110 protein-coding genes and 2 pseudogenes (2 of these 112 cut by a window edge) are annotated in these 115,343 nt (G+C 44.7%); 74 read left to right on the top strand and 38 right to left on the bottom strand.

All coding sequences use genetic code 11. The features are described 5' to 3' along the window. On the bottom strand, positions 1-82 hold the 5' portion of the coding sequence (locus M1D71_RS17590; RefSeq protein WP_458123022.1) for a 4-hydroxyphenylacetate 3-hydroxylase N-terminal domain-containing protein. Its footprint begins 1,376 nt before the window's first position; only the first 82 of its 1,458 coding nucleotides appear in the window; the start codon lies at positions 80-82; the stop codon falls past the left edge of the window. A 201-nt stretch (positions 83-283) separates the two neighbouring features. After that, positions 284-439 (bottom strand): DUF1540 domain-containing protein, encoded by a 156-nt coding sequence (locus tag M1D71_RS17585; protein ID WP_458123021.1) that lies wholly within the window; start codon positions 437-439, stop codon positions 284-286. A gap of 527 nt (positions 440-966) precedes the next feature. Between M1D71_RS17585 and M1D71_RS17580 the strand changes: the two genes are divergently transcribed. After that, the gene (locus M1D71_RS17580) at positions 967-1,779 is read left to right on the top strand and encodes an AAA family ATPase (protein WP_458123020.1); all 813 of its coding nucleotides are present in this window, start codon (positions 967-969) and stop codon (positions 1,777-1,779) included. Between the two features lie 96 nt (positions 1,780-1,875). Here the strand turns inward: M1D71_RS17580 and M1D71_RS17575 are convergent, their stop codons facing one another. Together M1D71_RS17575 and M1D71_RS17570 are read right to left on the bottom strand one after the other, a co-directional pair. Continuing rightward, on the bottom strand, positions 1,876-3,342 hold the full coding sequence (locus M1D71_RS17575) for a HAMP domain-containing sensor histidine kinase (protein WP_458123019.1): 1,467 nt from the start codon (positions 3,340-3,342) through the stop codon (positions 1,876-1,878). Next, positions 3,327-4,013: a response regulator transcription factor gene (locus tag M1D71_RS17570; RefSeq protein ID WP_458123018.1), complete on the bottom strand. Its 687-nt coding sequence runs from the start codon at positions 4,011-4,013 to the stop codon at positions 3,327-3,329. Before M1D71_RS17570 ends, M1D71_RS17575 begins: the two co-directional genes overlap by 16 nt. 192 nt (positions 4,014-4,205) lie before the next feature. On the opposite strand from M1D71_RS17570, the gene M1D71_RS17565 reads away from it, so the two are divergent. The 9 genes from M1D71_RS17565 to M1D71_RS17525 all read left to right on the top strand — a co-directional run bounded on the left by M1D71_RS17565 (position 4,206) and on the right by M1D71_RS17525 (position 16,996). Continuing rightward, positions 4,206-4,922, top strand: coding sequence for a YceI family protein (locus tag M1D71_RS17565; protein ID WP_458123017.1), 717 nt, complete (start codon positions 4,206-4,208; stop codon positions 4,920-4,922). A gap of 256 nt (positions 4,923-5,178) precedes the next feature. Then, a complete protein-coding gene (locus M1D71_RS17560; protein WP_458123016.1) occupies positions 5,179-9,549 on the top strand; it encodes a glycosyl hydrolase 53 family protein in 4,371 nt (1,456 codons plus the stop codon). 201 nt (positions 9,550-9,750) lie between these two features. Further along, positions 9,751-10,794: an SPFH domain-containing protein gene (locus tag M1D71_RS17555; protein ID WP_458123015.1), complete on the top strand. Its 1,044-nt coding sequence runs from the start codon at positions 9,751-9,753 to the stop codon at positions 10,792-10,794. 62 nt (positions 10,795-10,856) lie between these two features. Next, positions 10,857-11,831 (top strand): sugar kinase, encoded by a 975-nt coding sequence (locus M1D71_RS17550; protein ID WP_458127286.1) that lies wholly within the window; start codon positions 10,857-10,859, stop codon positions 11,829-11,831. Positions 11,832-11,914: 83 nt separating this feature from the next. Beyond that, a complete protein-coding gene (locus tag M1D71_RS17545; RefSeq protein ID WP_458123014.1) occupies positions 11,915-12,628 on the top strand; it encodes a response regulator transcription factor in 714 nt (237 codons plus the stop codon). Then, positions 12,625-13,623, top strand: a complete 999-nt coding sequence (locus M1D71_RS17540; RefSeq protein ID WP_458123013.1) for a sensor histidine kinase — start codon at positions 12,625-12,627, stop codon at positions 13,621-13,623. Before M1D71_RS17545 ends, M1D71_RS17540 begins: the two co-directional genes overlap by 4 nt. A gap of 185 nt (positions 13,624-13,808) precedes the next feature. Further along, entirely contained in the window at positions 13,809-14,579 is a 771-nt protein-coding gene (locus tag M1D71_RS17535) for an ABC transporter ATP-binding protein (protein ID WP_458123012.1), read from the top strand. Then, entirely contained in the window at positions 14,554-16,512 is a 1,959-nt protein-coding gene (locus tag M1D71_RS17530) for an ABC transporter permease (protein ID WP_458123011.1), read from the top strand. The genes M1D71_RS17535 and M1D71_RS17530 overlap by 26 nt, the downstream gene beginning before the upstream one ends. A 139-nt stretch (positions 16,513-16,651) precedes the next feature. Next, the gene (locus tag M1D71_RS17525) at positions 16,652-16,996 is read left to right on the top strand and encodes a cupin domain-containing protein (protein ID WP_440389735.1); all 345 of its coding nucleotides are present in this window, start codon (positions 16,652-16,654) and stop codon (positions 16,994-16,996) included. A gap of 264 nt (positions 16,997-17,260) precedes the next feature. Here M1D71_RS17525 and M1D71_RS17520 read toward each other — a convergent pair whose 3' ends face one another. Genes M1D71_RS17520 through M1D71_RS17500 form a run of 5 tightly spaced genes read right to left on the bottom strand, consistent with a single transcriptional unit; the run spans position 17,261 to position 20,055 of the window. After that, positions 17,261-17,560 carry a metal-sulfur cluster assembly factor gene (locus tag M1D71_RS17520; protein WP_458127285.1) on the bottom strand — a complete coding sequence of 100 codons (300 nt, stop codon included), beginning with the start codon at positions 17,558-17,560 and terminating at the stop codon, positions 17,261-17,263. 31 nt (positions 17,561-17,591) lie between these two features. After that, positions 17,592-18,824: a hypothetical protein gene (locus M1D71_RS17515; RefSeq protein ID WP_458123010.1), complete on the bottom strand. Its 1,233-nt coding sequence runs from the start codon at positions 18,822-18,824 to the stop codon at positions 17,592-17,594. Positions 18,825-18,837: 13 nt separating this feature from the next. After that, positions 18,838-19,443 (bottom strand): DUF2249 domain-containing protein, encoded by a 606-nt coding sequence (locus M1D71_RS17510; RefSeq protein WP_458123009.1) that lies wholly within the window; start codon positions 19,441-19,443, stop codon positions 18,838-18,840. Continuing rightward, positions 19,430-19,804 (bottom strand): hypothetical protein, encoded by a 375-nt coding sequence (locus M1D71_RS17505; protein WP_458123008.1) that lies wholly within the window; start codon positions 19,802-19,804, stop codon positions 19,430-19,432. Before M1D71_RS17505 ends, M1D71_RS17510 begins: the two co-directional genes overlap by 14 nt. A gap of 17 nt (positions 19,805-19,821) precedes the next feature. Then, complete coding sequence (locus M1D71_RS17500) at positions 19,822-20,055, bottom strand: DUF2249 domain-containing protein (RefSeq protein WP_036613358.1); 234 nt, start codon at positions 20,053-20,055, stop codon at positions 19,822-19,824. A 319-nt stretch (positions 20,056-20,374) separates the two neighbouring features. Between M1D71_RS17500 and moaA the strand changes: the two genes are divergently transcribed. Genes moaA through M1D71_RS17470 form a run of 6 tightly spaced genes read left to right on the top strand, consistent with a single transcriptional unit; the run spans position 20,375 to position 29,556 of the window. Then, the gene (gene moaA / locus M1D71_RS17495; RefSeq protein ID WP_458123007.1) at positions 20,375-21,376 is read left to right on the top strand and encodes a GTP 3',8-cyclase MoaA; all 1,002 of its coding nucleotides are present in this window, start codon (positions 20,375-20,377) and stop codon (positions 21,374-21,376) included. 57 nt (positions 21,377-21,433) lie between these two features. Next, complete coding sequence (locus M1D71_RS17490; protein ID WP_458123006.1) at positions 21,434-25,186, top strand: nitrate reductase subunit alpha; 3,753 nt, start codon at positions 21,434-21,436, stop codon at positions 25,184-25,186. Continuing rightward, positions 25,176-26,645, top strand: coding sequence for a nitrate reductase subunit beta (gene narH, locus M1D71_RS17485; protein WP_458123005.1), 1,470 nt, complete (start codon positions 25,176-25,178; stop codon positions 26,643-26,645). Before M1D71_RS17490 ends, narH begins: the two co-directional genes overlap by 11 nt. Next, positions 26,630-27,322 carry a nitrate reductase molybdenum cofactor assembly chaperone gene (gene narJ, locus M1D71_RS17480; RefSeq protein ID WP_458123004.1) on the top strand — a complete coding sequence of 231 codons (693 nt, stop codon included), beginning with the start codon at positions 26,630-26,632 and terminating at the stop codon, positions 27,320-27,322. Before narH ends, narJ begins: the two co-directional genes overlap by 16 nt. A gap of 38 nt (positions 27,323-27,360) precedes the next feature. Continuing rightward, positions 27,361-28,044: a respiratory nitrate reductase subunit gamma gene (gene narI, locus M1D71_RS17475; protein ID WP_458127284.1), complete on the top strand. Its 684-nt coding sequence runs from the start codon at positions 27,361-27,363 to the stop codon at positions 28,042-28,044. Continuing rightward, positions 28,045-29,556 (top strand): nitrate/nitrite transporter, encoded by a 1,512-nt coding sequence (locus M1D71_RS17470; protein WP_458123003.1) that lies wholly within the window; start codon positions 28,045-28,047, stop codon positions 29,554-29,556. It begins immediately after the preceding gene. 122 nt (positions 29,557-29,678) lie between these two features. On the opposite strand, the gene M1D71_RS17465 is transcribed toward M1D71_RS17470, so the two are convergent. Then, the gene (locus tag M1D71_RS17465) at positions 29,679-30,380 is read right to left on the bottom strand and encodes a Crp/Fnr family transcriptional regulator (RefSeq protein WP_458123002.1); all 702 of its coding nucleotides are present in this window, start codon (positions 30,378-30,380) and stop codon (positions 29,679-29,681) included. Positions 30,381-30,451: 71 nt separating this feature from the next. On the opposite strand from M1D71_RS17465, the gene M1D71_RS17460 reads away from it, so the two are divergent. After that, positions 30,452-31,180 carry a YwiC-like family protein gene (locus tag M1D71_RS17460; RefSeq protein ID WP_458123001.1) on the top strand — a complete coding sequence of 243 codons (729 nt, stop codon included), beginning with the start codon at positions 30,452-30,454 and terminating at the stop codon, positions 31,178-31,180. A gap of 138 nt (positions 31,181-31,318) precedes the next feature. After that, positions 31,319-31,577, top strand: a pseudogene (locus M1D71_RS17455) (ZIP family metal transporter); the annotation flags it as partial. Positions 31,578-31,935: 358 nt separating this feature from the next. On the opposite strand, the gene M1D71_RS17450 reads toward M1D71_RS17455, so the two are convergent. The 3 genes from M1D71_RS17450 to M1D71_RS17440 form a co-directional block, all read right to left on the bottom strand. Continuing rightward, positions 31,936-32,361 (bottom strand): YlbF family regulator, encoded by a 426-nt coding sequence (locus tag M1D71_RS17450; protein WP_458123000.1) that lies wholly within the window; start codon positions 32,359-32,361, stop codon positions 31,936-31,938. Positions 32,362-32,508: 147 nt separating this feature from the next. Continuing rightward, positions 32,509-33,195: a Crp/Fnr family transcriptional regulator gene (locus M1D71_RS17445; RefSeq protein ID WP_458122999.1), complete on the bottom strand. Its 687-nt coding sequence runs from the start codon at positions 33,193-33,195 to the stop codon at positions 32,509-32,511. Positions 33,196-33,244: 49 nt separating this feature from the next. Beyond that, a complete protein-coding gene (locus M1D71_RS17440; RefSeq protein WP_458122998.1) occupies positions 33,245-34,240 on the bottom strand; it encodes a multicopper oxidase domain-containing protein in 996 nt (331 codons plus the stop codon). Between the two features lie 391 nt (positions 34,241-34,631). On the opposite strand from M1D71_RS17440, the gene M1D71_RS17435 reads away from it, so the two are divergent. From M1D71_RS17435 to M1D71_RS17415, 5 genes are all read left to right on the top strand, one after another. Then, on the top strand, positions 34,632-35,231 hold the full coding sequence (locus M1D71_RS17435) for a hypothetical protein (RefSeq protein ID WP_458122997.1): 600 nt from the start codon (positions 34,632-34,634) through the stop codon (positions 35,229-35,231). Further along, complete coding sequence (locus M1D71_RS17430; RefSeq protein WP_458122996.1) at positions 35,228-35,572, top strand: hypothetical protein; 345 nt, start codon at positions 35,228-35,230, stop codon at positions 35,570-35,572. Before M1D71_RS17435 ends, M1D71_RS17430 begins: the two co-directional genes overlap by 4 nt. Before the next feature lie 39 nt (positions 35,573-35,611). After that, the gene (locus M1D71_RS17425; protein WP_458122995.1) at positions 35,612-36,346 is read left to right on the top strand and encodes an SMI1/KNR4 family protein; all 735 of its coding nucleotides are present in this window, start codon (positions 35,612-35,614) and stop codon (positions 36,344-36,346) included. 20 nt (positions 36,347-36,366) lie between these two features. Beyond that, positions 36,367-37,662: a hypothetical protein gene (locus M1D71_RS17420; RefSeq protein WP_458122994.1), complete on the top strand. Its 1,296-nt coding sequence runs from the start codon at positions 36,367-36,369 to the stop codon at positions 37,660-37,662. A gap of 82 nt (positions 37,663-37,744) precedes the next feature. Beyond that, positions 37,745-38,356, top strand: coding sequence for an SMI1/KNR4 family protein (locus M1D71_RS17415; protein ID WP_458122993.1), 612 nt, complete (start codon positions 37,745-37,747; stop codon positions 38,354-38,356). Between the two features lie 337 nt (positions 38,357-38,693). Here the strand turns inward: M1D71_RS17415 and M1D71_RS17410 are convergent, their stop codons facing one another. Further along, on the bottom strand, positions 38,694-38,993 hold the full coding sequence (locus M1D71_RS17410) for a hypothetical protein (RefSeq protein ID WP_458122992.1): 300 nt from the start codon (positions 38,991-38,993) through the stop codon (positions 38,694-38,696). A gap of 109 nt (positions 38,994-39,102) precedes the next feature. On the opposite strand from M1D71_RS17410, the gene M1D71_RS17405 reads away from it, so the two are divergent. Next, the gene (locus M1D71_RS17405; protein ID WP_458122991.1) at positions 39,103-40,149 is read left to right on the top strand and encodes a leucine-rich repeat domain-containing protein; all 1,047 of its coding nucleotides are present in this window, start codon (positions 39,103-39,105) and stop codon (positions 40,147-40,149) included. Positions 40,150-40,300: 151 nt separating this feature from the next. After that, positions 40,301-41,056 (top strand): cupin domain-containing protein, encoded by a 756-nt coding sequence (locus M1D71_RS17400; protein WP_458122990.1) that lies wholly within the window; start codon positions 40,301-40,303, stop codon positions 41,054-41,056. 127 nt (positions 41,057-41,183) lie between these two features. On the opposite strand, the gene M1D71_RS17395 is transcribed toward M1D71_RS17400, so the two are convergent. Continuing rightward, positions 41,184-41,681 carry a hypothetical protein gene (locus M1D71_RS17395; RefSeq protein WP_458122989.1) on the bottom strand — a complete coding sequence of 166 codons (498 nt, stop codon included), beginning with the start codon at positions 41,679-41,681 and terminating at the stop codon, positions 41,184-41,186. A gap of 219 nt (positions 41,682-41,900) precedes the next feature. Between M1D71_RS17395 and M1D71_RS17390 the strand changes: the two genes are divergently transcribed. Together M1D71_RS17390 and M1D71_RS17385 are read left to right on the top strand one after the other, a co-directional pair. Beyond that, positions 41,901-42,347, top strand: coding sequence for a carboxymuconolactone decarboxylase family protein (locus tag M1D71_RS17390; protein WP_145322272.1), 447 nt, complete (start codon positions 41,901-41,903; stop codon positions 42,345-42,347). Between the two features lie 32 nt (positions 42,348-42,379). Then, positions 42,380-43,315 carry a sigma-70 family RNA polymerase sigma factor gene (locus tag M1D71_RS17385; protein WP_458122988.1) on the top strand — a complete coding sequence of 312 codons (936 nt, stop codon included), beginning with the start codon at positions 42,380-42,382 and terminating at the stop codon, positions 43,313-43,315. Between the two features lie 98 nt (positions 43,316-43,413). On the opposite strand, the gene M1D71_RS17380 is transcribed toward M1D71_RS17385, so the two are convergent. From M1D71_RS17380 to M1D71_RS17365, 4 genes and pseudogenes are all read right to left on the bottom strand, one after another. After that, positions 43,414-43,797: a hypothetical protein gene (locus M1D71_RS17380; protein ID WP_458122987.1), complete on the bottom strand. Its 384-nt coding sequence runs from the start codon at positions 43,795-43,797 to the stop codon at positions 43,414-43,416. Beyond that, positions 43,794-44,168 (bottom strand): hypothetical protein, encoded by a 375-nt coding sequence (locus M1D71_RS17375; protein ID WP_458122986.1) that lies wholly within the window; start codon positions 44,166-44,168, stop codon positions 43,794-43,796. The genes M1D71_RS17380 and M1D71_RS17375 overlap by 4 nt, the downstream gene beginning before the upstream one ends. 38 nt (positions 44,169-44,206) lie before the next feature. Next, positions 44,207-44,365 (bottom strand): hypothetical protein, encoded by a 159-nt coding sequence (locus M1D71_RS17370; RefSeq protein WP_458122985.1) that lies wholly within the window; start codon positions 44,363-44,365, stop codon positions 44,207-44,209. A 274-nt stretch (positions 44,366-44,639) separates the two neighbouring features. Then, positions 44,640-44,726: pseudogene (locus M1D71_RS17365) on the bottom strand (spore coat protein); the annotation flags it as partial. Positions 44,727-44,918: 192 nt separating this feature from the next. Between M1D71_RS17365 and M1D71_RS17360 the strand changes: the two are divergent. Next, positions 44,919-45,455 carry a hypothetical protein gene (locus M1D71_RS17360; protein ID WP_458122984.1) on the top strand — a complete coding sequence of 179 codons (537 nt, stop codon included), beginning with the start codon at positions 44,919-44,921 and terminating at the stop codon, positions 45,453-45,455. Between the two features lie 29 nt (positions 45,456-45,484). Then, positions 45,485-46,213 (top strand): DUF1361 domain-containing protein, encoded by a 729-nt coding sequence (locus M1D71_RS17355; RefSeq protein WP_458122983.1) that lies wholly within the window; start codon positions 45,485-45,487, stop codon positions 46,211-46,213. Positions 46,214-46,389: 176 nt separating this feature from the next. Here M1D71_RS17355 and M1D71_RS17350 read toward each other — a convergent pair whose 3' ends face one another. Then, positions 46,390-47,328 (bottom strand): alpha/beta fold hydrolase, encoded by a 939-nt coding sequence (locus tag M1D71_RS17350; RefSeq protein WP_458127283.1) that lies wholly within the window; start codon positions 47,326-47,328, stop codon positions 46,390-46,392. Between the two features lie 168 nt (positions 47,329-47,496). Between M1D71_RS17350 and M1D71_RS17345 the strand changes: the two genes are divergently transcribed. Both M1D71_RS17345 and M1D71_RS17340 read left to right on the top strand, forming a co-directional pair. Continuing rightward, the gene (locus tag M1D71_RS17345; RefSeq protein ID WP_458122982.1) at positions 47,497-48,105 is read left to right on the top strand and encodes a TetR/AcrR family transcriptional regulator; all 609 of its coding nucleotides are present in this window, start codon (positions 47,497-47,499) and stop codon (positions 48,103-48,105) included. Between the two features lie 142 nt (positions 48,106-48,247). Then, positions 48,248-49,270: a serine hydrolase domain-containing protein gene (locus M1D71_RS17340; RefSeq protein ID WP_458122981.1), complete on the top strand. Its 1,023-nt coding sequence runs from the start codon at positions 48,248-48,250 to the stop codon at positions 49,268-49,270. Between the two features lie 90 nt (positions 49,271-49,360). Here M1D71_RS17340 and M1D71_RS17335 read toward each other — a convergent pair whose 3' ends face one another. Next, positions 49,361-50,344, bottom strand: a complete 984-nt coding sequence (locus tag M1D71_RS17335) for a serine hydrolase domain-containing protein (protein WP_458122980.1) — start codon at positions 50,342-50,344, stop codon at positions 49,361-49,363. Between the two features lie 254 nt (positions 50,345-50,598). Here M1D71_RS17335 and M1D71_RS17330 point away from each other — a divergent pair, with 254 nt between their 5' ends. Further along, the gene (locus M1D71_RS17330; RefSeq protein ID WP_458122979.1) at positions 50,599-50,868 is read left to right on the top strand and encodes a DUF6809 family protein; all 270 of its coding nucleotides are present in this window, start codon (positions 50,599-50,601) and stop codon (positions 50,866-50,868) included. 567 nt (positions 50,869-51,435) lie between these two features. Here M1D71_RS17330 and M1D71_RS17325 read toward each other — a convergent pair. After that, positions 51,436-51,705, bottom strand: coding sequence for a hypothetical protein (locus tag M1D71_RS17325; protein ID WP_458122978.1), 270 nt, complete (start codon positions 51,703-51,705; stop codon positions 51,436-51,438). A 161-nt stretch (positions 51,706-51,866) separates the two neighbouring features. Continuing rightward, positions 51,867-52,538, bottom strand: a complete 672-nt coding sequence (locus M1D71_RS17320) for an SOS response-associated peptidase (RefSeq protein WP_336764499.1) — start codon at positions 52,536-52,538, stop codon at positions 51,867-51,869. A gap of 1,335 nt (positions 52,539-53,873) precedes the next feature. Between M1D71_RS17320 and M1D71_RS17315 the strand changes: the two genes are divergently transcribed. Together M1D71_RS17315 and M1D71_RS17310 are read left to right on the top strand one after the other, a co-directional pair. Then, positions 53,874-56,159: a preprotein translocase subunit SecA gene (locus M1D71_RS17315; RefSeq protein ID WP_458122977.1), complete on the top strand. Its 2,286-nt coding sequence runs from the start codon at positions 53,874-53,876 to the stop codon at positions 56,157-56,159. A 273-nt stretch (positions 56,160-56,432) separates the two neighbouring features. Then, positions 56,433-56,846 (top strand): hypothetical protein, encoded by a 414-nt coding sequence (locus tag M1D71_RS17310; protein WP_458122976.1) that lies wholly within the window; start codon positions 56,433-56,435, stop codon positions 56,844-56,846. Positions 56,847-57,124: 278 nt separating this feature from the next. Here M1D71_RS17310 and M1D71_RS17305 read toward each other — a convergent pair whose 3' ends face one another. Continuing rightward, the gene (locus M1D71_RS17305) at positions 57,125-58,450 is read right to left on the bottom strand and encodes a hypothetical protein (protein ID WP_458122975.1); all 1,326 of its coding nucleotides are present in this window, start codon (positions 58,448-58,450) and stop codon (positions 57,125-57,127) included. Between the two features lie 754 nt (positions 58,451-59,204). On the opposite strand from M1D71_RS17305, the gene M1D71_RS17300 reads away from it, so the two are divergent. From M1D71_RS17300 to M1D71_RS17280, 5 genes are all read left to right on the top strand, one after another. Beyond that, a complete protein-coding gene (locus M1D71_RS17300; RefSeq protein ID WP_458122974.1) occupies positions 59,205-60,179 on the top strand; it encodes a phosphotransferase enzyme family protein in 975 nt (324 codons plus the stop codon). A gap of 87 nt (positions 60,180-60,266) precedes the next feature. Beyond that, entirely contained in the window at positions 60,267-60,608 is a 342-nt protein-coding gene (locus tag M1D71_RS17295; RefSeq protein WP_458122973.1) for a hypothetical protein, read from the top strand. A 64-nt stretch (positions 60,609-60,672) separates the two neighbouring features. After that, a complete protein-coding gene (gene fabZ / locus M1D71_RS17290; RefSeq protein WP_458122972.1) occupies positions 60,673-61,101 on the top strand; it encodes a 3-hydroxyacyl-ACP dehydratase FabZ in 429 nt (142 codons plus the stop codon). A 403-nt stretch (positions 61,102-61,504) separates the two neighbouring features. Next, positions 61,505-61,648, top strand: a complete 144-nt coding sequence (locus M1D71_RS17285) for a hypothetical protein (protein ID WP_458122971.1) — start codon at positions 61,505-61,507, stop codon at positions 61,646-61,648. A gap of 86 nt (positions 61,649-61,734) precedes the next feature. Then, the gene (locus M1D71_RS17280) at positions 61,735-61,875 is read left to right on the top strand and encodes a hypothetical protein (RefSeq protein ID WP_458122970.1); all 141 of its coding nucleotides are present in this window, start codon (positions 61,735-61,737) and stop codon (positions 61,873-61,875) included. A gap of 800 nt (positions 61,876-62,675) precedes the next feature. On the opposite strand, the gene M1D71_RS17275 is transcribed toward M1D71_RS17280, so the two are convergent. Next, positions 62,676-63,590, bottom strand: coding sequence for a hypothetical protein (locus M1D71_RS17275; protein ID WP_458122969.1), 915 nt, complete (start codon positions 63,588-63,590; stop codon positions 62,676-62,678). Between the two features lie 134 nt (positions 63,591-63,724). Here M1D71_RS17275 and M1D71_RS17270 point away from each other — a divergent pair, with 134 nt between their 5' ends. The 7 genes from M1D71_RS17270 (at position 63,725) to M1D71_RS17240 (ending at position 71,820) form a co-directional block, all read left to right on the top strand. Then, positions 63,725-63,847, top strand: a complete 123-nt coding sequence (locus M1D71_RS17270) for a hypothetical protein (RefSeq protein WP_458122968.1) — start codon at positions 63,725-63,727, stop codon at positions 63,845-63,847. 280 nt (positions 63,848-64,127) lie between these two features. Then, on the top strand, positions 64,128-64,934 hold the full coding sequence (locus M1D71_RS17265; protein WP_458122967.1) for a helix-turn-helix transcriptional regulator: 807 nt from the start codon (positions 64,128-64,130) through the stop codon (positions 64,932-64,934). A 135-nt stretch (positions 64,935-65,069) separates the two neighbouring features. Then, complete coding sequence (locus tag M1D71_RS17260) at positions 65,070-66,026, top strand: aldo/keto reductase (protein WP_458122966.1); 957 nt, start codon at positions 65,070-65,072, stop codon at positions 66,024-66,026. A gap of 137 nt (positions 66,027-66,163) precedes the next feature. Beyond that, entirely contained in the window at positions 66,164-66,757 is a 594-nt protein-coding gene (locus M1D71_RS17255) for a cupin domain-containing protein (protein WP_458122965.1), read from the top strand. 1,002 nt (positions 66,758-67,759) lie between these two features. Then, positions 67,760-69,349, top strand: a complete 1,590-nt coding sequence (locus M1D71_RS17250) for a methyl-accepting chemotaxis protein (RefSeq protein ID WP_458122964.1) — start codon at positions 67,760-67,762, stop codon at positions 69,347-69,349. 24 nt (positions 69,350-69,373) lie between these two features. After that, the gene (locus M1D71_RS17245; protein ID WP_458122963.1) at positions 69,374-69,799 is read left to right on the top strand and encodes a chemotaxis protein CheW; all 426 of its coding nucleotides are present in this window, start codon (positions 69,374-69,376) and stop codon (positions 69,797-69,799) included. 14 nt (positions 69,800-69,813) lie between these two features. Continuing rightward, complete coding sequence (locus M1D71_RS17240; RefSeq protein WP_458122962.1) at positions 69,814-71,820, top strand: chemotaxis protein CheW; 2,007 nt, start codon at positions 69,814-69,816, stop codon at positions 71,818-71,820. A gap of 92 nt (positions 71,821-71,912) precedes the next feature. Here the strand turns inward: M1D71_RS17240 and M1D71_RS17235 are convergent, their stop codons facing one another. Beyond that, a complete protein-coding gene (locus tag M1D71_RS17235; RefSeq protein WP_458122961.1) occupies positions 71,913-72,797 on the bottom strand; it encodes a LysR family transcriptional regulator in 885 nt (294 codons plus the stop codon). A 112-nt stretch (positions 72,798-72,909) separates the two neighbouring features. Here M1D71_RS17235 and zwf point away from each other — a divergent pair, with 112 nt between their 5' ends. The 4 genes from zwf (at position 72,910) to M1D71_RS17215 (ending at position 77,962) form a co-directional block, all read left to right on the top strand. Beyond that, positions 72,910-74,433 carry a glucose-6-phosphate dehydrogenase gene (zwf, locus tag M1D71_RS17230; protein WP_458122960.1) on the top strand — a complete coding sequence of 508 codons (1,524 nt, stop codon included), beginning with the start codon at positions 72,910-72,912 and terminating at the stop codon, positions 74,431-74,433. A gap of 36 nt (positions 74,434-74,469) precedes the next feature. Continuing rightward, positions 74,470-75,135, top strand: a complete 666-nt coding sequence (gene fsa, locus M1D71_RS17225) for a fructose-6-phosphate aldolase (protein WP_076210039.1) — start codon at positions 74,470-74,472, stop codon at positions 75,133-75,135. A 60-nt stretch (positions 75,136-75,195) separates the two neighbouring features. Then, on the top strand, positions 75,196-76,614 hold the full coding sequence (gndA, locus tag M1D71_RS17220; protein ID WP_458122959.1) for an NADP-dependent phosphogluconate dehydrogenase: 1,419 nt from the start codon (positions 75,196-75,198) through the stop codon (positions 76,612-76,614). A gap of 244 nt (positions 76,615-76,858) precedes the next feature. Next, entirely contained in the window at positions 76,859-77,962 is a 1,104-nt protein-coding gene (locus M1D71_RS17215) for a metallophosphoesterase (protein ID WP_458122958.1), read from the top strand. Between the two features lie 228 nt (positions 77,963-78,190). Here the strand turns inward: M1D71_RS17215 and M1D71_RS17210 are convergent, their stop codons facing one another. Next, positions 78,191-78,538 (bottom strand): hypothetical protein, encoded by a 348-nt coding sequence (locus M1D71_RS17210; RefSeq protein WP_458122957.1) that lies wholly within the window; start codon positions 78,536-78,538, stop codon positions 78,191-78,193. 44 nt (positions 78,539-78,582) lie between these two features. After that, positions 78,583-79,212 (bottom strand): hypothetical protein, encoded by a 630-nt coding sequence (locus tag M1D71_RS17205; protein WP_458122956.1) that lies wholly within the window; start codon positions 79,210-79,212, stop codon positions 78,583-78,585. 272 nt (positions 79,213-79,484) lie between these two features. Between M1D71_RS17205 and licT (M1D71_RS17200) the strand changes: the two genes are divergently transcribed. From licT (M1D71_RS17200) to M1D71_RS17185, 4 genes are all read left to right on the top strand, one after another. Continuing rightward, entirely contained in the window at positions 79,485-80,327 is an 843-nt protein-coding gene (gene licT, locus M1D71_RS17200; RefSeq protein ID WP_336764522.1) for a BglG family transcription antiterminator LicT, read from the top strand. Positions 80,328-80,472: 145 nt separating this feature from the next. Next, positions 80,473-82,392, top strand: coding sequence for a beta-glucoside-specific PTS transporter subunit IIABC (locus M1D71_RS17195; protein WP_458122955.1), 1,920 nt, complete (start codon positions 80,473-80,475; stop codon positions 82,390-82,392). A 50-nt stretch (positions 82,393-82,442) separates the two neighbouring features. Beyond that, entirely contained in the window at positions 82,443-83,906 is a 1,464-nt protein-coding gene (locus tag M1D71_RS17190) for a glycoside hydrolase family 1 protein (RefSeq protein WP_458122954.1), read from the top strand. A 164-nt stretch (positions 83,907-84,070) separates the two neighbouring features. Further along, a complete protein-coding gene (locus tag M1D71_RS17185; protein ID WP_336764524.1) occupies positions 84,071-84,637 on the top strand; it encodes a 5' nucleotidase, NT5C type in 567 nt (188 codons plus the stop codon). 10 nt (positions 84,638-84,647) lie between these two features. On the opposite strand, the gene M1D71_RS17180 is transcribed toward M1D71_RS17185, so the two are convergent. After that, positions 84,648-85,532, bottom strand: coding sequence for a helix-turn-helix domain-containing protein (locus tag M1D71_RS17180; protein ID WP_458122953.1), 885 nt, complete (start codon positions 85,530-85,532; stop codon positions 84,648-84,650). Between the two features lie 134 nt (positions 85,533-85,666). On the opposite strand from M1D71_RS17180, the gene M1D71_RS17175 reads away from it, so the two are divergent. The 9 genes from M1D71_RS17175 to M1D71_RS17135 all read left to right on the top strand — a co-directional run bounded on the left by M1D71_RS17175 (position 85,667) and on the right by M1D71_RS17135 (position 98,277). Continuing rightward, entirely contained in the window at positions 85,667-88,387 is a 2,721-nt protein-coding gene (locus tag M1D71_RS17175; RefSeq protein WP_458122952.1) for a family 78 glycoside hydrolase catalytic domain, read from the top strand. A 128-nt stretch (positions 88,388-88,515) separates the two neighbouring features. Further along, complete coding sequence (locus M1D71_RS17170) at positions 88,516-88,992, top strand: putative immunity protein (protein WP_458122951.1); 477 nt, start codon at positions 88,516-88,518, stop codon at positions 88,990-88,992. Further along, complete coding sequence (locus M1D71_RS17165) at positions 88,973-89,506, top strand: GNAT family N-acetyltransferase (protein WP_458122950.1); 534 nt, start codon at positions 88,973-88,975, stop codon at positions 89,504-89,506. Before M1D71_RS17170 ends, M1D71_RS17165 begins: the two co-directional genes overlap by 20 nt. 139 nt (positions 89,507-89,645) lie before the next feature. Then, positions 89,646-90,734, top strand: coding sequence for an acyltransferase (locus tag M1D71_RS17160; protein WP_458122949.1), 1,089 nt, complete (start codon positions 89,646-89,648; stop codon positions 90,732-90,734). Positions 90,735-90,900: 166 nt separating this feature from the next. Beyond that, positions 90,901-91,461, top strand: a complete 561-nt coding sequence (locus M1D71_RS17155; protein WP_458122948.1) for a shikimate kinase — start codon at positions 90,901-90,903, stop codon at positions 91,459-91,461. Between the two features lie 1,475 nt (positions 91,462-92,936). Further along, positions 92,937-93,776, top strand: coding sequence for a BglG family transcription antiterminator LicT (gene licT / locus M1D71_RS17150; RefSeq protein WP_458122947.1), 840 nt, complete (start codon positions 92,937-92,939; stop codon positions 93,774-93,776). Between the two features lie 394 nt (positions 93,777-94,170). Beyond that, on the top strand, positions 94,171-96,090 hold the full coding sequence (locus M1D71_RS17145) for a beta-glucoside-specific PTS transporter subunit IIABC (RefSeq protein ID WP_458122946.1): 1,920 nt from the start codon (positions 94,171-94,173) through the stop codon (positions 96,088-96,090). A gap of 32 nt (positions 96,091-96,122) precedes the next feature. After that, a complete protein-coding gene (locus M1D71_RS17140) occupies positions 96,123-97,565 on the top strand; it encodes a 6-phospho-beta-glucosidase (protein ID WP_458122945.1) in 1,443 nt (480 codons plus the stop codon). Between the two features lie 313 nt (positions 97,566-97,878). After that, positions 97,879-98,277 carry a RidA family protein gene (locus tag M1D71_RS17135; protein ID WP_458122944.1) on the top strand — a complete coding sequence of 133 codons (399 nt, stop codon included), beginning with the start codon at positions 97,879-97,881 and terminating at the stop codon, positions 98,275-98,277. Between the two features lie 120 nt (positions 98,278-98,397). Here the strand turns inward: M1D71_RS17135 and M1D71_RS17130 are convergent, their stop codons facing one another. Further along, complete coding sequence (locus M1D71_RS17130) at positions 98,398-99,555, bottom strand: S8 family peptidase (RefSeq protein ID WP_458122943.1); 1,158 nt, start codon at positions 99,553-99,555, stop codon at positions 98,398-98,400. Positions 99,556-99,765: 210 nt separating this feature from the next. Between M1D71_RS17130 and M1D71_RS17125 the strand changes: the two genes are divergently transcribed. From M1D71_RS17125 to M1D71_RS17105, 5 genes are all read left to right on the top strand, one after another. Then, on the top strand, positions 99,766-100,293 hold the full coding sequence (locus M1D71_RS17125; RefSeq protein WP_458122942.1) for a GNAT family N-acetyltransferase: 528 nt from the start codon (positions 99,766-99,768) through the stop codon (positions 100,291-100,293). Next, positions 100,250-100,648, top strand: coding sequence for an SMI1/KNR4 family protein (locus tag M1D71_RS17120; protein ID WP_458122941.1), 399 nt, complete (start codon positions 100,250-100,252; stop codon positions 100,646-100,648). The genes M1D71_RS17125 and M1D71_RS17120 overlap by 44 nt, the downstream gene beginning before the upstream one ends. A 58-nt stretch (positions 100,649-100,706) precedes the next feature. Further along, a complete protein-coding gene (locus M1D71_RS17115; protein ID WP_458122940.1) occupies positions 100,707-101,567 on the top strand; it encodes a Cof-type HAD-IIB family hydrolase in 861 nt (286 codons plus the stop codon). A gap of 131 nt (positions 101,568-101,698) precedes the next feature. After that, entirely contained in the window at positions 101,699-101,881 is a 183-nt protein-coding gene (locus tag M1D71_RS17110) for a YjfB family protein (RefSeq protein WP_336764538.1), read from the top strand. A 584-nt stretch (positions 101,882-102,465) separates the two neighbouring features. After that, positions 102,466-103,167: a pseudouridine synthase gene (locus M1D71_RS17105; RefSeq protein WP_458122939.1), complete on the top strand. Its 702-nt coding sequence runs from the start codon at positions 102,466-102,468 to the stop codon at positions 103,165-103,167. A 111-nt stretch (positions 103,168-103,278) separates the two neighbouring features. Here the strand turns inward: M1D71_RS17105 and M1D71_RS17100 are convergent, their stop codons facing one another. The 3 genes from M1D71_RS17100 to M1D71_RS17090 all read right to left on the bottom strand — a co-directional run bounded on the left by M1D71_RS17100 (position 103,279) and on the right by M1D71_RS17090 (position 106,375). Continuing rightward, a complete protein-coding gene (locus tag M1D71_RS17100; RefSeq protein ID WP_458122938.1) occupies positions 103,279-104,178 on the bottom strand; it encodes a DMT family transporter in 900 nt (299 codons plus the stop codon). Next, a complete protein-coding gene (locus M1D71_RS17095) occupies positions 104,175-105,026 on the bottom strand; it encodes an AraC family ligand binding domain-containing protein (protein WP_458122937.1) in 852 nt (283 codons plus the stop codon). Before M1D71_RS17095 ends, M1D71_RS17100 begins: the two co-directional genes overlap by 4 nt. A 233-nt stretch (positions 105,027-105,259) precedes the next feature. Further along, positions 105,260-106,375, bottom strand: a complete 1,116-nt coding sequence (locus M1D71_RS17090; protein WP_458122936.1) for an NADH:flavin oxidoreductase — start codon at positions 106,373-106,375, stop codon at positions 105,260-105,262. A gap of 200 nt (positions 106,376-106,575) precedes the next feature. Here M1D71_RS17090 and M1D71_RS17085 point away from each other — a divergent pair, with 200 nt between their 5' ends. From M1D71_RS17085 to M1D71_RS17075, 3 genes are all read left to right on the top strand, one after another. Continuing rightward, positions 106,576-107,178: a TetR/AcrR family transcriptional regulator gene (locus tag M1D71_RS17085; RefSeq protein WP_458122935.1), complete on the top strand. Its 603-nt coding sequence runs from the start codon at positions 106,576-106,578 to the stop codon at positions 107,176-107,178. 49 nt (positions 107,179-107,227) lie between these two features. Continuing rightward, positions 107,228-107,527: a Dabb family protein gene (locus M1D71_RS17080; protein WP_458122934.1), complete on the top strand. Its 300-nt coding sequence runs from the start codon at positions 107,228-107,230 to the stop codon at positions 107,525-107,527. Positions 107,528-107,596: 69 nt separating this feature from the next. Beyond that, a complete protein-coding gene (locus M1D71_RS17075; protein ID WP_458127282.1) occupies positions 107,597-108,346 on the top strand; it encodes an NRDE family protein in 750 nt (249 codons plus the stop codon). Positions 108,347-108,400: 54 nt separating this feature from the next. Here the strand turns inward: M1D71_RS17075 and M1D71_RS17070 are convergent, their stop codons facing one another. The 3 genes from M1D71_RS17070 to M1D71_RS17060 form a co-directional block, all read right to left on the bottom strand. After that, positions 108,401-109,186, bottom strand: a complete 786-nt coding sequence (locus M1D71_RS17070) for a hypothetical protein (protein WP_458122933.1) — start codon at positions 109,184-109,186, stop codon at positions 108,401-108,403. Between the two features lie 2 nt (positions 109,187-109,188). Next, positions 109,189-110,184, bottom strand: coding sequence for an ABC transporter substrate-binding protein (locus M1D71_RS17065; RefSeq protein ID WP_458122932.1), 996 nt, complete (start codon positions 110,182-110,184; stop codon positions 109,189-109,191). Positions 110,185-110,304: 120 nt separating this feature from the next. Next, the gene (locus M1D71_RS17060; RefSeq protein ID WP_458122931.1) at positions 110,305-110,766 is read right to left on the bottom strand and encodes a hypothetical protein; all 462 of its coding nucleotides are present in this window, start codon (positions 110,764-110,766) and stop codon (positions 110,305-110,307) included. Positions 110,767-110,852: 86 nt separating this feature from the next. Between M1D71_RS17060 and M1D71_RS17055 the strand changes: the two genes are divergently transcribed. Next, positions 110,853-111,547 (top strand): IS5 family transposase gene (locus tag M1D71_RS17055; RefSeq protein WP_458122930.1). Its coding sequence is split into 2 segments (ribosomal slippage): positions 110,853-111,120 and positions 111,120-111,547, totalling 696 coding nucleotides; the frame shifts between segments, so codons are not numbered across the junction. Positions 111,548-111,645: 98 nt separating this feature from the next. Here the strand turns inward: M1D71_RS17055 and M1D71_RS17050 are convergent. Both M1D71_RS17050 and M1D71_RS17045 read right to left on the bottom strand, forming a co-directional pair. Next, a complete protein-coding gene (locus tag M1D71_RS17050) occupies positions 111,646-112,026 on the bottom strand; it encodes an AraC family transcriptional regulator (RefSeq protein ID WP_458122929.1) in 381 nt (126 codons plus the stop codon). An 8-nt stretch (positions 112,027-112,034) separates the two neighbouring features. Continuing rightward, a complete protein-coding gene (locus M1D71_RS17045; RefSeq protein ID WP_458122928.1) occupies positions 112,035-112,625 on the bottom strand; it encodes a hypothetical protein in 591 nt (196 codons plus the stop codon). Positions 112,626-112,938: 313 nt separating this feature from the next. Between M1D71_RS17045 and M1D71_RS17040 the strand changes: the two genes are divergently transcribed. Both M1D71_RS17040 and M1D71_RS17035 read left to right on the top strand, forming a co-directional pair. Further along, positions 112,939-114,255: a nucleobase:cation symporter-2 family protein gene (locus M1D71_RS17040; RefSeq protein WP_458122927.1), complete on the top strand. Its 1,317-nt coding sequence runs from the start codon at positions 112,939-112,941 to the stop codon at positions 114,253-114,255. A gap of 292 nt (positions 114,256-114,547) precedes the next feature. Beyond that, positions 114,548-115,343: the 5' portion of a protein adenylyltransferase SelO gene (locus tag M1D71_RS17035; protein ID WP_458122926.1), read on the top strand. 674 nt of this gene lie beyond the right edge of the window; only the first 796 of its 1,470 coding nucleotides appear in the window; the start codon lies at positions 114,548-114,550; the stop codon falls past the right edge of the window.

Here is a 115,343-nt window from a genome sequence, read left to right as displayed (position 1 = left end):
TAATAAGCTTACCTTTATACCAGCAGGGGACGGACTGGGCATTAATTCGTTCGCGATACTGTGTGCCACTTTTAACAGGCATTGTTATTCACCTCTTGGTTCTAATCGTTCATGGGCAGATTGACTTCTTACGTAGTGTACGTGGGTGATCTGTCCAATGTGCATTTAAGAGGTGAGCAGGATTTTTGCAGATAGGGCTTGATAATAATTATCATTCTTGTTACAATAGACAAAGAAAAAAGGAACCGGTAAGGGCTCCTTTAAATGGAACATATGCAATTTCTTATTTCACTTCAAAAGTTTTGCAGTCTGTTTCAGCAGATTGACGAACTTCATCGTTGGAAATGTTGCTTACAATGTAGATCGAAGAAGCGTTACATTTGTTTTCATCAGCCCAGTGACGACAGGAATTAACTTCACACAATACGTCTTTTGCCATGATTGTTAACCTCACTTTTAATTTGGATTACATTCGTTGGTATAAAGATTCCGGAAATAGCAAGTTGCCGCTTGCGATATCTGGAAAATTTTGATGCTCTCATGAAATTTAGAGGGCTTTTTTGCGTTATACACAACGATGCATATTTAGAATAGCAAATTTCCTTGAAGCTTGCAACCAAATACCCCACCTTCTAGGGCAATATAGTGCCCCTGCTATAGTTATCTTTGCAAATAGGTGGTAGTATGTTATTATTTAATAGTAATAATTACGATTAAATCTAATTGATTCTATATAAATTGAACTAAACATTTACACGAAAACGGAGAGGACAGAAAGAACCTGAAGAAGCGGAGCGTTCGCCTTTATCCCCGGATTTCCCCTCTAGGAAATAATCAAAAAATCTGGGGATAACAGCGATCGGAAGGTTGTTCTGTCATCGAAGTGGTCAGTGTAAATATTCATTAGTTCAACTTATATAACTTGAATCACGAACTGAAACCATAAATGAAGGAGCATGTGAATACATGAGCAAAATAAATCATATGAATCGGATTCCCCGAGCGAAAGGGATTGATATGGCCGCTTTTTACACACCGAAAGAGTGTAGACGCAAAGCCCAGCATATTGTATTTTCCGCTGAAAATGAGCGTATCATTAATGAATTCATAACCATTCTGGGTATGAAAGAGAAGTTCAGAGAACATGATGTATCAATTCCCAACAAGATGGTCATGTTCGGTCCTCCGGGGACGGGTAAAACATTAACTGCATCACATCTGGCTGAGCGCCTTGATATGCCATTGGTACTCGTGAGGTTAGATGCAATCATTCATAGCCATCTTGGGGAGACCGGAAGTAATGTACGCAAGTTATTCGAATATGCACGAATTAACCCCTGTGTACTATTCTTGGATGAATTTGATGCCATAGGCCGTACACGTGAGAGCAATGATGAGGTGAAAGAGATGGCACGTGTCGTCAATACGTTGTTGCAATGTTTGGACGAATTCGATGGAGACAGTATTCTGGTGGCTGCTACGAATCTGGAAACCCAACTGGATCACGCCATATGGCGACGTTTCGATACCAAGATGACCTACGGTATGCCTGATGATTCAAGCCGCAGATTGTATATCAGCAAGTTGGTGGGGGCATTTGAGCAGGAGAGTCAGATGGAAGAGTACATATGTGAACGCTTGGCAGGGTGCAGTTATGCGGATATCGAGCAGATTGTTCTAAAAGCAAAGCGGAAAGCGATCATCGCCAGCAGTGTGCTCCATAAGCAATTGATCTCAGATGCGTACGATGAGTACAGGCCACGTGTATTAGAGTGTTGAGCGCTTCGGCTCTGGATAAAGCACCAAGGAACAAACATGAAATAGCCCAATCTCCTGAGTGGAGTTGTGGGCTATTTGGCATGTTAGCATGGTGCATTACACTTTAACGGCTGCTCCGTATGCCTTTTCTGTAGCCATGGCTTCTTGCGTTGCAGTCCAGCGTGGCAGGCTTAATCTGAACGTGCTGCCTTCCGGGCTGCTGGAGACAAGTGTCAGTTCACCGCCCTGTTCCTGGGCGAGTAATCGACTATATGTTAATCCTAGACCCAGGCCACGGTTACGACGTTTTTTAAGTTCTCCACGATAGAAGCGTTCAAAGATCTTAGGTTGGTCTTCAGACGCGATGCCTGTACCGTTGTCCTTAACATCAACGTACAGCATCTGTTCTTCTGCGCGTAGATAAATATCGAAGACAGCCTTTTGTTCAGGAGCTGTGGCATGAAGTGCGTTATTGAGCAAATTAACAATGATCTGCTGAATGCGAAGAGCATCCCCCATGGTGAAAAACGTAACGGGAGGGGAGTGCAGCTGAACCTCTGGCATTTTGTCCTCATAAGCAATCTTCCACTGATAGATGATCTCACCGACCAACAGCTTCAGATCCGTTCGTTCCTTGCGAACGGCAACACTTCCTGCAGCCATTGCATTATAGTCAAGCAGATCTGCGACCATCCGTTCCATACGTTCGGATTCTTTCAAAGCGATATCCAAAAATTCTTTACCTTCCTGTGGACTCACGACATCGTCACGGACCGCCATAACGAGCCCCTTGATGGAAGTTACCGGTGTCTTGAGTTCATGACTTACGCCTGCCAGCGATAGTGTACGCCACTCTTCGAGTTGTTGTAGACGTGTGGCCATATCGCGGAATGAATTTACAAGTTCGTTGATCTCACGTTCTCGTGTATTCAAATCAAGACTCACATCATAATTACCACCTCGAATCTGCTCAGCCGCATAGGCGACCTGACGAATCGGTCTGGATAACTTACTGGAGAGGAGATAGATTGTAAACCATCCACAGAGGATTAATCCTCCCAGGATTAGAGCAACAAGCCATATGGTCTCTGGACCAAATGTAATGGATTGCTTGGACTGCATGACCCACACTTTGCCCAAAGTTTGATCGCCTTCGGATATGTTGACCGTTACGCCCGCATATTTGTTGTTTCGCGGTTCACGATAGTCATCTGACAGTCGATAATGCACATCTTTTTGCTCCATTTTAGGCTGGGAAAAAATCAATTGATTGTTGTTGTCCAAGATCATGACACAAAAATAATGATCTGTATTGAATAGTTTCTCGCGTTTGGTTACCAGTCTGTCAAGATCGGGTGGAACCCGAAGCATATTGTTTTTACTAGTGACTTGATCTGCGATCTCCAGACCAAGCAGTTCTGCGGTTTTTAGACTTTTCTCAATAGATGTTGTTCGAATCCAGTAGAGTGCCCCTGCCACAATAATCGTGAAACCAATACACAAAATCAGAAAATATCGCAGTGTCCAGTGTGACAGAATGGATATGGTTCGTTTGGGTTTCTTTGGTTTCAGTTGGCGATCCAAAATTGATACCCCATTCCTCGTAACGTCCGAATTTCTCCTGTTTCGGGCAACCAGTGGGAGAGGGCTTGGCGCAGTCGTTTAATCGATAAATCCACAGCACGATCACTGCCGTCATAATCCATTCCCCATACCTGTTCAATAAGATGATCCCTGGTAAATGTCCGATTCGGATAATCGGACAGGAATAGCAGTAACGACAGGTCGCGAGGTGTGAGTGCAACCTCTGCACCGTTCAACAGCACCTGTTTGGCCGCAAGGTCAATGACGAGATTGCCAAAGGAACGCTTCTCTTCACCACCTGTGGACCAATGTGGATTACGGCGCAACACAGCATTAACTCTGGCGACCACTTCTTCCGGTACAAAAGGTTTGCTCATATAATCGTCAGCACCGGCATTCAGTCCGTTGAGACGGTCTGAAATGTCATCCAGTGCGGTTAGCATAATCACGGGACAAGCACTTTTTTCACGAATAATCCGCAGCAGATCCCATCCGTCCATTCCTGGCAGCATCACATCAAGTAATACAAGGGAAGGCGTTACGGAATCGAAAAGGGTAAGTGCGGTTGGTCCATCTGCTGCATGATGAACTTCAAATTCTGCTTTTCTCAGATAAGCAGCCAGTACTCGTGCAATAGCTTGCTCATCCTCAACGATGAGTATGGATTTCAAGAAAAGCGATCTCCTTTCATTTCAGAAGCTTGTGTACTGATTTTACATGAGCAAGAGCATAAAGCCAATCCTGTATTCGGGTTTAGAAAAATCAGGAACTTGTCGTATCTTGACTTCTTCCTGACACATTCGGTTGATATGATCCATATCAACAAGCAATCTAAACCATAATATACTGGAGGAAACATACAGATGAACAAGAAAGCAAAAGCATGGATTATTACAGGTGTGGCGGCGGTTGCCGTAATCGGTGGCGGTGGTTACTATCTCACCAATAGTTACTTGGGGAACAACGTTGAGATTGAGCAGGTCCTTCCTGCCAGCACAGCGACTTCCACCACAGCAGTAGATAGCACAGGAGCGGTTGTAGCGAATGAAACTGCGGGAGCAGAGCAATTGAATGGAGACTGGAGCATCAGCGAAGGTTCCAAAGTATACTTCTCCGTAACCACATCGCAGGAGACCGTTAATTTTGTGGACGAGCAGGTTACAGGTAATTGGACAATTAATGTAGACGATGCTTCTCAGATGAAAGCTGAAGGACAGATCCAGATGGACGGGATTGATTCCGGAAATGGACAGCGTGATGGTCACGTGAAGCAAGCCGACTTCTTCGACATTGCGACATATCCACAGGCAACATTTACAGCGACTTCATTTGAAGGAGTACCTACGGAGTGGTCTGTCGGTCAAACGGTTGATATTAAAATGAATGGTACCATTACGGTTAGAGGTGTTGAAAAAGAAGTAACATTTGATGCAAAAGCCGCTTATGAGAATAACGAAGTGTTGTTGTCGGCGACATCTATGGTAACGTTCGAAGATTTCGGAATGGAAAACCCGCATTCCGTTGTGCTCTCGACAGAAAATGATATCCAGGTACAACTTGAATTGAAACTCACCAAATAAGTGTAACAACGATCATATATCTATAAATCTGTTCTGTTCTGCCTTAGGGCGGACGAACAGATTTTTTTGTGTTTCTTGCAAAATATCGGATTGCTATAGCACCAATGTAACTTTTACAGGATCATATTGTTAAAATAACTGCTGTTTCCTTTGGATAATGCCGTGTTACCCATCACTATTAAGCGCTTACAATGAGGAGGATTAAAAACATTCATTGATCCATGCACAATCAAACACAAAAAGGGGGAGATCAAGAGTGAACAAGAGGTACATAAGCGGGTGTCTGGTATTGCTGATGCTGTTCTGTGAGCTGGGCTTGATGGTTCGTCCAGCGGCTGCAGGAGATGCGAAAGTGAACGTGGCACTTAACAAGGCGGTTACGGTAAGTGAAGAAGATCTATTGTATGGGGGGCAAAAAGAAAAGGCGGTGGATGGTGATGTGAATACTCACTGGAGTGCGAGCTCACCTTCTTCTGAAAGCAATCCTCATTGGTTGACCATAGACCTAGGTGCGCCATATGAGCTTTCCGGAGCAGAATTGACTTGGAAGGACAAAGACCAAGTTGTAAAATATCTGATTGAAGTTTCTGATGATGGTAACAACTGGTCGACTGTTGTGGACCAAACGACTAACGAAATAAAACAGAGTGTTGCCAGTGAAGAATTCCAGACCAGTACACCTGTCCAGTATGTGAAGATCACGATTCCGTACTATGCGGGAGCAAATTGGTGGCCCGGGATATCCGAGCTTAAGGTCTGGGGAGAAGAGGAAGTCAATGATCCGGCAAACATTACCGGATACGATTCAGTTCAGGTCAAAACATTGGCTGGGGTAGCTCCTGTTCTGCCAGCAGAAGTGAGAGCGCAGTATCTGAACGAAAAATCGGGTTCGGTTCCAGTAGAATGGGACAGTATCGACCCTTCAAAGTACGCACATGCGGGCAGCTTTACCGTGACGGGTGCAGTATATGGTGCGTCCATATCACCACCAGAAGCTAATGTTACGGTTGAGGGATATCGTGAAGACTATGTCAGAGGAGTGGATATTTCCACGTTAACGGCCATTGAGGCTAATGGAGGGAAGTATCTCGATAGTAACGGCACAGAGAGGGACTTGCTTGATATCCTCAAGGATCGCGGTGTCAATTATGTGCGCCTTCGTCTATGGAATGACCCACAGAAATCCGGTGGCTATAACGATAAAGAGGATGTAGTTGAGCTAGCGGCACGGGTGAAAGCAAAAGGCATGAAAGTGCTGCTTGATTTCCATTATTCTGACGAGTGGGCTCATCCGGGACAGCAGCTTCGTCCTGAAGCTTGGGAAGGTTATACTTTTGAACAGTTGAAACAAGCTGTATATGATTATACGTATGAAGTTGTAAGAGAGATGAAAGCTGCGGACGCTATGCCTGATATGGTTCAGATCGGTAATGAAATCAACAGCGGTGTGCTGAATGGATTCAACAGTAGGGTAAACCATCAGGAAAATTATGAATTGTTACAACGAGGCGTTGATGCTGTGCGTGCCCTCCAAGAAGAAGACCAGCATGTTCAGATTATGATCCATCTGGCTGAGGGTGGTAAAGCACAAATGTTTAAGGACTACTTTAGTGAACTAGAGAGTCGTAAGCTTGATTACGATATCATCGGGCTATCCTATTATCCGTTCTGGCATGGGACATTTGCCGATGTGCAGAAGACGATGAATGAATTATCTGACAAGTTCGAAAAAGACGTGATCATTGCCGAGACATCGTATCCATTTTCGTATAAAAACGGGGATGCACACGGTAATATCATTGGATCGGATGAAGCGCTTCATGTTGGGGGAGCAACATTCCCTGCAACGGTAGAAGGTCAATATGATGCTATCGCTGGCATAATGGATATGATTGCTGACGTGCCGGAAAACCGCGGAGCCGGCTTCTTCTATTGGGAGCCCGCATGGATTGCAGCCGATGTAGGCTGGATTGCTTCCGAGGGAGATGCATGGGAGAATCATGCCATGTTCGACTATGATGAATTTCCGGGGAATGGTGGATACTCCTACGAAGGACGCGCCTTGCCATCACTGGATGTCTACAAGCGAGGGCTAGAAAATTTACCTGCGGATCGTCAGCATCTGGCGGCTGCAATTACACGTGCAAAAAGGTTGGTAGCTCCAGATTTTGAAGAAGCGAGTTGGAATTCACTTGCTCCTGCGATTCAGGCAGCAGAGGATGTCTACGACCAAGCGTATACTTCAACTGGAGTGACGCAATCGGACACCAATTCTGCAACAGCTACGCTCGAACAAGTTATGTTGCAAATGAATGTGATCCCTGCGAAGCGGGAAGCTCTCCAATCCAAGCTGACAGATGCTCAGACATACAAGGAGTCGGATTGGTCAGCATTAACTTGGGATATTTTTGCCAAGGCTCTTGCTAATGCAGATAAGGTTATGACAGATCCTAGAGCAACCCAGACTGAAGTGAATGCTGCTGAGAAACGGTTGCAGGATGCGATAAGCGGATTATCGGATGTAGATAAAACTAAATTGGCTCTGCTTATCGGTGAGACGCAACAGCAAAATGAATCTTCGTATACGCATCGTAGCTGGCAAACATTAATAGATGCATTAGGGAATGCAATCACAGTGAGAGATAATCAAAATGCAGTACAAGCTGAGGTGAATCAAGCGCACGAAGCACTGCAACAAGCCAATCAGAGTCTCGTTCAGTTACAAGCATTAACTACAGATAAGACGGCGACGGCTTCAACAAGTGCAGGTACGGGGGACAATCAACCCAACTCCCCAGAAGGAGCAATTGACAGCAATCCCAACAGTTCATGGGGAACAGACCAGAGTAAGGGTAGCTGGTGGCAAGTGGATTTGGGACAGGTTGCTAACCTCCGTAAGATCGAAATGTCGATGTGGAGTGGCGGAATCAAATACACGATCGAAGTGTCCAACGATAACAAAAATTTTGTGAAAGTGGTCGATACCACAAGCGACGTTGTTGTTTCAACAGCGCCAAGACATGTGTTTTTGAATAATACAGAAGCGCGTTATATTCTTGTAACGATTACAGAAGGTCCAGAATGGGTAGGATTTATGGATTTTGAAGCATACGGTACGTTCCCGGCGGACAAATCTGCATTGCAAGCTACGGTAGATGCCGCTGAGAAATTAAAGCAGAACGAATACATGACTTCAAGCTGGAATATATTCAGTGACGCGCTTTCTGAAGCGAAGGCATTCATTCAGGATGTTGAATCTTCAACGCAAGACATAAGCAAGGCGGATCGTGCGTTACAAGATGCTGTGAGTAAGCTTGTGCGTCAAGATGTAACACCTGGCCCTGGCCAGCCATCACAACCAAGTGTACCACCACAACCTTCCAACCCGGGAACAGCTCCAACGCCGGGGAATCCGGATGTAACCCCACCAGTTGGATCGGGTGCTGCACCAGAGAAGGGTTCGATCACGTTAAAAGGAACAACAGCCGGGGATGAGCAGTATTCCATTCGTCCAGATGCATCCCAATTAACTCAGGCACTGCAATCCATAGACGAAGGAAGTCGTACGTTGAAGCTGATAGCAGATGTGCCTGACACAGCCAAGAAAGTCACATTCCAATTGGCTGCAAGTCAACTGGCAGCATGGGTTCGTTCCGAAGAAGTGCAATCCCTGGATGTAGTCGTAGGACCGACTACCGTTCGTGTTCCTCTGAAAGCACTCCCGTTAACCATTGCGGGGACTGTTGGAACGTTCGATATCGTAGTGGCAAAGGGGTCGACAGATACGCTATCAACATCACAAAAAGCAGCGATCGGTGATCATTCTATTGTTGATGTGGATTTGTTGATGAACAATAAGCCACTGCAATGGACGAACAGAGCGATTGAAGTTGTGCTATCTAATGTGGAGCAACCAAAGAAGAATGATGTCGTTATGGTCGTGCATTCCGTATCTCCAAGCGGGGAAATGAAACCTGCTACGTACTCGAAGTACGATGACAAGACTAAAACCATGGCGTTCAAACCTCTGGAATCCGGCAGTTATGTCATTGCGGAAGTTGACGTGCCATTAAATGATTTGCAAAATCACAATTGGGCAATCCAAGAGGTGCATAACCTCTACGGCAAAGGGATTATTTCGGTGATGAGCGCAACCCGTTTTGCCCCGCAAGGTGAACTGACCAGAGCACAATTTTTGCAAATGATTATTAAAGCTATTGGTGATGAACGCCAAGCTGATCCATCGATTTCAACACCAACGGATGTGAAGAAAGGTCAGTGGTATGCCGAATCAGTACGACTAGGAATTGAAATGAACATTATTCAAGGCCGAGCAGACGGAAGCTTTGGAGCCAATGAACGTATTTCACGAGAAGATATGGCCGTTATGCTGAATCGGGCTCTGCAGGTTGTGCAGCGTGATCCGGATGCGTCCAATTCTGCACTAGGAAATACGGTGTTTGTAGACGGCGCCGAGATCGCGGGATATGCGAAAGAAGCTGTAGCGTCGATGCAACAACTTGGATTGTTAAACGGCATGCCTGATGGCACGTTTGCTCCAAAAGAAACAGCCAACCGTGCACAGGGTGCTGTTGCAGTTGCCAGACTGATGGAAAAGTTGTATTAGAAAATAACGAAGCAGGTAAAGAGATCGGATCAAATGATTCGATCTCTTTATTTTTTTGTATAAGAAAAGAGGTTAAGACGAATTCGCTTTCTTTAAATAGGCATATGAACAATTTGTTAATGTCGTATTGACAATATTGATTTCATTTGTTATCATTTCGATAATATCAAAACGACAATATTAAGAAATGGGGAATGATCCATGTTTGGATTCCGATTCGCGAAATTTCAACCCAGTGAGTATGTAATGAAGGTGAAAAATGGTGAGGTACAACGTCAAGGTGTGGGATTGTCCTTCTATTATTATGAGCCGACCACATCGGTAGTGGTTCTACCCGTGTCCTCGGTGGATGTACCATTCATGTTTGAAGAGATTACGGCGGATTATCAGACGGTTACTGTGCAAGGGCAGCTAAGCTATCGCATTGTGGATTACCTGAAAATAACGCAGAGCCTGAATTACACGTACAATTTGCGCAAGAATCGGTATATCTCCGACGACCCCGGCAAGCTGGATCAACGGGTTATCACCATAGCCAAAGTACTGACCAAGAAACATCTGGAACAAATGCCACTGAAAGAAGCTATTCAATCCAGTGAACGGCTGGTGAGCAGCATGAAACGAGAAGTCGTGCAAAGTGAAGAATTGGAGAAACTGGGCGTTGAGCTGATGAGTCTATCGATACTGGCCATTCTGCCTAATAAAGAGACGATGCGTGCATTGGAAGCACAAGCGAGGGAAGAGATTTTGCGTCAGGCAGACGAAGCGCTCTATGTGCGTCGCAATGCATCCATTGAACAGGAACGCCGAGTGAAAGAGAACGAACTGAACACCGAAATTGCCGTGGAGACGAAGAAACAGCAGATTCGTGAGACCCAATTGCAGACAGAACGCTCGGTGAAACAGAAACAAAACGAGATGGAGCAGGAGCAGCTTCAGTTCAATACAGCGATGGAGGAACGTAAGCAGCAACTGATTGAGTTAACCATTGCCAATCATAATGCTGAAGCGGATGCCAAAGCCTATGAGATTGCTGCCGTGATGAATTCATTGCAAAATGTACAGCCGAATGTACTGCAAGCGATGGCAAACATGGGCATGAATTCTGATAAGCTGATCGCACTCGCGTTCCAGGAACTCGCTGGAAATGCAGGCAAGATTGGACAGCTTAATATCTCGCCGGATCTGTTGCAGGGATTGATGTCTCCTACGCCGGGCAGAGATCAGGGAGGTCGAGCAAGATGAGATTGGGAAGAAAAGAACAAGCAGAGAAATCGGTACGTCAGCAGGCTGCAGCGGACGATCGAATGACTGAACATAAGCTGATTCTGGTGAAGCGCCGGACCAGACTGGAGGAGCTGGTGGTACGATATAACACGGTGCAGCAAGCCCAGTTCTATATTGAACGTCTGGGAGCAGATTTCAGTGATTATATGGAGGAAGACCGTCGTTATCGACACTCCGTGCAGCAGGCACAGCAGCAGCTGGGACAATTGGGCCGCGTTCAGACGATTGATCGGGAACATGTGCCCAACTTCATTTTTGGAGAGCAGGATATCGTGGTTGTGGTTGGACAGGATGGACTTGTAGCCAATACCCTCAAATATGTGACCGAGCAGCCGCTCATCGGTGTGAATCCGGACCCGATGCGTTGGGACGGGGTGTTATTACCTTTTACCGTGGAAGATCTGAGCCTCATTGTTCCTGATGTCATTCGAAAGCAACGAACATTGAAAGAAGTCACTCTCGCCAAAGTGGAACTAAATGATGGACAGTATCTATATGGTGTCAATGATCTGTTCATTGGTCGGAAGACGCATGTATCGGCACGTTATGAAGTGCGTTTGGGTGCATCCGCAGAACAACAATCCTCCAGTGGTATTATTGTATCTACAGGCATGGGATCGACAGGCTGGTTCAAAAGTGTGCTGGCGGGAGCCACCGGGATTGTTGGATCGGCGGCATGGCAGAACATGAATTCCGAAGCTGAGGTTGCTACAGTATCCGCATCCATTCATGGAAGCAGGCAGGAGCTGAATCATTTTAACTGGGATGCGCCTTACTTATATTTTTCAGTACGTGAACCGTTCCCGAGCCGGACGACAGCGGCCAATCTCGTCTTTGGACAGATTCATTCAAAGCAACCATTGCACATTGTATCCCAGATGCCGGAGGATGGTGTTATTTTCAGCGACGGGGTAGAGCAGGACTTTCTTGAGTTTAATTCAGGGGTGGAAGCTATCATTGGGTTGGCAGAGAAGAGGGGGCGTCTCGTGGTCTGACCCTTTATTTTCAAGCCGTTTCCGACTAGAATGGGTAACTAGATGTGATACACTGACGTCAGGAAACGGAAAGAGGGTTAACGATGCAGTCGATATTGTTGGTTGAAGATGATGCCAAGCTAGCTGGATTGCTGGCGGCTTATCTGACACGAAATGGATTTCAGGTACAGGTCACGGATGATTTTCGTCATGTACTGGATGAATTTGTGAAAGTGAAGCCGGACCTTGTGCTGATGGACGTGAATTTGCCTCAATATGATGGATACTACTGGTGCAGGCAGATACGCACACATTCCATATGTCCCATTTTATTCATATCGGCTCGTGATAGTGGTATGGATCAGATTATGGCGTTGGAACATGGAGCGGATGATTATATTACGAAACCTTTTCAATATGAAGTTGTCCTTGCCAAAGTCCGTAGTCAGCTACGCAGAGCCTATGGTTCTTACGCTGCTGTTCAGCAGGAAGTGACAGTGAAGAATGGTCCCATGATCCTCTATCCTGAGCGATTCGTACTGGAGTATGATGAACGTTCAACAGAGCTGACACAGAAGGAAGCGATACTGGTGGAAGCACTAATGGCGAAGGCAGGGCGAGTTGTCAGCCGGGAAAAATTGCTTGAACAGATGTGGGAAGATCAGCATTTTATTGATGATAATACGTTGAATGTCTATATTACACGTGTTCGTCGGAAGTTGAAGGAGTTGGGTGCAGAAGAGATTTTGGAGACGGTTCGCGGAGCGGGTTATCGCGTATTGGAACTGGACTTATCCTCACAGGGGAAAGGCAAATGAGACTTTTCCTGAAAGACCACCTGATGTTAGTCGGATTTTATGTGTTACAGATGCTGTTGGTTCCGTGTGTCTACTGGCTCTCTGGTGAGGGCCGCCCGATGAAGATTGTCCTCTATGGTATGTTAATCAGTACCGCAGTGTTGATGGTCTATCTGTTCATACGTTACTTCCAGCTGCGAGCGTATTATCTTCTACTTGAACAACCACGTAAACTCGTAAACGAGCCTTTCCAAACGCTTGGAAATTCGGTCGTTGCAGAAGCGATCCAGGAATTGTTACTTGAACTGGAGCGTAATCGGCAGAATGAGATGGGTCAATTACGTACTAGTAAGGAACAACAGGTGGTATTCATGAATCGCTGGGTTCATCAGATGAAGACACCGTTGTCCATCATCCAACTCACCCTGGAGGATGTGGACGATGAGACGGCGGGCAGTATTCAGGATGAGTTGGATAAAATGCGCAAAGGACTTGAAATGGTCTTGCATTCATCAAGGCTCGAACAGTTCGAAGGTGATTTTCGGGTAGAGTTTTTGTCCTTGCATGAGGTGCTTCGGAGCAGTATAGCGGAGAACCGACGTTTATTTATTCGCAGAGGCATTACGCCAGATATCCGGATGGAAAGCGATCTTCAGATATATAGTGACTCCAAGTGGTTGCGGTTCATGTTCACCCAGATCTTGACCAACGCCGTGAACTATTCCGATAGCAAATCTGGCAAAAAAGTGATCATTACAGGCTATAAACAGGATGAACATACCATCCTGGACATTCAGGATGAGGGAATCGGTATCTCGTCCGAAGATATTCATCGTGTGTTCAATCCCTATTTCACAGGCGAACGGGGCAGGCAATATCACGAATCTACGGGAATGGGTTTATATCTGGTCCGTGAGATTAGTGCCCGACTGGATAACCGTGTGGAGTTGTTTTCGGAGCCAAATGAGGGAACGTTGGTCAGATTCAGCTGGGTTCACTCGAAATATCCGAAGTAAAGAGCGCTTTGCCCATGGGCGAGGTGCTTTTTTTAATGTATAGAAAGTGGTGGAGGCAGGGGAACAGAACCTTAAGCGGGCTGTAAGGGAAGTTTAAGGTAATTCGATAGCACCGTTACGGGAGGTCGGTTAGGATAAGAATAGAATTAACGTATAAAGAATGATGGATCAGGAGGGAATTACGCATGGAAATGTTACAGGTATCGGGACTGAGCAAAGTATATCAGGGCAAAGTGCAGACTCAAGCCCTTAGTGATATTCATCTGACAATCAAGCAAGGTGAGTTTGTGGGCATTATGGGTCCGTCCGGCAGTGGCAAAACCACATTGTTAAACATGGTCTCCACCATTGATGAACCCAGCTCAGGCAAGGTGCTGATTAATGGCATGAATCCGTTTGATATGAAAAAGAAAGAACTTGCCATGTTCCGACGTCGGGAACTCGGATTTGTCTTTCAGGATTTCAATCTGCTGGACACGCTGACTGTCGCAGAGAATATTGTACTTCCATTGACACTGGACAAGGTCAAACTGAAGGAGATGGAGAGCAGACTTCATCGCATTACAGCCAAGCTCGGGATTGATCACATTCTGGATAAACGAGTCTACGAAATTTCGGGCGGACAGCGACAGCGAACAGCCATTGCGAGATCCATGATCAATATGCCTTCGATTGTTTTGGCGGATGAACCAACCGGTGCCCTGGATTCTACGTCATCCCAAGCGGTTATGGAGTCACTTGAACAGATTAACCAGCAGGAGAAAACGACCATTATGCTGGTCACGCATGATCCGCTTGCTGCAAGTTATTGCAACCGCATTGTGTTCATCAAGGACGGAAAACTGGCAGCAGAGGTACACCGCGGAGATAATCGACAGACGTTCTTCCAGCGAATCATTGATACTTTATCCTTCTGGGGAGGGAATTCACATGAGCTTTCCTCAGTTCGCGTTTAATAACATTCGCCGTAATGGGCGAGCGTATATTGCTTTTTTTCTTAGCAGTGTGTTTATGGTCATGATTTTCTTCGCTTATGCGGTATTTATCTATCATCCGTATGTGGCAGAGTTGCCGATGGGTGCGACAACCGCTACGGGGATGCAGATCGCTTCGATTATCGTGTATGTGTTTGCATTTTTCTTTGTTATGTATTCCATCAGTGCTTTTCTCAAATCACGGAACAAAGAGTTTGGCATTCTGACCATACTTGGTGCCGAGCCCAGACAGATTCGGAGATTGGTCATTCTGGAGAATATGTTGATCGGTTGCCTGTCCATTATTGCCGGTATCGGCGGAGGTATGTTGTTGTCCAAGCTGTTCCTGATGTTAACCACTCGTTTTATCGGGATGGATGATCTGCCCTTTTATTTTCCGGTGAAAGCGATTCTGATTACGATCGGGGCCTTTCTGTTATTATTTTTCTGCATTTCACTCTTTACACTTGTTTTTATCGGGAACAAACGGACGTTAGAACTTTTGACGGGGACCAGCAAACCTAAAAAAGAGCCCAAAGCTTCATGGTTCTTCTCCCTTCTGGGATTTGCATTACTTACAGTAGGCTTTGTGGTACTCCGCAGCGAGTTAAATGGCGGAACAATCATGATTGCAGCTGTAACAGGGATAGCGGGAACGTATTTTTTCTACTCTCAACTTTCTGTGCTGATCATTCGCTTATTGAAACGTAATCGCAAAACCGTATGGCATGGTACACGTCTGTTGTGGATCTCAGAGATGAGCTATAAAATGAAGGATAATGCCCGCATGCTGTTTATGGTGACCGTGGTGATTGCGATTGCTTCAATGAGTGCAGTTGTAATTTTGTCACTGGATCAGGAGAACCGGGAGCAGTTTACGAACAACGATTTTCCAGTCCAATACAACGTGTACACACCATCGGATCAAATGGATATGAGCTCTATTGATTCGAAACTTGAAGCCGCAGGCTTGGATTATCAGCAAGTGTATCTGGAATATTTCTGGTCTGATGCGGATCAAAGTGCTGTCTCGGTCTTACCACTCAGTCATTACAACGGCCTCAATGCGATCCTGGGGAAAAAGACGTTCCAGTTGGATTCAGAATCAGCACTATTCGTAGATTCTCGGAATGAGAAGAATCAGGCTCAGATTGATCGAAACAGGTTTCGCAATTATGCGGAAGGAGACACATTGACTCTGAATCTGGAAGCTGGATCAGTCCAACTAAGCGTCTCGGCTACGGATGTAGAGCCACGGTTCGCAACCCTGATCTATTCTACAGGTGTAGTCGTTCTCCCGGATGAGAAGTTTGAAGAGATTACACAACAGAGCCAAGGAAATAGGTTATTTGGCAAAGTTCTGTATCAGATTCCTGCATGGGGCCATGCTGTACCAGAACGGACCTCCTCGGAAGCCATGGTTAGCGATCAGCTTCTTTTCTCCGCGGATTCCATTGAAAGCAGCAACGCTTCAACGGATAATCAATCCGGATATCTGACCACTCGATACGGTGATTTTGAGAGATTCAGACAGGGTACAGCACTCTTTACCTTCCTGGGCATATTTATCGGATTAATCTTCTCGATCTCTTCCGCAAGCTTTTTGTATTTCAGACTGCATACCGATCTTGAAGCGGATGGAAAAATGGTGCATTCTCTTTCGAAAATGGGTCTAAGTTTCCAGGAGATGAAACGATCATCCACCGTTCAGATTGCTATTCTGTTCTTTTTGCCGATCGGAGTAGCGATCATTGAAACTTTGGTCGTAGTTAAGCCATTTCTTACTCAATTCGGTATTACCAATTATACGATGCCGGTGTTGACTGTATTTGGTGCCTTTGTACTTGCACAGACGTTTTATTTCATCGTTATACGTTCGAGATATATCGCTTCACTGCGCAAAATGATGGTGTAACCATCTTAGAAACAAACGATCATAAGGACCGACCATGATTTGTTCATTGCCCGCATTTCTTGATTCAGATCAAGGAAACGCGGGCTTTCTTGCGTTAAGATGAATGCATTCACAGATTATATTATCGAGGAGGACGATTATGATGAGTATCACGTCATTGCAAGAAGTCAAAGCATTCAGCGAGGACCGTTTTACGAAACGTGTTTTATTCCAACAGGGTGGAGGAGTGACCTTTGTCCTTCATTTTCTGCCAGGACAACAGCTTCCCGTTCATAAACATCCGGGCACAGACGTTATTTTGCTGGTGGTCGAAGGCACAGGCACACTTATGCTGGATGGAAAAGAACAAGCGGTGAAACAAGAGGATGTGATCCATTGCGGTGGTGAGGTGGAGTTTGCATTCCATAATACAGGAGATCAGGAAGTTCGTTTGTTCGTGGTGTTAAACAAAGTGCCAGCAGCATCCTATGCAAAGGACATCTAAGATCTAATATCAAGGAAGCGATAAAATGATTCACTGATCGGCACCAATATAAGGGAACTCTATTCTGGAGTTTCCTTATTTATTTTTATTCAAGAATACTCTTCTCCCACATTCGTCCTTCCAGCAATCTCCGGGGGGGATATCAAGTGTATGTTCCCATCGCAAAACAAAAAGCATACTTGGGTCTGAGAACATCAGATTTAAGTACGCTTCTTCGTAATTCGCCAGCAACATGTTTATTCATCCGGTCTATAGTCATTCTGCCTAGAAGTATCCCAGCATTTCCTTGGCTTCATTCGACATCAGCTGTGGAGACCACTGTGGCTCCCACACCACTTGAACGTCAATATCAGTCTTGCTCGTATTTTCCTGTAAAACCCATTTCACCGCACCAACGATGGTATCGTGCAACGGACAACCTGGTGTAGTCAGTGTCATCCGTACATGTACTCGTTCAGCTTCTTCCCTTACTTCATACACCAGACCAAGGTCAACGATATTGACACCTAATTCAGGGTCATATACTTCCTTGAGACATTCCAGTAAATGCGTTGTTTGTTCCATCATGTTCACTCTCCAATCAACCTTTTTAATATTAACGTCGGAATACCAAAGCAATATTCGCTATATATACGATGGAGACCAGAGATAAGATTGTTCCTCCAACCATCATGACCTCTGCCAGATTAATCAGAATTCCACTCACTAGCAGAAGGCTTCCAGCCACCATGGCGAGCATACCCCAATTGACGTTTCGTTCACTCAGCATACCGGCCATCAGCGGTGTTCCGGGTCTGCCCGCCTGCATGCCGTATTTGTGGGTCCACCACAGAAAAGGCACGATTTTGGAGGCATATCCGAGTATGGTGAGGGACACCCAGCCACCGAGATATACCCATCCAGACAGCAGAACAACCCTTGGATGGAGCAGCAGTTCGGTTCCTTGCGCGGAATAGATCAGTAGGGCGACAGCATATACGGCAAAGGCACGACTTACATAGACAGACCAGCGAATGCCCGGGCCGGGGTTGCTTTTGTGACGTTTCTCCTGAATTTGCTCCAAGTGATACACATAGAAGAGTAGGGCTGCAGTTAGGAGCAAGAGCGCGAACCAGAGCAAGCCTCCCTTGATGCCTGTGAGAAATGCGACAACGCCTGTAATTACAGCTGCATTCCACAGAACCAGGACCACTTTCTGCAATCGATTGGAATAATCGTGGGACAGGTAGAACATGGGCAGCATTTTGTAACTGAATCCGGTAATTAACATGCCAAACCAGCCGAGTGTTCCCATCCAGATATGTGCACCGAATAAGCGTTCATGCAGACCATTCCAATCACCAAAGGCAAAATTCAGACCCATCAGCATACCGGATAACCCGGTAAGAACGAGATAGAGACAGGAACATGTTGCACTGATCGTTACCGGATTCCACTGTGAGGCACGGAAGAGGGTAACGGCCATATTCCATCCGAACAACAGGATGCCAGAGAGCGCGAGTGTCGCAGAACCGGCAATCCAGATGACATCTGCACGAATGAAGCCGTATAACATGCCCACGATTCCGATACTGAACAAGAAATAATGACAATAACCGAGAACCAGACTGTAGATGTTCGATTGCAAAATAACATGTATCAACTGATAAACGGCACCCATGGCCACCATGGTTGCCCACCCGAGCACAAACAGATGGGCATGAAACCAGCCTTCGGGTCCTCTGAGTTCATCACCAAGCCAACCTGTCAGCGAGAGCAGAGAGAAGGCGTGATACATTACAAATCCAAAGATGCCCGTGATGATAAAAAGAAACGGCAACCTGGACATGGCTTTCTCCTCCTTACCCTTTTTCAATTCTCACTTTGGCTGTGCCATCGGCTTGATCTTCAACCGTGTAGGTGCAACCGAGATTGTTCAACTCTTCAATCAGAAATACAGGTACACGGTCATTATGAATCAGGACGACTTCCCCAGGTTTGCAACGCTCCAGAGCGGCAAGTGTTCGCATCATGGGCTGTGGCAGTTCCAATCCGCGATTGTCCAATATAACGTTGGGCGCCTGTGGAGTTTCAATGTTTTCAATGGCAACAACTTGCTCCTCCGGATGCCCTTTGCATGAAGCTGATTCTTCGTCTGAACCAGGTTCCGAATTAACTTCTGATCCAGATAAAACCATTGCAGAAAATGCCTTTGCATCGGTTTTATTTTTTTTGTGCACAAATGTGGTAACCCAGTGATCTGAACTCCTACGTTCAGATGTGCTGGAGTACCCTTTCAGCTTGAGAATACCGAGGAGTGGTGTCGGTTTGAATGGAGCATGTAGTACAAACACATCGTCATGCTGAAGGCTTTTGACCGTGTCCATGATCAGCTGAAACGGCTCCAGCTTTTTACTCAGTTGAGGACGCACATCCAATTCAACAATATGGACATCAGATGGAGACATGTGCGTTCACATCCGATCCTGCGCCAGCTACATCCGTCTGCTGTACCAACTGTAGAGATGATTCATACAGGGCGGCCATACCACCGTACAGCGTGTAGAAGAATGAGTCCGGTGCATCGAGGGAGAAGGACAGATATGCTTTGGGGTCCATTCCGAGCACACGCTCAAAAAGTCTTGCACTGTCATAGGCGTAAAAACAGAAATGAGTATATTCGAACACAGGCATTTTTTCGTAAATGGTAATAATCTCTTGCGCATATTCGGCTTGCTCACGCTGTGCTATCTGCACCATGGTTGTGGCATCTTCCAACCTCAGCGTGATGCGAAGTGTAGTATCGTCAATGATTTCAACGTGGGCCATAGCGGTTCAGCTCCAATCTATAGTTTGCTGATCTTGACCTGGAAGGTTGTAGGGCCCTGCTCAATATACTCCCAGTTGAAACCATCAGGATGTGTGGACTGGAACTGGAATCGAAGTGGCTTTGGATCGTGATCGTTGATGAGCAGCATGGATTCCTGTGGTTGCAACTGATCAAACGTTTCGAAAATAACTTTATGTTTCAAATGCGGTGGATACTCCGTGGCATTAATGGTTGCTGCGTATGTGTTCATGTGTCATTCCTCCAAATAGGGATAGTGTGGTGTTGCAATTTGATTATAGAAAACGTGAAGAGGGATCTGTGTGAGCAGGCTCACACATTTCCTTTTGCCATAATTTTGCCTTATTTAGACCAGAATCCTGTTTGGAAAAGGGTTGCGGAGCATATATAGATGTGCAACTGTGCGCTATGTTTCACTTCTTGTGATATTTTGCACAGTTCAGCGAGCGAGACATCCTTATATTTAGCGTCAAGATGACACTGGATGAGATGAAGCAGCTTTCTCCTTTGGCTGATGTGAAGACAGCACCCTAGAGAAGGGAGGTACGTGTATGGAATCAAAATTAATGGACCCGTTTGGAAGAATACATGATTACTTAAGAATTTCGGTTACGGATCGCTGTAATCTCCGCTGTGTGTATTGCATGCCGGAGGAAGGAATGCAGTTTGAACCGACAGAACGAATCCTGTCCTATGAAGAAATCACGTCCATCGTTAAGGCGCTTGCTCCACTGGGCATTCGGAAATTGCGTTTAACTGGAGGGGAGCCTCTTGTTCGCAAGGGGTTGGATCAACTGATTGCGATGTTGTCCGCCATTCCAGAAATTGAAGATATCGCATTGACAACCAATGGCATCTATTTGGCAGCTTATGCGGATCTGCTGAAAGCTGCGGGGCTAACACGGGTGAATATAAGCCTGGATTCTTTGAAGCCAGAACGATTCGCAAGCATTACCCGGGGCGGCAAGGTACAGCGTGTGCTGGACGGCATTAAGGCCAGCCAAAAGGCCGGATTTCATCCGATTAAGCTGAACGTGGTGCTGATGAAAGGCGTGAACGACGATGAGGTGGAAGACTTTCTGAGGATGACCCGGGATGAACCCATTCATATTCGTTTTATTGAGTACATGCCTATTGGTGAAAGTGGAGAAGGTTGGAGATCAGGGTATATGCCCCTCGAACACGTGCTGGAAACATGCGGAGCACGATGGGAGTACGAAAGCTGTGGAGAGATTTATGGGAATGGCCCGGCAGATAGTTATCGCATTGTGGGAGCTGCCGGAACCTTTGGTCTGATTCACCCGGTGAGCAGTCATTTCTGCGGAAATTGCAACCGGCTCAGGCTGACAGCAGACGGAAATATCAAACCTTGTCTCTACTGGTCGGATGAGTTCAATGTTCGTCCACTGGTAGGTGATGACAAGGCGGTGCAGGATTTATTTTACAAGGCGCTCGGAGCCAAACCCGAAACACATGACATGTTAAAAGCCTTAAACGGGCAACAGATTGACGGCACGCCAACGATGCGACATATGTCGCAAATCGGAGGTTAGCAACAGCAGTTCAGGATTCGACTTGCATCAACAGGTCATATATGTGGGAGGACAACAATGAGTAACAAAAGCATGCCCTGGATGGGCAAACTCAAATATTTTGCCAAACGTGAAAAAAGTGCGGAGGGCTGGAGTGAGATGTCCCCGGTCAACCGGGATTGGGAAGATGTCTACCGCCGCCGTTGGCAGCATGACAAAGTGGTGCGTTCCACACACGGAGTCAATTGTACCGGATCATGCAGCTGGCAGATCTATGTGAAAGACGGCATTGTCACTTGGGAAACGCAGGCTACCGACTATCCTTCAACCGGACCGGATATGCCGGAATTTGAGCCGCGGGGATGTCCACGTGGAGCGAGTTTCTCATGGTATCTGTACAGCCCGCTGCGTGTCAAACATCCTTACGTACGTGGTGAGCTGCTGGACATGTGGCGTGATGCGCTTCAGACACATGGTGACCCGGTTCAGGCGTGGTCCAGCATTGCGGATGATCCGGCCAAAGTGAAAAGATACAAATCGGTACGTGGTAAAGGTGGATTAATTCGCGCGTCATGGGGTGAAGTGACACAGATTATTGCCGCTTCGCTGATTCATACGATCAAAGAATACGGACCGGACCGGATTATTGGTTTCTCTCCGATTCCTGCCATGTCGATGGTCAGTTATGCAGCAGGATCGCGGTTCTTATCCTTGATGGGATCACCATTACTCAGTTTCTATGACTGGTATGCGGATCTGCCGCCGGCTTCACCTCAGATCTGGGGCGATCAAACGGATGTGCCGGAGAGCAGTGACTGGTACAACTCGGGATACATTCTGGTTTGGGGCTCGAATCTTCCAATGACGCGGACACCGGATGCCCACTTCCTGGCTGAAGCACGTTATCGGGGAACGAAAGTGGTGTCGATCAGCCCGGATTATGCGGAATATGTGAAGTTTGCAGATACATGGATGTCGGTAAAACAAGGAACGGACGGCGCTCTGGCGATGGCTATGGGCCATGTCATCCTGAAAGAGTTTTATATTGAAAAGCCTACGGACTATTTCATGCAATATGCCAAACAGTATACGGACTTTCCAAATCTGCTGATTGTGGAAGAAAAGGACGGCGTACACACTGCAGGCAGATTTCTCGTTGGGGAAGATCTGGGTATTACGGGCAATAACATGGCATGGAAAACACTTGTATACGATGAAAATAGTGGAACCTATGTGATGCCAAAAGGAAGTTTGGGCTTCCGTTGGGGTGAAGAGGGCACATGGAATCTCAAAATGGAGCAGGTGGAGAATGGTGAGCCGATTGATCCTAGATTATCCATGCTCGGCGTTCATCACGACCTTCTAACCATACAACTACCATATTTTGATGACGAGGGAAAACATGTCATGCAGCGGCAGATTCCTGTACGCCAGATCTGGCTGGGGGATAGATGGATTACAGTAACGGCAGTCTACGATCTGGTACTTGCCAAATACGGAATTGAACGTGAAATGACGCGTTCTGCGGATTCATCAGAAGTAGTCACTGGTGCGGAGCAGTTGAGTGTACGTGTTCATCGTGGAGACGACATCTTGCATGCACCACAGGTAAAACCATTCACCCCAGCGTGGCAAGAGAAAATCACTGGTGTGGACCAAGAGACTGTCGTACAGATTGCACGTGAGTTTGCACAAAATGCGATCGATACCAAAGGGCGTTCCATGATCATCATGGGAGCCGGTATTAATCACTGGTACAACTCCGACGTCATTTATCGCGCCATCATTAACTTAATACTGATGACAGGCTGTCAGGGTGTGAACGGTGGAGGTTGGGCGCACTATGTTGGTCAAGAAAAACTGCGTCCGGCTGAAGGCTGGCAGACGATTGCCTTTGCTCGTGACTGGACCGGACCTGCACGTCTGCAGAACGGAACATCTTTCTTCTACTTTGCAACAGATCAATGGAGATACGAGGAGACCCAAGTAGGAGAATTGACTTCGGCGCTTGAGGGTGAACCGAGGTTCCAGCATGTGGCTGATTATAATGTAATGGCTGCGCGTATGGGCTGGCTTCCATCTTATCCACAATTCAATCGAAATTCAATTGATCTGCATCAGGATGCAATGCAGGCTGGAGCAACGACGAAGGAAGAGATCGGTGCTTATGTAGCCTCAGAATTGCAGAACAAAAATCTGAAGTTCTCAATCGAGCAACCCGATGATCCAGCGAACTTCCCGCGTGTACTATTTGTCTGGAGAGCGAATCTGATTTCAAGTTCTGGCAAAGGACATGAGTATTTCCTCAAGCATCTGCTCGGTGCAACGAACGGATTGCTGAATGATGACGATCATGGACTGCGCCCGGAGCATGTGGAATGGGTGGATGAAGCACCGGAAGGCAAACTCGACCTGATGATCAATATGGATTTCCGGATGGCAGGTACGGCGATGTATTCCGATATTGTTCTGCCAGCAGCCACCTGGTATGAAAAAAGCGATCTGAGCAGTACGGATATGCATCCGTTCGTTCATCCATTTAATCCGGCTGTAGCCACGCAATGGGAATCCCGTTCGGACTGGGATACCTTCAAGGAAATTGCACGTGTATTCTCTGAGATGGCTGCACAGCAATTTGATGGTCCACAGAAGGAGATCATAGCTACACCGCTGTTGCATGATTCACCGGATGAGCTTGCTCAACCGTACGGAGAGATCAAAGACTGGAGCGCGGGAGAATGTGAAGCGATCCCGGGTAAAACGATGCCGCATATTCAGGTCGTGGAACGTGACTATGCTGCCGTATATAACAAAATGATCAGCCTTGGACCTGTGGTGAAGGATAAACCAATCGGTACCAAAGGCATATCCTGGTCAGCCAGTGAGGAGTATGAAAAACTCAAGGGCATCCTGGGTGTGCACCGTAAAGATGGCGTTGGACAAGGATGTCCGGATCTGAGCACAGACCGTAATGTTGCGGAGGCCATTCTGACCTTGTCCAGTACAACGAACGGCAAGATGGCTGTGCGTGCGTGGGAAGCGCTTGAACAGAAAACGGCATTGCATCTGAAAGATTTGGCTGAGGAACGGTCTGAGGAATGTTTTACGTTTGACGAGATCACTTCCAAACCGAAAACGGTCATTACCTCGCCTGCATTCAGCGGATCGGAAAAAGGCGGACGTCGATATTCGCCATTCACCACCAATGTGGAGCGTCTGATTCCATGGCGTACATTGACGGGCAGACAGCAGTTCTACATTGATCATGCGATGCTCCGCGAGTTCGGAGAGACATTAGCGACATTTAAACCTGTGCTGAAGCATACGCCGTTCCATCCGAATAGCAAACGTCCGATCGAAGGTGGCAAGGAAATTGTACTGAATTACCTGACACCGCATAACAAGTGGTCGATCCACAGTATGTACTATGATGCGCTGCCGATGCTGACGTTGTTCCGAGGTGGCCCGACCATCTGGATGAACTACGAAGATGCAGAAGAAGCCGGACTGGTCGACAACGACTGGATCGAATGTTTCAACCGTAACGGGGTAGTCGTTGCCAGAGCCGTAGTGACGCACCGTATTCCTCGCGGCATGGCATTCATGTATCACGCTCAGGACCGTCACATTAACGTTCCGGGCACCAAAATATCACAGACACGTGGGGGTACGCATAACAGTCCGACACGTATTCATGTGAAGCCTACACATATGATCGGTGGTTATGCCCAATTAAGTTATGGCTTTAACTACTATGGCCCGACAGGCAATCAGCGTGACCTCAATGTCATCATAAGAAAACTGCAGGAGGTGGATTGGCTTGAAGATTAAAGCACAAGTCAGTATGGTCATGAATCTGGACAAATGCATAGGGTGCCATACATGTAGTGTTACGTGCAAAAACACCTGGACCAATCGTCCAGGTGCAGAATATATGTACTGGAACAATGTAGAGACCAAGCCAGGGGTCGGTTATCCGAAACAATGGGAGGACCAGGAGCGTTATCGGGGTGGCTGGGAGATGAAGAATGGCAAACTGGAATTGAAGTCCGGCACACGGGTAAGACGCTTGCTTAACATTTTCCATAACCCGGATCAGCCTACCATTGACGATTATTATGAGCCATGGACATACGAGTATGAGAAACTGACGAACAGTCCGGAGAAAAAACATCAACCTGTAGCAAGACCGAAATCCCAGATTACCGGCGAATATATGAATCTGGAGTGGGGACCGAACTGGGAGGATGATCTGGCAGGTGCACATGTAACCGGAATGGAAGACCCCAACATGAAGGGTGTCGAGGATTCGATCAAAATGGATTTTGAACAGGTATTTATGATGTACTTGCCACGGATCTGTGAACATTGCCTTAACCCAGCCTGTGTGTCCTCCTGTCCTTCCGGAGCGATGTACAAACGGGAAGAAGACGGAATTGTACTGGTTGACCAAAATGCATGCCGCGCATGGAGATTCTGTGTATCGAGCTGCCCTTACAAAAAAGTCTATTTCAATTGGCAGACGAACAAAGCCGAGAAATGTACGCTTTGTTTCCCACGGATTGAAGCGGGTCTGCCAACGATCTGTTCCGAAACCTGTGTGGGACGTATCCGTTATATCGGCCTGATGCTGTATGATGCGGACCGTGTTGAAGCCGCAGCTTCGGTTGAAAATGATCAGGATCTCTATGAATCCCAGATGGATATATTCCTTGACCCGAATGACCCTGAGGTGATTCGCGAAGCGCGTGAGGCCGGAATTCCAGAGGATTGGATTGTTGCAGCGCAGCAGTCCCCTATTTATAAAATGGTTATTGATTGGAAAATTGCGCTCCCGCTTCATCCCGAATACCGCACCATGCCAATGGTATGGTACATTCCACCGCTTAGCCCGATTACCAATCGGGTAGAGGGACAGGGAAGTTCACTGGAGGCTAACGATATTTTCCCTGCGATTGATAACATGCGTATTCCGGTGGAGTATCTCGCCAATCTGCTTACGGCAGGAGATACGGATCGAATCCGTGAGGTCCTGCGGAAGATGGCAGTTATGCGCATTCACATGCGTAATCAGCAGACGGGTAAGACCAGTGAATCGGCATTGCTGGAAAGAGTGGGTATGGATGCACAGGAAGTGGAGGACATGTACCGACTGCTCGCGATTGCGAAGTATAATGACCGTTTTGTCATCCCGCCAGCCCATCGTGAGGAAGTGGAAGATCTCTTCAGCGAACAGGGCAGCTGCGGACTTGATTTTGCAGGTGGTCCAGGTTCTTGTGGGGTATTCTGATGGGAAAGGAGACAATGACAACGATGACGTTCGATACCAATGAAGGAACAGGTCAGGCTTTGGTTTACGATACGGATACGAGAAGAATGGTCTGCAAACTGATCTCCTACCTGTTGCAATATCCGGATACAGCGTGGAGAGAGGGACTATCGGGTGTTCAGGAAGCCACACAGTCCATTTCGGATGAGACGGTGAAGCAGATTCTGTTGACATTTGTGGATGAAGCACAGGCGGTAAGCTCGATTGAATGGCAGGATGCCTATGTTCGTACATTCGATTTTGATAAAAAGTCTAATCTCTATCTCACATATGCTCTTCATGGCGATGAGCGGGATCGGGGTCCGGCTTTGATTGAATTGAAGCGCAGATACGAAGCTGCGGGATTTTACATGGAAGTAAGTGAGTTGCCGGACTATCTGCCTATGGTGCTTGAATTTGTAGCTGAGGCTCCCGAGGAAGATGCCTTAGGTGTGCTCTCCAGTTGCCATAAGGCGTTGGTCACAATGAGCGAAAGCATTACGGGGCAGAACAGCCCATATGGACCATTACTCAGCCTGATGTTACAGGTCATTCCTGAGCCTCCTGCCCCGGATGTGCCAGAACAAGAAGAAGCAGTTAACCAACAACCAGCAGATCTTATGCAGATCGCTGCCCAGATGAGGAGGGGGAATCGGTGAGTACACTGGAACTGTTGTTATGGGGCGCTCTTCCCTATATGGTCATTGTTTTCTGTATTACGGCGACGATCTGGCGTTATGTGACGAATCCTTTCAGTTGGACGTCCAAGTCCAGTGAGATGCTGGAGAAACGCATGCTGAAGTGGGGCAGTTTACTCTTTCATATCGGGATATTCGCTGTAATCTGTGGACATATTGCCGGTTTGCTTGTTCCAGTGGAGTTCTATCGCTGGATTGGCCTGAGTGATGAAGGATATCACTTGATGGCTATTGCAGGAGGACTGCCTGCGGGAATCATTGCATTTGCGGGTGCTGTCATTTTGCTGGTTCGCCGTTATGTTGCTCGCAGAGTGCGGGCGACAAGCAGCATTGGGGACTGGATGGCACTTGCCATGTTGATCATTGTCATTGTCACCGGAATACTGGCGACCTCGGCTAATGCGGTGAATCACACAGGTTTTGACTATCGAACAACGATTAATCCGTGGTTGCGCGGTCTGATCGTATTCCAGCCTGATCCGGTTCTGATGCAGACGGTACCGATGAACTTCAAAGTACACATTCTGCTTACCTTTGTATTGTACTGCGTGTTTCCATTTACACGGCTGGTTCACATGCTGAGCATGCCACTGGGGTATTTGAAACGCAGTTATGTACTGTATCGCAGAAGAGATGGAGCAGTGTATCCGAATCAGGAACAAAAAAAGGAAAGGGCGATGTAAATGCAGCATAAAGGAAAGGTTCAACTGCCCTTGCAAACCGCAAGTCTGGTTCTGGGTTTTATGGTATGGGTTATCCTGTCATCTCTGATGCCATTTATTAAAGAGGATATTGTGCTAACTTCTTCCGAGCTTGCATGGGCGACAGCGATCCCCGTATTGATCGGATCGATCGCCCGTATTCCGATTGGTTATTGGACGAATCGATATGGAGCACGCAATATTTTCATGATCAGCTTTGTCCTGTTGCTGGCCCCGGTATGGTGGATTAGCCGTGCGACGTCGTTCAGTGATCTGGTGATTGGTGGATTGTTCCTCGGTATTGGAGGAGCTGTCTTCTCCGTCGGTGTAACTTCACTGCCCAAATATTATCCGAAAGAGCGACATGGATTTGTTAATGGGATCTACGGAATTGGTAACCTGGGTACAGCACTGTCTGCATTCGGAGCCCCGCTGATCGCTGATCGTATGGGATGGTCTACGACGGTTCTGCTCTACAGTATTTTACTATTAGGGATGGCGGCGCTGAATTTCGTTCTGGGTGACAAACAGGAAGTACGGGTTAACGCTCCTTTAATGCAGCAACTGAAGGCCATATCACGCAACAATAAACTATGGTTGCTCTGCTTGTTTTATTTTTTGACATTTGGTTCGTTCGTGGCGTTTACGGTATACTTGCCGAATTTCCTGGTAAGTCACTTCCAGATGGATAAAGTCGATGCAGGTATTCGTACAGCGGGATTCATTCTCGTTGCAACCATTATGCGGCCCGTGGGAGGTTGGCTTGGAGATCGATTTAATCCATTCAAAATATTAATGTTTGTATTCGGCGGATTAACGATCGCAGCGATTGTATTATCCTTCGCGCCATCATTCTATATCTATACCATTGGATGCCTGACTGTGGCATTATGCGCAGGGACAGGTAACGGAACCATTTTCAAATTAGTGCCAATGTATTTCGTCAAACAACCAGGTTTAGCGAATGGGATGATCTCCGCTATGGGGGGTCTGGGTGGATTCTTCCCTCCGTTGATGTTGACTTTGTTGTACAGTATGACCGGTCATTATGCCATTGGTTTCATGGCTTTATCTCAGATCGCGTTGGTCAGTCTTGTACTTGTGATCTGGATGTTCTACCAGGAGAAGCTTCAGTTATCTGCCAGCATTCTGGAGAGTACCATTGAAGCCATTCTGATCACAGATACGAACAGTGTTATTACATCCGTGAACCCGGCCTTTACTGCGGTCACTGGTTATAGTGCTGAAGAGGCGGTTGGACAGAAGCCAAGTCTGCTGAAATCCGGCAAGCAGGATAAACGTTTCTATGACCAATTATGGTTGGAATTACGTGAAAAAGGATATTGGCAAGGCGAGATCTGGAATCGGAAGAAAAACGGAGAGATCTATCAGGAATGGCTAAGTATTACGGCAATCCGTAATGAGGCAGGCGAAGTCAAATATTATGCGGGCATGTTCAGTGACATGGGCAGGCCAGAGCTCACAATCGCCTGATACTTGTATCGGTAATTGTGCATACAGCAAGAGACCTTAACATCGATTGCAGGCGTTAAGGTCTCTTTTTTGCACACAGAGATTGGTATATGGGCTTGGGTACACCCAGTGGAGCTGGGTGGTCACGCATCCCTTTGTTGCTTCAATGCTTGTAAATCAAGAATGATAATTCGGCTGCGATCCACTTCGATCAAATGCTCTTTTGTAAGCTGATTTAGAAGCCGATTCGCTGTTTCCCTTGTTGTACCAATGGAATTGGCAAACTCCTGGTGTGTCATGGGCAGGTTGATGATAATTTGGTCTCCATGCGTCTGTCCATGCTGTTCTGCGAGCATGAGAAGGAAGGAAAGCACACGGTTGCGCACATCCTGACCAGAGAGCACCTGCAATTTATCCTGTAATTCTCGTATTTTGTCTCCGAGTACACGCATGATTTTGATCGCAATCGATGGAGTGCTCAGCATTAATCGTTCGAACAGTCTGACAGGTATGGCCAGTAGTTCGGTAGGGGTAATCGCTTCAGCGGTAGCCGGATAAGGGTGTGCGTTAAAAAAGCCGGTGTGCGGGAACATATCTCCTGTTTTGAGGAAAGAGACAATCTGTTCATGCCCGTTCTCATCCGTTTTATATGCTTTTACAATGCCGGTACGAATGAAAAAAACAGCTTCTTTTTCGCTACCTTCGCTAAAAATGACCGTTTTCTTATGAATGCTTCTGGAAATGACGATATCTTCGACCTGCTTTAATTCTTCGGGACTAAGGTCCTGAAAGATGGGGAACTGTTGTAGAAACTCCGCTGCTGAATCTTTGTTTACCCTGCTCATGAGAATCTTTCCTCTCTGTGTTCATATTTCTGAACTTCGACATCATTCAATCCTAGGAGGTTAACTGTGAAGTGAAAACCAATACGCATTCAATCGTTATCCCTCATGAACATGGCGGCTGGGCCATGGTTAGTGTGCCTTTTCTGGTAGGTGTGATTGCAAGTGGTCCGCACTGGCTGCATGCGCCCTTATTTGTAGCTTGGCTTGGATTATATCTAACAGCGTATCCCTTACTACAGTCTTTGAAAAAGAATGCCAATCGACACCGTCTCTACAAATGGGCGGCAATCTACGGTACAGTGGCTCTAATCTGTCTGATCCCACCCGTTCTGGGTCAGATCTCACTATTATTCTTTGGCCCGGTACTGACTGGCTTGTTGCTGGTGAACATCTGGCATGTGAAACACAAAGTAGAACGCTCGCTTACCAATGACCTGTGTGCCATGCTCGTATTCTCTCTAGGGGGAGCAGCTGCTTATCTCATTGGAGGCGGGCACTGGGACTATGGAATGGCGATCGTCGTTTTGTTTTCTTTCTTACATTTTACAGGAAGTACGTTCTTTGTGAAATCGGTCTTTCGTGAGCGAACGAATAAGCGTTGGCTGATGCTAACTCGTATGGTACATATCCTTCTAATCATTATACCCATGGTGATCGGGTATCCATGGATGTCTTTGGCGTATGTCTATTCCGCTGTGCGCACCTTCATATATGCAGGCAGAACGATGCGCCCTATGAAGGTCGGTATCATTGAAATTATTGGAGCCGTGCAGTTCCTGATCTGGTCTGTTCTGTTGTAATTCGCATCATTTCATCATAGCGTGATTTTTGAACACAGCAGGTGATATAGGTCACAACGTCACAGGATTGTTTTTGATTCGTCGGCAAGGGTTAATGGAATGATAGAAGATTATTGAACAAGAGAGGAGTCGGCCCGGATGTGGACTGCATTCATGTGGGGCGGCATCTCTGCCTCAGCGATTTTGTCATTGGTGCACTTGCAGCGCTGTTTCTAAATATTCCCAAACGAGTCATCGGATGGATCATGGCTTTTGGGACAGGTACATTAATCGGGGCAGCTACCTTTGAACTACTCGGAATGCGCTGAATGATGGAGGGATTATTCCTACAGCCATTGGTTTTACAGCGGGTGCCGTCGTGTATACCTTGTTTGACCTGCTCATCTCGGCACGTGGGTTTGATTGCATCCATGGGATTGCTCGTATCACTATTGTTGGATCTGTGGATGACTACAGGTACATAAATTGAACTAAAGAGTATTAACACGAACTACTCCGATGACAGAATAAGCTTCCGATCGCTGTTATCCCCTGATTTTTTTGGTTCCTTTTCTAAATGGGAAAATCCGGTGATAGCTTATGCTTCCGATGCAGCTTTCTTTCAGAAAGCTTTAAGGCGCACGCTTTGCTTCTTCAGCTTATTTCTGTCCTCTCCGTTTTTGTGTAAATATTAGTTGAATTTATATAAAAAAGAGTATCCGAACAGATGATTTCTGATCGGATACTCTTTTTTAATATTTAAACAAAAGATGTCCTTAGTGGTTGTTGGAACAGCTTCCTCCACACCCGCAAGCTTCTTTCCCCAGTTCATTCGCTTCGGGTAGACGGTTCATTTCCACGGATTTCGTGAAATAGTGACTGATCTGCTGATGCAGCTGGCTGAACTCGCGTTGTGCATAGATGAACCGTCGAATGAGGGGATGATCATAAAGAGCACGTTCTTCCTCTTCATATACCTGAATTTCAGAGGCTAGCAATTCGATATTCTGCCGTTCTTTCTCCTCCAGTGCCTGATGTTTTTCCATAAAACGCTCATACTGGGCTGTGGCCTGCTCATCTGCCGCAAACTGATCAATCATATCTCGCATCTCTTTGTATCCTTCATCCTGTAACAACAGTGAACATAACTCCTGCATTTTGTGCATAATGATCTGTTTGTCCATTTTAACAACCGTATTCATCGCATAAACCCTCCTGTAGATCTTTTCTTAACTGTATACGCTAACGCAATCCCGCACTGTGACGATACTCACATCTAATGTGAATTACATTACTTGTCCAAATACGCTGTTATTCTGTCATCTCAGTGTTAGTGTCAAATCTTTAGTTCAGTAGGCAACCTTTTCCCTAAGCTGCTCCAGTTGAAGAATAAGGATGCAGTTCCCTGTAACCTGAAGCAGTCCCTGGGTCTGCATTATGGCGAGTTTACGACTAAGTGTTTCGGGTGTAATACCGAGTAACAGAGCCATATCTTTTTTGAAAACAGGCAAGCGGATCTCATGCCTTGCATGATTTCGGGTATGGAAATACAAAAGCAACTTGGCAATCTTCTGTTCCGTTGTCATCGCACTGAGTGAACTGTTCCATTCATCTGTTTCACGGAGAAGATTGGAAATGGCAAGCAGGAAATGGTAAGCAACCTTCGGATCATGTTCAAGTAACTGGTCAAAGTCATGCTTGCTAATGGAGCAGATGGCCGAAGGCTCCAGAATTTCGGCGTTCGCCGCATGTGCTGTTTGATGTAACAGGGAATCTTGTCCAAAGAAATCTCCGGGAAACAGAAATCGGATAATATGTTCCTTGCCATTTTCGTTGTATTTGGATAACTTCACACATCCCTGATGAACCACATAAAGCGTATCTGAACGTTCGCCCTCCTGTACGACAACTTCCCCTTTGTTATATGTACGGGTATGCAGAAGGGAGGTCAGCAATGCGGATTCGGATGGATCAAGATGCTGGAACAGAGATACTTTGGAGAAACAGGCATCTTTCGCTTCATGCGCACAGATCATCGTTTAATCACCTCGAATGGTTCAGGATGGGTATAGCCATTGTCATGTCTCAATGAGACATTGCGGGTCCGCCATGATCAGTACCGTCCTTGGTTACACGGAGAACAGCGGAAGCTCCTTTGGCTACATGATTGAACTGATGGGTTACAATCGCATAATCGCCTTCTTCGGTTACGGTGAACTCTACGACAGCTCCACCACTTGCGGGAAGCATAACCGTCTGTATTCCATACTGGATGTTACGTGGGTTACCATCGGTATACACACGGTCCATGATTGTCCCGACAATGTGGAAGGATGAGACTTCATTGGGCCCGGCATTACTGACATAGATCCGCACTGTATCTCCTACTTTGGCTAGCAGGGGGTGCTTGGTCAATCCATAATCATTGCCGTTAAATACGACATATTCCGGTTCCCCGTTCAAAAAGGCTTCGTAATCATGTTCTTTATACCATTCACTCTGAACAAGGGTATATTCACGATCAACCATGTGATCAGAAGGATATCCAGCCTTGGGTTCAACAATAATCATGCCATACATACCGTTCGCGATATGGGCAAGGACTGGTTTGGTTCCACAGTGATACATGAATACACCGGGTGAAGAGGTCGGATAGGTGAACGTGCCTTCCTCGCCTGGCATAACATCAATAAATTTGCTGCTGGGAGCAGCATGTACAGCGTGAAAATCCATGGAGTGAGGCAAGCTGGAATCTTTATTTTTCAGCGTGAACACCAGTGTATCTCCCTCAGTCACTCGCAGAATGGGTCCAGGGACGGTGCCGTTAAATGTCCAAGCGTTGTAGATCACGCCTTTGGAGATTTCGACATCTGTAACCTGGGCAGTCATTTCAATATATACTGTGGTGCCTTCTTTGCGGATGATCGGGTCCACCGGGGCTTGGCTGATGGTCGTAGGCGAGATTTCATTCTGGTGAACAGGTTGAACTGTATCGGTTGAACTACAATGAGACAGAGTGGCTGTGAAAATGGTGAATACGAGTGACCATTTATATACATTCAGGTTCAGTAATGAAAACATAGTTGCACAACCTTTACTCAAGTGATGTTTTTCACAAACTATAAAACAGGCGTTCTTTCATTCCATTCGTTATTTAGTAATAGATTACGTTATTGGAGCAGGAATGGGTGTGATGGGGCACACACTTGGGGAAGTCGTATTAGAGTGATCCCCAATCGTCTTACCTTCGTTCCTTGTGCTAAGGAACGGAGTTTCATATAATTTTAGAAAGATGGATTGGTAAATGTTGAGTATTTTTTGACGGGGTATGTGTCGTAGTTTCAGGAGAAGGGTGGGTACAGAATGAAACGTTTCGAAGATGAAGGTGCATATAAGTACAGTTTCTATTCGGTTCTTCGACGGGGAGAGCGGATTGATGTGAAATGTTCCAAATGCGGTGGGCATGCTTCTATTGAACAACGGAATGATCAACTGGGTTGGAAGTGTTTCGAATGTTACGCTCAAGCTATCTGACTATGCTCTCGCCGTTGATGTTAATGGCAAGTCTTATGAAGCCTGGCCGCTCATTAACAGTTTTGCAGCGATGGACAAAGAGGGAGATAACCGTCAGCTCTATTACCGGATTGATATGAATCATATCCAATACCTGTTTAATCTGGCCTATCAGGAGTATGAAGTGAAGCCCGGTAAGGACAATCCGTATCTGGCGGGTACTGTAAACTATCAACACACAGATCACAACTATGTGCAGACCGAGAGACAGTATGGGAACGCCAATGATTTTGCAACGGTCTTGAATCTGTACGATCAGGATGGGCAGGTCATTTACACCTACAATAACACTGGCAAAGGGGACAAACAGCTGGTAAATTCCATTATTCATCAGGGAATGAGCCGTTCGACTAATGGTGGTGGCGGTGAAGCTGTTCGCGATCCTTATATCAATATTACGGCGTTATTTCGCGACAAGCTAAACATCGATGTGAAGCTGACGGTGGATGAGGAGTACAAAGTGGTTACCATTCGAATGAACAAATCCGAGGCGAGATGATGAATGAGTATGGTGTACAACACGGACCTGCATATCTGGAAGGACTAACAAAGCAGCACGAAGACACCAAGGCCGATGAGGTAGAGTGGAAAGGCAAACTTCAAACGACGGATGGTCATGATAAATTCCATATTTTTTATTATGGTGACTTAACGGAAGATGATCTGATTGCCTGGCATGATTCGACACCGCTTCTTGTATATGCGGAACACACAGTCTCGGGTGAGCGCTATCTGCTCATTGATACCGCCAAGCATGGATATGATGCATTTGCCATTCGCATTCTGAATCGTAAAGGAGTATGGACTGACATAGTACAGGAAGAACTGGCTAAGATCTAATAACGAATGAATCAAACTGAGAATGGGAGATGTCGACAAATGTATATTGTGTCCCGTGCACTTAAGCCGGTTCCAGCAGAGGAACTGAATCAATTTGAACAGCAACATGCCATCTCGCTACCTTCGTCATACCGTTCCTGGATTGAACAATACGGAGAAGGCACATACACGGGTTGGATGAATGTGCAGAGACCGGACCCGGAAGTACTGAAGCCTTTTGTTGAATATGATTTTTGGATACATACGGATGAAACGCCCATAAGTCAGCATCAACTTGAGCAGTGCATTACCATTGGTAGTTCTGTGGATGGAGATTTCCTGGCTGTTCATCCAGAGATTGAGGGGCTGTTGTGGCTACCGCGTCATGATGAGAATATTACCTTGTGGACAGGCTTGGAGACTGAATTTGGTGAAACGCTGGACCGGATCTATTGCGGGTATTACCGTCAGGACCAACCGATAGCACCATCATACTATGAACCGTGGAATGAGCTGCGGAAGCATACGTTTTATCACTTTACAGGGACGGAACAGGGAAGCTCCATGAAGGCACTGGCCGATAGGTGCAAAACGGAATTTAAGTGGGACGCTGTGTTGGAGAATGAATACATGTGCAAGTTGTTTATGGCTTCGATGGGCGGATATTTACGTTTTAACTATGCGAATGGAAGAGAAGTTGCCCTGTTCTATGAAGAAAAGAACGGTGCGGAGGAGGCGACGGATTACGATATCAGTCTGTTTTTGCAATCACATCATTGTACGGCATATGAATAGGGCAGAGTGGAGGACCACATATGAGCTGGTTAAAGGGAGACATCGCGGAACAATGGCGCAATGAAGGCAAGCGTTATGCAAGGGATGTCAATGCGTTTGTACGGAGAAGTATACAGGGAGAGCAACCGGATGAATCTGAGCTGGAGGGAGACTCCAGAAACGGAATGAGCACTGAAGTTTTTCGTATGGTAAGACAGGCCAATCTCCGCGGTGACGTGGAGGTGCTTCGACGTGAGCTACCCGCATCGACTTGGCCTCTGAATGAGGAGTTTCAAGCTTCCATGCAGGCGGTCAATGTTGTAGGTTATCTGAATGAGGAAACGTGTGTATGTCATACGGGGATTTTCACCGAGAATGGTCAGATATATACGATGGATCAGCACGGATGGCTGTCTTTCTCTTCGTATACATTTGCAGGCTGCTCATCCGATGGGCTCGACTATGCGCTTGCAGGACCGGAAGGTATTCGTGTTATCCGTCAGCCTGATCGCAGGTTGGAAGGGCATGAGATAGCGACATACCGTTGGGAGGATATTCAAGCTCGGCTGCATTCGGCCTTACCTCGAATTGAGTCACTTGCGGATTGTGAACATCCCGAACGAACACTAGAGGGGCTTATACCTATGGATGAAGGCAGAGCACTACTCATACATTCACGATACGGGATATATTTGGTAATGCAAGCTCAGGTGAACTTGCTGCATCCAGATCTGGCAGAGATCGAAGAGTATGAGCTAGAGGATACACAGATAGATATGGGACATGCATCTGTATCACGGGATGGGCGATGGATCGCCTATGGTAGCCAAGGGAGCAATCATATGGTGATGGACCGTCAGCTGAACAAGACATACTCCCTCTATCCGGCATCCAGCTATCCTCATTATGCGGCATTCATTAACCAGAACGTCTGGTTCAATGCATGTCATTTCTATAATGGAGTCACGATACAGGTCCCGCTGGAATCAATTTCGGGTAACGAAACAAAGGAAGATTGGTCAGTGATGGACGAGAATGCACGTGTGTATGCAGCGGTGGAAATAGATGCGGGTATGGTGCTTGGGGATGCATATGGTTATTTGTATTGTGTGAATGACAAGGGTGAAGAAGTATGGCGTCATTTTGTAGGCAGTACCATCTATTCTCTCGCCGTATCACCAGAGCGGTCCAAACTTGCAGTAGGTACGTATGGTGGCATGTTGCATGTGCTCGATCTTCATTCGAAAGAGATGGACGAATACGGGATCGGTACAGGTACCCTTCGTGAGCTGGAGCGTTATGTGTTGTGGCGTGGAGAAGAGCCTTTGCGTTGGTGAACTTAAGCGAGAGTAACAGAAGGAAATGTAATGAATATTGAAAGTATACACAAGGAGAACAGATCTGATATAGGAAGGTGTGATGAAACTGGAGCCGAATGTATCATTAAACGTGCTAATGGACGAGCTGAATCGCTTGCTGGATGAGAGAATACAGGATCAAGAGATTCGCCAATTGTTCGAACAATATCAACATCGGGAAGATGCATCCGAGGAAAGTCTGGATCTATTCGAAAAGGAGTATGGCGTCAGGCTACCTAGCGATTTTCGTACCTTTTACCAAAGCAAGGATGGCAGTGGTTACGGGTTGCATGTGCTATACCCAGGGGATGCCGAGGAAGGTCGATGTACGCCCTTTTATCTCATGTCATTGGAAGAGATTCGAGAGACCAAACAATACTTCTGTGAAGTGGATGAGAAGTTGGAAGAGTATTATTCTGCAGAGGAAATTAGCCAGTTGGACCCGGAGATCAAGCCGTATCTGTTTCACAAACCATGGATACCTTTTGCAACGATAGCAGGAGGTTCACTGTATCTGATGTTCGATTTTGATCCAACGGCGGAAGGGACGTACGGGCAGATTATTATGTATGTGCACGATCCGGACTTTGTCTATTATCTAACGCCTACTTTCACGGATCTGCTCGGCATCTCGAACCATAATCTGAAGATGATGGATGAGATCACATATTAAATCATGTATTATATAAATTGAACTAAACATTTACACAAAACGGAGAGGAGAGAAAGGACCTGAAGAAGCGGAGCGTTCGCCTACAAGCTTTCTGCAAGAAAGCTACATCGAAAGCATACGCTATCCCCGGATTTACCCTTTATAAAAGGAATCAAAAAAAATCTGGGGATAACAGCGATCGGAAGGTTGTTCTGTCATCGGAGTGTGCAGTGTAAATATTCTTTAGTCCAATTTATATAGACCCTGAACGATTAGACAATAGCTTTTTAATACTAAAGAAGCTGCCGAAGCAGCTCCTTCATCTAATCTGTAACTGGACTTTGGATAAGTCTAATGATTACCACTGGAAGAAACGGTGTCCGTGAAATCCTCCGCCTGGAGGACCTCCGTGTCCACCTGGGCCACCCGGACCTCCTCCGTGAGGTCCGCCGGGATAGCCACCTCCAGGGAAAGGACCATGGTGCCCACCAGGGTAGCCACCGCCGGGATAACCGCCTCCTGGATAGCCACCATGCCACCAAGGACCGCCGATCGGAAATGGTAGTGGAAAAGGAACGATGGGTGGGTATGGATACGGATAAGGGTAAGGATAACCCGCAGGTTGCGGGGATGACACTGAACCAGGGCCGTATGCCATGTAACAAGCCTCCAATGACTGGATTGATGATATCAGCCTATGCCACAGTGTAATCAGATGATACAGCAGATTGAATTTATGAATAAAAATATGAAGGGGGAAATGCAGGGTGGCCGTAGCTTTTCACACCGATCCAAGAGGAACCGCCTATGAGCTGTTGATTGACGAATTGATCGAGAAGGCAGATCGGTTTATGGTTGTTGACAGAAAGTATGCTGAAGAAAGTACACCTGAAAGAGTTGCCAAAGTGTTACGGAGGTTGGATCCGTATCTGATTGAAAGCAGTAATATGGAAGAAATGATGATGAAAAGTGGCGCCATGTATTCAGAGGGGATTTATTACATATATCGTTGCACGCCGGAATCAGGGCAGATCCTTAAGGAGGAAGCCAATCGTTTTCATGACTGGTTATATCCGTCAATGCCAGATGATCTTTGTTTTCTGAACGAGGATGGAAGTGACTACTTCTACACTGTTGCTCATGAGAATATGTATGGCATGCATATTACACAAGAAGAAGCAATTGAGCTAATGGAGCGAATCACGGGGTTATTTTTTAGATTAGATCGGCATCAGGACATTCATTGCTTATTAGACGATGCGATTAGACATCAGACTGATGTGCTGAATATTAGTTCACATTACTTGAAAGAGATTCCTGAACGTGTTCGGGAATTGAAGCACTTGAAGCGGTTGACGATTTTTGAACAGGATGTTTATACGCTTCCTCCAGCTCTTTTTGAACTGACAACTTTGGAAGAATTGGAGATCATGACGGCTGATTTGGAAGGTATTCACCAAGACATTGGGAAATTGAAACAACTTCGAGAACTTAGAATTTATTGTGGTAGTTCATATCAAGTTCCTACTGGGTGGAAGCCAAAGGAGAAGTCGGATCTTGGTCTGAAGCATATTCCTGCCGAGATTGGTGAATTGAGTGAACTCGTGACTCTGGATATAGGGTACTCGGGCATACGTGAGCTTCCGCCTGAACTGGAACAACTGAAGAAACTGCGTTATTTGAGTGTAACTGATGGTTTAATTAAGGGAATGCCGGACATGGTGAAGCGAATGACTTGGCTTCTAAGTGTAAATTTGAACAGTAGTCCATTAGGGATTAGTTGGGAGGACATTTCCGCCGAAGAAAAATTTTAATAGCCAATAAGCCCTGCTCTGGATGTCCGAGTCAGGGATATTTGGCATGCGAATGAAGTGTGGCGGAAATAGGCTCACGCATCTGGGCGCTGGGCATAAGCTGGAATATAGGTTATGACCTAAACCGAGAGCGAAAGGCAGGCGTTTTATTTTGGCAACCTCATACATGGATTTTACTTTACCAACCACCGAATTTACTTACGATTTGAGCAATAATCCGTTATTCAAGAAGGACGAGAACAACTATATTAACTCTCTTTCCATCAAACAGTTAAACACATTGGGCAATACTTCTTTATTGGATATTTTCCTCAGCACGGGCAATGTGGTTGAACCACATATTCATCAGAATGCAACCGAACTGGTATACTGCATCAGCGGTTCGGCCGTCGTGTCCCTCATTAATCCGTTCACCAATGAATTGCTTCATTTCCCGATTACTCCAGGGCAGGTGGCTAATGTACCTCAAGGTTGGTGGCACTATGAAATGGCTACTGTAGATCATACGCACTTACTGGCGATCTTCGATGCACCTGTGCCTGAAGCGATATTTGGCTCAGACATCTTGCGTCTTACCCCTGCGAATGTTCTGGCTCATACGTACTGTCTTGAAGAGACAAAAGTTCAAGAAGCGCTCGCCCCCATCCAAAAAACAGTGATTATTGGGCCACCGGCAGATTGCCCAACTTCAACTGCCCCTGTCTCTAACAGTGCTCCGCATGTGAATAATCAGCCCTACGTAATGCCTAATGCACAACCCAACATGCAACCTAATACACAGCCAAACATGGAACCTTACGTGAACCGTGTTCCGTACTGGGGCACTTGGGTTGATCCCCGCATTATTCACGAACCGGGTTGCCCGTATTATAGAGAGCTTCCTGTGAATACGAATAATCAAGATTAGATAATGTATGGCTTATTAGACATGGTATTACTAATACATGATTAGTACTTCATTTGAACTTGTTATCCAAAAGAAGAAGTGTCCACAGCGGAACGCTTCTTCTTTCATTTGCATTTATAATATTTATTTACGATGTGTAGTTTCGTCCCAAACCGATCTCCGTTAATAATTGACGATAAGCGATCGAAGTACGATCCGCGGGAATATGGGCCTCGGCATGCAGATCAAGGGGCAGATCCTCCGGTTTCTGTGACTCGACCATCTCACGATCTTCTTCGAATACCTGCAAGTTGAACTTGATCGTGTCTTCTAACGGTGCATCTTTATCAAAGTTTCGTGTGATGGGGCAGAATAGACGGGTGTAACGAGCAGAGATTGGCGAAGCACAATTCAGAATATTCAGCTTGTCGTCTCCTGGAAAATGTACCGTAAGAGATGCCGCAAAGGGTGGGAACACCCGAAACTCGCGCAGCCACTGAAAACCTTCAGGCGCAACAAGATCGTGCCCTTTGCCATAGTTGCTTACCGTACTCCAATACTCAGCCAGCAACTCATTACCCTCGCGTTTCACCTTGTATTGGGGGACTTCTCTGTTGTTTCGGTCACCAAATGTTTCGGTATGCACATAGGCAAAATGGGATACTAACGTTCGACTGCAGGGTATACAATGAGTTTGAGCTTTGGTGAGATTTTGGAGGGGGTTGTCCTGTCATCAGAATTCAGTATGAATATTCTTAAGTCGAACATATCCTGCTGGAATACAAAGATTTTCGCAGAGAATGTCACAGATCCCGGTCGTCGTTTGTCTACAGTATGTAAACCAAATGACGGAGGCGAATGAGATATGAATTTAAGAACGAATTACAGAGTAGCGAGTCCAGGTGCTTTTAAAGCGATGATGGCGATGGAGCAATATATATCCGGGCAATTTGAAGATAAAGTGTTATACGAGTTGTTGAAAATTCGTGTGTCTCAGATCAATGGCTGTGCCTTTTGTCTTGATATGCATGCCAAAGATCTGATGAAACTGGGAGATTATGCGGATCATATTCTCTTGCTGAGTGTGTGGCGTGAAGTGCCTTTCTTCACGGATAAAGAACGTGTTATGCTGGAGCTGGCTGAAGCCGTGACTCGAATCTCGGAACAGGGCGTACCCCTTGCGTTGTACGATAAGGTTCGTGAACATTTCAGTGAATCCGAACTGGTGGATCTGATCCTGGCTATTAATACGATTAATAACTGGAACCGGATTGCGATCACAACTGGGATGTATCCGGGTTGCTTTAACTAAAAATACACGAACCATGCCAGAGGAGGCTTCTTATGAATTCTAATTCTCACGCCAATGAGCCAGAAGTGTCTTCTCTGGATGTTGGTGAGCTGTATATTCGTTATAAAAATTATGCATTTTCGATAGCATACCGTATGCTGGGCAGTGTGGTAGAAGCTGAAGATATCGTGCAGGATTGCTTTGCGGGGATTCAGAGCAAATCTGCTCAGGATATTCGCAATCCGAAGTCTTACATTGCCAGACTGGTTGTGAACCGAAGCTTGAATCTGCTTAATTCCGCCCGCAACCAGCGGGAAAGTTATGTTGGCGAGTGGCTCCCAGAGCCGATGGGTGATCGTGAAGTGGATAACATGCCAGAGGAAACGATGCAGAAGAAAGAGATGATATCGTACGCCTACTTGGTCATGTTGGAACGTCTTTCGCCTGTGGAGCGGGCAGTGTTTGTACTTCGTGAAGCGTTCCGGTATGACTATTCCGAAATAGCGGATTGGTTGGGCAAAACGGAGAGTAACTGCCGTCAAATCTTTAGCCGTGCCAGACGAAATCTGCCCGAAAGACTGCCGCCGATCGAGCAAAGTGATGCGGATATGATAGCCAAAAGCGAATTACTGAGCCGTTTTACAACGGCTTTCCTTCGTTATGATGTCTCTTCCATGCTGGAGTTACTGGGGGATCAGCCTGTATTTACAGCAGATGGCGGTGGCGTTGTGCATACGGTGATGAGAACGATGAACGTCCACAAAGGCGTGCTTGCACTCCTGACCTCACGGCGAGTCCTTACTCGATTGCGTGAAAGAGAATGGGTACCGATGTGGATCAATGGCGAGCTTCAACTCGCGTTGATGAAAGAAGAGCAGTTGTCCGAGGTATTCTGTTTGGAGTTGGACCCTTCCGGTGAGCGGATTGAAGGCGTTTATCTCGTCGTAAATCCGAACAAACTTACATCGATAGACACTTCAACTCTTTGATTAAATCGTACGGATTTGATATGTAACCTTAAAAGCGGCAACCTCTGTCAGGAGGATTGCCGCTTTTTTGCATTCACAGTTTGCTATTCGCCATCCGATTATTCACTGGCAAATTGTTGTTGAACGGGTTCAATGATTGCTCTAATCTCAGGTGTGAGCTCATCCTTGTTCTGATTGAGAACCAGCAAAATCTTTTCTATGGTATCCAGAAGAACACTCTTCGTGTTGGGTTCCCGCTTAGCCAACGCTTTCTCGTAAGCCTTCTTCACTTCAGGATCCATTGTGCGGATTTCTTCGTCTGTATACCAGTCATATGCGGGCGTGTTGTCACTTCCGTAAAACAGATAATCTACAAACAACCATTGTTTTACTTTGGTTGTGCGATTGGAATTCGGGAATTTGTTTAAAAAAGCTTCTTTCTCCAATGTACGCTGAATTAATTCGTTCCAGGAGATGATTATGCCACCATCCGAAGTTGTCATCTGATTGGACTCGGTAGCCATAATGTCAATGTAAGCAGCAATATCAGCCTGAACGAAAGGCTTGAACTTTTGGTATATCTCATAATTGATGATGGGGTAATACAAGCCTTCCTGGTTTCCAGTTTGAACCCGAGATCAGATGCTTCCTGCAGAAGCTTCTTCACGGTCGGATCTTTAATTTCTTTGAGCAGACGACTATATGTAAGCTTCTGCTCGTAACCGAGTTGTTCATGGACTTGAGATAAGGCTTGTTGAAACTGTTCCGTATACATTTGGTGATCCATATCAGCCAGCTTCACGTTCTGCATGTTCTCCAGTTGCAGGGTCATGAGTGTAGCTTGCCAAGGATTGACTTTATCAATATGATTCATCAGGTATTTTCGTGCCTTAACCAGACTCTCTGTGGATTTCACTGCTGTGTACGATAGGTTTGGAATTGATGATACACCACTTTGGAAGCGGGAATAGGCGCAGCCAGTGTTGTTGAGGTCGTAGGAGTTGAGCCAATAGCAGTACAGCCTATAGCCATAGCCAGTAAACCAAGTTTAGCAGGTTGCTTCCATCTCATTCGTATACCTCCCAATGGACAAATATGTCGTTGCACTCTCGTATAACTGCTTTTCATCTTATCTTATATGTATGTTCCATAAGTTGAATATGTAAGGTCTGTCTTTGATTAAACCAACTTCTGGTAACCTAATCAAGTGTCTTAAGCAGGAAAATGAATGATTATAAATAACCAAAGAACAGCCCCTAACACCCGAATGGGTTGAAGAGACTGTTCTGGGTATTTGGACTTTATTTTCTAATTAATGAAGTGGTTTATTGCTAATAGGGATGTAGCGAAGGATCATATATTGATCCAGCACATTATTGTTGGAGGCTAGAATCTCATGCACATCGAACATCTCATGGCCGCCATGATTCATGTTAGGGATGACATATGGATTTACATTCAATGTAGTTGTACTAAATTCTGAGGGTTCATGGAATTCGGATTCATTGTAAATTTGATTCTCCTTTGGTAAATGGTATGATTCTAGTATGTTTGGAGAGTAGTAAATTTATGTAATATGTTATGGGTATAAGGTCAAATAGGAACAGGTATGGTGGTGGTTAAAATGGAAGAGACCGATTGGCGTGTAGCAAAGGATTTGTTCATCAAACATTACGGGAGCACTATACAGATGCATCGAGAAGCCGTGTATGCGGACTATAAGCGATGGGACGTACCCCAAGAGTTAGAAGAACAATGGATAGGAGAGCGAATTCAACAATTAAGTTCCGAACTGTCTATCATGAATTGGGATGCGGTGGATGAGCTTGCGTTGATCGCCAAACATCGGACAGAACCGGGTATTGTTACGGCGATTACATCATTTTCTTCAAGACAGTTGAAGAGTGCGGACAGTATGGTTCGTCTCGTGTATGCTGAACGTCTGATTGAGCTGATTAAGCGGTACGAATCAAGACTACCGATGGACAAGTTACGGGAAACTTATCAATTGACGATGGATTTGCTGGTCGATGTCGCGACTAAACCGTTGGTACTTGATCCGGGCCATGAATTGCAGCAGTATGGTTTGAAGGATAAACGTGGATTGAATTTGCGTGTTGAAAAGAATAAGGAAGAGATCATCCGCTATTTTCGAAATTAATTGAATTTTATCAAGTGAGGTCAAAATCATTGAGAAAACTGAATTATATTCGCATATTTATTTTCCTTAGTGTAGTCACTATAGTAACACTTGGCTTGTACTATGTAGCCGCAGATTGGCTCGATCAACGTTATTTCCGCTTCCTGATCTGGAATCTGTTTTTGGGTTGGATTCCTTTTGTGTTTTCTTATGCATCCTATCTTCTAAGTAATGTGAAATGGAAAGGTGCCGCATGGCTTGCAGTAGCAAGTGGGTTGCTGTGGTTGTTATTTTTCCCGAACTCTTCTTATATTGTTACGGATTTGGTTCATCTGACGGCTAGGAGTTCCCGGTATTATGGTGGTAACGGGGTTGATTACACATATTGGTACGACTTGAGTGTTGTATTAATGTTTGTCTGGACTGGACTTCTGCTGGGATTCCTGTCGATGTATCAGCTTCAGGAAGTGATCTATCACCGGATTGGACGCGGGGCATCCTGGATCTTTGTACTGGCAGGCTGTGCTTTGGGAAGTTATGGGGTCTTGCTTGGACGTGTATATCGACTGAATAGCTGGGATGCACTGACGAATCGCGAGACGCTGATTCAGCTGATGCACGAAAGTGTAAGCCGCCCGTCTCTTGCGTTTTGCCTGTTTTTTGGAACGTTTATCATTACGATCTACGCCACACTGTATTATCTGATCAATACGAGGTCTCCCCGTGAAACAAAGAAAAGTTCAGGAAGTCCCGAGGCGAACCTGCAAGCCTTACGCTAACTTATGTTTTCTGGAGGCAGAACTCATTAGTTCAATCTTAATTTATATTGCTTGAAGGGCTGTTCCAAGTCATATACATGGCTGCTGGAACAGCCCTTTAAATTTCTAACCAGTCCAGGTTGTTCTTGAGGAAGTAAGTATATTCACAGGTGGAACGATAGTCGATAAGACTTTCTCTACCTATTAGAGATTAACTCAAGGATTGTTTTCACAACCAGCTCAGGTTCATCGTGAATAATCATATGACCACTGCGGGTGGCCGTGATGAGCTGACTATCCTCCGATATATTCAACATGTCACGCTGTCCCGATTGCCATATGGATTCGAGCTTCAGTCCAATTTCAACCGAAATCCCTGCTTGCGCATAGTCTTGAGGACGTCCGCGTGCAATGATACGAACAGGGATTGATCCAAGACTTTGGCCACGAATGGCATCTTCTGTTAAATGGGCGTGGAAGGCTTCTTCTTCTTTGGCGTGAAAAAAGGAGGGTGTAGCTATCACATTAACAAAAGTATCTCGATCTTGCTTGGCAACCAGACCATCAAGCAAAAAGTCTGGGAATAATCTGAAAGCGCCAGATACCTTCAGTAAGGATAATAAGGAGGCAGGTGGGTTTCCCTGAAACTGAGCCTGTTCCAACAAAGCCTTTGTATTCTTCTCGTCATCCTCAGGTCTCGCATCAATGAGGACAAGGCTCTGAACCTCACTTGTATAGGTCTGTGCAAAGAGTCTAACATACATACCCCCAAGGGAATGACCTACCATAACGTATGGGCCGCGGATATTCTCCTTCTCCAGAGCTGCATGTAAATCTTTGACGATATTCGCACCTGTGCGTTCTGTAGGTGCAGATTCACTCCAGGCATATCCAGCGCGATCATACGTGACCACCGTTGCGTGTTTGGCTAGTTCCGTCGGAATGTCTCTCCACGACAAACTGGTCTCACCACTTCCGGCCTCCATAAGTATGGTCGGCGAACCACTGCCTTGTTTATGAATGTGCAGCTGGTAACCGCCGACTTGAACTAACGTACCGGGAGGCGGAAAGTTCTTTTTGGCCTGTGACGAAGCAAACCACTCATAGCAGAATGCTGCACCGATCAGCAATAACATGGTGCAGAATAGCCTTGTTATAAAGGTGGTAACTCTGAATTTCTTGCGTTTTGAGGCTGGGATCGTTGTATGCATGATCTTATTAATTCCTCTCCATACAGCAGCTTTTATTCTAATACAATGTATTAAAAAGATTATAGCACAGTGTATTACAAAAAGAGAAGCTTGATGTATAATGATGTCATGCCAAAAATCGTAGATCATGAAAGTCAAAGGAAAGTCGTTGCTGATGCAGCCATCCGGGTCATTCAAGAGCATGGACTGGAGCATGCTACAGTTCGGAATATAGCAAAGGAAGCGGGATTATCTGTAGGTTCCATGCGTCATTATTTTGCCACACAGGCCGAATTGTTCACCTTTTGCATGAATCTTTTTGCAGAACGGGTACAGAAGAGGGTGGAGGCGTTACAGATGAGCGGAACTGTACTGCAGGATATGAAGAATCTGCTCTTGCAATTTCTCCCGTTGGACGAAGACAGAATGATGGAAATGGAGGTCTGGTTTTCGTTTACAGCCAAATTATTGGTTTACCCCGAATTAAAAAAATTAAGTGATCAGATGCATCAGGGGATGTATCGGTCTGCTCAGTGGGTAATCCAGGAGTTGCAGAAGCAGGGCATGACACATCCTGATCTGGATGCCGAGATGGAGACGGAGAAGTTATATGCTCTTGTGGATGGACTCGCCATTCATATGCTAATGCAGCCAGATAGACTTACGGTAAAACGAGTGGAACAAGTGATTGAACAGCATTTGAGCATGCTTTGTCCAACTTAAACTTACGTTGTCTGAAAGAAGGGTGATTTCCTTTTATAAGGGAGTGACCCTTCTTTTTATGAAAATTTGGCAGGTATGCAGGATATGACGAAGAATTAAGAATGAGAATGTAATGAACATAGACAAGTAGGTGAAAAACAAAATGTTGAATGTATTAGAGCTGACAACAAAAGTGGAAGAAGTCATGGAACGTGTGAATTTTTCGGGTGTCGTATTACTCCAGCAAGGCGGGAAAACCCTTTTGAATATGAAACGTGGTTATGCGAGTCGCAGTGAAGAACTTGCTAATCAGGTGGACACACGCTTCGGAATTGCATCAGGATGTAAGATCTTCACGGCAGTGAGTGTATGCCAACTAATTGAAGCAGGCAAGTTGTCTGCGGATTCCAAGCTTACGGATGTGTTGGATGTGGAGTTTCCACTGTGGGACGAAGGAATCACCATCCATCAGTTATTAACACACACGTCAGGCATACCGGATTATTTCGATGAAGAAGTGATGGAAGACTTTTCGGAATTGTGGAAACACAGACCCGTCTACGCGATGCGGCGATTAAGTGACTTTCTGCCCTTGTTTCAGCATCTTCCAATGAAGTCTGCTCCGGGTGCACGTTTTCACTACAACAATGCGGGTTTCATTGTGCTGGGACTTATTGTAGAACAACATTCCGGATCGTCGTTTACAGATTATGTGGAGGAGCATATTTTCAAACCGTGTGGCATGAAGGACTCCGGTTATTTCTTAACCGATCAGCTTCCGCGTAACACAGCCTTGGGATATATAGATCATGAAGATGGCTCCTGGAACACCAATATGTTCTCCATTCCTGTCAAAGGTGGATCAGATGGTGGGGCCTATGTTACGGCACCGGATATGGTTCTATTCTGGGATGCTTTGCTAGGTCACCAATTGTTGAATGAAGAGACGACGCAGCAGTTATTAACTCCACATGCTCATCAAGAGGATGAAGAGTATTATGGGCATGGTATCTGGATTGAACGGCAAGGAGAGGACATTTTCAAATTTCATGTCATGGGGTTTGATCCAGGAGTATCATTCATGTCTTCTGTGTATCCAGACAGAGATCTACAACTGGTTGTGCTCTCTAATCAAGAGTCAGGCCCGTATCCAATAACGATGGCCATCGAAGAAGCTTTGGCATGACCAATAAACCCTCAGCCTAAAGGCAGGCAGGTTATGCCCACATAAGGTTGGGGGTTCATTTATAGGACGAGATAGATAGAATGTCCGTGTTTATAACATTTTCCAAAGTTCAGGTGCGATTAATCGAGGGAAAACATCCAACGGAGGTTTCTCTTTCTTTCGTTTGTCATTGGTTAACACCGTAACGAGTTCCAGCTCAGGAACAATGTATACATACTGCCCACCAAACCCTCGCGCGTAATAATAATGGAGATTGGGCCTGTCGTTATCAGCAGCAGCGATATATTCGGAGTCAGACCTTTCGTTCGGATAGTCATCCACCCACCAATGCCAAGCATAACTGCCGTGATTCGGTGGAGTGACTGTAATGAAAGGCTGCGTCGAACGGGAGACGAGATCAATTGAAATGAGAGACTCACCCTCCCATGTACCTTGCTGTAGAAACAGCTGACCGAATTTCAGCAGATCTACTGGCAACATCTTTAGACCGAATCCGCCAGTATGTACACCCTGAGGGTCAATTTCCCATTCATAATCCTTAATTCCCAGCGGGCCAAAAAGATAACGTTCTGCGAACTCGGCTACGTTCATGCCTGCATTTTGCATCAGGATGGCGGATAGAATCTGTGATACTCCTGAATTGTATTCCATGTATGTACCTGGTTCATGACTTAAGCGCTGTTCCAACGCAAAATCCACCCAATGATCGGTACGGGTCATACGAGGGAATGAATTCTGCCCACCGAACTCGTCCCAGTTGAATCCGGCTGTCATCGTGAGCAGTTGTTCCAGCGTGATCGCAGGTTTACGCGGATCAGGATCGGATGTCAACTGTGGGAAAAAGGTGGAGATTGGGGCTGATGCCTCTGGCAACAAGCCTTTATCCATCGCTATACAGATGAGTGCGGACAGCACACTCTTGGTACAGGAGTTGACTTTTGCAATATCGGTCGCAGCCTCTTGGTTGCGGTAATGTTCGTACATGATCTCACCGCGTACGCTGACCAGGCAGCTTCGCAGATCCAGCGGCGGAATGATTTTTTGTAACTTAGATGACAGGGATGAAGGATTCATAGTGTCCTTTCTGTACGGTTGATTTGTAATAAGATTTTGTGGAAATAGTTGTCCATTATCTTAGCATACTCCCGAGGTAGGGCTCAACAAGCGCTACATTATTATGTCAAAGCAAGCATGTAAAATGCGGTTTTCTATGAAAGCCATAAGAACCACATGCGAATATTGCATAAACCCCCAGCATTGTCTGTCAATCTTATATAATTGTCATGAGAAGAGCACAAGACATTTATTAGAGGGAGGAGGGCTGTGATATGGGAAATATAATAGAAGAAATCTATTATGGTAATTTGAGACCAGAGGAGAATATTGTTCCTAAAGACGCCGGGTATCGATCTATTAATAAGGAGATTACAGCTCATATCGAAAAATTTCAGAGAGAGCTTTCGGAGGATGATTTTAAACAGTTGGAGGAACTATTAGATATGATAGATAATATTAATTCCACTAATTCTTGTGAGGCATTTGTGAAAGGATTTAAAATAGGGACACTAGTTACGAACGAGGTTTTTCAACGAGAGTAGGTTAGAAGGATTAGTAGAAGCGTATAGCACAGTATCCATTAAGATCATGGGGAAGAGGTACTTTCGAAATACATTTGAGTCTAGGTACAAAAATAGGAGCCTTAAATAGCTCCTTCTCACTTAATTACTTATCATTTAACATCTTCATAAGTTCAGCTAATGCTATGAATCCACCGCCAATGCAAATTACGAAACCAACGAATGACCCGAAAATTGAATTGAAAGCTCCATTAGATCTACCATAGTCGTGGCCGCAATTAGGGCAAATGATAGCTGATATTGAGATAGTATTACCACACGATTGGCATTGTTATAACTTTCGGTTAAATCGACCTTTTGATCAGTCTGAAGATATTGATGAAAAATGCTATTAAACAAGCTATACCAAATATAAACAAACAAGTAGTGATAAGACCGGCAATACCCAGAAGTGAGTAAAATGCCATATTATCAAACATTTTATTCCTCCATCTATGTAATAATCCAATATATTTTATCAGACCTGTTTATATATTTCCATTTATTTACATTAAAAGGCTCTGTGCAAATGAGCTCAGAGCCATGTAATTAGTTGGTCGTATATTCACTTATCTCAAACGTCAAAATTTTATTGAATATCACGTAAGCAGTACGCTTGCTGAATGGACCTTTGTTGTTGCTGTATTTGTTGATAGCAAACTTGGCCGGGCCAGTTCCTGCATCAAGAGCATCGTACCATTTGAGGAATGCATTTGCATCACTCATCGGAAGATCGTATTCTTTATTCAAACCTGTTGTCAGGGTTACTACAAGGATGGCGCGGTCTCCCGATGCTTGTTCTGAATACTCTGGGCTCACTATTTCTGATAACCTAGATTCTTACCACTAGAATCAACTGCCAGTCTGTTTTTGTAGTATAGGAATTTTCTCTATGATTAAGAGTTAATTTTAAGAACAATGATGCACTATTAAATATGAAAAAGCTTTACCGACCTAAATAAGTCGATAAAGCTTTACCACTAAACTATTTCTTTCAATAATTCCACACTGTTATTTCTCACATTGCCCACTTCCTTCGGCACCTCATACGCTCGCATCTCAGATGCTTGATATGGCTTAAGAAAACCGAGCAACGATTGGACATCATCATTATCTCTTCCAAGCCACTCAGCCTCATCCTCAGGGCGCAAGATGACCGGCATACGATTATGGATAACCTCCATAAGACTATTTGGTTCCGTTGTAATGATGGTGCAAGTACTCAGTCTGTTTCCATCTGGATCTGTCCACGTGTCATACAATCCTGCCAATGAAAAGATACTGTCGTCTTTCATCAAAATGCGCATCGGCCGCTTTGTTGATTCTTCTTTCTTCCACTCGTAGAATCCGTTCGTGGGGATGATACAGCGTTTGGAACTGATCAGACGTTTAAAGGACGGCTTCTCTGCTAATGTTTCTGCGCGGGCATTAATCATTTTGTTCCCGATCTTATCATCTTTTGCCCAAGTGGGTACCAAACCCCATCGGAGAGCGCCTAATCTATTACCGTTTTTACTTCCGATAATAGTTGGGATGTACTGCATGGGTGCAGCATTATAGTTAGGCTTGTACTCAAATCCATCAGCAATAGATGCATAGTACCTGTCCAAGATAGAGTCTAAAGGGTCAGTGATTGTAAATCTACCACACATACAAAACACCTCCTGTATTGTGCTTACAATATATAATCATACAATGGAGTACGGGGTATTCCTGAATTTTGGGGATGTACATAATAACACCTCAACGTAATTATAGCGGTTTCCTATAAAGGATTGAGGCGGTAAGTTATGGAGAATACGACAAGTGTTGATCAATTCATATAGTTCGTTCAAACCATTCAACGGACTCTGTTAGACTCGCAATTCCTAATACGAAAAGACCTACTCCAAAAAGAAAACAGATAAATATGGAATCACCTAATCCGTTCATTTTACCGTAATGTTCACCACAGTATGGGCAAATAAAGCGGTGTTTGAAATCGAGCGTCTACATGTTGTGCAAGGCGTCATTCTGTCTATTTTTACACCTTTTAATCTTCTATAAAAGCATCCGGAATTCTTCCAACTGGTTGTCTACCCAGCTACCAGCACCACGATTTTCTGATGTACTTATGTATTCGATATCTACATCTTCTTGCCTTTCATAGCCCAACTTCCGTATTATTATTTCGGCAACTCCTTAAAATACTCTCCTTCAGCTGACGCTCAACGTGCATTGGTGCTTGATTTACCACTCCCTCACTTTGTACGTTCTCCAGAAGTGGTTACCTGTCCTGTACAGCGGTCACCTAGACTGTACTCAACCTTGTCAAAGGCTCTATACATAGTAATCGGACAGACTCGGGATTCTGTTTACCTCTATCTATAGCGGTTATTTTTAAGGAACCAAGTTCTTGTCCCAAGCTCAGCACAAGAACATAGTACCGTTGATTGAACAGGACAAGAACAATGTGCCATTGCAGATTAGATTAATATCTAAACATTTAGGTTGTTGGAAATCATAACACGTGACAAAAACGATTTACTATAAAGATCGCAAAATTGATGCTTATAAACTCGTTTTGAGCCAAGGATAAGAACAACATACTATTAATCAGTCAAACAACTAATTTACCGGAATATCATTAAGCTAACGGGCATTTTATTACAATGTCTCTGCAATTTTTACAGAAGATGACGCAGAGAGTGCTTTTCAAAGCAAATAGGAGATCAATATAAGTACGTGAGCTACTGGTGTAATGAGCGACTACCTTATGATGGATTTCTCGCAAATATACCAAATCATTTAATTCAATATTTTGAGATTATATGGAAACTTTCACCAAGTGAGTACGTATGTAAAGTCATACTAGAATACAATTTAATAGGACAAGCCTTCTTGAAGAAAGCTACATCGGAAGCTGGTATCACAATTACAGTGGGTAGTGTTATTGCTTAGTGAGATTTCAGTAGTTATAGGATCATGACCGAGGAGGGAATAAACCAGTGAATATAGTCGTCAACTTGATGCGGAGGTTCAAAGACCGCGATGCCCAGCAACAGTTAAAAGGATATCGAGACAAGGTGGAACTCATCAGAAAACGAAATTTGGAGGCTTGGGACGATCAGCGGCTCCAAGAAGAATCTCTCCGCTTGAAAAAGGAAGCAAAGTGGGGAACACCTTTGGATGAGCTACTTGTCGATGCCTATGCGTTGGTCTGTGAGGTAGCGAAGAGAAAGCTCGGATTACAGCCTTTTAATGTGCAGATCATGGCTGCCATCGCTTTGCATGAGAGATTTTTGATCGAGCAGCATACGGGCGAAGGAAAAACACTCTCTGCTGTTATGCCTGCTTACCTAAATGCGCTGACTGGCCAAGGCGTTCATGTGCTGACGTTTAACGATTATTTGGCAAGTCGAGATGCCGAGTGGATGGGTCCGATCTATCGTTTTCTCGGGTTAAGTGTAAACTCAGTTCAAGCTGGTATGAGCCTTTTGGAGAAACAGGAAGCGTACGCCAACGATATAACCTATGTGACGGCTAAAGAAGCGGGATTTGATTATTTGCGCGACACGATCGCCCTAAACGAAGCTGATACGGTGCATCGTCCATTCCACTACGTCATCGTCGACGAAGCGGATTCATTGCTTCTGGACGAAGCGCGGGTGCCGCTAGTCATCAGCGGCGAGTCGAGCTCTTCCAAGAGCGACGACCTTCGTTTCGCAGAAGTGGCTCGGCAGCTCAACGAAGTTGAGCATTACGAATTCGACGAGTTTAAGCGGAACGTTTATTTGAATGAAGCTGGCGCTGCGAAGGTGGAGTCCCTGCTCGGAAGCGGCAATTTGTACGATAGCCATAATAGTCATTTCTTAACGTCCTTAAATTGTGCGTTGCATGTGGAAACGTTATTAAAAAAAGATGTCAATTATATCGTGAGAGATGGTCAAATCGAATTAATAGATGAATATACCGGTCGTGTGGCGGAGAACAGGTATTTGCCGGATGGACTGCAAGCTGCGCTTGTGGCCAAAGAAGGACTAGAGTGGAAGGCAGGAGGGAAAATTCTCGGAACGATTACCATTCAACACTTCATTAGTTTGTATCCGGGAATTTGCGGAATGACGGCTACGGCGCAGGCTTCAGCAATGGAATTTGAGAATATTTATGCGCTGCAGGTCGTGAAAATTCCGCCGAATCAGCCAAACATACGGATCGATCACCCGCACCGAATTTACACTCATAAAGAAGCCAAGCTAAAGGCGCTTGTACAAGAAATTTCGTCTATCCATGCGATGGGACGTCCGATTCTCATTGGTACGTCTAGCGTTGAGGAGTCTGACAAACTGGCGGAGGCGCTGGTGAACGCCAATGTACAATGCCATGTTCTGAATGCGAAAAACGACGCAATAGAAGCCAAAATCATAGCTAAAGCAGGAGAAATCGGCGCCGTAACGGTGTCTACAAATATGGCAGGTCGCGGCGTCGACATTCGGCTCGGCGGCGGCAACCCGGAGAAGGCAGAAGTTGTCGCCAAGCTGGGAGGATTATACGTGATAGGTACATATGTGAACGAAAGCGTGCGGATTGACGATCAACTGCGCGGGCGTTCCGGCCGCCAGGGCGACCCGGGAGCTTCCGTATTTTTCGTCAGCTTAGAGGACGAGTTGATGCTTCAGTTCGGAATCCACAAAGTGGTTCGCGCTCCTCGGCAGGAGGAGGCTCTCGAGGAGTCAATGCTCCGCAGTAAAATCGAGCATGTTCAGCGCGTTATTATGGGCCAAAACTTCGATATCCACCAGGAACTGAATAGTTATTCCGATATGGTGGAGGATCAGAGGCGAATTCTATACGCTGAGCGACTCAGAATTTTGAAAGGCGAGCTGCCAATGAGCCCTTCGGAGCAGCGGGTACGGCTTTTTTATATCGACGAGTTCTGGGCTGAACATCTGGCATACGTTTCTTACCTTCGCGAAAGCATCCATTTGGAGAGCATTGCCAGCCGTAATCCAATCGACGAATTTCATGCAAAAATTACCCAGGCCTACGAGCAAATTCTGGATAAAATCAATAAGGAGTCTACGAATATGCTTTTAAAGCTTGGAGGTTCAAATGATCCTGCAGAGTGGGAAAAGCTCGGTCTGAAAAGTCCTACTTCCACCCGAACCTATATTATCAATGACCAGTACAGCCAGAATAAGCGGAGTTCATGGACAGGTACGACTGTTTTGGCTTTTTGGGGCAGCAAAATTTTGAAGTTGGCACTGTGGCCTGTATACAGGCTGTCAAAATAGTGATGCAGAGTAGCTTTTTAATTGGAGAAAAAGAGTACCATACGGAATGGTTGGGTATACGATCATAAACGCTATTCGATTTAGACCATTTGGTACTTCGGGGAACGAAATTATCTCAGATGCGACAAATTTAGGTTTGAGATAAAACTTACCGGAAAACGGTAGTGCAAAACATGAAAGGAGTAGTTTGCCGTTGGCAGCTGCTCCACTTTTCGTTGAGCTAGAAGCATAAGTTACTATAGGTACGTCTGAGTAGCAAAAAGGAGGAGGAACATGAGGAAAATAATGTGCATTCTACTGCTGCTACTCATGGGGATTGCGATCATTGCTTGCAGTGAACCTCAAGCTGAGAAGCTGACTACAATGACATTACAAGAACTCTATCCAGGGGATATTGCGAACGTGGTTTCTATTGAGATTACGGACGGTGGCTCAGGCGAGCGGAAATTGATCTCTAACCAAAAACTGATCCTAGAGTGGATCGATCAAATAAAAGATATAAAATTAGAGCCTGATTCGAACCAAGAAGACAGAAGTGGCTTCCTGTACTCGGTATCTTTGCGGGAAGATCACAAGAGTAAGTTGGGATTCACTCCGAATTCGCAGGGCGGGCATTATTACATCCACAACGAGGAATTGACAACAAAAATTCAAGAGTTGTTTGGAAACGAGGATTCCCATAAATGATTAATAGGGACCGCACTAAGGCGGCATTATACGCTACGGGAAACGATAGCTTAATAAAACCAAGAAAGCAGCTGACCAACGTGATCGGCTGCTTTTTGTTTAACTAACAGACAGACAGATAACGGACAAAATAGTTGAATTAAATGTATATTGAGAAAATTATAAATTATTCGAGTTAGGAGAAGCATGAATAAAAGGAAGTGGTGGCCCTACATCGGCACGCAAAATCTAGGCTTCCTGCAGCGAGGTGTTCGTAGGGTTGCCTAGTTTTGTTGTGGTTACAGGTTGTAATCGATGCCTTCGCCAGCGCCTGTGAGGGCATTTACGTATATGTGAGAAACGCCTTCGATCCCAGTGACGGGAAATGCATATACGAGCTTATCGTTGTGGAGCTCTAGCTTTGGCTTACCCGAAACGTTAACTTTTGGGCCAAGCTTCGCGGAGGCTTGCTCCGCTGTCAGCTTCGGGTGAATGGGGAAGGTTTTATTGTAATGGGTAAAATACTTAGACGCATCAAAGCTCTTTAACGCACCAGTACGGCGATCAAATTGCCAAACGACTTTCATCTGCGGAATGGAAACCTGCTCCCGGACCGGAATATACTTGAGATAAATGGAGGTTTCTTTTATCTCTTTCGCTACTAATGTCAGACGTTCGTCAGACCATCGCACCATCCAGGCGTCGGCAACCGCGATAACCTGCTTTAAGTCCACAGATTGCTCCACAGCTGCTTCTTCGGGGATCGAGCCCTTGCGTCTCACTTGGAGCACGTGTCCGCTTTTACTTAGTGTTGCAATATAGGAGCTGGTTGGTTTCCCATCGGTGTTCGATAAATTGAAATCCATGACTTCTCCGAACTCGGGGCCGATCCCGCCGGAGGACATGTGGACGATTTGCTTACCTACTCCTTTATTCCAAGCCTCGCCCATGAAAATTTTCGCTTTGGCCGCAAGCTCCGTAGCCGTATAAGTGGTTTCACCGGCGAAAACGGTTCCTGGCTTCAGAGGTATGTAAGGATTCTGGTTGTACAGGAACTCGTTAAAGGCTTTATTGCCGGACGTGAAGACCGAGTCGAGTTGAGACAAGGCCTCTTCCATTTCGGTCGAAATCTGTTGTATATCTGATAAAGAGGAATCAACAGCTTTCTTTCTCATCTGCTCGAGATAAGGTTGGGCGGTCCTCGCGAACGTTCTCAAACGCTGAATTTGTTCTAATTGATCCGGGTTGAGCGAAATTCCCTTCTCGCTGGCGGGATAGGCCAAGTAGCGGCTGCCTTCCGTGATGAACCACTCATACGAGGACCAAGATGGAAAGTTCATTGTAGCAGATGCGCTCCTTACATATTGCAAGATAACATTGGCACTTTCAATCGCAGATTGGAGGGCAACTTGTCGATCTGTAAACGTAGATGCCGCAAGGGACTCCGCAAGCGCATAGTCGAATTCGCGCAGGTAGATCGATTGCATATGCGACCAGTATTGCGTATTGCGCTGTTGTTGTTGCTCCCATTGTTGATTATTCTGATGCTCCGTATAACTGAAATACGTGCCCGCTAATGTTGTCACGCAAAGCAAGCCAATGATGGATTTGGTGCGAACATTCATGTCTATTAAAACTCCCGTCTTTGTCTTCATAATGCTTATCCACTTTAACAAAGATGAGAACACAGTTTAATGAGTAAATATTTCCAATGTAAATCGTTAGTCCGTTGACCAATTCTGCACGCATGAGGCTGATGAAAATACATTAGAGGTGGGAAATAAGATCATTAGAATATTAGATTATTCACGTTAATTTTCGTTAAATCTTTTACGACTACTTTTGTTAGGATATTGAACTACCCGAGTCTCTTCAGACAGGTGTGAACGAAGTGGCGTCCATCTTAATTAACGCGCCACTTTTAACGAGATAGACGTGTTCTCCTTGTTGTCAGGCAAATTGGTAGTCTATTGCATTGACAAGATAGGCTGGAAAAGTATAGAAACGATTATCGTAATAGGAAGGATAATCATGGTAAGGATGCAACTGATTTAAAGCATACGCAGTTCCCAGCTATATATGGGTTGTAATAGGTAATTGAGGCAAATGGACATAAGGGTAAATGCCTAATTATTTTTTGGAGAAATCAAGAAACCATTCTACGCTAACGGGAAACGATAGTTGAATAAGGAATTACTTAAGTCGACAACATATTGATTAATTGTTGGTCATTTTCTGTTGTATCCGGACGATACTGTGAACGCGCCTCTTTTTAAACTGATGGACAGTAGAGTTTGTTTATAATCAATCTTGGTCTTTATAACATAAATGTTCCTGATATAATCATTTTATAAAATGGAAACAACTGGGGTGGGTAGTATGTTTTGTGAAGAGGATTATACGAAGGTAGCGAAAGAAGCGTTAATTCAATACCCGATAAATTGTGGGAAAGTTGTATACCTCGGGGAAAGTGATAATGTTACATTCCGAGTTCATACAAAAGACGATAATCCGAAGTTTCTTATCAAAATCCATATCTCGAAGAGTTCCAATTACTCAAAGGAAAATATCGAATCAGAACTCATTTGGCTTGAAGCCTTGGATGAAGATACAGGTCTTGTTGTACCTAATCCTTTAAGAAATCTTGAAGGCGATCTGGTCACAGTTATATCAACTGATCATTATGATAATAAATTCCTTGTGACTGTTCACCAGTGGGTTAATGGTAAGGTGCTTAACAGAGAACCAACAAGTAATGAAACTGCAAATTTGGCTCTTTTAATGGCGGCTTTACATAAACATTCTATGAAGTGGAATGCACCTGACGACTTTAATAGACCAATATACAATTCCGATCATTTATATTCTTCACTTAATCAATTAAAACAGTTGGTAAGTTTAGAACTTATGTCAAGTGAAGCATTTGCTTATGTGGAGGAGTCAGCACATAAAATAGCAAAAATGATACAAAGCCATAAAGGAGAACAGAGTAACTGGGGAATCATTCATTCCGACCTTCACGAGAGTAATTATGTGTTTTATGAAGATATTCCTCGACCAATAGATTTTTCGAATTGTGGTTATGGCTTTTATTTATTTGATATGGCTGAAACATTTTTGCATCTTTCAGTTGAAAATAGGAAAATATTCGTTAAATCATATAGTAAAGTAAATCAACTACAAGAAAATTATATAGAGTTATTAGAAGCTTTCTTTATATGGTCAATAATAAGGACTTTCGCATTTCATTCTTTAAATCCAAACGAACAACAATCTTTGGCAGCTAATCTTTCATCAGTTATTCAACATTATTTTATAAAATATTCTAAAGGAGAAAGTTTCTTGTTCAACTAACAGGTGGTTTACCTGTATAGTGACAAAGCATTGAAATTAGCAACCTATTCAAGAAAGTGTTCGTCTAATTACACGGAGATGATCTTAATGACGAAAATGAATAGCTCCATTATAATGTTAGTTTTAGTAGTGTGTATGATTTTTGCAGGCTGTACAAAGGAAAATAATACTGAAATAATATATACTTTCAAAAATAATAGCAAAAAAATAGTGAATGTTATTGGCGGAGCAGGGTATAGGTTGATAAAAAACAACAAAGTAGTAGACGAAGGTGGTGTACCAACAAAAGACTATATTGATTTGGAGCCTAATCAGGATTATACAGATATAAAGACATTTTCGAAACTGGAGCCAGGCTCATACACATGTGGAATGGAACAAAACTATTGTATCTGCTGCTTTTGTTCAACTAACGGGCAGGTTAGTTGAATAATGGCTGATTTCTCCAAATGACGTTAGAATGGTTATAAGCCAATATTAGAGGAGGAAATCCATGCTTGATATTAATCAAATTAAAGAGCTTATTCCCCATAGATATCCCTTTCTTTTGGTCGATAGAATCTTAGAAATTGTTGAGGGAATGAAAGCCGTTGGAATCAAAAATGTGACTTTCAATGAACCTTATTTCCTTGGTCACTTTCCCGATTATCCTGTCATGCCTAGAGTCTTGATTGTAGAAGCACTGGCACAGGTGGGTGGTATCGCAATGTCCAACGTAGAGAGCAATAACCATAAGATTGGGTTACTGACTGGTATTGATAATTGTCGGTTCAAAAAGCAAGTAAAACCAGGGGATCAACTCCATCTTGAATTCGAAGTGAACCGAACCAAGGGACAGATTGTCAAAGGAACAGGCATCGCAATGGTAAACAATGAATTGGTTTGTGAAGCAGAAATAATGTTTGCATTTAGTTCTATTTAGGCATTCAACTAACGGCAAACCTTAGCTTAATACATAATAAAGCAGCTGACACAGTGTGATCGGCTGCTTTATTCAACTAACCGCCTGAATATTAAGGAAGGTAAAAGAATACATAATTCAGCATCCCAAAATAATTTGATTACGTAATTTTAGCAATCGAGGAGTTATGTAAGTGCCATAAAACTAAAAGGAGTAACTTTTACTATGAAGGATTTACATAATTTTGTAAAACTTTTCCTCAAGCTTTGGCCTGTGGGTTTTTTTTGTTTTCACCTTCTGCTATAAAATTTCACAATTTCATGTAAAGTAAAAAGAATATTCTTGTTAAAATGTAAAACACAAGTCGAATTCCCTGAATACCAAAGTAAGTTTGTGTTGTTCAAACCAAATGAGGAGGACACTTGTGACCTACATTGTTCATATACGAGTCAACGACTCGGCAATTCAGACGGTGGTCGAGCATTTGCGTGAGGTAAGCAGAGCCAGTGACGAGCCGGGGCAAAATGGACGTGGAACATCTGGCAGCGCTGGCAGGAGTATTACATGATATGCCAAGTTCACCGATGAATTCAAAAACTATATCCAGCTTGCCGTCGTCCAAATGGTGGGCCTGACCAGAAGGTACCAAGTCGGATGACAGCAGAATGGCTGGCGAATTGCATCATCTCACACCATCAGGGACTGCGGGATTATGTATCACCGGACCGGGAATCTCCTTATCTGAAACTTGTCCAGAATAATGATCTGCCTCATTATGAGCAAGCCAAGCAATAATTCCATCAGCATGTAACAACGGAAGAACTTGACCACTTATTAGCTCAAGCCGTCGAAGAATGAAAGAATTTTATCGTAAAGCCGCTGATCACGGCTTCACTCATGACGAAATACATATTTAGTTGTATGATCGATGCAGACCGAAGTAACACCCGAGAGTTTGAAGAGAACGAGCCTCCGGCTGAGGCGCCGGATTACAAGCCTTTTTTCAAAAAAAGTTACGATGCCCTTATGAACGACCTTCATCAGATAAGCTCGAATAATCCGATTGAGGCGTTGCGTCAGGAGAGATTTCCGATCTATGCGAACAGTTTGCATTTCGTGAGTCGGACATTTACTCCTTGTCTATTCCCACAGGTGGAGGCAAGACGCTTGCGAGTATGCGCTGGAACACAGAAAGCAACGCATTATTTACGTTGTACCGTTCACCACCATAATCGAACAGAATGCTGCGGAGATCCGCCGTAGTTTGCCGGGGGACAATGATGAGGAAGGAATGATTCTGGAACACATTCCAATGTGGTGATAACCAGGATGATGAAAGACAAGACGATGAAGATGGCGAACGTTATGATATGAAACGTAAACAATTGAAGCTGGCGCGGGATCATTGGGATCGCCCGATTATTTCACAACGATGGTACAGTTTTTGAATACGTTTTATGGTCATTCTCTTGAAGGTGTTTTGATTTGTCTCACGTTACGGGGTCAGTCCATAGGACCCTCTATGCGTAAACAGTTGTTTTTTGGAAGAAATATTGCCGTCCTAGCGACTGAACGAGCGAATCTTAACATGTAACCTAGAAATCCCTCAAACGATCAAATACCTCATATAATGCCTCGTGATTAACCTTAACCGAGTCATCTTGACGCAGTTCCAAATTCTCCTGTAACTGATTCAGTAACTCCGTTAGAACAACATAAATCTCTTCACGCTCAACAGTTTCAATAAAGCTGGTCTTGGCATCCATCTTGTTGAAGGTCTGGGTGTAGTTCTCAACCATGGAGACGAGCTGTTTGTGCATAGCTTCCTGATTGTTAAACTCTTGACTTAATTGACGGATTTCCTTCAAGCACTGCTTGTACAATTGAGCTGCTTTTTTCGCGTGTGCTGCCTTAACGTGGTCCCTCCCATCCCAATCCCGAAACGGATTGTTCAGGTTCTCCGCAAGACATTCCGATTTGCGTGGTTTGGTGATTTCCATATCAAGTCCGGCTGCAGCGTATTTTTTATATCTGGTTTTGATCGATTTGGCTGCATCGGCAGGCAGACTGGTTAGCCACAAGGTAGTCAATTTCGGAAGTTGCTCTGGATCAGGGAATTGTTCACCATTGAAGCCGAACAGGTCATATGTAGTGAAGGTTTGCAAATTTGCTAAATGCTGAATCGATTCTATATGGGATACATTGCCGGGTTTACCCCACAATCGCAACTCTGAAAGCTCAGGATAGAACTGCACAAGTGGCCCCAGGTTGAGTTCCGTGATTTCTCTGATATACAGACCTGCAAGTCGCGAGACTCCGATAACTTGTGGTAGGCTGGATGGAACATGGAGAGTTTTGCATTTACCCTCTTCATGAGCCACGATACGAAGATCAGGAGACAGCTCTCCTGTGAAATTCAGACTTTTCAACTTCGTGTTCAAAATTAACCGCTCCAACCCGCTGACATCCACAATAAGTTTGGTCAGGTGACTCTTACTGATATCCAGCATCGTTTGACCATGATTTATGATATGAAGTTCATTGATGAACGGATTCTCCTCTATAAATGAAAAGATCGATTCGTTTCCTCGGTGTAGAGAGGAGGGAGGTTGCCTGCAAGCTCATACTTTGGAGGAACATTAGCATGTACGAAACGATGGACAACTCGATCATTCCAGAAATAGAAATTACAGATCAGTGGCTTCATCTGATGAAGCTGCATTTCATTAGGCAGTTGATCACCAGTCCAATCCAATTGAAGGACTGAGACAAGCGTATCGGAAGATTTTACCTTCTGTTTGTTTCAGTCCAGTTACCTGGCAGGCGGCATATTGTTGTAATTTTTCGACGTATACGCAGTACACATCTCCTACCTTGGGGATCATGTTATGCTCCTTTCGTTCTGCACCAATCGATGCTAAGCTACTTGTAAACCTAGTATTCTGCAGAACTAATAATAGATGAATTATATCAAAGCTATTCAGAGACTTCCATTTGGGGATAGAGTTTGTCTTGCTTGAGCAATTTTATAAAAAGGAACGATGTCTATGGACACAGGTATGAGTCGTAACAAAAAACTCGGTGATTTTTTAAAATCGCGGAGAAGCCGCATTCAACCGGAACATGTCGGGTTGTCGGGATCTTATGGACAGCGAAGAACGCCGGGTCTAAGACGGGAAGAAGTGGCCGTATTGGCTGGTGTGAGTGCAACGTACTACACGTGGCTCGAACAGGGTAGGGAGTTGGCGGCTTCGCGGGAAGTGATGGAGAGCATAGCGGACGCGCTTCAGTTAACGCTGGAAGAGAAGAGCCATCTGTTTGACTTATGGGACCCGAATACGGAACATGAATTCCTTGCTTCGTATTCTCAACTGGAGCCAGGGTGGCAGAGCATTATTGGACAGTTGACTCATCCCTCCTTTATTACGAATGAACGTTCTGAGGTACTTGCCTGGAATGAAGCTGCAACGAAGAATCTTTTCAACTTTTCCTCGATGAAGGTGAATGAGCGTCTTATGATTCGGATTTTATTTCTGGATACAACGCTCAGGGAGCGTATGCACAACTGGGAGGAATTCGCGCGGCACTCGGTAGCTGTTTTCCGTACGTACTATGACAAGTATCCGAATGACGCCGAATTTACCAGGATAGTGAAACAGTTGAGTGAAGAAAGTGTAGATTTCCAAACGATCTGGAACCTGCACCAAGTCGAAATGAAACAAGTCAATCGAGTGTTGCTTGAAACGACGGATCGGGCAGCTGGTGTTGCGCATGCGTACGATATCTTTTCCATGAATAATCTGAACAGCCAATCAGGCATTCATTGTTGTATTTACGTTCCTGTTGCCGTATAAAAGGTCGATCACCCTGGTAATTTCTTTACTAGCATAAACAGAGTGTGGTTGGAATCTCGAGAGTGAAATAGAATGAACTCAAGTTCAAACGTTTCTATATAACGTTGCTATTTCAATAAGAAAAGAGGGAGCCACATGCTCAAAACAAGAACGCTGGGAAATGATAAATTACAAATCTCCGGGCTCGGCCTGGGTGTGATGATGATGCCGGATAATGATGAATCGGTACATACTATTCAGGGTGCGTTGGATGCAGGAGTCACCATGTTTGATACGGCGGATCTGTACGGAGAGTATGAAAAACAGCGATTTGGAGGGAATGAAAAGCTGCTTGGACGCGCGCTTAAAGGTCGAAGATCCGAGGCGATCGTTGCTACCAAATTTGGTGTAACACACACGCAGGGTCCCAAGGGAGATCCGGCCTATATCAAAAAGTCAGTAGATGCGAGTCTTTACAACCTGGGGATGGATTATATCGATCTGTATTATCAACATCGTCCTGATCCCAATACACCCATTGAAGAGACAGTAGACACGCTTGCCGATCTAGTTCAACAGGGGAAAATTCGATATATTGGTTTGTCCGAAGCGCCAGTAGAGATCATCCGGCGTGCACATGCTGTTCACCCGATTACAGCGTTGCAGACGGAATATTCATTGTGGAGTCGTGAGCTTGAGGATGAGATTATGCCTGTCCTGCATGAATTGAACATTGGCTTGGTTCCATATAGCCCATTGGGACGTGGCTTCCTGACAGGTCAGATCCGATCTATGGACGATTTGGCGGAAGATGATTATCGTCGTCACTATCCTCGTTTTCAAGGTGAGAATTTCCAGAAAAATCTGGAGGTTGTCGGACTGATTCAACAAATGGCTAAGCAAAAAGAATGTACGGTCTCTCAACTTGCTCTGGCTTGGTTGCTTGGAAAGGGAGAACATATCGTTCCGATCCCGGGGACTCGCAACTTGGAAAGAGTTCACGAGAACTTGGGAGCGCTACAGGTTTCCCTAACGGATGATGAGATGAACCAGATTGATCGCATATCACCCCAAGGTATTGCAGCCGGCGGGAGATCCCCCGGCCAAGTCTAGTTCCTTAAGATTTGATGCAAGAAACCTGCAGTTTCGGATCAAAAATAGTGTATAACATGCGTCAACGGTATTATCTTTCCATTCTCCGGCATACAGTACAACAATGAGATGTATGCCCAAGGAGGAGAAATAGTCGTATGATTAATCCGATTCTGCAATCCCCGGACGTTCAGCTGGCGGCTGATTCTAATGCTGATGTTAATTACCGGAGGGACCCGCGCAATTATGTTACCCAGCTATTCGAAGCGCAACTGCCAACGATTGAAAATGGTTTCTTCAATGTTTATCTTAGCAAAGGCATTATTGTACAGCCTCATTGGCACACGAATGTTACGGAAATGGTCATCGTCATCAGTGGTGAGGTTACAACATCAGTGTTTAATCCATTCACGCGTGAGCGATTGACTTATCGTTTGAAACCGGGGCAGGTTTCGGTGTTTCCCAAAGGCTGGTTTCACTGGTTTGTGGCTGAAACCGATGATGTACACGTATTAACTATTTTTGATCAACCGACCCCTGATATTGTATTTGGAGCTGATTTTCTAGCCGCAACACCACCGGAAGTGGCACATCGGGCCTATTGTCTGGATGAAGAGGCTTATGCTAGAGCCGTTGCGTCTATTAAAAACGATGCTATTTTGGGACCGCCTATAGGGTGTGATACTGCTGTTTCCGACCTGTCTACCCAACCATCCAATGCACCCAAAGCAACTAAAGAATCTAGGGATTAGGAGCAATTCCTCTCTAATAAAATAGAAGCATTCAAGCCTGCAGCTGGAACTCATCCAGTTGCAGGCTTATTCTATACGTTAACACTATACATATCTCTGTTAATATAGCTGTCCAATATGTAATTGAATATTCCATCTGGTGGGATTATGAGATTGGGCATCTGTTTGAAATGGAGCATGTATGGATATATGTGGGCCATGACGGTGAAGTTGTGGACTGTAGAGCTAGCTTTCATGGCAAAGTGCTGCGGGGATTGCTTAAGGATCGAGTCAATGTGGTTGGGCGTCATGTATGTTTATATTCCCAGCCAATTACCTGCAGACCAAGGCTTTCGTGCCTGCCACGGAGTTTGATGAATATCTGTTGAAACCAGAGATGTTCATGACTTGGGAACAGCTGTTTAGCATAATTCCACAGCGAATTGAGAGCCGATTATTGAACTCGGGCAATTGTATGGTTATTGATTCTAGTCATATTAATTCACAGTTTTGATATGCATATAAATCAAATTCACTTGCCTGAGTTTGATTTTTTGTGGCGGATGATATGAAATGCAGTTTCGGTAGTTAGACCTAAGTCTCAGATTGGATTGGTTTGAAGCGGACTAAAAGAGTTGAGTAATTGAAAATGCATCTTTGTTAGACCGAAGAACTAGATGATAGTTCGTCATCATTTGCATAAAAAGCGAAGCAATATATACAAGCGTATTATGCTAGAAACTGATGTATAGAAAACAATCATGTAATACATATTTCGCATAAATGAAGCGGTTAACTTTACTTAGATAGGTAATTAGTATGTATTGTAACAAATAAATAGAACCTTAATATCTAAAAAAAAATACGTATTGATGAAAATTATCAAAAAAGAAAATCAACTATTCAATTTTAATATAATTTTGTCGAAATAAAGCGTAAGGTGTCTGGAGCGCGATATAGAGAATGGTTTACCAAGCGCTATATATATATGACTGGACACTACGATGCCTAGGAGGAGTTTACATGAAGTGGTTTGGAAATTTAAAAACAGCAACAAAGATTATCTCAGCATTTTTAATTGTGTCGATGATCCTTGCGGCCCTTGGAATCTACTCAGTAGTAACATTAAGAAGTACGAATGAACTGATGCAAGAACTGTACGATAATAATTTGATCTCTATTAAAGAATTATCTACCGCTCAAACGGAATACCAGAGGATGCGGGTTAACATACGTGATCTTAATTTTGTAACCGTAGCAGCAGAAAAGACAAAGATTACAGATAATATTACCGTTATTCGTGAATCCTTGGATCAACGGATTGCTGTATACCGTCCACTGGCTACCACCCCGGAAGAAATGGAGTTACTTCGTAAATTGGATACACAATATGGTACGTATATAAAACTGTATGATCAGGGGATTAAGCTGGCGTTAGCGGATGGTACCACTGCTTTTCAGGTATTCCTGAAAGACACACTAAAACAGCCGGGCGATGAGGTTATGAAGACACTGACGGATCTGGCGAGCTTCAATGAAAATTTGGCCCAGCAGACAAACATCAAGTCTAAAACGGCTTACTCGAATGCTCTTATAGTCACGGTTGTCATGGTTATTGCATCCGTACTTTTCAGTATTTTGATGGGTTATTTTATCTCACGTTCCATCTCAAAACCGCTCATGGCTATGCTAGGACTGGCAACGGAGGTGGCGAATGGGAATCTGACCCTCAAGTCAGACGTGTCCAGCAAAGATGAAGTAGGCCAATTAGCGGCTGCATTGAATTATATGGTCGACAATCTGAAAGAGTTAATCAACAATATCGTGATAAACTCTCAAAGTGTTGCCGCTGCTTCGGAACAAATCTCTGCCAGCACACAGGAAATTGCAAGTACCAGCACAAGTCAATCCAGTGAGGCAGGAAACATCTCCGAATTGTTCAAGGAGCTTTCACTTGCCATTAACTCCGTGGCTGCAAGTGCAGAAGAAGCTGCAGAACTGTCTAATGATACCGTGAAGACCGCTCGCGAAGGTGGACTAGTTGTACAGACTTCATTGGAAGGCATGCAAGCCGTGAATACGAAAATGACCAAACTCGAAGATGATTCTCGTAAAATTGGTGACATCATTGAAGTGATTGACGATATCGCTGAGCAGACCAACCTGCTCGCGCTCAATGCGGCAATTGAAGCGGCACGTGCAGGAGAACAAGGGCGAGGATTCGCCGTGGTGGCAGACGAAGTTCGCAAGCTTGCAGAACGTAGCGGTGAGGCAACCAAAGAAATTACAGTCATTATCAAAGCGATGCAAGAGAATACGAGACAAAGTGTGCAGGCAGTAGCTGCTAGTGTGGAGCAGTCTTCGATGACTGGACAGGCTTTTGATCAGATCATAGATATGGTCAATAACTCCTCACAGAAAGTAAACGAAATTGCAGCTGCATGTGAAGAAGAAGCAGCACAAGCCGCAGAGGTAATGAGTTCTGTTGAATCCATCTCGGCGTCCAGTGAGGAATCCGCTGCTGCGTCGGAAGAGACAGCAGCGACATGCCAGTCTTTGGCACATCTGGCGGAAGAGCTGGCGAATTCTGCAGCTACCTTCAAAACCCAATAATCCAACCGAATTGAGGGTGAATCGATGTCTTCACTTCAGAAGGAACAATATATAGAACTGTCTGTAGGTGCAGAAACTTGCGCCATTCGAATCGAAGAAATTCATGAAATTATTAAAATGCTCAGCATCACAGATATCCCATTCAGCCGTCCAGAGATTAAAGGGGTAGTCAATCTGCGAGGCAAGGTTGTGTGTGTGATGAGCCTTCGAAATTTGCTGGGTATGCCGGATGAACCGGATACCCGAGCGACCCGGATTATTGTGGTTCGACATCAGGATGAATATATTGGCTTGATCGTTGATCGAGTGAATAAAGTAACCACATATTCGGAAATACATCCGCCAACTGGAGGTTACGGTCGTAACCATGAAGGGGTGTTCCATGGTGTAGGTCAACATGGAGATGAGCTTGTAGGCATTTTGAAGCTGGAAGAAATATTGGGCGGTTAGGGAGGAATACACGAATGATGGATTTGTCTGCCTACCGTGACATCTTTATCGAGGAACTGAATGATCAACTGGAACGTATGGATCAGTCTTTGCTGGCACTGGAGCATTCGTCTTCTGTAGAGCTGGTTCAGACGCTGTTTCGAGCAGCTCATACCATCAAGGGCTCGGCATCCACAATGGATTTCCGTGAATTAAGTGACCTTACTCATGAAGTGGAGTATGCCCTAGAATGGGTTCGGGAGAAAAAACCTGAGATGACTTCGCAGCTCATTGATATATTGTTCCGCTCTCTGGACGCTATGAAGGTGCTTCGTGATCAATATATCCGTGGAGAAGCCTATGCAGACTTTCGAGAGGTTGTACGAGAAATAAAGGCATTAATTCAGATGCCCGCTGCCATCGGAAAAATAAAAACACCGCAATTGCAAGCAGCAGAATCGATTGTGGCACAGGTAGCTGTCGTATCAGGCAAGCAGCTATTGTCGATTCGGATTGCACTGGAGCAACAATGCATGATGAAGGCAGCCAGATATCATATTTTGCGCCAACGAATTGAGGAGATGTGTGGTACGGTTGTTGCTACTTCTATCATGGAGAGCCAACCGGGCGCAGAGAATGAAGATGATCATTATGGTCACTTTATCATTATCGCAGCTACTTCGAAGGACCAGCAGCAACTCAAGGCAGAATTGTCTGCAGACTCGGATATTCATATGTTGGAAATTGCTCCATACATACTGGAAACCAATGAGGTTACAGCGACTTCTGCGCCATTGGAGTTAACCTCTGAGACAGAGCAACTGAAACCAAGCGTAAGTACACCTGGTTCGGATGAAAAAATAAAAGCTGCACAACCTACGGTTCGTGTGAGTGTTGAACGTCTGGACCATTTGATGAACCTGGTTGGAGAATTGCTGATTGATCAGACATCCCTTGCAGATCTCAGTGGGTCGGCTGCACGTAAGGAGCCTTCCTCTTTCATACAGAGTATTGGCGGGGTATCCGATCATATGGGCAGAGTGATCAAGGAGCTTCAAGAAGGTGTAATGAAGACACGTATGTTACCCATTGATCAGCTATTCAGCCGCTTCCCGAGATTGGTTCGTGACCTCTCGCAGAAACTGGGTAAAGATCTGGAACTGGTTATTCAAGGTGGAGAGACTGAACTTGACCGGATGATCATTGAAGAATTGAGTGACCCGCTAATCCATCTCATCCGCAACAGTGCAGATCATGGCATTGAAAGTGTAGAAGTTCGAGCGGAACACAGCAAGCCGTCTAAAGGACGTATTACCTTAACTTCGTTTCATGAAGAAAATCATGTCGTCATCCGTTATTCGGATGATGGCAAAGGCATCGATGGGGAGAAGATAAAGGCTTCTGCCTTGGGCAAAGGTATCATTAGTGAGGAACAGGCTGCGCGTTTAACAACACAAGAAGCTGTACATCTCATATTTGAGCCTGGTTTCTCCACAGCTTCTTCTATAAGTGAAGTATCGGGGCGCGGCGTTGGAATGGACATCGTGCGTAGTCAGATCGGGCGGCTCAACGGTATCATTGAGATTGATACAGAGGTTGGCGTGGGCACCACATTTACGATTCGTCTGCCGCTTACATTGGCGATTATTAAAGGTCTCTTAGTTAAAGTGTCGGGCCGAGTTCTGATCTTGCCGATGTACAATGTTGCTGAGATTGTTCGTATCTTTCCCAAAGATATTCAGATGATTCAAGGGCAACAAGCGATTCTGAATCATGGACGAATTGTACCTTTTCACCGACTGTGTGACAAACTCAACTATCCGAGAACAGATCGCATATCCAAAACCTTTCCACTGGTGATCGTGCGTTCCGTCGACAAAATTGCAGCATACGCAGTAGATGAGATCATCGGGAATCAGGAAGTTGTGATTAAGACGCTCGGTACGTATCTGGGTGCGATGAACCATCTGTCTGGTGCAACGATCCTGGGCAGCGGAAGAGTTGCCCTTATATTGGATGCTTCCTACCTGGTTCGCCATTAGTTGTTAGCTATAGATATTATGCAGGCCGAAGAGCCTCGTCATCCATAACTGGATGGCGAGGCTCTTCGTTGTACCTGTTTCATTGTGCCGACTCACTTTTTGAAAATAAGATCCATAAAACGGTTCGCCGCCAGAGAAATCGGCATATTACGTTTAGTCATAATTCCCACATGGGAAGGCGGGAGTGGGACATCAAGCTGAATTTCGAAGAGAGACCCTTCCTCCAACTCTTTGGATATAAATTCACGTGTTACATACGATATGCCCAATCCACGACGGGCAAATTCAATGAGCAGATCAACGCTACCCACCTCAATTTCAGGCTTCAACGTGTAATTATAGCTGTTAAACAACTCGGTTATAGCCATTCGGACCCGGCTGTTCCGGGAGAAAAGGATCAGCTGATGCTCAAGAAGCATCTCAAGTGTCATCACTTTACCCTTCAACTGAGCATAACGTTCCCCCGCTACAAAGCAGTCTTTCAACTGAATGCTTTCCCTGACTTCGAGCTGTGGATCAACAATGGGCATTCGAACAACACCAAGGTCGATCTTGCCTTCCTTCAGAAAAGTAATAACTTCTGGTGTAGTTCCATGGCTCAAGTGCAGCTTGATGTTAGGGTACAAGGTGTGGAATTCCTCAAGGTACGCGAGCATGTAATGCTTGAACAGGGAGTCACTGCCACCGATCCTCAATTCACCATTGTCGAGACTCTTCAGTGCGGCCATCTTTTCTTCCGCAAGCGAGATCAAAATCTGGGATTGTTCAATATAGGAGTACAGACTGACACCTTCCTGTGTCAACGCTACACCCTTGGAATTTCGATAAAACAAAGTGAGACCAAAGCTCTCTTCCAACTGCTTGATGGCATGACTGACGCTCGGTTGAGTGATATACAGTGCTTTGGCAGCTTGTGTCAAACTGCCTGTTTTGGCGGCCCAATAAAATACTTTATATAGTTCGTAATTTGTTGTCATAGATATGGTCTATAGCTCCTGTGAAATATATTAATTACTTGTATAGCTATAAAACGTATTATAGTGTAACTACAACAAAGAAACCAGAGTTACTTGGAAGGAGAACGGTGAGATGGAACCAACTACCATTGTTTTATTTGGTGCTACTGGCGATTTAGCCAAAAGAAAAATATATCCTGCCTTATATAACTTATATCTTGAGCAGAAGCTTCCGGAATCCTTCTCATTGATTGGTCTGGGGCGTAGAGATTGGTCTGATGAATTCTTTCAGGCACAAGTGGAAAAATCATTAAATGAATTTTCCAGACGCCAAGCTGATCCTGAAGTTGTGAAGTCATTCGTGAAAGCTTTTCGCTACAGTGTATTGAATATAAGCCATAAGGAAGATTATATAAAGCTGTTAGGATTAGTTGAACAAAGAGAAGCTGAGCTTGGCATTCCGTCCAATCGCTTGTTTTATCTCTCGGTTGGTCCAGAATTCTTTGAACCCATTGCCGAAAACATTCAAGAAAGCGGACTGGGCTCCACGGAGGGCTGGAAACGTCTCGTCATCGAGAAGCCATTTGGTCACGATCTGCAGTCTGCCAGAGACCTGAATCGCAAATTAAGCGAATCGTTTACCGAGGAAGAAATTTATCGGATTGACCATTACTTGGGCAAACCGATGGTACAGCGTCTGGAGACGTTGCATCAGAGTAACCCGATCATGAAGGCGTTATGGAACAATCGTTACATCTCCAATGTGCAAATTACGGCTAACGAGACTGTGGGTGTTGAAGAACGTGCATCCTATTATGATCATGTAGGCGCTGTGCGAGACATGTTCCAGAATCATATGTTGCAATTGCTCATGATGATGGCGATTCAGCTTCCATACAACAGTACTTCCGAAAAAGTTGGGTTGAAGAAAAAGCACATCATGGAATCGATCCAACCATTACAGAAGCAAACTGTAGGTGCAAGCATCATCCGCGGACAGTATGCTGAAGGCAACATTCAGGGCAAACAAGTAAATGCATATGCTGCTGAACCGGGTGTAGCAGAGAATACGATGAATGACACGTTCATTGCTGCCAAATTGCAAATCGATGATTTCTTCTGGCGCGGTGTTCCGTTTTACATTCGCACGGGTAAAAGAATGAAGGAGAAATCAACACGTATCGTGATTGAATTCAAAGAACCTTCAGGACAGACGAATGTGCTGAAGAACAAGGGTTCCAAGCCGAACCTGCTCGTTATCGAGATGAGTCCTGATCAGAGCATGACATTGCAGCTCAATGCAAGTGATCCTGAGAATAAAGGTGAATTCAAACCGGTTCATATTGATCTTTCTCCGGATAAAGGCGAACTCGCAGAAGCTTACGAGAACCTGATTCGTGATGCTTTGCTCGGAGATCCAACATTCTTTGCCCACTGGGATGAAGTAGAATTGTCCTGGGCTTGGGTGCAACCGATTCTGGATGCATTCCAGGAAAATCTGTTACCACTTCACTTGTATCCTGCGGGTAGCTATGGACCTGCTGAATCGGATGCTATGCTTGAAGCAGAGGGTCACCACTGGTGGTTCGATGAGCCAGCGGATCAGCAGTCTGTAGTTGCAAGTAGTACACCCTTGGCGGTTAATGCGAATCTCTAAACCATAATAAAAAAAATATCTGGAGGTAATTTAATCATGAAATTTTTTATCGATACTGCTAACGTGGAAGATATCCAAAAAGCTTACAAAATCGGCGTATTGTCTGGCGTAACTACGAACCCTTCTTTGGTAGCCAAAGAAGGCGTGAAATTCGAAGATCGTATCGAAGAAATCTTGCGTTTGGTACCTGAAGTGGAGTCCGTTTCTGCGGAAGTGACACCAGATGCCCTTACTGCTGAAGAGATGATTGCACAAGCAGACGAATTGATCAAAATTAACAACAGTGACAAAAACATTACGATCAAACTGCCAATGACACTTGCTGGACTTGAAGCTTGCCGTTACTTGACCAAAAAAGGTGTGAAAACCAACGTAACGTTGATCTTCACGGTGAACCAAGCGCTTCTGGCTGCTCGTGCTGGTGCAACATATGTATCCCCATTCCTGGGACGTCTCGATGATATCTCCGAGGATGGCGTACAATTGGTTGCCAAAGTGGCTGAATTGTTCCGTACACATAACCTGGATGCTCAGATCATTGCGGCTTCCGTGAGACATCCGGATCACGTTACACGTGTGGCGATGGCTGGAGCACATATTGCTACTGTTCCATTCTCCGTCATCGAACAGATCTCCAAACACCCGTTGACAGATCAAGGTATGGACAAATTTGCAGCGGACTGGAAAAAAACTGTACAATAATCTATAACCATTCATTCGTTTCAACTTACTATATAAATAATGGAGTATTGGGAGGACATAATGAGTAAACAACAGATTGGTGTTATTGGATTGGCAGTAATGGGTAAAAACCTGGCTTTGAATATTGAAAGCAAGGGTTTCTCGGTATCGGTATTTAACCGCTCCCCGGAGAAAACGAACGATCTTCTGAAAGAAGCAGAAGATAAGAACCTGACAGGTGCGTTCACAATTGAAGAATTCGTGGAGTCCTTGGAATCCCCGCGCAAAATTCTGATCATGGTGCAAGCAGGTAAAGCGACAGATGCTACGATCGAGCAACTGCTTCCTCATCTGGATCAAGGCGACATTATTATCGACGGAGGTAATGCTTACTTCCCTGACACACAACGTCGCAGTAAAGATCTGGAAGAAAAAGGTTTCCGCTTTATCGGCGCAGGTGTATCCGGTGGTGAAGAAGGCGCACTGAAAGGCCCGGCAATTATGCCAGGAGGTCAGGAAAGTGCATATCAACTCGTAGAACCGATCCTTACAGCAATCTCGGCCAAAGTTGGCGATGATGCTTGCAGCACGTACATCGGACCTGACGGTGCTGGACACTATGTAAAAATGGTGCATAATGGTATCGAATATGGAGACATGCAGTTGATTGGTGAAGCTTACCACTTGCTCAAATCCGTATTGAACGTTTCTGTAGAAGAGCTGCATGAGATCTTTACGGAATGGAATCAAGGAGAGCTGGACAGTTACCTGATCGAAATCACAGCAGATATCTTCTCCAAATACGATCCAGAAACCGGTAAACCAATGGTTGACGTGATTTTGGACGCTGCAGGACAAAAAGGAACAGGTAAATGGACAAGCCAAAGTGCACTGGACCTCGGCGTACCATTGTCCATGATTACGGAATCCGTATTCTCCCGTTTCCTGTCTGCGATGAAGGACGAGCGTGTAGCAGCTAGTAAAATCCTGAATGGACCAGCGACTGAAGCATTCTCTGGTGACAAAAAAGCGTTCATCGAGAACGTGCGTAAAGCGCTGTTTGCAAGTAAAATCGTATCCTACGCACAAGGATTTGCACAAATGCGTGCAGCTTCCGATGAGTACGGCTGGGATCTGAAATACGGCAATATTGCCATGATCTTCCGTGGTGGTTGCATCATCCGTTCGCAGTTCTTGCAAAACATCAAAGAAGCATATGACCAAGATGCAGAACTCAAAAACCTGCTGCTTGATCCTTACTTCCAAAACATCGTTGAATCTTATCAAGGCGCATGGCGTGAAGTTATAGCAGCTGCTGTAAAACAAGGTATTCCGGTACCTGGCTTCTCCAGCGCTCTTTCTTACTACGACAGCTACCGTACGGAGCGTTTGCCAGCAAACTTGCTGCAAGCACAACGTGACTACTTCGGTGCTCACACATTCAAACGTGTGGACAAAGAAGGTTCATTCCACTTCCAGTGGATGGACACAAACGAGTAATTTTAATTCCGAAAATATAGCATTCTTGCAGTCATTCATGAATTTAACTTCATGGTACCTGCAAGGGTGCTTTTTCTCGTTAATGGTTCGAATTTGAATATCATTAAATTGTAATAAAATGTACGAATCTGGGTTTGGCAAACAGATGATCTGACTCTTCAACTACGTTATACTTGTTCAGACGGACCTGTGTCCGTGATGAAAATTCAAAATACAACTTATTGACGTGGAGGTTAGACCGGGCATGTTCGTATTAGCAGGTATATTGTTTTTGGTAGTGTACGGTTTATTAGTGTTCTACATAGGCTGGAGCGGTTGGAGTTGGATGAAACCTGTCGTGTCCGCCAGATTTCGGTGGTTGTATATTATAGCGCTTGTATTCCTTGCTACTTCCTTCATTTTGGCACGAGTATTTGGAAGCATTTCGTTCCTCGGTATCATCGGTTCCTACTGGCTGGCAATCTTCTCGTTATTATTGCTGATTCTGCCCGTCATTCACCTGACGATGTGGCTGCTGAGATTAACCCGTATTCCAAGACATCACACACAGAAGTGGGCAGGTGTCGTTACGCTGGTGTTGTTAGTGTCCACATTAGGTTATGGCATTTTCAACGCCTACAGCCCAGTAGTGAGAACATATAATATTCAGATGGATAAAAAAGTAGAAGGTGTAGACAAGCTCAACATTGTCATGGCTGCTGATATGCACTTCGGACTTCTATCTGGCCCTGCACATGCCAAACGCATGGTCGAGGAGATCAATGCACTGAAGCCTGATCTGGTGCTATATCCTGGAGATATTATTGATGACAATCTGGATATGTATCTGAATAGCGGAATTGCTGACATTATCAGTGACATTCAGGCTCCCTACGGCGTCTATGCTTCGCTCGGGAATCACGACAAGTTCGATGGTCCGATTGAAGATCTGATTGCTGCGCTGGAGAAGAGCAACATGCAAGTTCTGTACGATGACAAGATCGTTTTGGATGACAAGATCACCCTGATTGGACGGAAAGACCGGACAGAGAAGGATCGGGCAGAAGTAGCTGCATTAATGCATGATACGGACTTGAGTCAACCTGTACTTATGATGGATCACCAGCCGTATGACCTGGATATTGCGGAGCAGAACAATGTAGATCTGGTCGTATCAGGTCACACCCACCGTGGGCAGATTGCACCGGCTCAGTTCATCACACAGGCGATCTACGAGAATGATTGGGGTTATCTGCAAAAGGGTTCCATGCACTCCATCGTAACCTCAGGATTTGGCTTCTGGGGACCTCCAATTCGTACGAGTAGCCGTTCGGAGATTGTACAGATTAATGTGACGTTCCAACAATGATGGAAGGCCCTTCGAGAGTAGGGCTGCCTTATAAGCACGTCAAGCGTAGATTGATGATACCGGCTCCGCTTTTATGATGACAAGATCAAATCGACTGTGGTCATAAAGCGGAGTATTTCTTATGCAAAATTCAGATGAATGCTGATTGATTAAGGAGTTTATATTAACATAAGGCGGCTCGATCTCCCGGAAATCGGAGTTCAAGCCGCCTGTTTTTTTATTATGTAGTTAGTTTCTTTCCCATTTTAAAGGAATAGCTTCAAACGAATAAAATGCGCCTTTTGTATTGATTTTACCGATTAGCGTTGTGGCTCCTTTTTTTGTGAAGGTGTATTCGTTTCCTTGGATACGAACGGAATAACCTTTTAGCTCAATACCAAAAATAGATTTGACTGTAGGTGCAGCGATGGATAGTGCTTTGTTTTTGCTGAGCTTGGGCTTGGCAAAAGACTTTTTGAAATCAGCATCATTTTTCCAGTTGATACCTAGTTCGTTGGTGACTTTCCATACCTTTCCGGTCTTGCTGCCGATATGTACGTAATTTAGATTGTTGTCATCCCGATACTGCCATAACATATCTTTTCCTTCTACAGTAAATAAGGTGTAATCAAAAGCTTTTACTAGGGGATTCCAAGTTTTTTGAGTGAATTTCGTGCTATGTTTGTCATCCAGGCATACGCATCATCGATTTTATATTGCAGGATTGCCGACATTTGATTACCTTTGTCAACATCGATATAAAGTTGTTGACTTGGTCCGAAGATGACCCAGTAGTTTTGGAGTAAATGTCCATGGTCCTGATCATTGGCTTTGAAACGCCAGAAAGCACTTTTAATGAAGATATCTTCATCTTCAAATGTTTTTAAGAAGGCATCGAGCTTCAGGCGCAACGCATTATCCATGACTTTATTCAGATCAGCGGTCTCATACATGACAAGAGTGGACGCGACATGATTCGTATCAGGATCGTATCTTTGTGTGAAATCTGCGAATCCAGTTCCATCTATAGTTCCGTTAATGACCCACGGATCAAATGATGTGTCTATTTTGATGAATTGAATGTTTTGTTTCCCCACGAGTTTAACTAGTTCATCACTCAAAAGTTTTTGTGTCTTCCGATCCAGCTGGTCAGCGGACTCGTAATTCTCTATCAACGAGAGTTCATTGGATTTTGCGGCCAAGGTGGGCGGCGCTGATAACAATAGCGAGATGGTAGCAATGACGGCGGTAAACGAAGTGATTTTTTTCAAAGTGGATCCTCCTGATTAGTTTGGGTCATATTATTAAATATCAAAGATTATATTTCATTTCAACTTAACATAAAAGGTAAATATTTCATATGAACAAAAAAAGTGGAATAGTGCGGTAGTATTTTTGGGTTGACACCGTTTTCAGGTTATGATAAATTAGATCCGAGGCTTGTTACCGGTAACGCGGGCAAAACCACGATGGAAATGATTTTATTATTTCTGTTTTGGTTTTGCCCTTTTTTATTCCTCAAAAAAAACCAGGTGGGTCCATAATGATTATTAAACAGATATTTAATAACAATATTGTCAGTACCGTGGATGACAAAAATCAGGAACTGCTGATCCTCGGCCGGGGTATCGGATTCAAGTTCAAAGCAGGCGATGAGATTGATGAAGAGCGAATTGAGAAAGTATTCCGTCTTCAGGATGCATCGATCTATGAGAAATTCAAATCCATCGTAGCTGAAGTGCCGATTGAGATTTTGCAGGCAACAGATGATATTGTGACACTGGCACGAACGCAATTGAATAAAACCATCAGTGACGGGATCTATGTCTCGCTGTCTGATCACATTCACTTTGCTGTTCAACGCTTGGAAAAAGGAATGATTACTCGCAATCCACTCTCCTGGGAAGTTCAGCATTTCTATAAGGCGGAGTATGATGTGGCCAGAGAAGCACTGACCTTGTTGAAAGAAAGACTGGATATTGAGTTTCCCAAAGATGAAATCTGTAATATTGCACTACATTTCATCAATGCGGAAGTGAATGATTCCATGAACGATGTCACCCATCTAATGCAGCTGTTGCAGGAGATCATGAATATCATCAAATATCACTTCAACATCGAATTGGACGAAGATAGCGTCAACTATTTCCGCTTCATCACCCATTTGAAATATTTCTGTCAGCGTGTCATTACACATTCTTCACATGATGATGCCGAGGAGTATTTGTACGAGGTAGTTCGGAAAAACTATCCGGAGACTTTCAAATGTATTGGCAAGATCGAGACTTTTATCCATAAAAACTATCAGTATGACATGACCCATTCTGAACAGTTATATCTAACGCTCCATCTGGAACGTTTGATGAAAACCAAGCGGGACATGTAATGTTTACGCGATAGATTAAACCACAATTTGATATCCTATGGGCTTGTTACTGTTTAATCAGGCAATACCCGAATGAGATGGCGCCATCAATATGCGCTATATTCGTTCGGGTATTTTTTATTGGAAAAATGAGGAGGAAAACATCATGAAACATCAGGAAACGGCGCAGGAAATCATTAAAGCCGTTGGGGGAACAAAAAATATCAATTCAGTGTATCACTGCGTCACACGTTTGCGCTTTGATCTAAAGGACAACGAGAAAGTTGACAATGGCTCACTCAAGAAATTGGATAAGGTCATGGGAACAAATATTTCCGGCGATCAATTCCAAGTCATTATCGGTAATGATGTGGCAAAAGTGTTCGATGCCATGGTGAAGGAAAATCCGGCAATCCAGCAAACTACAGAAAATAAAGAGCCAAAGTCGGATAAAAAACAAAATGTCGTGCTGAAAATTTTTGAAACAATCGCAGGTGTCTTTGCACCGATGCTTCCAGCGATTACTGCGGCAGGTATGCTCAAAGGATTACTTGCACTATTCGTGTCCGTAGGTTGGATGTCTGCCGGAACGGATACGTATCGTATTCTTTCAGCCATTGGTGACGGCGTATTCCACTACCTGCCTTTACTGATTGCAGTCAGCGCTGCTCGCAAATTCGGCAGTAACCCGTTTGTTGCGATTGCACTAGGTACTGCGCTGATGTATCCAGACATGACAGCATTGCTATCTAGCGGTGAATCGGTTGGATTTTTGGGAATCCCGGTTACGGCTGTAAGTTATGCTTCATCGGTTATTCCGATTTTACTTGCTGTATGGTTGATGTCCTATGTTGAGGAATGGGTTGACCGCGTTATCCCTGCTGCACTTAAGCTATTGCTTGTGCCACTGATTACCTTGCTTGTTATGGTTCCGGTGACGCTGATTGCAATCGGTCCATTGGGTACATTTGTAGGTAGCGGCTTGTCTGGCGGCATCAACTGGCTGCTGAATGAAGGCGGATTGATTGCAGGTATTGTTCTTGGCGGTGCGATGGCACTCATTATTATGACAGGAATGCACTATGCACTTGTGCCGATCATCCTGAGTAATATCGCCACATTGGGCTTCGATAAATTCTTGCCATTAACGTATATCTCCAATATGGGTCAGGCCGGAGCGACTTTGGGTGTATTCTTCCGTGCGAAAGACAAAAAGCTTAAAACAGTTGCATTGTCCACGAGCTTTACAGCTCTGATGGGTGTAACCGAGCCAGCAATGTACGGTGTAAACATGAAATATAAAAAACCGTTTGCCGCTGCGATGATTGGTAGTGCAGTAGGTGGCGGATTCGCTCTTGCTTTTGGTGCCAAAGCGTATGTGCTTGCGGGTAATGGGGGTCTTCCAGGTCTGCCAGCCCTGATCGGACAAACCTTCTGGTATTCCTTAGGCGGTATGATCCTTGCCTTTGTAGTTGGGGCAATTATGTCTACTGTGTTCGGGATTAAGGAAGAAGAAGGCGACGCCGAGGCGTTGGCTCAATTCTCACCAGGTGCTTCTGCTGCACCAGCAAAAGCACCTTCCAGCGATGTTGCAACCGTGAACGTGGATGACATGGGCGCTCCAACACCGACGAGTGATGCAGTAGCTGTTGCACCGATGACAGGTACATCGATTCCGCTTAAAGAAGTCAATGATCCAACATTCGGTGATGAATTGATGGGTAAAGGTGTCGCATTTGTTCCAACGGTGGGTGAATTGGTTTCTCCAGTGACAGGTACCATCATGAATGTGTTCAAAACGAAACATGCGATCGTTGTCCGCAGTGATAACGGAATGGAATTGCTGATTCATGTTGGAATTAACACGGTGAAGCTGCGTGGACAGTACTTCGATGCACATGTTGCTACAGGGGCACGTGTACAGGCCGGAGACAAGTTACTCACATTTGAACTGGCCGAGATTGCAAAAGAATACGACATTACAACCGCCATGGTTGTTACTAATACGGCTGATTACAAGGCAGTTTTGCCTGTGAAATTGGGTGAAATCACGATAGGTCAAGAAGTATTGAAAGCTGAAATCTAAACTGTGTCTTCGGAATAAAGACAAAATCAACAAAAGAAGGAGAGATACGAATGATCAATCGACAAGGGTTTCCAGAAGGATTTCTATGGGGCGGCGCTATTGCCGCCAATCAGGCTGAAGGTGGATTCGACGTTGGTGGCAAAGGATGGTCCACAGCGGACATGGTTCCTTATTTTGAGAAAAAGGATTATACCAACCTTAGAGAACTGATGCATGTTACCAGTGCAACGGTTGAGAAAGCAATGGCACATCATAGTGCGGAAGGTTATCCGAAGCGTTATGGGATTGATTTTTATCACCGTTTCAAAGAGGATATTGCATTGTTCGCCGAGCTGGGCTTCAAGACATTCCGACTGTCCATCAACTGGCCACGTATTTTCCCGAATGGTTATGATGCCGAGCCGAATGAAGAGGGACTGCGCTTCTATGACGAAGTGTTCGATGAACTCCGGAAATACAATATCGAACCACTTGTAACCCTCTCGCATTATGAGATGCCTATGGCACTTGTCCTGAAATATAACGGCTGGGCTGGTCGCGAAGTGATTGGACATTTTGTGAGATATGCGGAAACCGTGATGACCCGGTACAAGGACAAAGTAAAATATTGGTTGACGTTCAATGAGATTAACACAACCATTATTGAACCTTTTACAGGTGGCGGTATTATTGAAGATCGAGTTGAGAACACGATGCAAGCTTCTTATCAGGCGCTTCATCATCAATTTGTAGCCAGCAGCCTGGTGACAGAGAAAGCACGTCAGATTAACCCGAACTTCCAGATCGGATGTATGCTTGCTCGCATGATTCATTACCCGGCGACATCGAAACCAGAGGATGTGCTGCAAGCTCAGATCGATAATCAGCTAAACCTGCTGCATACGGATGTACAAGTTCGCGGTAGTTATCCAACGTTCATGGCTCGGTACTGGGCAGAGAACGGGATTACGATTGCCATGGAACCGGGAGATGAGCAGATCTTGCGTGAGCATACGGTTGATTTCATCTCGTTCAGTTATTATACATCCCTGGTATCCGCAGTTAATCCTGAGGAATATGGAGTAACTGGAGGCAACCTGTACAGTACGATCAAGAACCCGAACCTGGAGCGTACGGAATGGGGCTGGCAGCTTGATCCGATCGGTCTGCGGGTTGCATTGAAAGAGCTGTATGATCGTTATCAATTGCCATTGTTTGTGGTGGAGAACGGCCTTGGTGCCAAAGATACCGTTGAAGCAGACGGTTCCATCAACGATGATTACCGGATTGATTATCTGAGAAAACATATTACACAAATGAAAGAAGCTGTTATGGACGGAGTAGACCTGATGGGATATACCAACTGGGGAGCGATTGATATCATCAGTGCATCCACTTCGGAAATGTCCAAGCGTTATGGCGTAATCTACGTGGATCAGGATGACAACGGACAAGGCACATTGAATCGGTATAAGAAAAAAAGCTTTGGCTGGTACCAAAAAGTCATTGCCTCGAATGGTGAGAACTTGGAATAGATCAATCTATAAAGGCACCCCGGCGTAGCACCATTGCGGCGCAGGGGCGCCTTTTTATTATAATCTGGCAGAATTCTCTTGAAGGCTAATGGCACTGTAATGTGAAAAAGATGACTTCATAACATTCGGGATGGTATACTGTGTTCGTATTGGGGGGGATAACCATGAAGAAGCCTATTATAGCTGTAGATATGGATGACACGATATGTCATCTGGTCAAGCGGGCTATTTATCACAACAACCTCAACTTCCCGACCCATCCGCTTCGCTACGAGGATATGATCCATTGGGATACATCCCATTTGCGTCATCCGGAGAGCACGCATGATGTATTCTATGGTCGACCGGGTCTGTTCGAGGAATTGGAATTATACGATGAGTATGTAGTAGATGAGATGCGAAAGCTGAACGATGCTTATGATGTCATTGTCGTGACGGCAGCAGAACCACGAACAGTTGTTGAGAAGTGGAACTGGCTTCAGCAGCACATGCCTTTTATAAGCGCAGAACAGTTTATTACATGTAAAAGAAAAAACCTGCTCAGCTTCGATCTGCTCATTGATGATGGAGCACATAACCTGATTCCCGCGCATGAGGATGGCAAGAAGGTCATTTGTATCCCACATCCATGGAATATACAGGAGCGTGAGCGATACAACTTTCCGTTGATGTCTTCTTGGAAAGAGGCCAAGGCTTACATAGATGAAGTGTTACAGGTTGTCAGTGTCTGAAACGTTAATTTTATTGTCCAGAGCGCAGTGCTCTGGATTTTTTGCGATAAGCCAGTGGCGTTTCGCCTGTTATTTTTTTGAATGCAGCGTAGAATGAATCCATATCCCGATATCCGACCAGCTCTGCAATCAGACTGACTTTGTGCTGTGAACTCTTTAGAAGTTCGCAGCTTTTTTGTATACGGAGGTGTTGCAGGTAGCTGCTAAAGGTCTGACCGGTATGTCGCAGAAACATTCGGCCAATCTGCTTTTCGCTCCAGCCGGTTACACGTACCAGATCAGACATCCGAATACGATTGCCTACGTGTTCCTTGATATAGTGAAGGATGTAATCAAAACCGGTGGAATGATTCTCTTCATCATGTTCCTTTTGATAAAGTTGTCTGTAGGTCATCAATACCAACTGGCTCACCAGGGTGTATAACATGGTAGACGAACCGATTCCCTGAACGGATGATTCACGATATAGCTTCACCATTACTTCTTCAATCTGGTCGTTGTGATCCACAACGGAAATATAAGGAACCTGATTTTGTGCCAGATCCATCAGATGTTGAATGATTTCTTTTTCCTGAATGATCGCTGTCAGGGTGTTGATCAGTTCAGCATTAAATAAACAATTATATAGAATTAACGGATGATCGGTTACGTTGGTGCTGACAGGACGAAAGACATGAGGAACGCCGACAGGAATAACAAACAGCATCCCCTTTGTCACCGGAATGACATCTTCACCGATATGATGAAAGCCCTTTCCTTCGGCAACATAACTATACTCAATAAAATCATGTGCGTGAAAAGGAAGCACAAAATCTTCAGAGCAACGATTGACGAAAAGCTGCAGATGGTTATGCAGAAAGTACTCACTTTTCATAAGTTGTACAGATGAATTCACAAGTAACCTCCTTGCAGAGATGGCTGAACTACCGGATGAAATAGTCCTGATTACCGGGTATTTACGACAACAGGATCGATATAATTATATCGTAACCCCGAATGGGAAGCCAAGATGGAAAGGACGATATGCTGATGTTCAACGTTAGTCACCTTCGTTGCGAGTACAAAATTAATCCGATTGGTCTCGACGTAAAATCACCGCGTTTAAGCTGGCAGCTGCAATCCGATCGTCGGAACTGCATGCAATCGGCTTACCAGATTCAGCTGTCGTTGACAGAAGATTTTAAAGTGATTACATGGGATTCAGGAGAACAAAACACGGATCAATCCATACATGTGGAATTAAACTATTTTCAGCCTTCTCCGCGAACGCGATATTACTACCGAATTCGGGCCTGGGATGATGAAGGAAAGGAATCTGGTTGGTCCGAAACGGCTTATTTCGAGATGGGACTGATGGATAGCAACAACCGATGGAAAGCGGAATGGATTACAGCTCAACCAGCGGACGATGCGGAACGGTCATGCCCGCGAATGCGCAAGCAGTTTAATGTGAAACAACCAGTTACGTCTGCCAGAATATATGTGACAGCACTTGGATTATACGAGTTGCATATGAACAACACAAGAGTAGGAGAAGATTATTTTACACCAGGCTGGACTTCTTATCGTAAACGATTACAATATCAAACCTATGATGTAACACATCTACTTCAGGATGGACAGAACATATTGGGCGCTTATCTGGGTGATGGTTGGTACCTAGGATATCTTGGCTGGAACAAAGAACGGGAGATATTTGGTTCGACATCCGCATTGCTGCTGGAATTGCATATGAAATATGCAGATGGTTCGGAGGAATGGATCTTATCTAATGAGGATTGGACGTCTGCTCCAAGTGCCATTCTCATGTCGGACATCTATATGGGAGAGACGTATGATGCACGAAAGGAGTCCGATTGGTCGGATTCTTCTCAAGTGAATTGGTCACCCGTGAACGTACTGGAACATCCGAAAGATATCATCGTTGCGCAGGAGAACGTACCCGTCACCCAAGTCGAACAGCTGCAGCCAATCGCCTTGCTAACATCCCCACAGGGAGATCGTGTAATCGACATGGGGCAGAATATGGTGGGATGGGTGAAATTCAGCATTCAAGGTGAGGCGGGTCATACGGTTGAGTTGCATCATGCAGAGATATTGGATCATGAAGGCAACTTCTACACCGATAATCTTCGCGCTGCCAAGCAGTGTATTCGCTACACCTGCAAGGGGGATGGAGTGGAAACATTTGAACCGCATTTTACGTTCCAAGGGTTCCGATATGTGAAGCTGGTTGGCTTCCCGGAACACGTTCGTCTGGAGGAGTTCACCGGAATAGTGCTGCACTCGAATATGGAGCAAACAGGTCAGTTCTCGTGCTCCAGTCCACTGGTGAACCAGCTGCATCACAATATATTGTGGGGGCAAAAGGGGAATTTCCTTGATGTGCCGACAGACTGTCCACAGAGGGATGAACGGCTTGGGTGGACCGGCGATGCGCAGATGTTTGTCCGCACGTCGTCTTACCTGATGAACACGGCTCCCTTCTTCACTAAATGGCTGCGGGATCTGGAAGCGGACCAGGGAGAAGATGGAGGTATTCCATTCTTCGTTCCGGACCTGAGAAGTTCCACCTCAGAAGGATGGGGAGACACCAGTCATTCTTCTGCCGCTTGGGGTGATGCAGCAGTCATCTGTCCATGGACCATCTATGAGATGTACGGGGATTCCAGGTTACTGGCCGAGCAATATGAGAGTATGAAGCGCTGGATTGAATACATTCACGTACAGGGTGACAATCCATATCTGTGGAACACGGGATTCCACTTTGGCGATTGGCTGGGACTGGACTCCAAGCCCGATAGTTATGTCGGCGCAACGGACACGGACTATGTAGCAACTGCATTCTATGCCTATTCGGTTTCTTTAACTCAAAAAGCGGCTGAGGTCCTTGGAAAGACAGACGATGCTGAATATTACAAGCAATTGCATACGAACATTGTTCATGCGTTTCGAAATGAATTCGTGACTCCAGCCGGCAAAATTGCTGTTCCGACGCAAACAGCGCATGTTCTTGCCCTTCAATTTGACCTATTGGACGCCACTGCTCGTACTCGTGCTGTTGAACAATTGGCAAAACTCGTGAAAGAGGCGGGCAATCATCTTACTACAGGATTCGTGGGTACACCTTATTTGAATCCGGTACTGAGTGATTCAGGTCTTCACGACTTGGCATATACATTACTTTTTCAGAAGGATTATCCGTCCTGGCTGTATCAGGTGACTCAAGGTGCAACGACTGTCTGGGAACATTGGGATGGGATCAAAGAGGATGGCCGTCTCTGGAGTGCTGACATGAACTCATTTAATCACTATGCGTATGGTGCAATTGGGGAATGGTTGTATCTTTATGTTGCGGGAATCCGGTCCGATGAACGTCAGCCAGGGTTCCGAATGGTGCATATCGAGCCGCAACCCGGACCGGGACTGAATTGGGTGGAAGCGAGTCTTGAGACGATGTATGGCCAAGTCGCATCCAGCTGGCACCGACTGGCGGATAACGAAATGGAGATACGGGTGCATATTCCCGTTAATACGAGAGGCACGGTTCGTTTGCCTGGAGCTGGTGGTCAATTGATTCTGGAGCAAGGGAAACCTTTGGAGCAAGTGAGTGAAGTTCAGGATATTCGAAGTATTGGAGACGATACCGAAGTCACACTGGGATCTGGAAGTTACCAATTCACGTACAAATACTTTAATGCGGGGAAGGAAGAGGATGCGCAAGAAGCCAGATTGACAGAGTCTGTATAATAAATAGAATAAGCAGAAAGATGTACATTTGAAGAGGGTCTGCTCACACGCAGATCCTTTTTCGAACTTCCTTAAAGGTGTAATTGTGATTTGGAGCAATGAAAGGTGAACAAAGAAAGGAGCATACCATGGCAAAACCTGCATTCAAAGATTCACCTTTACGTCGTGAAATAGAGGATCTGGCTAAGCAAAAGGACCACCATACACTGGCCTATTGGGCTGCGGAGTGCGCTGAACGTGTCTTGCATATATTTGAGGTACAGCAGTCGGAGGATCGCCGAGCCCGTAATGCCATTGCCGCAGGACGTGGTTGGATCCGTGGTGAGATTACTATGGTTGATGCTCGAAAGGCGGCTTTTGCAGCTCATGCTGCTGCACGGGAATCGGATCATGTCGCTGCCTCAGCTGCATCTCGTGCGGCGGGGCATGCAGCTGCAACTGCCCATGTGAAGGAACATGCGGTACATGCTGGAACATATGCAATGAAAGCTATCTTTTATGACTGCCCGATGGAAGAGCAAGAACAGCGTATCCTGGAGGAGAGAACGTGGCAATATCAATATCTGTTGGGAGGAAGTACGGACCATGGGGGAAGAACACGTTAGATTAATTAAACCATCACTATCGTATAAGGAAGCCTATTTGGCATTTTATGAAGACTGGGTCAAAAGTGGAGAGTTGATGGTACCTTGGGTCATTTCCAAAGATCCTTACGCGTTTGATGAGATGTTGGCATTTTTGCAGCGTAATGAACGAGGGATCGACATCCCGGAAGGCTGGGTCAAAGACAGTACATACTGGCTGGTCACGGAGAGTCATCGAATCGTGGGTGCCGTGAATATAAGGCATGAGCTTAACGACAGACTATACAATAGCGGAGGGCATATAGGATATGGTATTCGTCCAGGGGAGCGGAACAATGGCTATGGTTCCGCAATTCTCAGGTTGTCTTTGGAGAAAACGAGAGAGCTCGGAATCATCAAAGTATTAGTCGTATGCGACGCGATGAATGAGCCTTCCAGAAGGGTTATCCTTCGTAATGGTGGTATCCAGGATGTAGACTATGTAGAATCCAATGGCAACGTTGTAGAACGATTCTGGATAGATAATGTCGAATAATGCGGAATAATGATGTAATATAACGAAAATAATATGCATTATGATTGTATTACCCTCGCGTGCTGATTAAAATAAAGCATAGAATCTGGATTGCGGCCGGAAACTATCGTCCCATATCAGGCATAAGTGAGGTTATTGTATGAATCAACCGGTTAATCGGCCCCGGCGTATTATGTATCTGGATCTCTATCGTGCTTTTGCCATTATGGCAGTTGTAGCCATCCATGCTACTTCAACGGCCGTTGCGCATTATCCCAAGCATACGCTAGATCATGATGTGTATTACTTCTGGAACACATTTCTGCAATTTGCTGTTCCAGCATTTCTGTTCCTGTCCTCTCTGGTCTTGTTCTACAATTACAGTTCCAAGAAGTATGAGAAGGGCTGGATGCAAGCATTTTATAAGAAACGATTATTCTATGTATTCGTACCCTATGTCGTATGGTCTCTTATCTATTTTGCCATCAAACAGCTGCTTGCTGGTAAAGAACCTCTGACACATGGTGTTCAGTTTGCCAAACAATTAGTGATGGGAACAGCCCATACGCATTTGTACTTTTTTCTAATTATCCTTCAGTTTTATATCGTTTTTCCATTGCTTCTGTCACTTACACGTCATCGTTTGTTTAATCGGTACTTGCCATTATTCTTTATTGCGGCTCAGGCCATATTCTACGTATTGCACTTGCAGTTTCACTTTGAACGAACAGGCAGTTTGTTACCCAGTTACCTGATCGTGATCGGATTTGGCGCATGGATTGGGTTGAACTTTGAGTGGGCATTGCAGAAACTGTATACGCACCGTTATGTGCTTATAGCTGCATTGTTGAGCGGAGGTGCCATTTATATATATGGTAATGCTTATATCAAAACCGCTTTCGCTGCTTACCCAGTTGTGGTCTATACGGTGCTGTTCCTGTTCCGAAATCTGTTTACTCTGTCAGCCTGTCTGCTCCTGCTGATCTTCAGTGAACGAATCGGTACAGGAAAACATATCGAGGTTCGTAAAGCTACGCGTGTTCTGGACTCCCTGGGTACAGTTGCGTTCGGTGTATTTTTAATGCACCCACTTGTGTTGCTCTTCTGGAGGCGTGAATTCACAGATGAACTGGCTCAACATTTCAGTCTGGGCATCATATGTTCTTATGTTGTGGCGCTTCTAATTTCATGGGTGTTCGCAATTGGATTGCGCCGGATGAAGTGGGGATGGGTACTGATTGGACGTTAAGTTAGAATAAACATATACAAGTTAAGATAAGAGATTTCAAGCCCTTTAGTGTTGAGGGGATCACTTGAAACCTCTTTTTTATTTGACCTAAAGAAGGTATCATAGATTCTAATGTCCATAAAATTCAATTAATGGAATGAATATCACCTTGGTCAGGAGTGATCGAATGAAATTTGTGATTATTTTTGGTCCGCAGGCTGTGGGCAAAATGACGGTTGGACAAGAACTGGAGAAGATAACGAATCTGAAATTGTTTCATAACCATATGACGATTGAACTGGTAACTCCATATTTCAGTTACGGTACACCGCAAGGCAAAAGACTGGTGGGTCTGTTCCGTCAGGAGATTTTTGAAGAAGTGGCGAAGAGTGACCTGCCGGGTTTGATTTTCACATTTGTGTGGGCGTTTGATTTGGCGAAAGACGGAGAGTACATTCGGCAGATCAGCGAGTTATTCGAATCTAATGGAGGCCAGGTCTGTTATGTGGAACTGGAAGCTGATGCATTGGAAAGACTAGAGCGCAATAAAAGTCCGCATCGCCTGTTACATAAACCAACAAAGCGTGACATCGCGTGGTCTGAGCGAGATTTGCTTGATACGATGAAGCATTATCGATTGAATTCGGAATCAGGGGAAATCATGTATGAGCACTACATCCGAATTGATAATACGCACAAAAGCCCTGAAGAAGTGGCACAGCTGATCCAGCAACGCTTCAACTTATAATAAGGCATCAACGATATCATTCGGAATGGAGGAGATTTATATGGTGAAAAGCATGTTTAGAGAGATTGTTAGCTCGGAAGAAATGTTGAGAGAATTTGGTGGAATACCAAGGGAACTTGTAAAAAAATAAATCGATTACATATCTGGATGAACATTGTCAGCATTTTATAGCTAAATCTCCGTTGGTATTCCTAGCGACGAGTGATGCTTTGGGCTCTTTTGATGTATCCCCCGTGGTGATGCCGCAGGATTCGTTCAGATCCTCGACGGGAAACATCTGATTGTGCCCAAACGTCCGGAGGAACTGCTGCCCAAACCAGCACGAATTATTGCTGCACATGCAAGCCAATTGGGCGTTTCGGAGGGAAAGTAGCCTGAGACCTATGAGAAAAGGTTGTATTAGACCTGACGTTTGAAAAATGAGGGAATACATATGTATGTTATTGTGCTTCTAGTTTTAGGTGTAATCCTTTGTTTATAATATGCGAGATGATATTCGTGCCATCAAAAATCATCTCGGTCTCATGGATAAAGGGGAAGCAGAAGGGTATGTGATAGAAGAACAATTGAGCCAGGTAGATCGATTGGATTCAGATCAGATGGCTTTCATTAATAGAAGAATCGAAGCGGAACTGGAGAAAGAGAGAGAGAGCCATAAACCGTAATCATTGTGATAAAAGGAGAAGAGTATGAATATGAATTTGCATAATGCAGAAGAATACAGTAACCCTGCTTTATATGATCTTGAAAATAACGGATATACCGATGACATTCAGTTTCTGACAAAATGGGCATCTGGGACTAAGGTGTCATTATTGACATTGCGTCGGTAACTCGTTTCAACATTTCCTGACCCATGAAGACCAGGATGGTTTATTATCCTCTGTTAACAGACATTTGGAGCCGGACGGGCTGTTTATTTTTGGCACCCGCTTTCCTAGTGAGGAAGAACTGTTGCAACCACCTACGGAAGAATATTGGAGGAGTTATACTGACGATGATTTGTAGCAACAGGTTGATGTCTATAAGATCAGTCAGTACGATGCCATCTGGCAAATCCAGCATTATACAATCATCAGAAAGATGAAGGATCATGTTGGAATACGGATGAATGAAATCACGACACACATTCGTTTGAGGTATGTATATCCCCAGGGAGATGAGGCGTGCATTGAGGGCGAATGGATTGCACATTGTACATCTTTATAAGGATTGAAAGGGAACACCTTTGACAAAAGACAGTTATGAAATGATATATGTATGCAAAAAAAAAATCATTTATAGTCAAGAATCAATCGATCTCCGGAATAGCTGCATGGAAATAGTGAAATGGACTCATTGATTTTTTTGTTGCATAATGTAGAAAAATGTAATACCATGAACCCACATATAGTTAACATTGAAGTGAAATGGGCAAGGCCAGTAACCTCGTTGGAAGGTATGGTTTGCCTTTTTCTGTATATTGGAGTGATAAAGTGAAAATCGAGAAGGTGTTAAACAATAATGCTGTAGTTGCCATCAAAGATGAACGGGAAGTGATCGTCATTGGTCGAGGCATTGCTTTTCAAAAGCGGGCAGGTGACCTGATTTCGGAGCAGCATATCGACAAGATATTTACTTTACAGAATGAAGATATTCAGGAAAACTTTAAGGTGCTGATCGCGAGTATCCCTCTCGAATATATGAAAGTATCCGAGGAAATCATCGCTTACGCCAAGTTGAAACTTGGCAAGAAATTGAATGAGAGCATTTACTTGCATCTCACAGATCATATTCACTTTGCCATTGAGCGGTATCGCAAGAATCTGCCCATTCGTAACGGCTTAATCTGGGAGACGAAGCAGTTGTACAAAGAGGAGTACGAAGTCGGAATGGAAGCGCTCAACATGATCTGTGATCAGTTTGGTGTGATCTTGCCTGAGGACGAAGCCGGTTTTATGGCACTTCATTTCGTGAATGCAGCTTTGAACGAGGAAATGCCCAATATCAAGAGTATGACGCAGGTCATGCAGGAAATCTTGACGATCATCAAGTATCATTTCAAGATTGATTTTGATGAGAACTCACTGACATTTTATCGATTTGTGACGCATTTGAAGTTTTTCGCCCAACGTTTGGTGAAGGGAAAACATTACAAGAGTAACAACGATGAGGAATTGTTCCTGATGATTCAGAAAAAGTATCCAGCAGCGCACAAATGCTCGGAGAAAATTAAGAAATTCATTGACAGCAACTACACGTATCAATTATCTGACGAAGAATTAATGTACTTAACGATTCATATTGAGAGAGTTGTGAATGCAACTTCTGAATAATCCCATGCCACGGTTATTATTAATTCTGCTTTGGTGCGCAATGATATATGAGAAGTGGATGTAATGAAGAAAAAAAGGGTTGCAAATGTAGTTCGGATGTACTATGATGAGTTCAAGAAGTAAGCGCATACATTAATCGGATTGTAACTGTTCAATCAGGCAATTCCGACCTTCCTCAGCCTTGAGGATATGGGATGCAACTTACCTTCGCTATCCAAATAATTAAATACCAATGTGTACAGCCTTACAGGGTTGCAACCGTTAAGGGCAAAACCTGAATTGCTGAATAACACGACTGATTTCCGGACGATCCGGTATGTTGTGTATGTTCAGTGGTTCAGGTTTTCTTTGTTTCAAAAGTCATGGGGAGTCTACTTAGAGAGGGAGAATTACAATGAGCAACTACGATCAATTGGCTAAGGACATTCTGTCACGTGTAGGTGGTCGCGAGAACGTAAACAGTGTATTCCATTGCGTAACAAGACTGCGGTTTAAACTGAAAAATGAAAGCGTAGCCAAAACGGAAGAACTTAAAAACCTGCCAGGTGTTATTACCGTCATGCAAAGTGGTGGACAATATCAAGTCGTGATCGGCAATGAAGTGCCGGATGTATATAAAGCAGTCGTTAAAGTAGGGAATTTCCCAAGTGAAGGACAAGTTGAAGAGGAAGCGGACAACTCCGGTAAAAAAGTAAGCTTGTTCAGTCGCTTTATCGACATGATCTCGGGTGTGTTTACTCCATTGTTGGGACTGTTAGCCGCAACAGGGATGATCAAGGGTTTTAATGAGATGTTTGTGTCCTTTGGTTGGATAACTCAGGATTCCGGAACGTATCAGTTATTGAAAGCAACAGGTGATAGCCTGTTCTACTTCTTCCCGATTTTCCTGGGCTACACTGCAATCAAGAAGTTTGGGGGTTCTCCGTTCCTGGGGATGGCCATCGGTGCCTCTCTCGTGTATCCAACGTTAGCCGGGCTTAAAGCAGGCGATCCGCTATACACTTTGTTTGCAGGAACCTTGTTTGAATCACCTATCCACATTACGTTCTTGGGTATGCCGGTGATCTTGATGGAGTATTCTTCATCGGTTATTCCAATCATTATTGCGACATTCGTAGCTGTGAAATTAGAAAGATTCTTCAAAAACGTTATTCCAAAAGTAGTAAGTACATTCCTTGTACCATTCTTCACTCTGCTTGTTATCGTTCCTGCAACATTTTTGGTCATTGGGCCGATCTCCACATGGGCAGGACAATTGATTGGTGCTGGTGCAACTAGCATTTATGAATTAAGCCCTATTGTTACAGGGCTGGTTATCGGTGGATTGTGGCAAGTGTTCGTATTGTTTGGACTCCACTGGGGACTGGTTCCAGTCGCACTTCTCAATCTTAGCACGATAGGTGCAGATCCAGTTATAGCAATGTCGTTCGCTGCTTCTTTTGCTCAAATCGGTGCTGTACTTGCTGTGTTGCTCAAAACTAAAAATACGAAACTCAAAACACTTAGTGTTCCAGCATTTATCTCCGGTATATTTGGGGTAACTGAACCTGCTATCTATGGTGTTACGCTTCCATTGAAAAAACCGTTTATCATGAGCTGTATTGCTGGTGGTATCGGAGGCGGTATTCTTGGGTATGCAGGCTCGAAGTTATATATGATTGGCGGACTCGGGGTATTTGGATATCCAACGTTCATCAATAAAGAAACAGGTTTGGATTCAACGTTCTATATGGCCATCGTTGCAACACTGGTTGCATTTGTTCTTGGTTTTGTCCTGACTTATGTTGTTGGATTCAAAGATCCGGTGGAAAAAGTCGCTACACCAGCTCCAGCACCTGTGCTTGATCCAAATCCGAACAGCAGATACGAAATCGTCAGCCCAATGGCTGGTGAAGTCGTTGCACTGAACGAAATTAATGACGTAACGTTTGCAGGAGAGCATATGGGTAAAGGGATTGCAATTCGTCCAACCAGTGGTAGAGTGGTATCTCCAATTACAGGTATTGTACAAACCGTATATCGTACGAAACATGCCATTGGTCTTGTCAGCGATGATGGTGTAGAGATGCTGATCCATATTGGACAGGATACGGTGAAGCTGAAAGGTCAACATTTTACAACACATGTAAAAGACGGAGACCGCGTTAACGCCGGTGACCTGATTGTTGAGTTTGATCTGCAAGCCATTAAGGATGCAGGGTATGAGACGGTTACACCGATCATTGTCACCAATACTTCGAATTACCTGGACGTTGTAGGAACCAAAGACGCATCCGTTCATGAGAAAGATAAATTGATTACCGTATTAAGCTAATTGAAAATACAAAGGTTAGGAGGAACTCCTCAATGAATGAAAAGTGGACAGCCTTCCCGGAGAATTTTCTCTGGGGAGGAGCAACCGCAGCGAATCAATTGGAAGGTGCTTATCTGGAAGGTGGGAAAGGGTTAACAACCGTAGATTTGATTCCGATTGGTGCCAATCGATGGAATATTGCTCTGGGTAATCTGGATTCGTATGTACCAAAAGAGGGGGAATTCTATCCTTCACATGAAGCCATTGACTTCTATCATCGATATAAGGAAGATATTGCGTTATTTGCAGAAATGGGATTCAAGTGCCTCAGGCTTTCCATTGCCTGGGCACGGATTTTCCCTAATGGCGATGAAGTGGAGCCGAACGAAGCAGGATTGCAATTTTATGATGATGTCTTCGATGAGTTGTTAAAATACAATATCGAACCTGTTGTGACGATCTGCCATTTCGATGTACCTGTACATCTGGTGGAAACGTATGGCGGTTGGAAAAATCGCAAAATGATCAGTTTATTTGAGAAATATGCGACAACGTTATTCAATCGATACAAGAATAAAGTGAAGTATTGGATGACATTTAACGAAATCAATATGTTGCTGCATCTTCCGTATATTGGAGCGGGCATTGTTCTTCAGGATGGTGAAAATAAAGAACAGGTTCTGTATCAGGCAGCACATCATGAATTGGTAGCGAGTGCACTTGCTGTTAAGGCTTGTCATGAGATCATTCCTGGTGCACAGATTGGTTGTATGTTAGCCGCTGGAATGGTCTATCCATACAGCTCTAACCCGGATGACGTGTGGAAGGCCATGGAGAAAGATCGTGAATCGTTCTTCTTCATCGACGTGCAGTCGAAGGGAGCATATCCGGGTTACACGAAAAGATTTTTCAGAGAAAATGACATTCGGATTGACATGCAACCGGAAGATGCAGATATCTTGATGCAGAACACGGTCGATTATATCGGTTTTAGCTATTACGCAAGCCGGTGCACCAGTACAGACCCTGAGATTTTGAAAGATTCGACAGAAGGCAATGTATTTGGTTCGGTAAAGAACCCTTATCTGCAAGCTTCCGAGTGGGGATGGACCATTGATCCCAAAGGACTCCGGATTACATGTAATCAGCTTCATGACCGCTATGGTAAACCTTTGTTTATTGTAGAAAATGGACTTGGCGCTACAGATGTACTGCTTGACAACGACTCCGTAGAGGATGACTATCGCATCGAATATTTAAATAGTCATTTTGCCGAGATGGCTGAAGCGATTCAAGACGGGGTAGAGCTCCTGGGTTACACAAGTTGGGGGCCGATCGATCTGGTCAGTGCGGGTACCGGAGAGATGAAGAAACGTTATGGTTATATCTATGTAGACAGAAACAATGATGGCACGGGCTCACTTCGCAGGGTGAAAAAGAAGAGTTTTCACTGGTACAAAGATGTCATTGCGAGTAATGGCGCACAATATTTCTGATACAAGGTGTTCGACGTTATGGAAAAGACAAAGAGCAGTCTCGTTATTACGGGATTGCTCTTTGTTTATAAGGGAATGAAATTTGACCCATGATATAGCTATTAGATATAATAAATAAATCAAGATAATCTTGTCACTTAAGAAGGGGGAGCATCCAATTATGAAGAAAAAATCGCTTGCGTTTATATCTTCGGGATATGGATACTCCACTGCTGTCTTTTTCTAGAATTTTTTCCAAGGGTGAGGTCTGCCCAAAATCGGAAGAAACTAGGAAATAACGCAGAAAAATCTTAGGAATGACGAGGTAATCAAAATGAAAAACGACAAAATTACTAGAACCAATCCATCCAATATGCCAGCTCCAGTAGGACAGTACACGCATATTACAAAAATCCCAAGGAACGCAGAGCTATTTGTAACTTCGGGTCAGATTGGAGCAGATCTTAGCGGACGCTTTCCTGACAGTCTGAATGAGCAAGTCACTAATACATTCAACAATATTAAAACAGTGCTCGAATCTGAGCGTTTAGATGCTGAACATATTATCAAAGTGAACGTATGGGCTACCGAGAAAATCGATTGGGATTTCTTTTATGCCGAGAGGGGACAGTTATTCGGTAATGATTATCCTGCAATGACGATTGGATATATTACGGAGTTGGGTCTGCCAGAGATAAAAATTGAGATTGAGCTTTGGGCAGCAAAAGTTTAACATCGAATACATTTCATCCAAACCAAGGACATCTAACGTATAGATGTTCCTTGGTTTTTTAATTTGTGGAAAATAGAAGGGGATGCTCGCTCCATGCAATCATGATCGAGAGTAGGTGCATTATGGTACCTGCAAGCTCTGATAGGCATTCAGTCGACCATACGTCCAATAGATCCCGGAGCCGGATACCGGATCAGAAGCGAAGCACAGCGCATCCCGAATCTGAGCATTTGTTTTCCCACGTGCAGCGAGAAGTGCAGCCACTCCAGCCACATGAGGGGCAGCCATGGATGTTCCGCTAAGATAGGCATAGGAACCACCTAGGTATGTGGACAGAATGGTATCACCCGGTGCAGCCATGTCCACCCAAGAGCCGTAGTTGGAGAAATTGGATTTGAGATCGGAAGGATTGGTAGAAGCGACGGCAATTACGTTGGGATAAGATGCGGGTACGATGGGGAAAGAAGTGTTGTCATTACCGGCTGCAGCAATAATCACGGCTCCACGATCCCATGCATACTGTACGGCAGCTTGAAGGAAAGCATCTCCCATCGGTCCACCCAGACTCAGGTTAACAACCTGAACACCATTATTGGCAGCGAAGACAAGCCCGTTACCGACATTGCCTACCGTTCCTTGCCCGTTGTTATCCAGTACACGGAGCGGAACGATGGATGCGAGTGGTGCAACGCCTGCGATACCCACACCGTTGTTGGTGACGGAGGCAGCAATCCCGGCTACATGGGTGCCGTGGCCGTTTCCATCCTCGGGAATGTTATCATAATCAACATAATCGTAACCGGGGAGGAGCTTGGAGGCCAATTCCGGATGGTTCAGCTGTACACCTGTATCGATAATGGCGATTTTGACAGAGCTGTTGCTTTGCGTAATGTCCCATGCAGCCGGTGCATTAATTTTTGACAGATTATACTGATAAGGAAAGAATGGATCATTAGGGGTGAACGAAGCCTCCACGAGGTAATTGGGCTCTGCATGTTCAATTAGCTCATGATCTTTGTAATGTTTGAGCATTCTGTGCATTTTTTTACGGGATTCCATGCGGTACCAACCTAAATCTTTATAGGTCTCAGCGACCTTACATCTACCTTTTTTGTGCAAAGAGTGCATCTCATCCTCGGTTGTATTTTCCTTGAATTTGATTAGGAGCTGGTTTGGCGCGTGAGGATGAAACTGGCTCTCTGCCTGATGGTCCAGATAACGATACACGTACCCGATTGCTAGCAAGATGGTAGCAAAAATACCTAACCAAAACCACATGAGCGTTTCCCCCTCCAATTGAGAATATGACACGCCTTATCGTATGCGAACTCTATCAGACTGCGCGGGCACTCTTTCAATTTGGATAGTAGTGTAGATAGATTGATTGGGCGAGGTAATTTCGGTAAGATGAAATGAAGAGAGCGGATCTGGCATGGAACAAGATCAGGAAAGGCCGAAAGGCAGCTTTCAATACACAGGATAAGGAACGTGGATTTTTTGACACAACTTCAGATACCGACAGTAGCACCTGTTCAGGCACATCAGATTCATGATGCGATTCATTTTGCCATGCGTGTACGCAGAGAAGTGTTTCCCATGATGGATCATACGAGATTACCTGTGGACTTTGAGCAGTTCAGAGAACACTATCTGGACTCCGACGATGCGATCTTTCTCGTTGCAATGGTGGGGGATGTGAACATCGTCGGTTCTATTGGGATTTTGCCATATGATGGACGTATTGAAGCCGTGCAAGGTCGATATGCAGCTCAATCGGCTGCCGAAATAGTAAAATGTTATGTAGATCCCGCGTATCGTAGGTTCGGTATTGGTTCGATGCTGGTGAACGAACTGGAGAACGTGGTGAAGGATATGCACTATACGACGCTGTATTTGCATACCCATCGCTTCTTGCCAGGGGCCGTGGATTTCTGGAAACGTCAGGGCTACACGATTATTACCGAGCAGGACGATGACTGGCAGACGGTACATATGGACAAGTTGGCACGTAAGTGACTGCTTTCCGTTACCTCCTTCCTATCGCTGGTGGCTTCTGAATTATGGCGAAGCGATGTTAAGCGGAACAGAAATTCTGACCATTACGTCTCCAGAACACCGAGAATATACGGACACTGACATTTTGTATATATACCGACTTACCGATGAAGACGCGAAGAAGGAAGGGAAGCTTGCGCTGTTTGTACCGGACGAGGATGAATATTACTATTTTGATACGCGGACGGCTGATCACCTTGGGGAGTACAAAGTGATGCGTTTGGATTACTTTAATGGAGAACCTGAAGTATACGCGGATTCTTTTGCCGGATTTTTGGAGAAATTGATTGATCAGCGAACACCTCGGAATCGGTAAATTGGTATTAAAAACAGAGACATGACATATATGAGATACATGATGGGGGCAAAAACAGATGCAAGAAACGAACCGGAAAATTGTTTTTATTGATATTGATGGCACATTGGTTGACGATGACGGAAATATTCCGTTGTCAGCACAGAAGGCTTGCAAACAGGCGAGGGAGAATGGACATCTACTATATTTGTGTACAGGTCGCTCCAAGGCAGAGATCTATGATTCCATCTGGGATGTCGGATTTGACGGTCTGATTGGTGCAGGTGGAGGCTATGTGGAATTTGGCAAGGACGTGCTTTATCACAAAAGGGTAACAGCGGAAGATGTTCGCCATATGGTCGATTTCTTCAATGAACACGGTATTGATTTCTACCTTGAATCCAATTCGGCATTGTATGCGAGTAGCAATCTGCAGTCTCATTTGGAACGCCGCATCTACGGTGATGTGGAGAATGATCCTGTAGCCAGAGAGAAGAAGGAACTGAAGCCGCACCCGTTTATTGCCGGATTGACATATGGAGAGGCCGATCTGTACAAGGATGACGTGAACAAAGTATGTTTCCTGGAGAGCTCAGTTATCCCGTTCGACCGAATAAAGCAGGAGTTTGCAGGGAAGTTCGAAGTCATTCAATGCACCGTGCCGATCTTTGGTGAAGGAAGCGGTGAACTGATGATCCCTGGTATTCACAAAGCCGTTGCGATTGCAGATCTGTTGGAGCATCTAGACATGTCCCAGGAAGACACATTCGCCATCGGCGATGGCATGAATGATGCAGAGATGCTGGAATTTTGTAACGTCGGAATTGCTATGGGCAACGCGAAGCCAGGTCTGAAAGCCATTGCGGATGATATTACTGGAACCGTTGAGGAAGATGGATTGTATCATAGTTTTGTGAAGTATGGATTGATTGAGGGGTAAGTAAACGAGTAGACTCCATGAAGTCCGCTTACAAATTAGCAGAGTTGTGATATTCCTTCAACATTTGCTCCTCTCTGTCCGATATATAATAAGTACACCTATGTGATCAGAAAGTGAAAGGAGTGCAGAACATGGATATTGCAGCTTTATCAATGGCGATGAGCCAAGCTTCAGTAGTGCAATCGGCCAGCTTGCAAGTGATGTCAATTACAAAAGACATGGCGCAGCAACAAGGCCAGCAGATGGCGGAAATGTTAAAGTCAGTGCCTGCTCCTCACCCTAATCTGGGTGGTAGTCTGGATATTTCAGTATAGGCAGATTAGAAGGATGCATTCTTGTGTAAACATTGCAGCAAGCAAAGCTCAAACAGCTCCAATTCTAACGAATTGAGGCCGTTTGGGCTGTTTATTTTTCAATCTCACGGCTAAACAGGGAAGGGCTGAGAGCGAGCCCCTGCCGAGAAAAAAATCAGATGGGCATGAACTGAGCTCTATTGCAACTGAATCATTTAACCTAAGGTGTAGATACTAAGCAGTCTGTACGAAAAATATCCATCCAATGGCGCTTCAGCAGAGGCGGGACCCTAATTCTGGTTCGGATGATCAGGATCAACTGTAATTTGAGTCATGTGGTACATGGAAAACGCCTTCTTTTCACGTAATGTCGTGCTCTGTGTCATAGTAACCAATAGAGTGCAGAGGGTACTTTTTGAGAGTGTTCATTATCATTTTGCTTTTTTATGTACTTTCGGTTAACAATCCATTGCTTCGTTACATTATAAGTGAGATGATGTGGAATGAAAATCAGTACAAGGTACTAACTCGTTGTACGAATCGAATGAACGTACCAGCACTTAAAGGAACCAGTGGCAATACTATAGATGAGAAGCGGTGGAACAATGTTAATTAACAAATACATAAGTGAAACGGGATTCTGCTCCCGCAGGGAAACGAACCGATTAATTGCAGCTGGACGCATAACGATCAATGGCAGAGTATGTGAAAAAGGGGCGGATGTTGAACCACACGATGTGGTATTCATTGATGGAAAGGAAATTCCTCGTAATGAGAGCGAACCTGTATATATTGCTCTAAATAAACCCATCGGTATTGTCTGCACTGCAGCAGAACACGTAGAGGGGAATATCATCAAATATATGAATTATCCTTCTCGCATATTTGCTATAGGCAGGCTGGATAAGGCATCTGAAGGGTTGATTTTGCTAACGAATGACGGAGGCATTGTGAACAAGATGATGCGTTCGGAGCACAATCATGATAAAGAATATGTAGTGACTGTAGATAAACCCATAACGGACGAATTTGTACAGTCCATGTCCGGAGGGGTTGAAATTTTGGACGTGGTGACCAAGCCCTGCGAAGTGTATAGGCAAAGTGAAGATGTATTTCGTATTATTTTGACACAGGGTCTCAACCTGCAGATCCGCAGAATGTGTAAAGCTTTGGGGTATCGCGTGTTGAAGCTGGAGCGCGTCCGAATTATGAATATTACGCTGGATCAACTGGAGCGGGGGCAGTGGCGTCATCTGGAACAAGAGGAACTTGAGATTCTGCTGTCTCAATTACATGAGATAAAATGAGTTCTGCTGCATGTCAACGCAACGGTGTTCAGACGCAATTAACGTTTATAACAGTAAAAAAGAATTAGACACTAACCCCTACGTGGATTAGTGTCTTTGTTGTTGAATGGCTTACCTTTTTCGCTCTGAAATGTAAGATCCGAATAAGGTTAAGAACGCCCCGAGTATAATCACCCAGGTTATCCGTTCCTGAAGAATCAGTGCAGATGACACGACAGTAATGACAGGAACCAGATAGATGTAGACACTCGTTTTGATAGCGCCAAGAACATTAACGGCTCGGTTCCAGGTCACGAAACACAACGCGGAGGCACCCAGGCCGAGATATAGAATATTGGATAGATTGGTCATATTCGTGAAGCGTCCGAGATCCCAATGGAATTCAAATAGGAACAGAGCTGGTAACATGAAGATCAGGCCATAGAAGAACACTTTGCGAGTGGCACCGATGGTGTGATAACGAAGCTCGCCAATTTTACGCATCAACACAGAATAAATTGCCCATACCGCAGGTGCTATGAAAGCAAGAAGATCACCTAGCGGATTGAGTTGCAGAATGAAACTGCCGTTCAATGCGATGAGTATGATGCCGCTCAGGGCAATCCCGAATCCGATGAGAAAGCGGCGAGTTAACTTTTCTCCATCCAGGAAAAAATGTGCGAGGACGGCAGTAAAGAATGGGGCGATGGAGACAATTACTCCCACATTGGAAGCCGTTGTGTACACCAGTGCTATATTTTCGATGAGAAAATATAACGTCACTCCGCATATGCCTGCTCCGATAAATAACCATTCTTCTCTGAATGATGCGATCCGCAGTGAACGTGGATAGATTAGCAACAATACCAAATACCCGATCAGAAAGCGGAAAAATAGAGTTTCCACTGGAGTAAAGTCAATCAGCAAAACCTTGGTCGAGACAAACGTAGTGCCCCAGATCAGTATAGTAAACAAAGCGAGTAAATGTCCGGTAGAGGCTTTAGTGTTTTGATGGCTAAGATGGCTTGTCATACGATGTTATCGGTGGTGCGTTTCGGTTCTGTGTCATGATTGAAGATACGTCTGTATTGCTTGGGTGTCAGCCCAATTAGTTTTTTGAAAAAATTCGTAAAGTGGCTTTGATCACTGAATCCCGTCTGCGCGGCCACTTCAATCGGAAGCTGGCCTTGTTCCAACAGCCGTTTGGCTTGGTTAATACGAATTGTCTCCAAGTAGCGGTAAGGTGATATCCCCTTCTGGCGAGTGAATAAACGTAGCAGATGATATTTGCTCATCTCCGTCAAGTTGGCTAACTCGTTCAACGAGATGCTCTCCATGTAATGAGATTCTATGTAATCACATATGCGTCTGATCTCAGTAGTCACATCCTGTGTTGCAACGGGTGGTTCAGCATCCGAATAATCTCTCAGCAATTGATCCAGCAGAAAGAGTAACAATTCTTCTTTGCAAAAATCGGATTGCTCCTCCAGAATGATCTGATGCAGCTCATGTAGGGAACCAACAAGTTCACTCTGGTAGAGAACGGTAGAGGTAAACCGTGGCAAGTAAGCTTGTCCAGTAATCTCTTTCACATATTCTCGCATAACGTCAGGCTGGACGTTAATACAGCGATAATCGAGGGTTCTTCCATCGACCTGTTCGCAGGCATGAGGATCATGTGGATTAAAGACAATCATGTCTCCGCTATTCAGAATATATTCTTCGTTGTTGCAAACGAGGTGTCGTTTGCCTTGCTCAATGAATCCAATGACGTAATAGTCATGAAAATGATTGGGGAACTTCTGCATAATGCCTTCAAATTGATAAGCTTCCAGCTGTAGATCAGTATCAAATACCACAGTTCGAACTTCCCGAGTCATGATGCACCTTCTTTCTGGTATGTTAACGTCATTATAGGATGTAAAGAAGGAGTTTTCTTGAACGATATTGCTGTTGTTCGAAGGGTTTGATCGGACAGATATCTCCAAAAACAAAATACTCGCAATCCCCGGGGGAAAGCGAGCCCTTTGCTTAGTATAGTTGATTCACGAGTTCAAACCTATATAATGAGACCAAATGTTTCTGAAACAATACGTAATTTATTTTAATTATTTTAATGTAGTGTAGCCAGTGCTTCAGGTGTAAAAGGCTGAATCTCGGATACGCGGCCTTCGCGTATTTTAACGGCCCATGCCGGGTCACCAAGGAGCGCACGTCCCACAGCTACCAGATCAAATTCCTGATGATCCAATCGCTTCATAAGTTCGCTCATACCTGGATGCTTTGTTTCATCTGCTCCAGCTTCAGGCTCGTCTGGCATACCCACAGAACCAACGGTAATTGTGGTTCGGCCACTCAGTTTTTTTACCCATCCGGCGAATCCAAGCTCAGATCCTTCAAACTCGGGCTCCCAGAAGCGTCGTGTCGAGCAGTGGAAGATATCTACACCTGCATTAACCAATAAGCTGAGAAATTGCCCCAGTTGTTCGGGTGTGTCGAACAGTCTGGCATGATAATCATTCATTTTCCATTGGGAGATCCGCATCGCAATAGGAAAATCAGGACCTACCGCAGCCCGGACTGCCTTAACAAGTTCAACCGCGAATTGTGTTCGTTTCTGGAGGTCGCCACCGTAGCGGTCCGTTCTCCTATTCGTTGTTTTCCAGAAAAATTGATCGATCAGAAAACCATGAGCACCGTGGAGCTCAATTCCATCAAAACCAATGCGTTGTGCATTAACTGCTGCATCTGTATAAGCTTTAATTACAGTTATAATCTCTTCTTCCGTCATAGGCTCACTTACCTGATTACCTTCTATATCAACTCCCGATGGACTTAGAGATGCAGCTTCCGGGTGTGGTTGAGATCCTGAAGGACGAACGATTCCCATATGTAAAATCTGAGGGAAAATCTTGCCGCCGGCGGCATGGACTTGTCGAACTACTTCAGCCCAGCCTTGAAGAGCTGCTTCTCCATACATATGAGGAATTCTAGGCTCACTTGATGCAGATGGATGTTCAATGGTTGCACCTTCTGTAATAATTAAGCCAACACCTTGCTCAGCACGTCGACGATAATAAGCTGCTACATCGGCTCCCGGGACACCATCCGGGGAAAAAGCGCGAGCCATAGGGGACATGACAATTCGTGAGGACAGGTTTAATTTTTGAACGGTGTATGGTTGAAACAGAAGCTCCGTAGAAATAACGTTATGTTGTTGATTACTCAAACTAAGCACCTCCATTATGTTGCACCTTCAAGCGGGTACGAGTGCAATCTTAACAAGGTCTATAGGCATGCTCAACCAACAATCGGAGCATTTTGTTGCTTAAGCGAAAGACTCGGATTATTGTATTGTGTCTGAGAACTTACTTTCACTTGTTGAACAAATAGCACTTATCTATAATGAAGGAGTCTAGCCAAAATATTTTGTGTACGAAGGAGGATTGGGACTCTGGTGTATTGTCTCCAAACTCGAATGATCCGCGTGTAATTCGCACGCGTCAATTAATTCTTGATGCGTTTTTAAACCAATTGAATCTTAAAAACTTCAGTAGTATTACCATTCAGAATATTACAGAACAAGCCACAATCAACAGAGCTACATTTTACGCCCATTTTCAGGATAAATATGCGTTGCTCGAAGCTTTGTTATCGGATGCGTTTATGGAATATGTAACAAAAAGAGTCGATTCGGAAGCCCGATTGTCAGCCGAGACCATGCAGCAGCTTATATATTCGTTATGTGACTACCACGTCTCAAGCAATGAGTGCATCAAAAAATATGATACAGTAGCACCGATTATTGAAGAGAATATCAAAACGCAGCTGGAGCAGTTCCTTCTTCAATTCATGCTGCAAGGAGCGAGAGAAGTAGATCTTAAAACGCTGAAAGCTACTGCGACTATGTTAAGTTGGTCGATCTACGGAATAACGTATCGATGGAGTATCGAAGGAAGACAGGAATCCCCTGCTGACTTAGCCAAGAGAGTGGTACCCTATATGATGGGCGGATTGGAATTGTTGAATTAATTTCAGTTAACGAATACGATTCGGAATGCACAATAGGAGGAATAACAAGATGGTAGAACATTTGGTTGTTTTTAAGTTTAACAATAAAATCACATTAGCCAAGCAACAGGAACTGGTGGCTCAATTGCTCGCGTTACAGGAACAGATTCCAGGAATTGTCTCGCTGACCGCGGGAATCAATACTACGGAGGAAACGGATCGTATCCAAGGTTACACGATTGGCTTGCGAGTGACGTTTGAAGATCAGGAGGCATTGCGCGCTTATGGTCCACATCCAGCTCATCAGGCTTTTGTAGCTTCGCTAGATGGTTGGGTGGAAGATGTAATTGTGGTCGATTATGCTATATAAAGCCCCGATATCGAGGTTTGACGAATATAGGAGTTGAAATCCCAATGTTTAATTTTATTTGCTTACAAAATGAATTCGAAGTATCCACTTATATTGGGATCAAATAGGGATGAATTCTATCACAGACCTACAGCACAAGCTCATTTTTGGGAAGATTATCCTCATATTTTGGCTGGCCGGGATTTATCGAAAATGGGAACCTGGATGGGCATAACCACAGGTGGGCGTCTGGCTGCTGTCACGAATTATCGTGATCCGAATGAAGAGGGACATGCCAAGTGCTCCAGAGGAGATCTGGTTGCTGATTTTTTAAAGGGAACGTCCACACCTGAGCAATATATGCAACGTGCGCAGCAAAATCGCAATGATTATCCTGGCTACAATTTGTTGGTGGGTGATCCTGAAGACTTCTATTATTATTCTAATGTGGGCAATGTCGTGATGAAGTTGAAACCGGGAATATACGGGATTAGTAATCACTTGATCAATACAGATTGGCCCAAGGTGAAACGCGGAAAAGAAGAATTGAGGAAAATCATCAACCGGGAGGGAGAAGGTACCCTGACGGAGCAAATATTAGATTTGCTGCAAATGGCAGACCCTCCAGTGGATGAGCTTCTCCCTCATACAGGTGTTCCATTGGAATGGGAACGTTTGCTTTCTCCCATATTCGTTAAAAGTGATAAATTCGGCTATGGGACCAGAGCTTCATCCGTTGTCCTCATGACCAAAGAAAAAGTATTGTTTACAGAGAGGGTTCATCAGAACGGAGAGGTAATGGAGCAGCGTTTAGAGATAGAGTACAACTTCCGAAAATAGAAACAGGTCATGTCGAGATATTACTTCTCAACATGACCTGTTCTATTTTCTCAACTAACCGCATGAGCCTGCGCGCATGGATGCTCTATCCACTTCTTTCAGGCGGGGACAATCGTAGCAGTATCCGAATTTGGCATCCAGACGATAAGCCTGACAGCAGGAAGGTTTGATCAAAACTTGCCGACCAGGGTCATTTATATGCTGGGTAAACCTCAATTTGATGTCAAACGGATTTTTTAGAAGTCCCAAAGTACTGGCATCCAACCCACGGCGAAGAATATGTTTTTGGAAAGTAATACTTCGTTTGCTATTTTCATCTGATGTTTCGGATAGTTCTTCTTCCATATAACTGTATAAAGCGCTGACGACTTGTCCCCATAAAGAGAGGACGCTGATCTGAGTTATGTCGGATAACGCTTCTAACAGCGGTCGTACGTTCTCTTTATAGAATACTTGTAGAATCTGTGCACACCATTCTTCACGGTTACGCTTGGGAATCTGAATACGCTTTGTATTTTTAATTTTAAATGAAAACAACGGGTATTGTTCCTTGATGTACAGTTGCACACTGATATTAGATAAAGACAAATCGTAAATATAATCGGCACCTCCAAACAGCATGTTCTGAAGCGCACTACATACGGAAGCATACCAGTTGCAGAAAAAAGCTGCGGTCACACAGCGTTCGCCTGACTTGATCAGAGGGCCATACGTGTCGAGCAAATGGTTCATATGATTTTCATGAAGAAGATCTGTAGCAGAAATGGTAAACAGCAGATGCATAGGATCGGGATCATGCAAACTTAGGAAATAACGATTCTCCAGCTCGTTTACTGCCACGTTTAATTTTCTTTCTTCTCAAAGGCTTGAAGCACATCGTTCACTGCGTTGCTATCTGCCAGCGGAGACATGCCCAGACTAAACCATTCCTTACCGCCCATGGTATATACCTGGTTTTTCTTGACTGCAGTCATATTTTTCCACAACGAACTATTCATCATTTCCTTGTATCTCTTTTGCACTTTATCACTGGACTCATCATCCAACTGTAAAATAATATGATCAGGGTTGTACTCAGGGATCTTTTCCAAAGAAATTGAGACACTCATTTCACTCTGTGGAAAATCTTTGACCGGATTTAAACCCAGCTCTTGATGAATGAATTTGCCCCGATCGATATTTTCTCCATATATAACGATCTCGTCAGCCATGATCATCATATACATGACCGTTTCATCGCCAACAAGGGTATCCAGTGTCTTTTTGGCTTCTGCTTCTTGAACCTGCAGGTCAGTGATGACCTTTTCAGCCAGATCTTTCTTGCCCAGAACTTCAGCGATATCTCGCAGTTCATCCCGCCAGTTGTCTCGCTGCGGCAGAAGAACGGTTGGGGCAATGGCCGTCAGTTGATCATAGTCCTTATCGGACCACCAGGCTGGAGCAATAATAAGATCTGGTTGCGTGGATAGAATCGCTTCAAAATTAGGTGTTTGGGCGAGCCCGGTCTTCAATGTGTCTTTCAATGCCTCTTGCAGATAAGCCGGGAATTCTGGATGGTAGTTCTGTACCGCAACAGGTTTTACACCCAGAGCATACAGAAATTCTGGGTAAACAACTGAAAGACCAACAATTCTTTGGGGATCAGCAGGAATACTGACATCTCCTTTTTCACTAGCTACAACACGATTTTTATCAGATAACGCTGTTTCTGATGTGCCGGAATCTCCAGTGGCAGTTCCTGAAGTATCTGACCCTGTGTTGCTTCCTGCACAGGCAGTGCACAGCGCGATTAACAATACAATAATGATTCCTGTACTCCAACCTCGTTTTTGTTTCATTTCTTGATGCTCCCCTTGAATAAATAAATTTTGCAATTGACAATCTCACAATAAGATTGATTATCATTATCACATAAAAAGTTTTTCACCTTGCGGAATATTGACGATCATGACAACGTTTTATGCACGATTACGCCATGGTTCAGATTGCATGAGCATTTGCCAACCGGACTGTGAGCGCGCATCCTCATCACGGATAATCACTAAACGATCAGCATCATATTTGGCCAGCTCTGCAGGTGTAATCCCAAGATTGGGCATCGAGCTATCGATATCATGTGGGGGAGAAATGTGCAAATCATCGTAAAAGACCGTAGCGAGGCTTCTGCAGCCCAAAATGTGTATCAGATCTCCTGAGACTCTAAGAACAAGAAGCGTATCTTTTTTAATGGTGGACTGTATTTGTTCTTTTACAAAGCGTGACTTTCGTTCGTATTTTTCAAACCAGATTTCGGCCTGGGACATTTTGTCCAGAAATTCCGCAATCAGCTGTACATGTTCACGCCAGTTGTGGTCTAACCAGGGCACGAAAAAGGCAGGTGCGATTTGTTTAATCCAAGCCTGATCCTCAGCGGAAACCATATTATCAATTCCGATAACATAATCCGGATTAGCTAGGGCGTGTCTTCAAACTGATTAAATGGTAATAGATGGGTTAATTATATTAAATGAATACACGATACGAAATTCACGAGAGACAATGGCGGCTAATTCAAGATTTGTTTCCACCTGAACGAAAACCACAAGGAGGACGTCCCGCAGTGGACAATCGGATCATGTTAAACGCAATGTTATGGGTAGCTCGTTCAGGTGCCCCTTGGCGTGATCTACCAGACCACTTCCCCAATTGGAAATCCGTCTACACCCGCTTTCGACGCTGGCAGAAAGCGGGCATTTGGGATGAAGTACTAAAGCATGTTGGCGCAAAAGGGGGCAAAGCAAGCAAGCGATCGGACGTTCCCGAGGTGGATTAAGTACGAAAATTCATGCGGTAGTTGACGCGTTAGGAAATCCACTTCGCTTCGACTTGACCGGAGGCGAAGCGCATGACTCCGTCCAAGGTTTTGACATCCTAAAAAGCATGAAACTGACCCAGAAGCAAGTCCTAGCCGACCGAGCATATGATACGAATGCCATTCGGGCCTTTTTAAAGGAACAACAGGCCATACCGGTGATTCCCGGAAAGAAAAATCGCCGAACGACCCTAAAATATGATCAGGATGTCTACAAAGAGCGCCATTTGGTGGAATGCTTCTTTAATAAAGTAAAGAATTATCGTCGTTTAGCGACTCGTTATGATAAATTAGCGTGTACGTTCAAGTCTTTTTTGGCCTTGGCATCCATTATGGTGTGGCTTGCTTGAGTTTGAAGACACGACCTAGAAGAAGTTCTTCTCTTTTTGACACGTTATTTGAATGCAATGATAGGACCAGATCTGCTCCGTACTTTCTCTTGTAATAATCAGTCCAGATGATCTCCCGGTGCGGCAATAGGAGTAATCTCTAAAGGCAGCAATTGTCCGATATTAAAAGGGTTATAGGCAACAATTTTTTGCTTGTTGTTCCTAATAAACGTGGCTGGAGGGATGCCCGCAATCTGCTTGAATTTGCGACGGAAATAAATATCGTTAGGATAACCTACGTGACTGGCGATATCCTTGAGTCGGTATTCACCGCCCATTTTCATAAGTTTCTGAGCTTGATTAATTCGATAAACAGCCAGATATTCGATTGCGCTGCATCCATACCTTTTCTTAAACAGTCTCATAAAATGACGAGAACTTATTCCTGCCACCTTTGCCAAATGTTCAATAGTTAACTCTTGTTGATAATGCTGTTCCATATAGGATTTTACATATTCGAGAGCTGCCTCCGGATCATTTTCATCAACAAGTAGGTCATCTGAAAGAGGTGATGCAGGAGTTCCTGAAAGTAAATTTGACTTCGGAACTGCTTCAGACGATCCTCACTTTGCAGGTATTTCGTAATATTCTCGCACAAAGCGTTTATAGAAACTGGTGAAGAAAGAATAATCTTTTCTTTTATAGGAAAAGGAAGTTCGCCTTGGATTGGCCGAACGGAGTCAGTCGTCCTTGAATCGTGATCGATAATGATATCGAATCGCAGAAGGTAAAGGCCGCGTTCATCCAGTGATTTTGCTGCTGCCTGTACCAGTTGACCAGGGTTACAGATGTACACACTACCTTCTTGCCATTCGATGTACTGTCCATCAATGGTTAGCCATCCTCGTCCGCTTGCTGCAAAAACAAGTAAGTGGGATTCAATGAACTGGAGTTTTAGCTCCCAATCGGTGGCAGTGTTTTTGATATGTTGGATCTGTCGGAGTTTGAAAGATGAATGTTCGAGTATGAAATATTTGGAATTTTCGTTGTTTCTGTTGATATGTACGATGCGAATCACCAACCCTTTGCTATTGAACATTCTAGCTCACAAGCATGCTTATCGCAATTGGTCAGAAATAGAGTAACGTGAGGAAGTTGTTCATCTCTAGGTACTTTTTCTGGATGTAAATAGGGGTGCTGCTCAATCACAGGTGTTAACTATTATGACGCAATACGAATGGTATAGATTTTCTTTTGTATAACATGCCCAATTTAAGTTGAACTCTTTATATCGTATAACAATTCTATGTTATGAATCATGGAACTTCCCTGAATAGTTTATATAATGTGAATCAACATAACATGATTTTGCAGCGATTCGGTTGATTCTAATTTCAGGGGGGCAACGTGGGATGAAAGAAACTAAAAAGATGAGAATTTTTTCACTGGGGATTCAGCACGTATTGGCGATGTATGCGGGAGCAATTTTGGTGCCACTGCTTGTGGGAAGAGCGTTAAATCTGACTGCAGAGCAGTTGGCGTATCTGGTATCCATTGACCTGTTAACGTGCGGGATTGCCACATGGCTTCAGGCTCGGAAAGGGAAGTACTTGGGTATAGGTTTGCCGGCGGTGCTTGGAAGTTCTTTTGTAGCGGTCACACCCATGATTGCCATAGGATCACAATACGGGATTCCAGCCATTTATGGCTCCATCATAGCAGCCGGAGTATTTATCGTCATCTTTGCCGTATTTTTCAGCAAAATCGTCAAATTGTTTCCGCCAGTCGTTATAGGTACAGTGGTGACCATCATCGGTCTTGCACTAATCCCAACCGGCATTAAAAACATGGCGGGTGGAGCAAACAGCGAGAATTTTGGAAGTTTGGACAATTTAGCACTTTCCTTTGGCGTATTACTTTTCATTCTGATCCTGAATCGATATGCTCGCGGTTTTGTGAAATCCCTGGCTGTTCTCCTTGGTATTATCGTGGGGAACCTCGTCGCAGCCTTCATGGGAAAGGTGAATTTTGCCGCTGTACAGGAAGCCTCCTGGTTCCATTTGCCCCAGCCCTTCTACTTTGGATGGCCAACCTTCGAAATCGGCCCCATTATTACAATGATCATTGTAGGTACGGTGGTTATCATCGAGTCCACAGGTGTATTTATGGCTTTGAGCAAAATCTGTGATCAACCGATCAACGAAAAAGATCTGGCACGGGGATATCGCGCAGAAGGTCTTGCGTTTGTTCTGGGCGGCATATTCAATGCTTTTCCATACAATACATTCGCTCAGAATGTCGGTTTGGTTCAGCTCTCCAAGGTGAAAACGACCAATGTGGTTGTTGCGGCTGGAGGCATCCTTATCTTTCTCGGACTTATTCCCAAAGTAGCAGCTTTTGCAACCATTATTCCGAGTGCTGTATTAGGTGGTGCGACTGTCGTACTGTTCGGAATGGTCGTGTCATCCGGGATCAAAATGCTGCAAAACGTCGACTTCGGCAAACAATCCAATCTGTTGATCGTGGCTTGCTCCGTTTCACTTGGGCTCGGCGTTACTGCTGTACCCGATCTGTTTGCCCAGCTTCCTCAAAGTATTCGCATCATTGTTAGCGATGGTATTATCACGGGAAGCCTGTCAGCGATCCTGCTCAATGTCTTCTTTAACCTCGGTTTCAAAAATAGGAGTTTGCCAGTACAACCTGTACAGGCTCAGGAAGTACACACGTAATTCTTGGAATAACAGACATGTCATCGTGTAAACGAAACAGATCCAAGACGGTTTTCTGGGAAGTGGAATGAAGAGCAGTGACTCCACTTGGCAAAGAAACCTCTTGGATTTTTTGTGTTACTATTTATGAGGAATGCAAAAGGAATACAAATATGCTAAAGTTTCATCAAGAACATTTTATATGTTCCCTACATTGAATTTCCATGCGACTACATAAATGAGCATTGGTTCACAAAGGCTAAAATAAAACCAGGGGAAATCCCTTGGGCACAGAAAAGGAGTTGTGATCACCATGCAACAAGAGACGTTGAACAAAGGATGGAATTTGGACAATAGTTATGCGCAGTTACCGCAACCCTTTTTTACAAGTCAGGACGCAGTACCTGTTGAATCACCGAAGTTGATCATCTTCAATAGACTGCTTGCATCCAGTCTGGGTCTGAATGTGGAGTCTCTTGACAGTGATGAAGGAGCGAAAATTTTCGCGGGTAACCTGATTCCGGAAGGAGCCGAGCCTTTAGCTCAGGCCTATGCAGGACATCAATTCGGCAATTTTAACATGCTTGGTGATGGACGGGCTTTGCTGCTGGGAGAACAGATTACGCCACAAGGCGAGCGAGTGGATATCCAGCTGAAAGGTTCAGGAAGAACACCTTACTCTCGTGGAGGGGATGGACGTGCTGCTGTTGGTCCCATGTTGCGAGAATATATCATTAGTGAAGCGATGTATGCACTGGGTATTCCAACAACCCGAAGTCTGGCAGTGGTATCTACTGGAGAAAACATTATCCGCGAAACAGAACGGCCTGGGGCCATATTGACCCGAGTGGCTTCCAGTCATATCCGGGTAGCAACTTTCCAGTACGCAGCCAGATGGGGGTCTATCGACGATCTCCAAGCGTTGGCTGATTATACACTGGATCGACATTTTCCTGATGTCGCCCAAGCTGAGAATCGCTATCTTTTGCTCCTTCAGGAAGTGATTAAGCGTCAGGCCGCGCTCGTTGCGCAGTGGCAGCGTGTTGGTTTCATTCATGGGGTGATGAACACGGATAACATGGCGATCAGCGGTGAGACCATTGATTATG

It is taken from the genome of Paenibacillus sp. Z3-2, from assembly GCF_054161325.1.
This window is presented reverse-complemented; position numbering and strand designations above follow the sequence as displayed.

What these genes read in the sequence shown, in the direction of transcription:
- M1D71_RS17585 (WP_458123021.1), bottom strand. Translation starts at nt 439, where the DNA reads ATGGCAAAAGACGTATTGTGTGAAGTTAATTCCTGTCGTCACTGGGCT.
- M1D71_RS17580 (WP_458123020.1), top strand. Translation starts at nt 967, where the DNA reads ATGAGCAAAATAAATCATATGAATCGGATTCCCCGAGCGAAAGGGATT.
- M1D71_RS17565 (WP_458123017.1), top strand. Translation starts at nt 4,206, where the DNA reads ATGAACAAGAAAGCAAAAGCATGGATTATTACAGGTGTGGCGGCGGTT.
- M1D71_RS17555 (WP_458123015.1), top strand. Translation starts at nt 9,751, where the DNA reads ATGTTTGGATTCCGATTCGCGAAATTTCAACCCAGTGAGTATGTAATG.
- M1D71_RS17550 (WP_458127286.1), top strand. Translation starts at nt 10,857, where the DNA reads ATGACTGAACATAAGCTGATTCTGGTGAAGCGCCGGACCAGACTGGAG.
- M1D71_RS17545 (WP_458123014.1), top strand. Translation starts at nt 11,915, where the DNA reads ATGCAGTCGATATTGTTGGTTGAAGATGATGCCAAGCTAGCTGGATTG.
- M1D71_RS17540 (WP_458123013.1), top strand. Translation starts at nt 12,625, where the DNA reads ATGAGACTTTTCCTGAAAGACCACCTGATGTTAGTCGGATTTTATGTG.
- M1D71_RS17535 (WP_458123012.1), top strand. Translation starts at nt 13,809, where the DNA reads ATGGAAATGTTACAGGTATCGGGACTGAGCAAAGTATATCAGGGCAAA.
- M1D71_RS17530 (WP_458123011.1), top strand. Translation starts at nt 14,554, where the DNA reads ATGAGCTTTCCTCAGTTCGCGTTTAATAACATTCGCCGTAATGGGCGA.
- M1D71_RS17525 (WP_440389735.1), top strand. Translation starts at nt 16,652, where the DNA reads ATGATGAGTATCACGTCATTGCAAGAAGTCAAAGCATTCAGCGAGGAC.
- M1D71_RS17520 (WP_458127285.1), bottom strand. Translation starts at nt 17,560, where the DNA reads ATGGAACAAACAACGCATTTACTGGAATGTCTCAAGGAAGTATATGAC.
- M1D71_RS17515 (WP_458123010.1), bottom strand. Translation starts at nt 18,824, where the DNA reads ATGTCCAGGTTGCCGTTTCTTTTTATCATCACGGGCATCTTTGGATTT.
- M1D71_RS17510 (WP_458123009.1), bottom strand. Translation starts at nt 19,443, where the DNA reads ATGTCTCCATCTGATGTCCATATTGTTGAATTGGATGTGCGTCCTCAA.
- M1D71_RS17505 (WP_458123008.1), bottom strand. Translation starts at nt 19,804, where the DNA reads ATGGCCCACGTTGAAATCATTGACGATACTACACTTCGCATCACGCTG.
- M1D71_RS17500 (WP_036613358.1), bottom strand. Translation starts at nt 20,055, where the DNA reads ATGAACACATACGCAGCAACCATTAATGCCACGGAGTATCCACCGCAT.
- moaA (WP_458123007.1), top strand. Translation starts at nt 20,375, where the DNA reads ATGGAATCAAAATTAATGGACCCGTTTGGAAGAATACATGATTACTTA.
- M1D71_RS17490 (WP_458123006.1), top strand. Translation starts at nt 21,434, where the DNA reads ATGAGTAACAAAAGCATGCCCTGGATGGGCAAACTCAAATATTTTGCC.
- narI (WP_458127284.1), top strand. Translation starts at nt 27,361, where the DNA reads ATGGTCATTGTTTTCTGTATTACGGCGACGATCTGGCGTTATGTGACG.
- M1D71_RS17470 (WP_458123003.1), top strand. Translation starts at nt 28,045, where the DNA reads ATGCAGCATAAAGGAAAGGTTCAACTGCCCTTGCAAACCGCAAGTCTG.
- M1D71_RS17465 (WP_458123002.1), bottom strand. Translation starts at nt 30,380, where the DNA reads ATGAGCAGGGTAAACAAAGATTCAGCAGCGGAGTTTCTACAACAGTTC.
- M1D71_RS17450 (WP_458123000.1), bottom strand. Translation starts at nt 32,361, where the DNA reads ATGAATACGGTTGTTAAAATGGACAAACAGATCATTATGCACAAAATG.
- M1D71_RS17445 (WP_458122999.1), bottom strand. Translation starts at nt 33,195, where the DNA reads ATGATCTGTGCGCATGAAGCGAAAGATGCCTGTTTCTCCAAAGTATCT.
- M1D71_RS17440 (WP_458122998.1), bottom strand. Translation starts at nt 34,240, where the DNA reads ATGTTTTCATTACTGAACCTGAATGTATATAAATGGTCACTCGTATTC.
- M1D71_RS17430 (WP_458122996.1), top strand. Translation starts at nt 35,228, where the DNA reads ATGATGAATGAGTATGGTGTACAACACGGACCTGCATATCTGGAAGGA.
- M1D71_RS17425 (WP_458122995.1), top strand. Translation starts at nt 35,612, where the DNA reads ATGTATATTGTGTCCCGTGCACTTAAGCCGGTTCCAGCAGAGGAACTG.
- M1D71_RS17420 (WP_458122994.1), top strand. Translation starts at nt 36,367, where the DNA reads ATGAGCTGGTTAAAGGGAGACATCGCGGAACAATGGCGCAATGAAGGC.
- M1D71_RS17415 (WP_458122993.1), top strand. Translation starts at nt 37,745, where the DNA reads ATGAAACTGGAGCCGAATGTATCATTAAACGTGCTAATGGACGAGCTG.
- M1D71_RS17410 (WP_458122992.1), bottom strand. Translation starts at nt 38,993, where the DNA reads ATGGCATACGGCCCTGGTTCAGTGTCATCCCCGCAACCTGCGGGTTAT.
- M1D71_RS17390 (WP_145322272.1), top strand. Translation starts at nt 41,901, where the DNA reads ATGAATTTAAGAACGAATTACAGAGTAGCGAGTCCAGGTGCTTTTAAA.
- M1D71_RS17385 (WP_458122988.1), top strand. Translation starts at nt 42,380, where the DNA reads ATGAATTCTAATTCTCACGCCAATGAGCCAGAAGTGTCTTCTCTGGAT.
- M1D71_RS17380 (WP_458122987.1), bottom strand. Translation starts at nt 43,797, where the DNA reads ATGACAACTTCGGATGGTGGCATAATCATCTCCTGGAACGAATTAATT.
- M1D71_RS17375 (WP_458122986.1), bottom strand. Translation starts at nt 44,168, where the DNA reads ATGAATCATATTGATAAAGTCAATCCTTGGCAAGCTACACTCATGACC.
- M1D71_RS17370 (WP_458122985.1), bottom strand. Translation starts at nt 44,365, where the DNA reads ATGAGATGGAAGCAACCTGCTAAACTTGGTTTACTGGCTATGGCTATA.
- M1D71_RS17360 (WP_458122984.1), top strand. Translation starts at nt 44,919, where the DNA reads ATGGAAGAGACCGATTGGCGTGTAGCAAAGGATTTGTTCATCAAACAT.
- M1D71_RS17350 (WP_458127283.1), bottom strand. Translation starts at nt 47,328, where the DNA reads ATGTTATTGCTGATCGGTGCAGCATTCTGCTATGAGTGGTTTGCTTCG.
- M1D71_RS17345 (WP_458122982.1), top strand. Translation starts at nt 47,497, where the DNA reads ATGTATAATGATGTCATGCCAAAAATCGTAGATCATGAAAGTCAAAGG.
- M1D71_RS17340 (WP_458122981.1), top strand. Translation starts at nt 48,248, where the DNA reads ATGTTGAATGTATTAGAGCTGACAACAAAAGTGGAAGAAGTCATGGAA.
- M1D71_RS17335 (WP_458122980.1), bottom strand. Translation starts at nt 50,344, where the DNA reads ATGAATCCTTCATCCCTGTCATCTAAGTTACAAAAAATCATTCCGCCG.
- M1D71_RS17330 (WP_458122979.1), top strand. Translation starts at nt 50,599, where the DNA reads ATGGGAAATATAATAGAAGAAATCTATTATGGTAATTTGAGACCAGAG.
- M1D71_RS17320 (WP_336764499.1), bottom strand. Translation starts at nt 52,538, where the DNA reads ATGTGTGGTAGATTTACAATCACTGACCCTTTAGACTCTATCTTGGAC.
- M1D71_RS17310 (WP_458122976.1), top strand. Translation starts at nt 56,433, where the DNA reads ATGAGGAAAATAATGTGCATTCTACTGCTGCTACTCATGGGGATTGCG.
- M1D71_RS17305 (WP_458122975.1), bottom strand. Translation starts at nt 58,450, where the DNA reads ATGAATGTTCGCACCAAATCCATCATTGGCTTGCTTTGCGTGACAACA.
- M1D71_RS17300 (WP_458122974.1), top strand. Translation starts at nt 59,205, where the DNA reads ATGTTTTGTGAAGAGGATTATACGAAGGTAGCGAAAGAAGCGTTAATT.
- M1D71_RS17295 (WP_458122973.1), top strand. Translation starts at nt 60,267, where the DNA reads ATGACGAAAATGAATAGCTCCATTATAATGTTAGTTTTAGTAGTGTGT.
- fabZ (WP_458122972.1), top strand. Translation starts at nt 60,673, where the DNA reads ATGCTTGATATTAATCAAATTAAAGAGCTTATTCCCCATAGATATCCC.
- M1D71_RS17280 (WP_458122970.1), top strand. Translation starts at nt 61,735, where the DNA reads ATGACAGCAGAATGGCTGGCGAATTGCATCATCTCACACCATCAGGGA.
- M1D71_RS17275 (WP_458122969.1), bottom strand. Translation starts at nt 63,590, where the DNA reads ATGCTGGATATCAGTAAGAGTCACCTGACCAAACTTATTGTGGATGTC.
- M1D71_RS17270 (WP_458122968.1), top strand. Translation starts at nt 63,725, where the DNA reads ATGTACGAAACGATGGACAACTCGATCATTCCAGAAATAGAAATTACA.
- M1D71_RS17265 (WP_458122967.1), top strand. Translation starts at nt 64,128, where the DNA reads ATGGACACAGGTATGAGTCGTAACAAAAAACTCGGTGATTTTTTAAAA.
- M1D71_RS17260 (WP_458122966.1), top strand. Translation starts at nt 65,070, where the DNA reads ATGCTCAAAACAAGAACGCTGGGAAATGATAAATTACAAATCTCCGGG.
- M1D71_RS17255 (WP_458122965.1), top strand. Translation starts at nt 66,164, where the DNA reads ATGATTAATCCGATTCTGCAATCCCCGGACGTTCAGCTGGCGGCTGAT.
- M1D71_RS17250 (WP_458122964.1), top strand. Translation starts at nt 67,760, where the DNA reads ATGAAGTGGTTTGGAAATTTAAAAACAGCAACAAAGATTATCTCAGCA.
- M1D71_RS17245 (WP_458122963.1), top strand. Translation starts at nt 69,374, where the DNA reads ATGTCTTCACTTCAGAAGGAACAATATATAGAACTGTCTGTAGGTGCA.
- M1D71_RS17240 (WP_458122962.1), top strand. Translation starts at nt 69,814, where the DNA reads ATGATGGATTTGTCTGCCTACCGTGACATCTTTATCGAGGAACTGAAT.
- M1D71_RS17235 (WP_458122961.1), bottom strand. Translation starts at nt 72,797, where the DNA reads ATGACAACAAATTACGAACTATATAAAGTATTTTATTGGGCCGCCAAA.
- zwf (WP_458122960.1), top strand. Translation starts at nt 72,910, where the DNA reads ATGGAACCAACTACCATTGTTTTATTTGGTGCTACTGGCGATTTAGCC.
- fsa (WP_076210039.1), top strand. Translation starts at nt 74,470, where the DNA reads ATGAAATTTTTTATCGATACTGCTAACGTGGAAGATATCCAAAAAGCT.
- gndA (WP_458122959.1), top strand. Translation starts at nt 75,196, where the DNA reads ATGAGTAAACAACAGATTGGTGTTATTGGATTGGCAGTAATGGGTAAA.
- M1D71_RS17215 (WP_458122958.1), top strand. Translation starts at nt 76,859, where the DNA reads ATGTTCGTATTAGCAGGTATATTGTTTTTGGTAGTGTACGGTTTATTA.
- M1D71_RS17210 (WP_458122957.1), bottom strand. Translation starts at nt 78,538, where the DNA reads ATGTTATGGCAGTATCGGGATGACAACAATCTAAATTACGTACATATC.
- licT (WP_336764522.1), top strand. Translation starts at nt 79,485, where the DNA reads ATGATTATTAAACAGATATTTAATAACAATATTGTCAGTACCGTGGAT.
- M1D71_RS17195 (WP_458122955.1), top strand. Translation starts at nt 80,473, where the DNA reads ATGAAACATCAGGAAACGGCGCAGGAAATCATTAAAGCCGTTGGGGGA.
- M1D71_RS17190 (WP_458122954.1), top strand. Translation starts at nt 82,443, where the DNA reads ATGATCAATCGACAAGGGTTTCCAGAAGGATTTCTATGGGGCGGCGCT.
- M1D71_RS17185 (WP_336764524.1), top strand. Translation starts at nt 84,071, where the DNA reads ATGAAGAAGCCTATTATAGCTGTAGATATGGATGACACGATATGTCAT.
- M1D71_RS17175 (WP_458122952.1), top strand. Translation starts at nt 85,667, where the DNA reads ATGTTCAACGTTAGTCACCTTCGTTGCGAGTACAAAATTAATCCGATT.
- M1D71_RS17170 (WP_458122951.1), top strand. Translation starts at nt 88,516, where the DNA reads ATGGCAAAACCTGCATTCAAAGATTCACCTTTACGTCGTGAAATAGAG.
- M1D71_RS17165 (WP_458122950.1), top strand. Translation starts at nt 88,973, where the DNA reads ATGGGGGAAGAACACGTTAGATTAATTAAACCATCACTATCGTATAAG.
- M1D71_RS17160 (WP_458122949.1), top strand. Translation starts at nt 89,646, where the DNA reads ATGAATCAACCGGTTAATCGGCCCCGGCGTATTATGTATCTGGATCTC.
- M1D71_RS17155 (WP_458122948.1), top strand. Translation starts at nt 90,901, where the DNA reads ATGAAATTTGTGATTATTTTTGGTCCGCAGGCTGTGGGCAAAATGACG.
- M1D71_RS17145 (WP_458122946.1), top strand. Translation starts at nt 94,171, where the DNA reads ATGAGCAACTACGATCAATTGGCTAAGGACATTCTGTCACGTGTAGGT.
- M1D71_RS17140 (WP_458122945.1), top strand. Translation starts at nt 96,123, where the DNA reads ATGAATGAAAAGTGGACAGCCTTCCCGGAGAATTTTCTCTGGGGAGGA.
- M1D71_RS17135 (WP_458122944.1), top strand. Translation starts at nt 97,879, where the DNA reads ATGAAAAACGACAAAATTACTAGAACCAATCCATCCAATATGCCAGCT.
- M1D71_RS17130 (WP_458122943.1), bottom strand. Translation starts at nt 99,555, where the DNA reads ATGTGGTTTTGGTTAGGTATTTTTGCTACCATCTTGCTAGCAATCGGG.
- M1D71_RS17120 (WP_458122941.1), top strand. Translation starts at nt 100,250, where the DNA reads ATGACTGGCAGACGGTACATATGGACAAGTTGGCACGTAAGTGACTGC.
- M1D71_RS17115 (WP_458122940.1), top strand. Translation starts at nt 100,707, where the DNA reads ATGCAAGAAACGAACCGGAAAATTGTTTTTATTGATATTGATGGCACA.
- M1D71_RS17110 (WP_336764538.1), top strand. Translation starts at nt 101,699, where the DNA reads ATGGATATTGCAGCTTTATCAATGGCGATGAGCCAAGCTTCAGTAGTG.
- M1D71_RS17105 (WP_458122939.1), top strand. Translation starts at nt 102,466, where the DNA reads ATGTTAATTAACAAATACATAAGTGAAACGGGATTCTGCTCCCGCAGG.
- M1D71_RS17100 (WP_458122938.1), bottom strand. Translation starts at nt 104,178, where the DNA reads ATGACAAGCCATCTTAGCCATCAAAACACTAAAGCCTCTACCGGACAT.
- M1D71_RS17095 (WP_458122937.1), bottom strand. Translation starts at nt 105,026, where the DNA reads ATGACTCGGGAAGTTCGAACTGTGGTATTTGATACTGATCTACAGCTG.
- M1D71_RS17080 (WP_458122934.1), top strand. Translation starts at nt 107,228, where the DNA reads ATGGTAGAACATTTGGTTGTTTTTAAGTTTAACAATAAAATCACATTA.
- M1D71_RS17075 (WP_458127282.1), top strand. Translation starts at nt 107,597, where the DNA reads ATGAATTCGAAGTATCCACTTATATTGGGATCAAATAGGGATGAATTC.
- M1D71_RS17065 (WP_458122932.1), bottom strand. Translation starts at nt 110,184, where the DNA reads ATGAAACAAAAACGAGGTTGGAGTACAGGAATCATTATTGTATTGTTA.
- M1D71_RS17060 (WP_458122931.1), bottom strand. Translation starts at nt 110,766, where the DNA reads ATGGTTTCCGCTGAGGATCAGGCTTGGATTAAACAAATCGCACCTGCC.
- M1D71_RS17050 (WP_458122929.1), bottom strand. Translation starts at nt 112,026, where the DNA reads ATGGAACAGCATTATCAACAAGAGTTAACTATTGAACATTTGGCAAAG.
- M1D71_RS17045 (WP_458122928.1), bottom strand. Translation starts at nt 112,625, where the DNA reads ATGTTCAATAGCAAAGGGTTGGTGATTCGCATCGTACATATCAACAGA.
- M1D71_RS17040 (WP_458122927.1), top strand. Translation starts at nt 112,939, where the DNA reads ATGAAAGAAACTAAAAAGATGAGAATTTTTTCACTGGGGATTCAGCAC.